General features: G+C 72.6%; 72 protein-coding genes and 1 tRNA gene (1 of these 73 only partly in view). 40 read left to right on the top strand and 33 right to left on the bottom strand.

Annotated features, from left to right (window positions below; genetic code table 11):
* Window positions 1-218: 218 nt before the first annotated feature.
* The 3 genes from ACIBCT_RS10405 to ACIBCT_RS10395 all read right to left on the bottom strand — a co-directional run bounded on the left by ACIBCT_RS10405 (window position 219) and on the right by ACIBCT_RS10395 (window position 3,260).
* Window positions 219-359: a hypothetical protein gene (locus ACIBCT_RS10405; RefSeq protein WP_344895932.1), complete on the bottom strand. Its 141-nt coding sequence runs from the start codon at window positions 357-359 to the stop codon at window positions 219-221.
* Window positions 356-1,504: a hypothetical protein gene (locus tag ACIBCT_RS10400; protein ID WP_399187095.1), complete on the bottom strand. Its 1,149-nt coding sequence runs from the start codon at window positions 1,502-1,504 to the stop codon at window positions 356-358. The genes ACIBCT_RS10405 and ACIBCT_RS10400 overlap by 4 nt, the downstream gene beginning before the upstream one ends.
* Before the next feature lie 727 nt (window positions 1,505-2,231).
* Window positions 2,232-3,260, bottom strand: coding sequence for a helix-turn-helix domain-containing protein (locus tag ACIBCT_RS10395; protein ID WP_399187094.1), 1,029 nt, complete (start codon window positions 3,258-3,260; stop codon window positions 2,232-2,234).
* Window positions 3,261-3,637: 377 nt separating this feature from the next.
* On the opposite strand from ACIBCT_RS10395, the gene ACIBCT_RS10390 reads away from it, so the two are divergent.
* A complete protein-coding gene (locus ACIBCT_RS10390; protein WP_399187093.1) occupies window positions 3,638-4,186 on the top strand; it encodes a rhodanese-like domain-containing protein in 549 nt (182 codons plus the stop codon).
* A gap of 41 nt (window positions 4,187-4,227) precedes the next feature.
* On the opposite strand, the gene ACIBCT_RS10385 is transcribed toward ACIBCT_RS10390, so the two are convergent.
* Window positions 4,228-5,172, bottom strand: a complete 945-nt coding sequence (locus ACIBCT_RS10385) for a helix-turn-helix domain-containing protein (RefSeq protein WP_399187092.1) — start codon at window positions 5,170-5,172, stop codon at window positions 4,228-4,230.
* A 64-nt stretch (window positions 5,173-5,236) separates the two neighbouring features.
* Between ACIBCT_RS10385 and ACIBCT_RS10380 the strand changes: the two genes are divergently transcribed.
* The 3 genes from ACIBCT_RS10380 (at window position 5,237) to ACIBCT_RS10370 (ending at window position 7,798) form a co-directional block, all read left to right on the top strand.
* Entirely contained in the window at window positions 5,237-5,776 is a 540-nt protein-coding gene (locus ACIBCT_RS10380) for a TIGR03086 family metal-binding protein (protein WP_399187091.1), read from the top strand.
* A 99-nt stretch (window positions 5,777-5,875) separates the two neighbouring features.
* Window positions 5,876-7,465: a von Willebrand factor type A domain-containing protein gene (locus ACIBCT_RS10375; protein WP_399187090.1), complete on the top strand. Its 1,590-nt coding sequence runs from the start codon at window positions 5,876-5,878 to the stop codon at window positions 7,463-7,465.
* A gap of 260 nt (window positions 7,466-7,725) precedes the next feature.
* Window positions 7,726-7,798: transfer RNA gene (locus ACIBCT_RS10370), tRNA-Ala, on the top strand.
* 81 nt (window positions 7,799-7,879) lie between these two features.
* On the opposite strand, the gene ACIBCT_RS10365 is transcribed toward ACIBCT_RS10370, so the two are convergent.
* Complete coding sequence (locus tag ACIBCT_RS10365) at window positions 7,880-9,541, bottom strand: ATP-binding cassette domain-containing protein (protein ID WP_399187089.1); 1,662 nt, start codon at window positions 9,539-9,541, stop codon at window positions 7,880-7,882.
* Window positions 9,542-9,612: 71 nt separating this feature from the next.
* Here ACIBCT_RS10365 and ACIBCT_RS10360 point away from each other — a divergent pair, with 71 nt between their 5' ends.
* Window positions 9,613-10,521 carry a TetR/AcrR family transcriptional regulator gene (locus ACIBCT_RS10360; RefSeq protein ID WP_399187088.1) on the top strand — a complete coding sequence of 303 codons (909 nt, stop codon included), beginning with the start codon at window positions 9,613-9,615 and terminating at the stop codon, window positions 10,519-10,521.
* Window positions 10,522-10,697: 176 nt separating this feature from the next.
* Here the strand turns inward: ACIBCT_RS10360 and ACIBCT_RS10355 are convergent, their stop codons facing one another.
* The 3 genes from ACIBCT_RS10355 to ACIBCT_RS10345 form a co-directional block, all read right to left on the bottom strand.
* Entirely contained in the window at window positions 10,698-11,552 is an 855-nt protein-coding gene (locus ACIBCT_RS10355; RefSeq protein ID WP_399187087.1) for a Stf0 family sulfotransferase, read from the bottom strand.
* Window positions 11,553-11,733: 181 nt separating this feature from the next.
* Window positions 11,734-12,126: a DUF3224 domain-containing protein gene (locus ACIBCT_RS10350; protein ID WP_399187086.1), complete on the bottom strand. Its 393-nt coding sequence runs from the start codon at window positions 12,124-12,126 to the stop codon at window positions 11,734-11,736.
* Between the two features lie 85 nt (window positions 12,127-12,211).
* Complete coding sequence (locus ACIBCT_RS10345) at window positions 12,212-13,954, bottom strand: ABC transporter family substrate-binding protein (RefSeq protein ID WP_399187085.1); 1,743 nt, start codon at window positions 13,952-13,954, stop codon at window positions 12,212-12,214.
* Window positions 13,955-14,277: 323 nt separating this feature from the next.
* Between ACIBCT_RS10345 and ACIBCT_RS10340 the strand changes: the two genes are divergently transcribed.
* Window positions 14,278-15,744: an MFS transporter gene (locus tag ACIBCT_RS10340; RefSeq protein WP_399187084.1), complete on the top strand. Its 1,467-nt coding sequence runs from the start codon at window positions 14,278-14,280 to the stop codon at window positions 15,742-15,744.
* Here the strand turns inward: ACIBCT_RS10340 and ACIBCT_RS10335 are convergent.
* Window positions 15,682-16,692, bottom strand: coding sequence for a DUF3616 domain-containing protein (locus ACIBCT_RS10335; RefSeq protein ID WP_399187083.1), 1,011 nt, complete (start codon window positions 16,690-16,692; stop codon window positions 15,682-15,684). The two genes, ACIBCT_RS10340 and ACIBCT_RS10335, sit on opposite strands and share 63 nt — an antisense overlap.
* Window positions 16,693-16,800: 108 nt before the next feature.
* Between ACIBCT_RS10335 and ACIBCT_RS10330 the strand changes: the two genes are divergently transcribed.
* The 5 genes from ACIBCT_RS10330 (at window position 16,801) to ACIBCT_RS10310 (ending at window position 23,706) form a co-directional block, all read left to right on the top strand.
* On the top strand, window positions 16,801-17,874 hold the full coding sequence (locus ACIBCT_RS10330) for a hypothetical protein (protein WP_399187082.1): 1,074 nt from the start codon (window positions 16,801-16,803) through the stop codon (window positions 17,872-17,874).
* Window positions 17,875-18,147: 273 nt separating this feature from the next.
* Entirely contained in the window at window positions 18,148-20,229 is a 2,082-nt protein-coding gene (ftsH, locus tag ACIBCT_RS10325) for an ATP-dependent zinc metalloprotease FtsH (protein WP_399187081.1), read from the top strand.
* 253 nt (window positions 20,230-20,482) lie between these two features.
* A complete protein-coding gene (locus ACIBCT_RS10320; protein WP_399187080.1) occupies window positions 20,483-21,070 on the top strand; it encodes a Maf family protein in 588 nt (195 codons plus the stop codon).
* A 268-nt stretch (window positions 21,071-21,338) separates the two neighbouring features.
* Window positions 21,339-22,196, top strand: a complete 858-nt coding sequence (locus ACIBCT_RS10315) for an EI24 domain-containing protein (RefSeq protein WP_399187079.1) — start codon at window positions 21,339-21,341, stop codon at window positions 22,194-22,196.
* A 400-nt stretch (window positions 22,197-22,596) separates the two neighbouring features.
* Window positions 22,597-23,706, top strand: coding sequence for a DUF4192 domain-containing protein (locus ACIBCT_RS10310; RefSeq protein ID WP_399187078.1), 1,110 nt, complete (start codon window positions 22,597-22,599; stop codon window positions 23,704-23,706).
* Here ACIBCT_RS10310 and ACIBCT_RS10305 read toward each other — a convergent pair.
* A complete protein-coding gene (locus tag ACIBCT_RS10305; protein WP_399187076.1) occupies window positions 23,685-24,023 on the bottom strand; it encodes a hypothetical protein in 339 nt (112 codons plus the stop codon). The genes ACIBCT_RS10310 and ACIBCT_RS10305 overlap by 22 nt on opposite strands.
* A gap of 194 nt (window positions 24,024-24,217) precedes the next feature.
* Between ACIBCT_RS10305 and ACIBCT_RS10300 the strand changes: the two genes are divergently transcribed.
* Window positions 24,218-24,808 (top strand): DUF1707 and DUF4870 domain-containing protein, encoded by a 591-nt coding sequence (locus ACIBCT_RS10300; protein WP_399187075.1) that lies wholly within the window; start codon window positions 24,218-24,220, stop codon window positions 24,806-24,808.
* Window positions 24,809-24,947: 139 nt separating this feature from the next.
* Here ACIBCT_RS10300 and ACIBCT_RS10295 read toward each other — a convergent pair whose 3' ends face one another.
* Complete coding sequence (locus ACIBCT_RS10295; RefSeq protein ID WP_399187074.1) at window positions 24,948-26,474, bottom strand: ATP-dependent DNA ligase; 1,527 nt, start codon at window positions 26,472-26,474, stop codon at window positions 24,948-24,950.
* A gap of 195 nt (window positions 26,475-26,669) precedes the next feature.
* Window positions 26,670-27,044: an FKBP-type peptidyl-prolyl cis-trans isomerase gene (locus ACIBCT_RS10290; RefSeq protein WP_399187073.1), complete on the bottom strand. Its 375-nt coding sequence runs from the start codon at window positions 27,042-27,044 to the stop codon at window positions 26,670-26,672.
* Between the two features lie 488 nt (window positions 27,045-27,532).
* Here ACIBCT_RS10290 and ACIBCT_RS10285 point away from each other — a divergent pair, with 488 nt between their 5' ends.
* From ACIBCT_RS10285 to ACIBCT_RS10265, 5 genes are all read left to right on the top strand, one after another.
* Window positions 27,533-28,834 (top strand): extracellular solute-binding protein, encoded by a 1,302-nt coding sequence (locus tag ACIBCT_RS10285; protein WP_399187072.1) that lies wholly within the window; start codon window positions 27,533-27,535, stop codon window positions 28,832-28,834.
* Window positions 28,835-29,199: 365 nt separating this feature from the next.
* Window positions 29,200-30,171 (top strand): carbohydrate ABC transporter permease, encoded by a 972-nt coding sequence (locus ACIBCT_RS10280; protein ID WP_399187071.1) that lies wholly within the window; start codon window positions 29,200-29,202, stop codon window positions 30,169-30,171.
* 158 nt (window positions 30,172-30,329) lie between these two features.
* Window positions 30,330-31,109, top strand: coding sequence for a carbohydrate ABC transporter permease (locus ACIBCT_RS10275; protein WP_399187173.1), 780 nt, complete (start codon window positions 30,330-30,332; stop codon window positions 31,107-31,109).
* Window positions 31,106-32,524 carry a GH1 family beta-glucosidase gene (locus ACIBCT_RS10270; RefSeq protein WP_399187070.1) on the top strand — a complete coding sequence of 473 codons (1,419 nt, stop codon included), beginning with the start codon at window positions 31,106-31,108 and terminating at the stop codon, window positions 32,522-32,524. Before ACIBCT_RS10275 ends, ACIBCT_RS10270 begins: the two co-directional genes overlap by 4 nt.
* 9 nt (window positions 32,525-32,533) lie before the next feature.
* On the top strand, window positions 32,534-33,529 hold the full coding sequence (locus ACIBCT_RS10265) for a LacI family DNA-binding transcriptional regulator (RefSeq protein WP_399187069.1): 996 nt from the start codon (window positions 32,534-32,536) through the stop codon (window positions 33,527-33,529).
* 16 nt (window positions 33,530-33,545) lie between these two features.
* On the opposite strand, the gene ACIBCT_RS10260 is transcribed toward ACIBCT_RS10265, so the two are convergent.
* A complete protein-coding gene (locus ACIBCT_RS10260) occupies window positions 33,546-34,541 on the bottom strand; it encodes a LacI family DNA-binding transcriptional regulator (protein ID WP_399187068.1) in 996 nt (331 codons plus the stop codon).
* Window positions 34,538-35,929, bottom strand: coding sequence for a GH1 family beta-glucosidase (locus ACIBCT_RS10255; protein ID WP_399187067.1), 1,392 nt, complete (start codon window positions 35,927-35,929; stop codon window positions 34,538-34,540). Before ACIBCT_RS10255 ends, ACIBCT_RS10260 begins: the two co-directional genes overlap by 4 nt.
* A gap of 193 nt (window positions 35,930-36,122) precedes the next feature.
* On the opposite strand from ACIBCT_RS10255, the gene ACIBCT_RS10250 reads away from it, so the two are divergent.
* The 3 genes from ACIBCT_RS10250 to ACIBCT_RS10240 all read left to right on the top strand — a co-directional run bounded on the left by ACIBCT_RS10250 (window position 36,123) and on the right by ACIBCT_RS10240 (window position 39,543).
* A complete protein-coding gene (locus ACIBCT_RS10250) occupies window positions 36,123-37,484 on the top strand; it encodes an ABC transporter substrate-binding protein (protein WP_399187066.1) in 1,362 nt (453 codons plus the stop codon).
* Window positions 37,485-37,562: 78 nt separating this feature from the next.
* Window positions 37,563-38,537 (top strand): carbohydrate ABC transporter permease, encoded by a 975-nt coding sequence (locus ACIBCT_RS10245; RefSeq protein WP_399187065.1) that lies wholly within the window; start codon window positions 37,563-37,565, stop codon window positions 38,535-38,537.
* A gap of 55 nt (window positions 38,538-38,592) precedes the next feature.
* Window positions 38,593-39,543, top strand: coding sequence for a carbohydrate ABC transporter permease (locus tag ACIBCT_RS10240; protein ID WP_399187064.1), 951 nt, complete (start codon window positions 38,593-38,595; stop codon window positions 39,541-39,543).
* Window positions 39,544-39,608: 65 nt separating this feature from the next.
* Here ACIBCT_RS10240 and ACIBCT_RS10235 read toward each other — a convergent pair whose 3' ends face one another.
* Both ACIBCT_RS10235 and ACIBCT_RS10230 read right to left on the bottom strand, forming a co-directional pair.
* Window positions 39,609-40,502, bottom strand: a complete 894-nt coding sequence (locus tag ACIBCT_RS10235; protein ID WP_399187063.1) for a general stress protein — start codon at window positions 40,500-40,502, stop codon at window positions 39,609-39,611.
* A 130-nt stretch (window positions 40,503-40,632) separates the two neighbouring features.
* Window positions 40,633-42,072 (bottom strand): GuaB1 family IMP dehydrogenase-related protein, encoded by a 1,440-nt coding sequence (locus ACIBCT_RS10230; protein ID WP_399187062.1) that lies wholly within the window; start codon window positions 42,070-42,072, stop codon window positions 40,633-40,635.
* Window positions 42,073-42,206: 134 nt separating this feature from the next.
* On the opposite strand from ACIBCT_RS10230, the gene ACIBCT_RS10225 reads away from it, so the two are divergent.
* Window positions 42,207-42,674 (top strand): GyrI-like domain-containing protein, encoded by a 468-nt coding sequence (locus ACIBCT_RS10225; RefSeq protein WP_399187061.1) that lies wholly within the window; start codon window positions 42,207-42,209, stop codon window positions 42,672-42,674.
* Window positions 42,675-42,839: 165 nt separating this feature from the next.
* Here ACIBCT_RS10225 and ACIBCT_RS10220 read toward each other — a convergent pair whose 3' ends face one another.
* The 6 genes from ACIBCT_RS10220 to ACIBCT_RS10195 form a co-directional block, all read right to left on the bottom strand.
* Entirely contained in the window at window positions 42,840-43,376 is a 537-nt protein-coding gene (locus ACIBCT_RS10220) for a hypothetical protein (protein WP_399187060.1), read from the bottom strand.
* A gap of 12 nt (window positions 43,377-43,388) precedes the next feature.
* Complete coding sequence (locus ACIBCT_RS10215; protein WP_344896321.1) at window positions 43,389-43,619, bottom strand: helix-turn-helix transcriptional regulator; 231 nt, start codon at window positions 43,617-43,619, stop codon at window positions 43,389-43,391.
* A gap of 19 nt (window positions 43,620-43,638) precedes the next feature.
* Entirely contained in the window at window positions 43,639-44,475 is an 837-nt protein-coding gene (locus ACIBCT_RS10210) for an ABC transporter permease (RefSeq protein ID WP_399187059.1), read from the bottom strand.
* Complete coding sequence (locus ACIBCT_RS10205) at window positions 44,472-45,317, bottom strand: ABC transporter ATP-binding protein (RefSeq protein WP_399187057.1); 846 nt, start codon at window positions 45,315-45,317, stop codon at window positions 44,472-44,474. The genes ACIBCT_RS10210 and ACIBCT_RS10205 overlap by 4 nt, the downstream gene beginning before the upstream one ends.
* A gap of 511 nt (window positions 45,318-45,828) precedes the next feature.
* Entirely contained in the window at window positions 45,829-46,509 is a 681-nt protein-coding gene (locus ACIBCT_RS10200; RefSeq protein ID WP_399187056.1) for a nitroreductase family protein, read from the bottom strand.
* 68 nt (window positions 46,510-46,577) lie between these two features.
* Window positions 46,578-47,717 (bottom strand): CaiB/BaiF CoA transferase family protein, encoded by a 1,140-nt coding sequence (locus tag ACIBCT_RS10195; RefSeq protein ID WP_399187055.1) that lies wholly within the window; start codon window positions 47,715-47,717, stop codon window positions 46,578-46,580.
* 224 nt (window positions 47,718-47,941) lie between these two features.
* Between ACIBCT_RS10195 and ACIBCT_RS10190 the strand changes: the two genes are divergently transcribed.
* The 4 genes from ACIBCT_RS10190 (at window position 47,942) to ACIBCT_RS10175 (ending at window position 53,362) form a co-directional block, all read left to right on the top strand.
* Window positions 47,942-49,636 carry a protein kinase gene (locus ACIBCT_RS10190; RefSeq protein WP_399187054.1) on the top strand — a complete coding sequence of 565 codons (1,695 nt, stop codon included), beginning with the start codon at window positions 47,942-47,944 and terminating at the stop codon, window positions 49,634-49,636.
* Between the two features lies 1 nt (window position 49,637).
* Window positions 49,638-50,618, top strand: coding sequence for an NAD(P)-dependent oxidoreductase (locus tag ACIBCT_RS10185; RefSeq protein WP_399187053.1), 981 nt, complete (start codon window positions 49,638-49,640; stop codon window positions 50,616-50,618).
* A 120-nt stretch (window positions 50,619-50,738) separates the two neighbouring features.
* On the top strand, window positions 50,739-52,088 hold the full coding sequence (locus tag ACIBCT_RS10180; RefSeq protein WP_399187172.1) for an FAD-binding oxidoreductase: 1,350 nt from the start codon (window positions 50,739-50,741) through the stop codon (window positions 52,086-52,088).
* A gap of 14 nt (window positions 52,089-52,102) precedes the next feature.
* Entirely contained in the window at window positions 52,103-53,362 is a 1,260-nt protein-coding gene (locus ACIBCT_RS10175; protein WP_399187052.1) for a class I SAM-dependent methyltransferase, read from the top strand.
* A 186-nt stretch (window positions 53,363-53,548) separates the two neighbouring features.
* Here ACIBCT_RS10175 and ACIBCT_RS10170 read toward each other — a convergent pair whose 3' ends face one another.
* On the bottom strand, window positions 53,549-55,081 hold the full coding sequence (locus tag ACIBCT_RS10170) for a long-chain fatty acid--CoA ligase (protein ID WP_399187051.1): 1,533 nt from the start codon (window positions 55,079-55,081) through the stop codon (window positions 53,549-53,551).
* 163 nt (window positions 55,082-55,244) lie between these two features.
* Here ACIBCT_RS10170 and ACIBCT_RS10165 point away from each other — a divergent pair, with 163 nt between their 5' ends.
* Window positions 55,245-56,963, top strand: coding sequence for a GMC family oxidoreductase (locus ACIBCT_RS10165; RefSeq protein WP_399187050.1), 1,719 nt, complete (start codon window positions 55,245-55,247; stop codon window positions 56,961-56,963).
* Between the two features lie 167 nt (window positions 56,964-57,130).
* On the opposite strand, the gene ACIBCT_RS10160 is transcribed toward ACIBCT_RS10165, so the two are convergent.
* Window positions 57,131-57,547 carry a VOC family protein gene (locus tag ACIBCT_RS10160; RefSeq protein ID WP_399187049.1) on the bottom strand — a complete coding sequence of 139 codons (417 nt, stop codon included), beginning with the start codon at window positions 57,545-57,547 and terminating at the stop codon, window positions 57,131-57,133.
* Window positions 57,548-57,557: 10 nt separating this feature from the next.
* Window positions 57,558-57,977: a helix-turn-helix transcriptional regulator gene (locus tag ACIBCT_RS10155; protein ID WP_399187048.1), complete on the bottom strand. Its 420-nt coding sequence runs from the start codon at window positions 57,975-57,977 to the stop codon at window positions 57,558-57,560.
* A 106-nt stretch (window positions 57,978-58,083) separates the two neighbouring features.
* Between ACIBCT_RS10155 and ACIBCT_RS10150 the strand changes: the two genes are divergently transcribed.
* The 3 genes from ACIBCT_RS10150 to ACIBCT_RS10140 are packed head-to-tail and all read left to right on the top strand — an operon-like array spanning window position 58,084 to window position 61,527.
* The gene (locus tag ACIBCT_RS10150; RefSeq protein WP_399187047.1) at window positions 58,084-59,340 is read left to right on the top strand and encodes a cytochrome P450; all 1,257 of its coding nucleotides are present in this window, start codon (window positions 58,084-58,086) and stop codon (window positions 59,338-59,340) included.
* A 53-nt stretch (window positions 59,341-59,393) separates the two neighbouring features.
* Window positions 59,394-60,242, top strand: coding sequence for an alpha/beta fold hydrolase (locus tag ACIBCT_RS10145; protein ID WP_399187045.1), 849 nt, complete (start codon window positions 59,394-59,396; stop codon window positions 60,240-60,242).
* A 52-nt stretch (window positions 60,243-60,294) separates the two neighbouring features.
* Window positions 60,295-61,527 (top strand): cytochrome P450, encoded by a 1,233-nt coding sequence (locus tag ACIBCT_RS10140; RefSeq protein ID WP_399187044.1) that lies wholly within the window; start codon window positions 60,295-60,297, stop codon window positions 61,525-61,527.
* Between the two features lie 141 nt (window positions 61,528-61,668).
* On the opposite strand, the gene ACIBCT_RS10135 is transcribed toward ACIBCT_RS10140, so the two are convergent.
* A complete protein-coding gene (locus ACIBCT_RS10135) occupies window positions 61,669-64,701 on the bottom strand; it encodes a hypothetical protein (RefSeq protein WP_399187043.1) in 3,033 nt (1,010 codons plus the stop codon).
* A gap of 555 nt (window positions 64,702-65,256) precedes the next feature.
* On the opposite strand from ACIBCT_RS10135, the gene leuS reads away from it, so the two are divergent.
* Window positions 65,257-67,725 carry a leucine--tRNA ligase gene (gene leuS, locus ACIBCT_RS10130; protein ID WP_399187171.1) on the top strand — a complete coding sequence of 823 codons (2,469 nt, stop codon included), beginning with the start codon at window positions 65,257-65,259 and terminating at the stop codon, window positions 67,723-67,725.
* Between the two features lie 332 nt (window positions 67,726-68,057).
* On the opposite strand, the gene lexA is transcribed toward leuS, so the two are convergent.
* A complete protein-coding gene (gene lexA / locus ACIBCT_RS10125; RefSeq protein WP_399187042.1) occupies window positions 68,058-68,768 on the bottom strand; it encodes a transcriptional repressor LexA in 711 nt (236 codons plus the stop codon).
* Between the two features lie 1,135 nt (window positions 68,769-69,903).
* Between lexA and ACIBCT_RS10120 the strand changes: the two genes are divergently transcribed.
* The 4 genes from ACIBCT_RS10120 to ACIBCT_RS10105 all read left to right on the top strand — a co-directional run bounded on the left by ACIBCT_RS10120 (window position 69,904) and on the right by ACIBCT_RS10105 (window position 74,705).
* Complete coding sequence (locus tag ACIBCT_RS10120) at window positions 69,904-70,083, top strand: hypothetical protein (RefSeq protein ID WP_399187041.1); 180 nt, start codon at window positions 69,904-69,906, stop codon at window positions 70,081-70,083.
* 635 nt (window positions 70,084-70,718) lie between these two features.
* Window positions 70,719-71,180 carry a transcriptional regulator NrdR gene (nrdR, locus tag ACIBCT_RS10115; RefSeq protein WP_362811726.1) on the top strand — a complete coding sequence of 154 codons (462 nt, stop codon included), beginning with the start codon at window positions 70,719-70,721 and terminating at the stop codon, window positions 71,178-71,180.
* Between the two features lie 85 nt (window positions 71,181-71,265).
* Window positions 71,266-74,130, top strand: a complete 2,865-nt coding sequence (locus tag ACIBCT_RS10110) for a vitamin B12-dependent ribonucleotide reductase (protein WP_399187040.1) — start codon at window positions 71,266-71,268, stop codon at window positions 74,128-74,130.
* 314 nt (window positions 74,131-74,444) lie between these two features.
* On the top strand, window positions 74,445-74,705 hold the full coding sequence (locus ACIBCT_RS10105; RefSeq protein ID WP_399187039.1) for a hypothetical protein: 261 nt from the start codon (window positions 74,445-74,447) through the stop codon (window positions 74,703-74,705).
* A 221-nt stretch (window positions 74,706-74,926) separates the two neighbouring features.
* Here the strand turns inward: ACIBCT_RS10105 and ACIBCT_RS10100 are convergent, their stop codons facing one another.
* Complete coding sequence (locus ACIBCT_RS10100; protein ID WP_399187038.1) at window positions 74,927-75,925, bottom strand: DNA-3-methyladenine glycosylase family protein; 999 nt, start codon at window positions 75,923-75,925, stop codon at window positions 74,927-74,929.
* 93 nt (window positions 75,926-76,018) lie between these two features.
* Window positions 76,019-76,192, bottom strand: a complete 174-nt coding sequence (locus ACIBCT_RS10095) for a hypothetical protein (protein WP_344896255.1) — start codon at window positions 76,190-76,192, stop codon at window positions 76,019-76,021.
* 680 nt (window positions 76,193-76,872) lie between these two features.
* Here ACIBCT_RS10095 and ACIBCT_RS10090 point away from each other — a divergent pair.
* From ACIBCT_RS10090 to ACIBCT_RS10080, 3 genes are read left to right on the top strand one after another with little or no spacing between them, the layout of a single operon-like run.
* Window positions 76,873-80,430 carry a WD40 repeat domain-containing serine/threonine protein kinase gene (locus tag ACIBCT_RS10090; protein WP_399187037.1) on the top strand — a complete coding sequence of 1,186 codons (3,558 nt, stop codon included), beginning with the start codon at window positions 76,873-76,875 and terminating at the stop codon, window positions 80,428-80,430.
* Window positions 80,431-80,467: 37 nt separating this feature from the next.
* Window positions 80,468-81,928: a serine/threonine-protein kinase gene (locus ACIBCT_RS10085; protein ID WP_399187036.1), complete on the top strand. Its 1,461-nt coding sequence runs from the start codon at window positions 80,468-80,470 to the stop codon at window positions 81,926-81,928.
* Between the two features lie 60 nt (window positions 81,929-81,988).
* Window positions 81,989-82,234, top strand: coding sequence for a hypothetical protein (locus ACIBCT_RS10080; protein ID WP_344896248.1), 246 nt, complete (start codon window positions 81,989-81,991; stop codon window positions 82,232-82,234).
* A gap of 160 nt (window positions 82,235-82,394) precedes the next feature.
* On the opposite strand, the gene ACIBCT_RS10075 is transcribed toward ACIBCT_RS10080, so the two are convergent.
* The 4 genes from ACIBCT_RS10075 to ACIBCT_RS10060 form a co-directional block, all read right to left on the bottom strand.
* Complete coding sequence (locus ACIBCT_RS10075) at window positions 82,395-83,570, bottom strand: low temperature requirement protein A (protein ID WP_399187035.1); 1,176 nt, start codon at window positions 83,568-83,570, stop codon at window positions 82,395-82,397.
* A 256-nt stretch (window positions 83,571-83,826) separates the two neighbouring features.
* Window positions 83,827-84,135, bottom strand: a complete 309-nt coding sequence (locus tag ACIBCT_RS10070; protein ID WP_399187034.1) for a MiAMP1 family antimicrobial peptide — start codon at window positions 84,133-84,135, stop codon at window positions 83,827-83,829.
* Between the two features lie 310 nt (window positions 84,136-84,445).
* A complete protein-coding gene (locus ACIBCT_RS10065) occupies window positions 84,446-85,321 on the bottom strand; it encodes a DoxX family protein (RefSeq protein ID WP_399187033.1) in 876 nt (291 codons plus the stop codon).
* Window positions 85,322-85,497: 176 nt separating this feature from the next.
* Window positions 85,498-87,048: an MFS transporter gene (locus tag ACIBCT_RS10060; RefSeq protein WP_399187032.1), complete on the bottom strand. Its 1,551-nt coding sequence runs from the start codon at window positions 87,046-87,048 to the stop codon at window positions 85,498-85,500.
* A gap of 228 nt (window positions 87,049-87,276) precedes the next feature.
* On the opposite strand from ACIBCT_RS10060, the gene ACIBCT_RS10055 reads away from it, so the two are divergent.
* From ACIBCT_RS10055 to ACIBCT_RS10045, 3 genes are all read left to right on the top strand, one after another.
* Window positions 87,277-89,337: a hypothetical protein gene (locus ACIBCT_RS10055; RefSeq protein ID WP_399187031.1), complete on the top strand. Its 2,061-nt coding sequence runs from the start codon at window positions 87,277-87,279 to the stop codon at window positions 89,335-89,337.
* A gap of 587 nt (window positions 89,338-89,924) precedes the next feature.
* A complete protein-coding gene (locus ACIBCT_RS10050; RefSeq protein WP_399187030.1) occupies window positions 89,925-92,282 on the top strand; it encodes an AAA family ATPase in 2,358 nt (785 codons plus the stop codon).
* 121 nt (window positions 92,283-92,403) lie between these two features.
* On the top strand, window positions 92,404-92,544 hold the beginning of the coding sequence (locus ACIBCT_RS10045; protein WP_399187029.1) for an ABC transporter permease. The gene runs 843 nt beyond the window's last position; the window shows 141 of its 984 coding nt (coding positions 1-141); the start codon lies at window positions 92,404-92,406; its stop codon lies off the right edge, out of view.

Here is a 92,544-nt window from a genome sequence, read left to right as displayed (position 1 = left end):
GCGGCGGCCCCCCCCCCCCCCCCCCCCCCCGGCCCGCGGCGGCCCCCCCCCCCCGCCCCCCCCCCCCCCCCCCCCCCCCCCCCCCCCTCTCCGCTTTCACCCGGCCGTCACTCGCCTGCCCGATCGTTCCGGGGTTCTCCGGCGATGGAGGACCCCGGAACGATCCCTCGGCTCGTGACGCGCCGATCGGCCTGCTTCCATGAAGTTCCGGAAGAACCTCAGCAGATCTTCACCGGGGTGCAGATCCCCATGGCACCGATCCCCATGGAGCTACCGATCCCCATGGAGGCGCCCAGGACCGGGACGCCGATGACCGAGGTGCCGTACACCGGAGTCGCGACGACCTGGATGGGAGTCACGCGGACGGTGTCGACCGGACCGCTGACGGTCCCGGCTCCAGCCGGTCCCGCGGGTCCTTCTGGTCCGGCGGGTCCTTCAGGCCCGGCCGGTCCTTCAGGCCCGGCCGGTCCTTCAGGCCCGGCGGGGCCTTCCGGTCCCTCGGGTCCCTCCGGTCCGGGGAAGCCGTCCGCGCCTGCCGGTCCTGCGGGTCCTTCGGGTCCGGGAGGTCCGGCGGGACCCTCGGGGCCGGGAAGACCGTCGGCTCCGGCGGGGCCGGGGAGGCCGTCGGCTCCTGCCGGTCCGGGGAGGCCGTCTGCTCCTGCCGGGCCGGGAGGTCCGGCGGGACCCTCCGGGCCGGGGAGGCCGTCGGCTCCTGCCGGTCCGGGGAGGCCGTCTGCTCCTGCCGGGCCGGGAGGTCCGGCGGGACCCTCCGGGCCGGGAAGACCGTCGGCTCCTGCCGGTCCGGGGAGGCCGTCTGCTCCTGCCGGTCCGGGAGGTCCGGCGGGACCCTCCGGGCCGGGAAGACCGTCAGCTCCGGCGGGGCCGGGGAGGCCGTCTGCTCCTGCCGGTCCGGGAGGTCCGGCGGGACCCTCGGGGCCGGGAAGACCGTCTGCTCCTGCCGGTCCGGGAGGTCCTGCGGGTCCCTCCGGTCCGGGAAGACCGGCGGGTCCGATGAGGCCGTCGGCTCCCGCGGGTCCGGGAGGCCCGGCAGGACCCTCCGGTCCGGGGAGACCGTCAGCACCTGCCGGGCCCGGGAGGCCGTCGGCTCCGGCCGGTCCCGCGGGTCCTTCGGGTCCGGGAGGCCCTGCGGGTCCCTCCGGTCCGGGAAGGCCGTCGGCTCCCGCGGGTCCGGGAGGTCCTGCGGGACCCTCGGGGCCGGGAAGGCCGTCAGCACCTGCCGGTCCGGGAGGTCCGGCGGGTCCCTCCGGGCCGGGGAGGCCGTCTGCTCCTGCCGGTCCGGGAGGTCCGGCGGGGCCCTCCGGTCCGGGGAGACCGTCGGCACCTGCCGGGCCCGGGAGGCCGTCGGCTCCCGCGGGCCCGGGAGGCCCTGCGGGACCCTCGGGACCGGGAAGACCGGCGGGTCCGGCCGGTCCGGGAAGGCCGTCGGCTCCCGCAGGTCCGGGAGGTCCTGCGGGACCCTCGGGACCGGGAAGACCGTCAGCACCCGCGGGTCCTGCGGGACCCTCGGGGCCTGCGGGTCCTTCAGGTCCGGCAGGACCGGCGGGTCCCCTCGGACCGGCGGGCCCGCGGAGCCCGTCCGGAAGCTTGCACAGGAAGCTCGGCAGACCGAGCCACCTGCACAGCAGGATGTAGTTCCCGTCGGTCGCGGTCGGGCGCGCCGCCTTGTGAATGATCGTTCCGGTGGCCACGACATCGCTGACGCGGACTACCGGAGCCGCGCCGGTGACGCGCACCACCGGAGTCGCGCCGGTGACGCGAACCACCGGAGCCACCGGGACAAGATTCGTACAAACGGCGGTGAGCTGCAGAAGGCACGGGTCCGTAGTGCTCTTGGTGGAGCTGATTCCGCCATGGCGGGCCTGGGCCGAGGCGAGAAGCTGCGAATCGGCCGAAACTGGAACAGGGGAGTGCAGAAGAAGGACGGCCCCGGCGAGCGCGCCGCCCGCAAAGGTCCGTTGCATGAAAGTAGACACGTGCCTTCTCTCTCCCGCCTGTATTCATAGAAAACGCGACGCGGCCATTCTTGAGGCGTTCGGTGAACAGTGCGAGAAGTGCTGCTCGAATCCGGTGACGACACTAGGTGAACGGTGCACCTCGCTTTGCCGTACGAAAACATGAATCGCTACATAAATTACAATGGGCTCATTGTTTTAATGATGTCGCTAAGTGCATTAATTTCCCGCAAACCGGAATTAGGTTCATTGGTGTCGTCATCGGATGGGAGTGGTGATTTCCCGGTCCGAGGCGGCGGGCTCGGCCGGTGTGCGGAACGCTCTCCGGTAGGCCGAGGGGGAAGTGCGCATCGCCCGGGTGAAATGGTGACGAAAGGTCGCCGGGCTGTCGAAGCCCACGGCGGAGGCGATCTCCTCCACGGGCGCGGAGGTGGACTCCAACAGCGTCAGGCTGGCCGCGACCCGCTGGGAGATGACCCAGCGCAGCGGGCTCGTCCCGGTCTGCCGCTTGAAATGCCTGATGAACGTGCGCTGTGACACGCGCGCCACCTCCGCGAGGACGGCGATCGTGATGGGCTCGGCGAGGTGGTCCAGCGCCCAGGCCATCGCGGCCGTCACGGCGGCGCCCTCGCGTACCGGTGCGACCGCGGCCTGGATGAACTGGGCCTGCCCGCCCTCCCGGTGCGGAGGGATGACGAGCCTGCGGGCGACCTCGTTGGCCACGCCCGGCCCGTGGTCCTTGCGGACCAGGTGGATCAGCAGGTCCAGCCCGGCCGCGCTGCCCGCGCTGGTCAGCACGTCCTCACCGTCGACGTAGAGCACGTCCGGGTCCACCCTCACCCGGGGGAACCTCTGCTGGAGCAGACCGGCGTACCTCCAGTGCGTCGTCGCCTCCCTGTCGTCCAGCAGCCCGGCGGCGGCCAGCGCGAACGCTCCCGAGCAGATCGACACGACGCGCGCGCCCCGCTCGTGGGCCCGGCGCAGGGCCGCGACCACCCGCGGGGACACCTCGTCCCGGACGTCCGCCACCCCGGGGACGATCACGGTGCCGGCCTCGGCCAGTACGTCGAGACCGTGCTCCACCCGCATGGTGAATCCGCCCACGACCCGCAGGTCGGCGGGGCTCTCGGCGCAGACCGCCAGGTCGTACCAGGGCACGCGCAGTTCCGGGCGGGGGATGCCGAACACCTCGACCACGCAGCCCAGCTCGAACGGGCTCATGCCGTCGAAGGCGAGGACGGAGACACCGGGACGCACGCGCCGCCGGGTGGGCGGTGGAAGCAGCATGGCGAAATATTAGCGGTAACGGGCATTCACGCCACTGTTCGGGCGGACCGCCCTCACGGCACCATTGCCTCATCCGGCGGATGACGCCCCGGATCGGGGACACCGGGTCCTCCGACCGAGCACCCGCGTCGCAGGCCGCCGGACCGTCGGACGCCCGTCGAGATCGCTGTCGAGATCGCTGTCGAGATCGCCGTCGGGGGTGTCGTCGAGCGCGTCGGCGCCATCGCCGGCGCCGCCGAGAAGCACCACCGAGAAGCACCACCGAGAACGTCGTCGAGGAACGTCGTCGAGAGGAACCACCCGGAAACGTCGCCGGACGGGTCCTTCCGGGCCGCCTGGGCGACACCGCACGAACCAGACACCATGAAAGGTCGCCGATGTCCGTCACCGCTTCCCCCTCCGCCACGGCCGGGGCCGTCACCGCCGCGCCCGCCGTCTCCCCCGCCGTCTCCCCCTCCGCCGTCTCCCCCTCGGCCGTCACCGCGGTGCCGGCCGCCGACAACCGCGCCGCGCTGGCGCACTTCGCCGCCCGGCTGGCGTTCGAGACCGACGCGGCCGACGTGGCCGCGGACCTGGCCGCGGGCGTCACCGGCCTGGTCGTCGTCGACTCGCGCAGCACGGAGAGCTGGGAACAGGGCCACATCCCGGGTGCCGTCCACCTGCCCACCGCGCTGATCGCCGAGCACGGCGACTCCGTGGTCCCCGCGGGCGCGACCGTGGTGACCTACTGCTGGGGCCCCGGATGCAACGGTGCGACCAGGGCCGCGCTGGAGTTCGCCAAGCTGGGCCACCCGGTCAAGGAGATGCTGGGCGGTTTCGAGTACTGGGCCCGGGAGGGACAGCCCGTCGAGACGGCGCAGGGAGTGTCCAGCCGCCCGGCCGACGCCCTCACCTCGCCCGTCTCCGGCGTCTCCTGCGCCTGCTGACCGGTCCTGAGGTCAGGCCCTGCCGACCGGGCCCCTCCAGGTCAGGGCCGCCCCAGGCTCCGACCGTACGCGGCGGGGGACATGCCGACCACGGAGCCGAAGTCCCGGACGAAGTGCGACTGGTCGCTGTACCCCAGCTCGGCGGCCAGCCTCGGCCAGTCGGTGTCGGGCCCGGCCCGCTCGGCGGCCTCGTGGATGCGGTAGCGGCGGATCACCCACTTGGGGGAGACGCCCACGTAGTCGTTGAACAGCCGCTGCAGCCGCCGGACGCTCAGCCCGTGCAGGGCGGCGAGCCGGTCGACGCGGGTGATGCCGGGATCGTCCAGTACGCCCGCGACGAGCCGGGCCACCTCCTCGGCCACGGGGTCGCGGGGCGGCAGCCGGGCGAGCAGGAACTCCTCCACGACGCGTACGGCCTCCTCGTCACGGGCGGCCAGCACGGCCGGGACGATGGCGTCGGCGCCGGGACCGAAGATCTCGGAGACCGGCGTGAAGCGACCGGAGATCGTGGACAGGGGAGCGCCCAGGAAGGGGCGGAAACCCGCCGGGTGGAAACGGCTGCCGACGACGACCCCGCTGCCGGTCAGCACCTCCCGATGGTCACCGGTGACGACCCCCGCCACGCAGGAGCCGCGCTCCTGGAAGACGAGGTTCACCGACGGGTGGGACACGACCCGCTGCTCGTACGGTTCGTCCAGCCGCCAGCGGATGATCCAGTGATGCTCCACGAAGAAGGCCAGGTCGGGATGGCAGGCGTGGCGGGTGTAGCGGAACCGGGCCGCCTCGGCGTTCAGGATGCCCCGGGTGTCGGCGGGGACGCCCGCCGTGCCGGAGCGGTCCACGCCCGGGGCCTCGCCGGCCGCGTCCCGGGCGCCGGGCGGCGCCGTCCCGCCGGTTCCGGCTCCCCGTGGCGCGACCGGGGACATGGCCGGTGGCGCGACCAGGGACGCGACCGGTGGCGCTCCGGGACCGGCGTGCGCGCGCATGGTGCCGGAGTCTATGTCGCGTTTCTTCAATACGGGGGCACGCCGGTCGGCCACCATGGCCGTCATGAACGAGATCGAGATGCTGGAGAGCGCCACGGCCCGTGCGGTCGCCCTGGCCCGTGGCGTCCGCGACGATCAGCTGTCCCTGCCCACCCCCTGCGAGGACTACGACGTGGGCGCCCTGCTGGACCACCTGTCCTGGGTGTCGGCGATGTTCGCCGCGCTGTCCCGCGGGGAGCGGCCCCCGCCGCAGGACTCCGATCGCGACGCCTTCGCGACCCGGGCCGCCGACATGCTCGCCGCCTGGTCCGAACCCGGTGCCACGGAGGGGGGCAGCGCCAGCATGGGCCTGCCGATGAGCGTGGTGCTCCGGATGGCGCTGAACGACATGGTGATGCACGGCTGGGACCTGGCCAGGGCCACCGGCCGGGAGTTCACGGTGGACGCCGGGACAGGGGAGCTGCTGGCCGCGTTCGTCGCGCAGATGGCGCCGCAGGGACGGCCCAGGGGTGTCTTCGGCGAGGAGGTGCCCGTACCGGCGGACGCCTCGCCGTTCGAACGGGCGCTCGGGCTCGCCGGGCGGGACCCGGGCTGGAAACCCTGATCACGCGTCGAACACGGTTTGCGCTCGCTTGGGTCAAGCGATCGGCCGATGTTCGCGAGAGGTCGTCGTAGGGGGTGACACGCATCCCTAGGAGGCGACATGACGTACCGGTACCGCCCGCTCGCCACTGCCCTCGCCGTGCTCGCCCTGCTGTCGGCCGCCGCCTGTGGCGGAGGGTCGGAGCAGGGATCCGTACCGATGCCCGCGTCGGGCCGGTCGGGACCGTCGGAGATCGCCCCGCCGCGCGACGGGGACGACCGCGCGGCGTCCCGGGGCCGGGCCACGACCCGCGCGGGGGAGGCCGAAGAGCCCGCCGACACCGACAGCGCAGAGACCTCCGAGAGCGCCGAGAGCTCGGCCGCACCCGAGGCCGAGCGGAGCCACGACACCGCGGCCGAGCAGATCTCCACCTTCTCCCTCGACGTGGACACCGCCTCCTACGGCTACAGCAGGAGGCTCCTGGGCGAGGGCAGGTGGCCGGAAGCGGGCCAGGTCCGGCCCGAGGAGTTCGTCAACTCCTTCGCGCAGGACTACGCCGAGCCCGAGGACGACGGCTTCGTCGTGCACATGGACGGCGCGCGCACGCCGGGGAACGGCACCGCCCTGCTCCGCGTCGGCCTGCAGACCCGCGGGACCGACGCGGAGTCCCGCAGGCCCGCGAACCTGACCTTCGTGGTGGACGTGTCGGGCTCCATGGGCGAGCCAGGCAGGCTCGACCTGGTCAGGGAGGCCCTGCACCGGCTCGTCGACCAGCTCGGGCCCGGTGACCGGGTCTCGGTCGTCGCCTTCAGCGAAGCGGCGGAGGTCGTCCTCCCGATGACCCCGGCGACCGAGAAGGACCGGCTGCACGCCGCCGTCGAGCGCCTGGCCGTGCAGCAGTCGACCAACCTGGAGGCGGGACTGACCCAGGGGTACGACGAGGCCGCGGCGAGCTTCCGGCCGGCCGCGGTCAACCGGGTCGTCCTGCTCTCCGACGGCCTGGCCAACACCGGCGACACCACCTGGCAGGGCATCCTCGACCGGGTCGCCGAGGCCGCGGGCAAGAAGATCACCCTGCTCTGCGTCGGCGTCGGCCGCGACTACGGCGACGAGCTGATGGAACAGCTCGCCGACAACGGCGACGGCGCCGCGGTCTACGTCGGCTCCGCCGACGACGCGCGCAAGGTCTTCGTCGAGCAGCTGGCCACCAACCTCGACCTGCGGGCCCGGGACGCCAAGGCGCAGGTCGTGTTCAACCCCTCGGCCGTGACGTCGTACCGCCTGATCGGTTACGAGAACCGGCGGATCGCGGCCGGGGACTTCCGTGACGACGCCAAGGACGGCGGCGAGATCGGCCCCGGTCACTCGGTGACCGCCCTGTACGAGGTGCGGCTGCGCGACGGGGCGTCGGGCCAACTGGCCACCGCCACCGTGCGCTGGCAGGACCCCGACACCCGCGCTCCGGCCGAGGCGTCCCGCTCGCTGGGCGCGAGGGACCTGGCGGCGTCGCTCTGGGAGGGCGCGGCGCCGAGGTTCCAGGTGGACGTGGTCGCCGCCGGTTTCGCCGAGTACCTGCGCACCCGCGAGAGGATCGCGGGGGTGGCGCCCGCCGACCTGGTCTCCCACGCCACCCGCCTGGCCGCCTCGACCGAGGACCCGGCGGTGACCGAGCTCGCCGGCCTGATCAAGCAGGCCGTCGCGCTGGACTGACGGGAGCGCCCGGGGCCCGCGCCTTGACCGTGTTCCGACGACCGTGTTCCGGCGACCGTGCTCCGGGAGCCGTGCTCCGGCGGTCGTGCGTCGACGAGCGTGCCCCGGGAGCCGCGTACCGGCGCCCGCGTCCCGGGGTCACCGGGCCCTCGCGTCCCCGGGCCGCCGCGTGATCGTGGTTACAGGGTGCGCGATGGTTTCCTATACACTGGCGTCGTCGCCGGGCCGGTTCCGGGGACACCCGGACGCCCGGCGTCCGAGGGGCTATGGCGCAGCTGGTAGCGCGCCTCCATGGCATGGAGGAGGTCTGGGGTTCGAATCCCCATAGCTCCACGTCGAGCCGTTCTCGCAGCGGCCCGAAGGCAGTTCACGAGATCCCGTCCGATCACCTCGATCGGGCGGGATCTCGTCGTTTCAGCGGGCGCGCTCGACCCGGCCCTCGTGCCAGACCGGTTCGGCGCTCTCGTACACGGTCCCGTCGGAACCGAAGATCAGGAACCGGTCGAGGTCGGCGGCGAACCAGCGGTCGTGGGTGACGGCCAGCACGGTGCCGGAGAAGGAGGCCAGACCCTGCTGCAGGGCCTCGGCACTGGCCAGGTCCAGGTTGTCGGTGGGCTCGTCGAGCAGCAGCAGGGTGGCGCCGGACAGCTCCAGCAGCAGGATCTGCAACCGGGCCTGCTGGCCGCCGGACAGGGTCTCGAACCGCTGGCCCGCCGCGGGGGCGAGCTCGTAGCGGGCCAGGGCGGCCATCGCCTCGTTCAGGGTGAGCGCGTGGCCGGTCGTGACCAGCTCGGCCGGGGTGCGGCCGTGCAGGTCCGGCCGCGCGTGGGTCTGCACGAACCGGCCGGGTGTCACCCGCGCTCCCAGCCGGACCGAACCACGGTGCGGCACCGCGGGCACCGCGCCGTCGGCGGCCTGTTCCAGCAGGTGCAGGAAAGTGGACTTGCCAGAGCCGTTGGAGCCGAGCACCCCGATCCGCTCGCCGTACCAGATCTCGGTGCCGAACGGGCGCATCAGGCCGGTGAGCTCCAGGTCCTCGCAGACGACGGCGCGTTTGCCGGTACGTCCGCCGCGCAGCCGGATCCGCACGTTCTGCGTCCTGGGCGGGCGCTGCGGCGGGCCGGCCTCCTCGAAGCGGCCGAGCCTGGTGCGCGCGGCCCGGTAGGCCGACGCCAGCGCGTCGTTGTTCGCCGCGGTCTGCTGCAGGGTGCGGGTCAGCCTCCTGAGCCTGGCGTGTTCCTCGTCCCACCGGCGGCGCCGCTCCTCCAGCCGGTCGATGCGCTCCTGGCGTGCGGTGGCGTAGGTGGCGAAGCCTCCGCCGTGGATCCAGACGCCGCGGTCCTCCACGGTCACGATCCGGTCGGCGGCCTCGGCCAGGAGCCTGCGGTCGTGGGAGACCAGCAGCACGGTCTTGTCCGTGGCCCGCAGCCGCCCTTCCAGCCACTCCTTGCCGGGCACGTCCAGGTAGTTGTCAGGTTCGTCCAGCAGCAGGACCTCGTCCGGGCCGCGCAGCAGGGCCTCCAGGACGAGGCGTTTCTGCTCGCCTCCCGACAGGGAGGCCACCGGGCGGTCCCGGATCGCGTCGTAGGACACGCCCATGGACTCGGTGGCGCAGACGTCCCAGACGACCTCCATGTCATAGCCGCCGGCGTCGACGTGGTCGGCGACGGCCTGCGCGTACGCCAGCTGCGTCGTCTCGTCGTCGTCGGCGGCCAGCGCCGCCTCCGCCCGAGCCAGGGCCGCGGCCGACGCCCGGATCCGGTCCGGTGCCACCGACAGCAGCAGGTCGTGCACGCTCCGGCCGTCGCGGATGCCGCCGATGAACTGCCGCATCACCCCCAGCCCTCCGGAGGAGACCACGCGGCCGTCGTCCGGCCGCAGGTCTCCGGCGATCAGCCGCAGCAGGGTGGTCTTGCCCGCGCCGTTCGGCCCCACGAGGGCGGCCTTGACCCCCTCCCCGACGCGGAACGACACCTCGTGCAGGAGCAGCCGCCCGTCCGGCAGCACACAGGTCAGCCGGTCGACCTCGACGTGTCCCGCCACGGCTCCTCCTTCACGCGAACTCCGGTCCCTCATGGCTTCTGGATCGTTGTTCCAGTGACCGGACCAATGATCCGGTGTTCGATCGTCATACTAGACTCGTTCCCGTGGACACGAGCAAGACCGAGGCGGGGAAACGCCGACCGGCAGCCGCGGGAGAGGTGTGGCTGCGGCCGCCCGCGCGACGGGGACGCGACGCCCCGCCGCTCAGCAGGGAGCGGATCGTCGAGGAGGCGGTGGCCCTCCTGGACGCCGAAGGCGCCGACCGGCTGACCATGCGGCGCCTGGCCGAACGGCTCGGCACCGGCTCCACCACGCTGTACTGGCATGTCAGGACCAAGGACGACGTCCTCGACCTCGCCCTGGACGCGATCTTCGCCGAGGTCGGGATCCCGTCGGGGAGCGGCCGGGGGTGGCGCGCCGACATCACCGCGCTGCTCGGCGGATGGCGCGCGGTCCTGCTGAGGCATCCCTGGTCGGCGGCACTGCTGAGCCGTCCGATGCTCGGCCCGAACGTGCTGGCCCGCAGCGAGTTCCTGTACGCGACCCTCCTGGAGGCCGGGGTCACCGAACCCCGGCTCACCGCCGCGGCGTACGGGCTGTCCAACTACGTCATCGGCTCCGGGCTGATGCAGGCCACCTGGCCTGCCGACACCGGGCAGGACGTGCGCGGGGCCGCCCGGGAACACCTGCGCGACAACCGGGAGCGGTACCCGGCCCTCGCCGCCCACGGCCCCCTCGTCGTGGAGGGCGACTGGGACACCGGCTTCGCCCTTGCCCTGAACTGGCTTCTGGACGGCATCCAGGCGGGCATCACCGGGGCCGACGGCGCCGGCAGCGACGACAATGCCGACGGTGCCGACGGCGACGACGGCGACGACGGCGACGACGGCGACGACGGCGACGACGGCGACGACGGCGACGACGGCGACGACGGCGACGACGGCGACGACAATGCCGACGGTGCCGACGGTGCCGACGGTGCCGACGGCGGCGACGGTGTCACGCGAGCCTGAAGCGGCCGCGTCACCGGGAGCCGGTCATGGGGACGGCCGTCGCCCCGGGCCGGGACCCGCCCGTGAGCACCGCGCCCCCGGCGCCCCCGGCGTCCCCGACATCCCGGGCGTCCTGGGCTTTCTGGGCGTCCCGGATGTCATGGGCGGCTCCCGTCACGGCCGGAGCGCCGTGACGGTCACCGTGGTCGTGGCGGGCTCCCGTCGCCCTCCGGATGGGGCCGGTCGCCGGTGGGCGTCCCGTGGGCCGGTCGCGAGGCCGATGCCCCCTCCCGGTAGCGGGCAGTCCACCGGCGGGTGAGCTCGTCGGCCTGACGCCGGTGCCGTGCCGTGACCGTCCGGTCCGCGGGCACGTCGAGCCCGAGGAATCCCAGAAGGTCCCGGGTGCTCCCCTCCGGGTCACGGGCGAGGTCCTCGTACCGCATCCGGTACGGCCGGATCCCGCGGGCGGCGAACCACGCCTCCCAGGCCGCGTTGTGCTCCCCGATCGTCCGGACGAGGCGGTCGATCCCCTCGCGGTCGAAGACGGGAGGCCGCCCGTCACCGGTGGTGGCGCCGCTGATCTCCCCGTTCCCGCCGACGAACCAGACGCCGGTCTGTTCCGCGCGCAGCCACGACACGGCCTGCGCCACCACGTCGTCACGCCGCAGGAGGACGAAGCGCGTCCGGCCGAACACCCGGTCCAGCAGGGCCGCGTCGTCGCCCACGAGATCGGGGTGCACCGCTCCCAGCCGGGCGACGACGTGCTCGACGGTCCCCCACATGAGCTTCGCGCCGAACACGCCGTTCCCGCCGCGGCCGGTGGCCAGTGCCGCCCGGACGTAGTCGGCATAGTCGAAGCCGCCCCGCGCGGTACGCGGAATCCGCCACCGGTCGGCCCACAGCGGTTCGTCGGGCTCACGGAAGTAGGCCTGCGGCCGGCCGGCGACGCCGGTCGACTCCAGCAGGCCCAGAAGGAGTGAGCTCCCCGTCCGCGGGGTGGCACAGACGAAGTACGAATCGATCCGCGCGGAGACCTCCTGCGATCCGGTCACGACGACACGGTAGGGCCGTGGTGACCGGGCCGCGCAACCGCTTTTCCGGCCGGGCCCGGACCGGCTCCCCGGCCGAACCTTCCGGGCGAGCCCCGGCCGGCTCTCCGAACGAACCCCGGCCCCGCCCTCCGGCCGACCCCCCGGCCAGGCCTCCCCGGCCGGACCCCCGGTCGGGCCCGGCTCAGCCGAGCTCGTAGTCCAGGTGGAAGGAGTGGGCGCCGTCGTCGTTGACGATCTGGCCGCCACCGCGGATGCCGGTCAGCTCACCGGTCCCCGAGTCGGGCAGGATCGTCCAGCTCAGCCCGGCGTCCTCGCCCTCGGCGGAGGCCGTGTGGTGCAGCACGAAGGTGCCCTTGCGGCCGTGCACGGTCCCGGTGAAACGCTCGAAGCCCGCGTACGCCGCGGACGTCTCGACCTGGGCCACCGCGGTGATGATGTCGGTCGTGCTGGTACCGGTCATGTCGCCGTCGAAGGTCTTGGTGAGGTGGACGCGGGTGAGCGTGGCCCCGTCGGCCTCGTCGTAGGGCTCGGGCTCCCAGCTGTCGATGGTGAAGGTTCCGGCGGCACGCGGCATAGGGGACTCCCAAGAGGAACGTCGTCTGTCCTCACCAGCATGACGCCCGTACCTGTCAGCTGATGTCAGGTACGGCACCCCCGCGTCAGGAGCGGCTCCAGCGGTCCATGTTCCAGGTGACGGTCGACTGCGCCGGGTTCGGGACGACGTTCCTGAGCGTCTCGTCCCACGCGCTGAGCCCCGGGTGCTGGAAGAGCGGGATGGTGGCCAGGTCGCTCCAGAGCCGCTTCTCGATCTCGCCGATGATCGGGTTCTGGGCGCCCAGGTCCACCGTGGAGTTCAGCCTCGCGATGAGACGGTCGACCCGCTGGCTGGAGTAGCAGCCGTTGTTGTTGCCCTTGTTGCGGGCGTCGCACTTCTCCGGTGAGGTGAAGTTGGAGGCCCAGCCGCTGACCAGCGACGATCCCGACCAGGCGAACAGCGCCACGTCGTAGCCGTTGGTCGGCATGACCGTGCCGAGGAAGTCCTCGGACCCCTTGTCGACGACCTTGAACCCGGCCTTGTTGCAGGAGTCGATGATGAGCTGCACCGCCGCGGTACGGCGCGGGTTCGGGGTCTGGTAGCCGATGCTCACCTCCAGCCCGATCTTCCCCGCCCGCCTCAGCAGCGCCCTGGCGCCCGCTATGTCCTGCCGCGTGTACGCGTCCGCGCTGCCGCTGGCCGCGACGACCTCGGCACTGTTGGCCTGGAAGGGGGCGACGGTACGGACCTGCAGCGGCACGGCCGCGGGCGCGACCGGCTTGACCAGCTGGTCGACGATGCGCTGGCGGGGCACGCACCGGGCGAACGCCTCGCGCAGCCGGGCGTCCCGGAACGGGCTGGAGTCGAAGTTGAAGTCCAGGTGCTCGTAGGTGTAGCGGTCGAAGACGCTGACCCGCACGCCGCTCAGGGACTGCAGCTGCTGCAGCACGTCCGGCCCCGGCTGCGGCTCGACGATCTGGACCTCGCGGTTCTGCAGCGCCTGGGCCTGCTCGTCGAGGGTGATGAAGCGCTCGACGATCGTCGGGGTGGCGGCCGGGGTGCCCCACCACCGGTCGTTGGCGACCAGGGTCAGCCGCTGCCCGGCGTCGAGCTTCGAGAGCTTGTACGGGCCGGAGGAGGGGATCAGCTCGGCGTCGGGCAGCCTGCCGTCGGAGACCCAGCCGTCGTTGAAGAACCTGATGCCCTTCTCGAGCCTGCCCGCGTCGGTGTCCCTGACCGCCGCGATGAACTCCTCCTCCGACAGGCCGTCCCGGGCGGCGACCACGTGGGCCGGCAGCATCTCGGTCGCGCCGGGGCCGCCCGCCACCCAGTCCGCGAACGGCTTGTCGTAGACCAGGTCGAACGTCCTGCCACCGGCGCGGCAGTCGGGGACCCGGGTGTCCTGGACGCCGTTGGTGTCGGCGGAGGCGAATCCCCTGACCTTGCCGGACCGGAACGCCCACCACAGCATGACGTCGTCGCAGTCGATCGGGGTGCCGTCCGACCAGACGGCCCTGTCGTCGATGGTGTACCGGACCGTGAGCGGGTCGTCGGAGATCTTCCGGTAGTTCCCGAAGTCCCGGTCGGGGGTGATCGCGCCCCTGTCGCCGTAGAACCAGAAACCGGTCAGCACCCGCTGCAGCGGGGCGAAGTTGCGGGTGGCGTTCTCCGCGGTGGTGTTGTTGTTGTACGAGTGGAACTCCTGCTCGTACGCGTAGGTGATGGTCTCGACCGGGGGGGCCTGCTCCGGGCCGGAGCTCGCCGGGGTCCGCTCCGGGTCCGGGTCCGGGCCGGCGCAGGCGCCCAGCAGGAGCGCGGCGCCCGCCAGCAGCACCGGCACCCCGCCGGGCCTTCGTGCGTGGAACACGGCACCACCCCTTCGATCAGCGGATCTCCGGTCGCCCCCGTGCCGGTCGAGCGGAGCCGGGTCCGGACGCCCCCTCGTGGTCGTGGGCGTCGTCCCGGGACCGGGTCCGCGCCCGCCCGTTGCCCCGTCGGACGCGATTCCCTCTGAGCGAGAATAGGAAAAACATAACCTTTGAGCGAATTAAGCCAATATGCGAGATGGCAGGGACCTTCCCACCATTCTCCGCGTCCGGGGCGAACGCGGGCGTCCCTGGCCCGATCCTTGCGGACATTGGCGCTCGGGCCACTCGTGGCGCGACGGGCACGCCGCCGATGATGAGGCGCATGAGAACGACTCTTCAGCCGGGCCGCGGGCTGCACCGCGCCTGGATCGTGGCGGCGGTCGCCTTCGTCGCCATTCTCGGCGCGGCCGGTTTCCGCGCCACCCCCGGGGTGCTGATCACACCGTTGCAGGAGGAGTTCGGCTGGTCGCGGGGCACGATCTCGCTCGCCGTCTCGGTCAACCTGATGCTCTACGGGCTGATCGCGCCCTTCGCCGCGGCGCTGATGGACCGCTTCGGCATGCGCAGGGTGGTGACGTACGCGCTGCTGCTGGTCGCCGCGGGCAGCGGGCTCACCATCTGGATGGACGCGCCCTGGCAGCTCCTGATGTGCTGGGGGGTCATGGTCGGCCTGGGGACCGGCTCCATGGCGCTGGTCTTCGCCGCCACCCTCACCGAGCGCTGGTTCGTCCGCCACCGCGGCCTGGTCACCGGCGTGCTCACCGCCGCGGGCGCCACCGGCCAGCTGGTCTTCCTGCCTCTGCTCGCCCACCTGGCCGAGGGCAGCGGGTGGCGGACGGCCGCGCTCACCGTCGCCCTGTGCGCCCTCGTCGTGGTCCCGCTGGTCTGGTTCCTGCTGCGGGACCGGCCCGAGGACGTGGGGACCACCGCCCTGGGGGCCGACCCCGCCGCGCCGCCGCCCGCCCGGCCCGCACCGGGCACCCGGCCGGGCAACGCGGCCTCGCGCGCCCTCGGCGTGCTCCGGAGCGCGGCCCGGACGCGCCCCTTCTGGCTGCTCGCCGGGGGGTTCGCGATCTGCGGGATGAGCACCAACGGCCTGGTGGGCACCCACTTCATCCCCGCCGCCCACGACCACGGCATGGCCCAGCCGGTCGCCGCCGGGCTGCTCGCGCTGATCGGGATCTTCGACGTGGTCGGCACCGTCGCGTCCGGCTGGCTGAGCGACAGGATCGACTCGCGCCTGCTGCTGGGCGCCTACTACGGGCTGCGCGGCCTGTCGCTGCTGGCCCTGCCGAGCCTGTTCGGGGACAGCGCCGAACCCAGCATGCTCGTCTTCATCGTCTTCTACGGCCTCGACTGGGTGGCCACGGTCCCGCCGACGGTGGCGCTCTGCCGCCAGATCTACGGTCCCGACGGGGGAGTGGTGTTCGGCTGGGTCTTCGCCTCGCACCAGATCGGCGCGGCGGTCGCCGCGACCGCGGCCGGGATCACCCGCGATCAATTCGGCGCCTACGACCTCGCCTGGTACGCCGCCGGAGCGCTCTGCCTGGCCGCCGCGGTCATGTCGCTGGCCATCGCCCGCCGGCGGTCCGGCGACCACGCGGGCGGCCCCGACGCAGGGCCCGGCGACCCTGAAGGACGGCCCGGTGGCCCTGTCGTACGGCCCGGTGACGCGAGCGTGCGGCCCGACGGTCCGGACGGGCGGCCCGGCGACCCTGTCGTACGCTCAGCGGGGCATCCTGACGATGTCGGCGAGCACGCCGCCCTGCGGGGTGAGCCGCTGCGCTGACGGGCTGTCGTGGACCACCAGGAGGCGGTCGCCGTCGAGCACGGTGATCCCCTCCGGGTGGTCGCAGCCGTCGCCGTACGGCAGGTCGCCGACCGGCACCGGCTCGTGCAGGACGGACGGCTCGTCCAGCGGGTCCCAGCGCAGCAGGCGCACCGGTCCGTCCAGGCTCATGGTCGGCCCGGCCAGGATCAGCAGCCCGTCCCGGTACGGGCACATGTCGCGCACGCCGAGCCCGCCCAGGTCGAGGAAGTGCGTCCGGTACGGTCCGCCGTCGATGCCGGCCAGCCGCAGGAAGCCCGGACGCCCCGGATCGCTCTCCGGCCGGATCTCCAGGACCGTGGCCCAGCCGCGCAGCACCGGGCCGCGCAGGCCGACGAACAGCCGCCCGCCCAGCACGGCGACGCCCTCGACGTCCAGGCCGTTGTCCTTGCTGGGGATCGACACGAACGGGCCCAGGTGCGGATCGCCGGCCAGCAGGTCGGCCAGGTTGCGGCCGGGACCCGACAGGATCTCCGCCCTGCGGCTGCCGTCCTCGCGGACCGGGGTGGCCCCGACGAGCGGCAGCCGTACCAGGATGAAGCGGTTCTCCTCGCGCACCACGGTGGCGAGGCGGCGGCGGGCCTTGTGCGGCGGATGCCCCCGCTTGATCCGCCTGCGCTTGAGGCTGTGCGACCCGATCGCCCACAGCCAGCCGTCCGCCCGGCCCAGCCCCTCGATGTCGGCCTCCTCCTCGCGCCCGGCGGGCAGGTCCACGAAGTCGGCGAGGAAGAAGGTGCGCTGGTCGTCGTAACGGCCGCCGCGGAACGCCAGGTGCTCGACGGTGGCGGTCTCGTCACCGGCCAGCCAGAGCCCCAGGGCGTCGGTGCGCACCGCGGACAGGTTGGTGTGCGTCCTCGCCTCGCGTGAGGAGGCGTCGAACCTGATCTCCACCTGGCGTTCCACGAACATTCCGGAATCATCGCAGCATGGTCCGGCCGACGGGGAGGAAGGCACTCGTTCCCGAAGTGTGATGGGGATCCCACGCGAGAAAACCGGATTTGTCGTACGCTCCCGATCGTGCTCGATGGGTTGGGTGGGACTCAGGGGGCCCGGGAGACGGGTTCCACGCCGACGTACGCGACCGCCGACGCGGACACCTCGGAGCTGCCGAGGGTCGCCGCGGAGATCCCCCGCAGGACGCCGTCCCCGCAGATCCCGGCCGTTAAGCGGTCCCGCATCGGTGACCTGCCGATGCGCGTGATCTACCGCGCCCTGGCCGTGGGCGCCGCGGTGCTCGCCGTCGCGGTCGCGGCCGTGGTCGGCTTCCTGATGTCGGGCACCCCAGATCAACCGGGCGAGGAGCGAACGGGGCAGATCGCCGCGCCATCTGCCGCGCCGCCCTCGCCCGGTCCGGCCACCACCGGGCCCGTCTCGCCGGAGCCGTCCGCGCCGGTGTCGGCCTCCGCCTCGGGGTCGGCGTCCCCGTCGGCCTCGGGATCCCCCTCGGCCTCGGCGAGCCCGTCGGCGTCCGCGTCGCCCACGGCGTCGTCCTCGTCCTCGTCCTCGTCCTCACCGTCCGGTTCGGCCGTGTCTCCGGACCGCAGTGCCGTCATCGCGGCCCTCGCCGACCCCCGGGTGCCCGAACTGCCCCGCGACAAGAAGCTGGGCCGCCTCCCCGGCGCGGCGGACGCGGGCAAGCGCCGTCTCAACGACCGCCGGTCGGGTGTCTCGCTGGCCCGCCTGGACAAGCCCTGGAAGGTCTTCGGCGCCTCGCCGTTCTCCACCAGGCAGGTGCTGCCCAAGGTGAAGGGGGCGGCCCACCGGGCGATGCTGGTGACCTGCCCGGTGCCGATCCTGGTGCAGCAGGAGACCAAGGACACCGCCCTGCTGGCGGCCCGGTGGACGCTCAACCACCACCCCAAGGGCGGAAAGATCACCTGGACGGCCTCGCAGCCGATCAAGGACGGCTGGTTGCTCGCCTACCGGGTGAAGTACGAGCGCAAGGGCAAGGCGCGCTCCTCCATGGCGGCCGTCGCGGTGACCGAGGGATCCGCGTCCAAGCCGGGGATGCTCTTCGTGACGATCCCCGACACCCAGAAGAAGCACTGGCGCGCCATCAACACCGCGGTCTCCTCGCTCAGATTGAAGTGAGCCCGGCCGGGGCAGGATTCGCCTTGTCCGCGTGACCAGGTGAAATTCGGGGGGATTTCACGGCCGGTCGCCTCGCCGCCGTACGCGCGGCGGTCCTCGTCCGCTCACAGCACCCCGATCGCAGCAGCCCGCTCGCCGGAGCTCGCTCGTCGGGGCTCGCTCACCGGAGTCCGCCGGGGCCGCGTGACGGGGGCCGCGCGACGGAGCCCGGTCGCCGGACGCATCGCCGGGCGCCCGTCCGGCACGTCCCCCCGGGTCGTCGAGGGGGAAGTCGTGAAGCGACCGGCGTCTCAGCAGCCGTCCAGCCGGCCGTTCCGGCAGCGCAAAGGGCCGGGCCGGTGGCCGTCCGGCGAGACGGGCCGCCAGAGGGACGGCGACAGGGGCGAGGAGGGCAGCGGCTCCAAGCCCTGGAGGTCCGAGGGCCTGCCCGACCGCTCGTCCGCCCCGCAGCGCCCGCGCATCAGCTGGCCGCGCTTCCTGCTGACGCTGGCCGTCGTCTACGCGGCCTTCTTCGTGGTCTCCTCGTTCTTCGACGACGTCACCGAGCCGATCTCCTACACCGAGTTCACCCGGCAGGTACGGGCGGCCAACGTCAAGGACCTCTACGCCACGGGCCCGTCCATCCAGGGCACCCTCAGGAAGCCCGCCCGCGACCCCGACAGCGACGACAAGCAGTACGACCGGTTCTCCACCGAGCTGCCGGTCTTCGCCGACGAGGACGAGCTCTACCGCCGGCTCACCGCGACGGGGGTGAACATCAGGGCCGAGCCCGTCGGCGGCGACCGGGGTTTCCTGGTGAACCTGCTGCTCTCCCTGTTCCCGGTGCTGCTGCTGGCCGGGTTGTGGATCTGGTTCATGCGGCGCGCGGCGGCCGGTGCCATGGGCGGCGGGGTGGGCGGTCTCGGCGGTCTCGGCAGGTCGAAGTCGGCCAAACCGGTGGAGCAGGACAGGGTCCGGGTCGACTTCGACGACGTGGCCGGCATCGACGAGGTCGAGAACGAGGTCGCCGAGGTGGTCGACTACCTCAAGGACCCCGACAAGTACCGCAGGCTCGGGGCGAAGCTGCCCAAGGGCGTGCTGCTCGCCGGTCCGCCCGGCACCGGCAAGACCCTCCTCGCCCGCGCCGTGGCGGGCGAGGCGGACGTGCCGTTCTTCTCGGCGAGCGCGTCGGAGTTCATCGAGATGATCGTGGGGGTGGGCGCCTCGCGGGTGCGCGAGCTGTTCGAGGAGGCCCGCAAGGTCGCCCCGTCGATCATCTTCATCGACGAGATCGACGCGATCGGCCGGGTACGCGGCGGCAGCACCATCGGCGGCCACGACGAGCGCGAGCAGACGCTCAACCAGATCCTCACCGAGATGGACGGCTTCACCGGCTCCGAGGGCGTCATCGTGATCGCCGCCTCCAACCGGGCGGAGGTGCTCGATCCGGCGCTGCTGCGGCCCGGCCGGTTCGACCGTACCGTCGTGGTCTCCGCACCGGACGCCGACGGGCGGCTGGCGATCCTGCGGGTGCACAGCCGCGGCGTGCCGCTCGCCGGGGACGTGCACCTGGAGCGGCTCGCCAGGACCACCCCGGGCATGACCGGCGCGGACCTGGCCAACCTCGTCAACGAGGCCGCGCTGCTCGCCGCCAAGCGGGGCAACGAGAAGGTGCACTCCGCCGACTTCGCCGACGCGCTGGAGAAGATCCTGCTCGGTGCGGCCCGCGCCGTCGTGATCCCGCAGGACGAGCGGAGACGGACCGCCTACCACGAGGCGGGCCACGCGCTGCTCGGCATGCTCCAGCCGGGTGCCGACCCGGTCAGGAAGGTCTCGATCATCCCGCGCGGACGGGCGCTGGGCGTCACCCTCTCCACGCCCGACACCGACCGGTACGCCTACGACGAGAGGCACCTGCGGGAACGGATCGTCGGTGCCCTCGGCGGCATGGCGGCCGAGCAGATCGTCTACGGCGTCGTGACCACCGGCTCGGAGAGCGACCTGGAACAGGTCACCGTGATCGCCCGCGGCATGGTCGGCCGCTGGGGCATGTCCGCCAGGATCGGCCCGCTGACCGTCCTGCCCGAGTCCGCCGACGGCCGGCCCACCGCGGCGCCGGACACCCTCGCCACCGTGGACCAGGAGGTCCGGCGCATCGTGGACGAGTGCTACGAGGTCGCCCTCGCGGTCCTGGGGGAGAACCGCGACCGCCTGGACGGCATCGCCGCCGCGCTGCTGGAGAACGAGACCCTGGGCGAGGCCGAGGCGTACGACGCCGCGGGCCTCCCGCGCCGCCCGGCTCCGGACCCCATGTCCCCGCCCCCGCCCCGGCGGCTCCCGATCCCGCCGGGCCGTCCCCCTTCGCCCCCTGTGTGAGCCGCGCTCTTCGCGGAGCCTGGGTGGGCGGGTGCTTCGCGGAGCCGTGGGGGGTGCTTCATGGAGCTGGGTGGGCCGGTGCTTCGCGGAGTTCGGGTGAGCCGCGCTGTTCGTGGAGCCCAGGTGGCCGCGCTGTTCATGGACCCGGCTGGGCCGCGTGTCTCGTGGAGGCACGTCCTGTCCGTGGCGGTTCGTGCAGGCGCGTCCCGTCCGTGGCGGGGGGACCGGCGAGGCCGCGCTAGGCTCGACCGGCGTGACCCAGATCGTGCTCGCTTCCGCCTCACCCGCCCGTCTCGCCCTGCTGCGCAGTGCCGGGCTGGATCCCAAAGTGATCGTCAGCGGCGTGGACGAGGCCGCCGTCACCGCCGACAGCCCGGCCGAGCTCTGCCTCGCGCTGGCCCGCGCCAAGGCCGCGGTGGTGGCCGGAAACCTGTCCGACGGCCTGGTCGTCGGCTGCGACTCCGTGCTCGAACTCGACGGCCGGGCCTACGGCAAGCCGTCCTCTCCCGAGGAGGCCGTCGCCCGCTGGCACGGTATGCGAGGGCGCGAGGGCCGCCTGCTCACCGGACACTGCGTGATCGACGTGGTGAACGGGCGCGAGGCGGCGGACGTGGGCGCCACGACCGTACGCTTCGGCACGCCCGACGACGACGAGATCGCCGCCTACGTCGCCACGGGAGAGCCCCTCCACGTGGCGGGGGCCTTCACCCTGGACGGTCGCGGCGGCTGGTTCGTCGAGGGCATCGACGGCGACCACGGCAACGTCCTGGGCCTGTCCCTGCCCCTGCTCCGCCGTCTCCTCGCCACCCTCGGGGTCCCCGTGCCCACCCTGTGGCGCTGAGCCCGGCCGGTGCGGGCCGCGCGACCTCGCCCGGGCGTGGCGAGACCCGGCCCGGCCGACGGGATCTGGCCTGGGCTCGGTGAGATCCGACCCGAGCCCGACGAGACCTGATCCGGGCCGGTGGGATCTGATGCGAGTCCGACGGGACCTGATCCGGGCCGGTGGGATCCGGCCCAGGTCCGGCCGGGGCTTTCGTCATGGACGGTTCGGGGGAGGGACAAGGCGGCGCGCTGTCACCTACCGCGTCCGAGCCCGATAATCTTCCGCCATGGGTCATTTCCGCTCCTTTCTGGACGGCATCGGGTTCTTCTTCCAGGGAGTGCGCTGGGTGGCGCGCTACCCGCGCTGGTGGTTGTTCGGGCTGATCCCGGCTCTGATCGCGTTCGCCCTCTACGCGGCGGCCCTCTACCTCCTCGGCACGAACGCGCTGGAGATCGCCGCCTGGGGCACGCCGTTCGCCGAGGGGTGGGACGAATCGGCCCGGACCGCGCTGCGCGCGGTGATCGGGCTGGCGCTCTTCGGGGCGGGACTGGTCCTGTCCGTGGTGACCTTCACCGCGGTCACCCTCATCGTGGGCGACCCGTTCTACGAGAAGCTCTCGGAGAAGGTGGAGGGGACCTACGGGGAGGTGCCGACCGGTCACGAGCTTCCGCTGTGGAAGTCCATCCCCCGATCCATCAGGGACAGCCTGGTCACTCTCGGATGGTTGCTGCTCTTCACTGTGCCGCTGTTCTTCCTCGGTTTCATACCGGTGGTCGGGCAGACGGTGGTGCCGGTCCTGGGTGCGCTGGTGTCGGGTTTCTTCCTCACCGTCGAGCTGACCACACTGGCCCTGGAACGCAGGGGGATGGCACGCAAGCGCCGGTTCGGCCTGCTCCGGGGGAACAAGGCTCCCGCCCTCGGTTTCGGGGTGCTGCTCTTCCTGCTCTTCCTCATCCCGTTCGTCGCGGTCATCGCGATGCCCGCCGCCGTGGCCGGCGCGGCCATCATGGTCCGTAACCGCCTGGCACCGTCCGCGCCCGCGACCGGAACGGCGGGAGCGGCCGGAGGAGACCGGCGTGCGGACCCGCTCACGAACCCGCGTGTGGACCCACGGGTGAATCCTGGTACGGACAGGGGCGTCTGAGAAGGCCCTTCTTTCCGGCTGTGGAAAACCGGGCGTTGTCCACAGAATGAGATTCGGCCCGATGGGGAGGGCCGGCGTCCGGGAGGCTGCGGCCATGACAACGGACAGCACGCCACCGGCCTCGCCCGAGCCGACGCCCCCGCACCCCGCACCCTCCCCGCGACCCGCGCGCCCCTCACGACCTGCCCGCTCCTCACGATCCGCCCGTTCCTCGGAGTCCGCGGACCCCTCACGATCCGCGAACCCCTCACGAGCCACGGGTCCTTCACGATCGACGCGGGCTTCGCGGCCGGTGCCCTCCCCAAGGCCCCAGCCGCATCCCTCGAAACCCGGGGACCCGCCGCGACCAGCGGCCTCCCCGCGGCCCGCAAGGGCTTCGGCGTCACCGCCGCCACGGCTCATGCTCGGCTCCACCGAGGACGTCCTGGGGGCCGTTCCCTACCTGCTGGGGTTCCATCCGGCCGAGAGCCTCGTCGTCATCGGCCTCACCGGCGGCCCGGCGACGAGCAGGCTGCACCTCACCGTCCGATGGGATCTGCCGCTGCCGCCCGACGGGCTCGGCCAGGTCGTCCCCCTCTTCAGGAAGGAGGGGGTGACCGAGGTCGTCGTGGTCGGGTACGGCCCCGGCCCTCTGGTCACCCCGGCCGTCGACGCGGCCGTGGCGCTCTTCCGCGCGGGGAGGCTGACCGTCGTCGACGCGCTCCGGGTGGAGCAGGGCCGCTACTGGTCGTACGGCTGCTCGCGGAGCGACTGCTGCCCGGTCGACGGCACGCCCTACGAGCGGCGTGCCGGCGCGGTGGCCGCCGAGGCGACCCTGCAAGGGCTGGTCGCCCTTCCGGACCGGCGGACCTTGGAGCGCTCGCTCGATCCGGTGACCGGCTCCGAGCGGGCGGCCATCCGTGAGGCGACAGCCCGCGTCACGCGGGAGATGCGCGACAGGCTCGCCGGGTGCCGCGACGCCGACGGGTTCGCGGCGGAGTTCGTCGCGGACGGCATGGCCAGGGTCCGTGAGGCGATCGCCGTCCACGCCTCGGGCGGACGGCTCGACGACGACCAGGCGGCCCGGCTGGGGCTCGACCTGGCGGTGATCAGGATCCGGGACGAGGCATGGGCGCTGATCACCGATGACGACCACGACGTCCACCTCAAGCTGTGGCACGACCTCACCCGGCGCCTGGAGCCGAGGTTCGTGCCACCGGTCGCCTCGCTGCTCGGCCTGGTCGCCTGGCGCCGAGGCGACTCCGCGCTCGCGGGCGTCGCCCTCGGCCGGGCGCACGACGCCGACCCCGGTTACTCCATGGCGAACCTGCTCCTGCACGCCATCCGCACGCTGGTCCCGCCGCATGCCCTCAACGACAGGATGCCCAGCCCGGAGGACCTCGACCAGGAGATGGGCGTTCCCAGGATGGCCTGGCTGCTGCCGATGGCCGTGTTGCTCGACGATACCGGCGGCCCAGGCCGCAGGGCCGTGACCGCCGGTGTGCCGGCTCAGCCTTCCGCGCGCCGCTGACGTTCGTTGTAGGCCCTCATCCGAGCCGGATAACCGGTCAGTTGAACGTCGTAGACGGGCAGGGACAGGCCGCGTGCCACCTTGCCGATCACCGCGGGGGAGCCGACCCGTCGCCGGGTCCACTCACCGTCGTCGGCGACGGCCACCGCCGTGGTGTCCGTCGCGAACGTCTCGGGTTCGACGTAGAACTCCACACCGCGACGCGACTTCGCGAAGGCGATGAGCGCCTCGATGTCGGCGTCGGTCGCCTCGCGATCGAACTTGGCGATCTTCGGCCCGCGCAGGCGCCTCAACCCATAGCGATCTCGCCATCTCATGTCTCCCTGTATACCTCTCCTGCTTGTTCCCCGGCACGAATGCCAGGGGTGCGTCTCAGGGGCCTATGGGGGTTCATCCTGATGTGCCGAGGCGACAATCCGGGCCAGTATCGAAAGGGAAGAGGCGACGAAAGGGTATCGGTCTCATGGCAGGCACAGTGACACCAGCGGGCCCGGGGCACGGGAGAGTGCCGGTGGCGGGTCTGCGACCCGATCACCCCACACTCCGGGTGGGCAACCAGGATCGTGAGCAGGTGGTCGAGCACGTCAAGACCGCCTATGCGGAGGGAAGGCTCGACAGGATCGAATTCGAGGACCGGCTGGAGCGGGCGATGACGGCCCGCGTGCACGGCGACCTGATTCCGATCATGAACGAGCTGTACGGCGGGCATCCGGCACACCCTGTCCTCTACCCGCCCGTCGACGGCCGGTCGGCGTTCATGCGTCAGGGAGGCATGGTCGGACGGGGAGAGACGGGTGGGGAGCGTCTGGGCGCGGCCCTGGCACACCTGCTTCCGCTGGCGGGCCTGCCAGTCCTCGGGCCGCTGGTCCTGATGTTCACCGCGGGAAAGAACTCGCCCTACGTCCGCGCCCACTCGGTGGAGGCTCTCAACTTCCAGCTGACGTTGATCGCGGTGACCGTGTTGCTGGTCGCGACGATCGTGGGCGCGGTGCTGACCCCCCTGCTCTGGATCGGCGGCGTGGTCCTGTCGGTGATCGGCGGGGTCGCGGGAGCGAGTGACGGCGACTTCCGCTACCCCTTCACGGTGCGCCTGGTGAAGTGAGTCCGGCACACCGCGCCCGTGCCGGGGGGGCGGGGAACGGCCGACCGGCCGGTCATCTGCCGGGGCCTGGGGGCCTGAGGGGCGGGGGCCTGGGGCAGGGGTATGCCCCCCACGGGAGGGGGCCGTCGGGGGCGGGTCGTCAGAGCATGAGGGAGCGGACCATCTCCACGGTGTCGGCCTGGTCGGCCGTCTTGTCGGAGCGGTAGCGGATGACCCTGGCGAAGCGCAACGCCACACCGCCGGGGTAGCGGCTGGAGCGCTGCACGCCGTCGAAGGCGATCTCGACGACGAGCTCGGGACGAACGGTGACCGTCCACCCGTCGGTCGGGCCCTCCGCGATGGCGAGGAGGCGTTCGGTCTGCCAGGCGAGCAGCTCGTCGGTCAGTCCCTTGAAGGTCTTGCCGAGCATGACGAATCCGCCGGTCTCCGGGTCCCGGGCGCCCAGGTGCAGGTTGGAGAGCAGGCCCTCGCGGCGGCCGCTGCCCCACTCGACGGCCAGGACGACGAGGTCGAGCGTGTGCCGGGGTTTCACCTTGATCCAGCCGGCCCCGCGCCGTCCGGCGGCGTAGGGCGTCAGCAGCGACTTGACCACCACGCCCTCGTGCCCGCTCCTGACCGCGTCCTTGAAGAACGTCTCGCCGTCGGCGACGTCGGCGGTGACCAGGCGGGGGGTCATCAGCTCGGGAGGCACGGCCCGGGCCAGGGCGGCATGGCGCGCCTCGCCGGGCAGGTCGAGCAGGTCGGCGCCGTCGGCCCGTAGCGCGTCGAAGAAGAAGACGCTCAGCGGGACCCTCTCGCGGGCACGCTGCACGTCCGTGCGGCTGGACACGCGACCGGAGGTGACCTGGAAGGGCTCGGGGCGGCCGTCGGCGCGCATCGCGAGGACCTCGCCGTCCAGCACCAGATCGGACGAGGGCAGCGCGCCGACCGCCTCGACGAGCTCGGGCACCTGCGCGGTGATGTCGTCCAGCGTCCGGGTGAAGACCGAGACCCGGTCGCCCGCACGGTGCGCCTGGATCCTGACACCGTCGAGTTTCCACTCGACCGCGGCGGGCCCGCCGAGCTTGTCGAACGCGGCCTCGATGGAGACGGCGCTCTGGGCGAGCATCGGCGACACCGGCCGGCCGACCTCCAGGTGGAAGGCGCGCAACGCCTCGATCCCGCCGCTCAGCGCGGCGGCGCCGACGGCGGGCAGCCAGCCGCGGAGCATCAGGGCCCGCCTGACCTCGGCCGCGGGCACCCCGGCCGCCTTCGCGACGGCCTCGATCATCACACCCTCGAGCGCGCCCTGTCGCAGCTCGCCCTGCAGCAACCGCGTCAGGAAGAGCTGCTCCTGGCGGGTCAGGGAACCGAACAGCTCGGCGAGCAGCGCCTTGCGCGCGCCCTGTGAGCCGGGCCCGGTCAGTGCCTTGACCCGGTCGAGGCGGTCGTGGACCTCGCGGAGTGTGGCGGTGGCGGCCAGCCGCGGCTCGGGCGGGTCCTGCAGGCTTCTCCAGCCCACGCCGACGTTGCGCTGCGGCAGCTCGCCGGAGAGGTAGGCGATGGCGATCTCCGCCTCGTCCGGCTCGACCCGGCCGAGCAGCTCCGCCAGGTGGGCGATCTTCGCCAGCCGGGCGGAACCGGCGGTCACGGCCGCAGAGGTGCGTGCGAGATCGATCAACAACACATGGGCCAGCCTAAGAGCTGCGGGCGACATTTCGGTGAGGTCGGGCCCTGCTTTTTCCGAGTCGTCCCGCCGCGCCGCCCGAGGTCGGCGGGGACGTACCGGGGAGGGAAGGCGCGCGAACAGGGGCCCGGAACGCGCAGGGCCGCCCCCCCGTCGGGGGAGCGGCCCGTGCGTGCCGTTCGCGAACCCGGGGCGTCAGCTCACGCCGAGCAGGTCCACGACGAAGATGAGCGTCTCGCCCGGCTTGATGCGGTTGCCCGCGCCGGCGTTGCCGTAGCCCAGGTGCGGCGGGATGGTGAGGCGGCGGCGGCCGCCGACCCTCATGCCCGCGACACCCTGGTCCCAGCCCGCGATGACCCGGCCCCCGCCCAGCGGGAACTGGAAGGTGTCACCCCGGTTCCACGACGCGTCGAACTCCTCGCCCGTCGAGAAGGCGACGCCGACGTAGTGCACGGTGACCTGCTGCCCCGGCGTGGCCTCCGGGCCGTCCCCTACGACGATGTCGACGATCTCCAGCTCCGACGGCGGGGTGCCCTCCGGAAAGTCGATCTCCGGCTTCTCCAGTGCCACGTGTCTCTCCTCGGTTGGGTGCGCGCCGGTCGGTTTCCGGCTGCCGGACGACTCTACGGGGTCCGGGACCACCAGGGGGGACAGGGGGACGGAGTGGCACTCGCGTCGCGCACGCGGGCCCGCGCCGCGGGCCAGGGCCGGCGGCGGATGCGGAACCGCGGAGAGACGTCAGGGAGCGCTCTCTGAATCAGAGAGTGACGCTGTCACCGGCCGGTGTCAAGGACCCGTCCGTCCCGGTGGAACACAGAGGAAACGCGACCTTAATGTGACCTTCCTTCGATGGACCGCTCCGGATTCTCTCCGGTTCACTCCCTCGATGCCTTCTGAGCTGCTGAAACATCGAATGACCTTGGAGAGCGCTCTCCATCGGACGGGTGCCGAGTGGCCCCGTCGGGCCCGGGGGGCCGTTGACAGGTCCGGCGCTTGGTATCAATCTGCTCAGGGAGCGCTCTCTCCATGATCACTTATGAGAACCCTGGGAGGGTTCCATGCGTAACTCACGCCACCGGTTCCTCACCTCGATGGTCGCCGTCTCAGCCCTGGCCCTCGGCCTGACCGCCTGCGGCGGTGACAGCGGTGGCGGCGCCGGGAGCGGCGGGACGGCCTCCCAGCCGGCCGAGAAGATCAAGCTGACCGTCGGGCTGTTCAGCGACTTCCACTACGCGCCGCTGTACGAGGAGTTCAAGAAGACCCATCCCAACGTGGAGATCGTGGAACGCCGGGCGCAGTTCAACGACCACCACACCAACCTCATCACCCAGCTGACCACCGGCGCGGGAGCCGCCGACGTGGTCGCGGTCGAGGGCGGCTACATCGGCGCCTTCACGCCGGTGCCCGCCAAGTTCCACAACCTCAAGGAATACGGCCTGGACAAGCGGCAGGGCGAGTACCTGGACTGGAAGTGGAAGCTGGGCGTCTCCAACGACGGCTCCTCGCTGATGGGACTGGGCACCGACGTCGGCGGCCTGGCCATGTGCTACCGCCCCGACCTGTTCAAGAAGGCCGGTCTGCCCACCGAGCGCGACGAGGTGTCGGCGCTCTGGCCCACCTGGGACGCCTACGTCGAGACCGGCAAGAAGTTCGTCGACGCCAAGGTCGAGGGCGCCAAGTTCACCGACGCCCCCGGTGAGCACTTCCGCGCCATGGTCGAGCAGGCCCCCGTCGGGTTCTACGACGCCCAGTACAACATCGTCGCCGCCACCAACCCCGAGGTGCGCAAGGCGTACGACATGTCCGTGAAGATCATCGACAGCGGGCTGTCGGCCGAGCTCGCCGCGTTCACGCCGCCGTGGAACACCGGGATCGCCAAGGGCACCTTCGCCACCATGGTCTGCCCCGCCTGGAAGACCGGCACGATCAAGGACCAGAAGCCCGGGGAGGGCACCTGGGACATCGCCGCGGTGCCCGGGGGCGGCGGCAACCAGGGCGGTACCCACCTGATGCTGCCCAAGCAGGGCAAGCACCCCAAGGAGGCCGCGGCGCTGATCGACCTGCTGACCAGCAAGGAGAGCCAGATCAAGCTCTTCAAGGAGGCCAGCGCGCTGCCCTCGCTGCCCGCGCTGTACGACGACCCGGCCGTGAAGGACTACGTCAACCCGTACTTCGGCAACGCGCCGATCGGCAAGATCTTCACCGACGCGGCCAAGGCGCTCAAGCCCCAGCCCGCGGGTCCCAAGGCCGGTGACGTCCTGCTGGCGTTCAACAACGGCCTGCAGCGCATCGAGCAGGGCAAGCAGAACGCCGAGGAGGCCTGGACCCAGGCGCTCAAGGACGTCAGCCGGATCAAGTAGTCCCGCTCCGGCCGGCCGGGCTCGCACCGGCCGGCCACCCGCCCGACGGATCCGGCCCCCGTCCGAGGTCCGGCACCCGCCCGACGGACCCGCCCGCCCGTCGGACGAGAAACCCGCCCGTCGGACGAGAGACCGCCGGACGGACGAGAGACCGCCGGACGGACGAGAGAACACCCGCCCGACGAACGAGAACACCCGTCCGACGGACCAGGACACCCGCCCGGCCGGCAACGGCCTGCCGGGTCCGCCGGGCGGGTGGAGACCGCCCCCGTCCGGCGCTCCGGGCGCCCGTCCCGGCGACGGCCCTCCCGTACCCGGCGAGCGGCCCGCCCCCGCCCCCCAACGACTCGCCGAAAGGAGCCGCCGTGGCCACCCGCGCTCCCGACCGCCTGGCGGCGGTCCCGCCGAACAGACCGGTGCGACCTCGCCGCAGCCTCCGCCGCCACCTGGTCCATCAGCTCGACGTCAAGGGCTCGCCGTACGCGTACGTGGCCCCGTTCTTCCTGCTGTTCTCCGCCTTCGGGCTGTTCCCGCTGGCCTACACCGCCTGGGTGAGCCTGCACGAGTGGACGCTGCTGTCGGACGAGCAGACCTTCGTCGGCCTGGACAACTTCCGCACGCTGCTCGCCGACGACTACTTCTGGAACGCCACCTTCAACACCCTGTCCATCGGGGTGCTCTCGACCGTGCCGCAGCTGCTGCTGGCCATCTGGCTGGCCCACCTGCTCAACCGGCCGCTGCGGGCCCAGACCTTCTTCCGCATCACGATGCTGCTGCCCAACGTGACCAGCGTGGTCGCCGTGGTGGTCATCTTCAGCCAGCTGTTCGGCCGGGACTTCGGCATGATCAACTGGATGCTCTCGCTCTTCGGGGTCGAGGGCGTCGCCTGGAACGAGGGCGTGCTGACCTCGCACTCCGCCATCTCCATCATGATCATGTGGCGGTGGACGGGCTACAACGCCCTGATCTTCCTGGCGGCCATGCAGGCCGTGCCGCGCGAGCTGTACGAGGCGGCCACCATCGACGGGGCCAGCGGGATGACCCAGCTCCGCAAGATCACCGTTCCGATGATCAGGCCCACGATCATCTTCGTCGTCATCACCTCGACGATCGGCGCCATGCAGATCCTCGCCGAGCCGCTGCTGTTCGGCTCGTACAGCATCTCCGGCGGGGCGGACCGGCAGTACCAGACGCTCGCGCTGCTCATCTACGAGAACTTCACCAAGCTCGACCTGGGCTACGCCTCTGCCATCTCCTGGATGATGTTCGTCTTCATCGTCGTGGTCGCGGGCGTCAACTACCTGCTCACCCGTCGCGCGAAGGGAGGGCTGACGTGAGCGCGCCCACCCCGAGCCCCGTCCCGGCCCATCTGCCCGCCCACGCACCGGTCCGGGCCCCGGCCTCCGTGCCGGACGCGCCCCCCGCCCGCCGCGGGTCCGGCGGCCCCGGGGGCCGTCGCTCCGACGCCGCCCGCAGGCTCACCTACCTGACGCTCATGGCCGTGGCGTTCTTCTCCATGCTGCCGCTCTACTACAGCGTGGTGGTGGCCTCCCGGGACAACGCCGCGCTGGCCGAGGTGCCGCCGCCGCTGGTGCCCGGCGGCAACTTCTTCGCCAACGTCGCCCGCGTCTTCGACACCGTGCCCTTCGCCCTGGCGATGCTCAACTCCGTCCTGGTGGCGGGCTCGGTCGCGATCGCGGTGATGTTCTTCTCCACGCTGGCCGGGTTCGCCTTCGCCAAGCTGCGCTTCCGCGGCCGGAACATCCTGCTCCTGCTGACCGTGGCGACCATGATGGTCCCCACCCAGCTCGGCATCATCCCGCTGTACATGCTGATGGTGAAGCTGGAGTGGACCGGCACCATGTACGCGCTGATCGTGCCCGCGCTCGTCAACGCGTTCGGCGTGTTCTTCATGACCCAGTACCTGTCGCGGGCCCTGCCGACGGAACTGCTGGAGGCCGGCCGGGTCGACGGCTGCACCACCCGGGGCCTGTTCTGGCACGTGGTGCTCCCGGCCGCGCGCCCGGCCGCCGCGGTGCTCGGCATGCTCACCTTCATGTCGGTCTGGAACGACTACTTCTGGCCGCTGGTCGTGCTGACCCCCGAGGACCCGACGGTCCAGGTCGCCCTGTCCACGCTGGCCAGCGGATACGTCAACGACTACGTACTCGGCCTGGCGGGCACCACCCTCGGCACGCTGCCGCTGGTCGTGGTGTTCGCCCTGCTCGGCAAACAGATCATCGGAGGAATCATGCAGGGAGCGGTGAAGGGATGACCGTCGTGGGCACTCGGGGGGCCACCCTCACGCAGGGGCGTGCCGACTTCCCCACCGGTTTCGTCTGGGGCGCGGCCACCGCGTCCTACCAGATCGAGGGGTCGGTGCACGAGGACGGCCGCGAGCCCTCGATCTGGGACACCTTCTCGCGTACGCCGGGCAAGGTCGCCGGGGGCGACACCGGCGACGTGGCGTGCGACCACTACGCCCGCCACGCCGGCGACATCGCCCTGATGGGCGAGCTGGGCCTGGCCGCCTACCGCTTCTCGGTGGCCTGGCCCCGGGTCCGGCCGGGCGGCGGCGGCCCGGTCAACGCCCGCGGCCTGGACTTCTACGACCGGCTGGTGGACGGGCTGCTCGCGGCGGGCATCACGCCGTACGCCACCCTCTACCACTGGGACCTGCCGCAGGCGCTGGAGGACGCGGGCGGCTGGCCCGAGCGCGACACCGCCCACCGCTTCGCCGAGTACGCCGCGGCCGTGTACGAGCGGCTGGGGGACCGGGTCGGGCACTGGACGACCCTCAACGAACCGTGGGTGGCGGCCTTCCTCGGCTACGGCAACGGGGTGCACGCCCCGGGCAGGACCGACGCCGCCGCGGCGTTCCGGGCGGCCCACCACCTGATGCTCGGGCACGGGCTGGCCGCGCGGGCCCTGCGCGAGGCCGGCGCGCGGGAGATCTCGCTGGTGCTGAACCTCTCGCCGGTGATCACCCCCGCCCAGGTGGACGACCCGGGCGCGGAGCCGTCCGAGGCGGACGCCGAGGCGGTCGCCAGGATCGACACCCTGCTGGTGCGGCAGTTCACCGAGCCCGCGCTGCGCGGGGAGTACCCGGCCGCGTTCCTGGAGATCGTCGGCCGCAACGGCGGCCTCGACCACGTCCGGGACGGCGACCTGGAGATCATCAACCAGCCGATCGACGTGCTGGGCATCAACTACTACAACCCGTGCGTCGTGGAGGCCGGGCCCGGCCTGGCGGCGGACGCGGCGTGGCCGGGCAGCGAGGACGTCCGGTTCTGCCCGGCCGACGGTGTTCCGGCCACCGCCATGGGCTGGCCGATCGTGCCCACCGGCCTGTCCCGGCTGCTGGTGCGCCTGTCCGACGACTATCCCGAGATCGGCCTTATGATCACCGAGAACGGCGCGGCGTTCGACGACGTGGTCCAGGACGGGCGCGTCCACGACGAGCGCAGGACCGGTTACCTGGACGGCCACCTGCGCGCCGTGCACGCCGCGATCGCCGACGGGGCCGACGTACGGGGCTACCTGGTGTGGTCGCTGCTGGATAATTTCGAGTGGGCCGAGGGGTACCGGCGTAGGTTCGGCATAGTGCACGTCGACTTCGCCACCCAGCGGCGCCTGCTCAAGGACAGCGCGCTGTGGTACCGCGAGGTCATCGCGCGGAACGGACTGTAGGAGAGCACGATGAGACGACCCACCCTGGAGGCGGTCGCCGCCCGAGCCGGGGTCTCCCGGTCGACCGTCTCCCGGGTGGTGAACGGCCAGACCACGGTCACGGCCGACATCCGGGACCTGGTCATGCGCGCGGTGAACGAGCTGGGCTACGTTCCCAACGGGGCGGCCAGGAACCTGGCCACCCAGCGGACCAACTCGGTCGCGCTGGTCGTCTCGGAGTCGCCCCACCGGGTGTTCTCCGACGACCCGATGTTCTCCACCGTGATCCGCTCGGTCAGCCTGGAGCTGGAGGCCGTCAACAAGCAGGTCGTGCTGCTGCTGGCCGGGTCCCCCGAGAGCCACGCCCGGGTGGAGAACTACGTCGCCGGCGGCCACGTGGACGGCGTCATGCTCGTCTCCAGCCACGGCGCCGACCCGCTGCCGGTCGCGCTCACCCGGCTGCGCGTCCCGGTCATCTCCTACGGGCGCCCGGCCGTGCCGGTCGAGATGCCCTACGTCGACGGCGACAACGTCGCCGGTGCCGCCACCGCCGTACGCCACCTGCTGGAACGCGGACGGCGGCGCATCGCCACGATCGCCGGGCCGCTGGACATGATCGCCGGGCAGGACCGGCTGACCGGCTACCGCGAGACGCTGCGCGACTCCGACCGCCGCTCGATCATCGCGGTGGGCGACTTCACCCGGGAGTCCGGCGCGGTCGCGATGCGCCAGCTGCTCGCCGACGACCCGGAGATCGACGCGGTCTTCGCCGCCAACGACCTGATGGCGATCGGCGCCATGCACGCGCTCCGCCAGATCGGGCGGCGGGTCCCGGACGACATCGCGATCGTGGGCTACGACGACATAGAGGCCGCCCGCTACACCGACCCGCCGCTGACCACCGTCCGCAACCCGCACGCCGAGCAGGCCGCGACCATGGTCCGGCTGTTGCTGGCCCTGCTGGAGGGGGAGAGCGCCGAACCGGTGATCCTGTCCACCGAGCTGGTGGTCAGGTCGTCGTCGTAGGCTCCCGGGCCGGTGGTCAGGGCGTCGTGGACCCCCGTACGACCAGCTCGGTGGGCAGGACCACCTGGGTCCCCTCCTCCTGGCCGAGCACCATGCGGGCCAGCCGGCGTCCCATCTCCAGGGTCGGCTGCCTGACCGTGGTCAGCGGCGGCTCGGTGTAGGACGCCGCGGGGATGTCGTCGAAGCCGACCACCGCGACGTCGTCGGGGACCCGTCGTCCCGCCTGGCGGAGGGCGAGCAGCGCGCCCAGCGCCATCAGGTCGCTGGCCACGAACACCGCGTCGATCTCGGGGTCGTCGGCGAGCAGCTGGCGCATGGCCGCGGTCCCGGAGTCGCGGGTGAAGTCGCCCACCGCGATGATCGAGCGGCGGTCGGAGTCGCGCAGCACCTCGCGGTAGCCGGTCAGCCGGTCGATCCCCGCGATCATGTCCTGCGGTCCCGCGATGGCCGCGATCCGGCGGCGGCCCCGCTCCACCAGGTGCCGCACCGCCCGCCGGGCACCGCCGACGTTGTCCATGTCCACGTACGGCAGGCTGCTGGGCACGCCGGGACGGCCGCTGCAGACCACCGGCACGCCGTGCCTGGCCAGGACGCCGGGCAGCGGGTCGGTGCCGTGCATGGACGCGATGACCACCCCGTCGACGTGGCCGTTGGTGGCGTAGCGCTCGACCCGCTGGTAGCCGCCGGCCGTGTCGGTGAGCATCAGCACGAGCTGCTTGTCGGCCTCCTCCAGCTCCAGGCTGACCCCGCGGATGATCCCGGCGAAGGTGGGGTCGTCGGAGAAGACGCGGGTGGCCGGCTCGGGGAAGACCAGGGCGATCGAGTCGGACCGCTGGGTGACCAGGCTCCGCGCGGCCTGGTTGGGCACGTACCCCAGCTCCTCGACGGCACGGGTGACCGCCTCGCGGATCTGCGGAGCCACGCGCGTGGAGCCGTTGACCACGCGCGAGGCGGTCGCCCGGGACACACCGGCCCGGGCGGCCACCTTCTCCAGGGTCGGACGCGCTCTCACAGCCCGTTCCGGCGGACGACCTCGCCGTACCAGCGGGCGCTGTCCTTGGGGATGCGGCGCTGGGTGCCGTAGTCGACGTGCACCACCCCGAAGCGCTTGTTGTAGCCCTCGGCCCACTCGAAGTTGTCCAGCAGCGACCAGACCAGGTACCCCCGCAGGTCCGCGCCGCCCTCGATGGCCGCGTGCGCGGCGCGCAGGTGCCCGTCGAGGTAGGACAGCCGGTCGGTGTCGTGCACCCGGTCGTCCTCGACGGTGTCGTCGAAGGCCGCGCCGTTCTCGGTGATCATCAGCGGGGTGCCCGGGTAGTCGCGGGACAGGCGCAGCAGCAGGTCGGTCAGGCCGAACGGCTGGACCGCCCATCCCATCGCGGTCTTCGGCGCGTCGGCCCCGCCGAAGGCGATGCCCTCGCTGCCGGGGAAGACCGGGTTGCCGGCCTCCCCGGGGCGGGCGGCCACGGTCTGCGGGGTGTAGTAGTTGATGCCCAGCAGGTCGATGGGCGCGCCGATGACCTCCAGGTCGCCGTCCTGGACGAAGGACCAGTCGGTGAAGCGCCGGGCCCGCTCGACGACGTCGGCGGGGTACTCGCCGCGCAGCACCGGGTCCAGGAAGATCCGGTTCTGCAGGCCGTCGACGATCTCGGCGGCGGCCCGGTCGGCCGCGGTGTCGTCGTTGATGACCGGGGCGAGGTTGAGCGTGATGCCGACCTTCTCCGCGCCCGAGGCGCGCAGCGCCGCGGTGGCCAGGCCGTGGCCGAGCAGCAGGTGGTGCGCGGCGGCGAAGCCCAGCGCGGGGTCGGCGAGGCCGGGGGCGTGGATGCCCGAGGCGTACCCCAAAAAGGCCGAGCACCAGGGCTCGTTCAGGGTGGTCCAGGTCTCGACCCGGTCGCCCAGCCTGGCGTGCGTGATCGCGGCGTAGTCGGCGAAGTGCCGGGCCGTGTCCCGGTTCGTCCAGCCGCCACGGTCCTCGAGGGCCTGCGGCAGGTCCCAGTGGTAGAGCGTCACGACGGGGGTGACGCCGGCGCCGAGGAGCTCGTCGACGAGACGGTCGTAGAAGTCCAGGCCGCGCGGGTTGACCGGGCCGGAGCCGTCGGGCTGGATGCGGGGCCAGGCGATGGAGAAACGGTAGGCGTGCAGGCCGAGGTCGCGCATGATCGCGACGTCCTCGCGGTAGCGGTGGTAGTGATCGCACGCCACGTCACCGGTGTGACCAGCATGGACCTTGCCGGGGGTCCGTGAGAAGGTGTCCCAGATGGACGGGCCCCTGCCGTCGTCTCGGGTGGCGCCCTCGATCTGGTAGGCCGCGGTGGCGGCCCCCCAGACGAAGCCCTCGGGAAACCTCAGCACGCCGGAGTCCTGAAGTTCGTAGGACTTTTCGGCGGACATGGTCATGTCCTCACCGCCCCATTCTGTTAGGCCATAGCGTGAGAGCGCTCTCTGGAGCATCACCGTACCGCAACCATCATGTCAAGAAAAACGCGATTGTAACCGTAATATCACAGTTGTTGACATTGCGTTGTGTGCCGACAATTCTTCCAGAGAGCGCTCTCAGGCTCCCCGGCAAGTACATATGGAGGAAGGTTCCATGTCGCTCCTCTCCCGGCCCCGTCGTGCCGCCCTGGTGGCCGGCAGCATCGGGTTGGCGCTGGTCGCCACCGCGTGCGGCTCCACCGAGAACAAGACCACGGCGAACGGTGGCGGCAGCGCGGCCGCGGCCCCCGAATGCGCCGAATTCACCAAGTACGGCAAGCACGAGGGCAAGAAGGTCAGCATCTACGCGCCGATCCGCGACGTGGAGGCCGACCGCTTCGAGCAGGCGTGGAAGCCCTTCGCCGACTGCGTCGGCATGAAGATCACCTACGAGGGCACCGGCGAGTTCGAGGCCCAGATCCAGGTCCGCGCGGACGGCGGCAACCCGCCCGACATCGCCTTCATGCCCCAGCCCGGCCTCGTGGAGCGTTTCGCCAAGGCGGGCAAGCTCAAGCCGGCCCCCGACGAGGTCAAGAAGCTCGCCACCGAGGGCTGGTCGGCCGACTGGGCCAAGTACTCCACGGTCGACGGCGTCTTCTACGGACCCCCGCTGGGCGCCAGCGTGAAGTCCCTCGTCTGGTACTCGCCGAAGATGTTCAGCGAGAAGGGCTGGACCGTCCCCAAGACCTGGGACGAGCTCATGACGCTCACCAACACGATCGCCGGCACCGGCATCAAGCCGTGGTGCGCGGGCATCGAGTCCGGTGAGGCGACCGGCTGGCCGGCCACCGACTGGATCGAGGACATCCTGCTGCGCGAGATCGGCCCCGAGGGCTACGACGACTGGGTGACCCACAAGCTGGCGTTCAACGACCCCAAGGTCAGCGCCGCGGTGGACAAGGTCGGCGCGATCCTCAAGAACGAGAAGTTCGTCAACGGCGGCTACGGCCCGGTCAAGTCGATCGCCAGCACCGCCTTCCAGGAGGGCGGCGTCCCGATCACCGAGGGCAAGTGCGCCCTGCACCGCCAGGGGTCCTTCTACGCCAACTTCTGGCCCGAGGGCACCGAGGTCGCCGAGAACGGCGACGTGTTCGCCTTCTACCTGCCCGGCAACGACCCGGCCAAGAAGCCGGTGCTGGGCGCGGGCGAGTTCGTGGTGGCCTTCGCCGACCGTCCCGAGGTCCAGGCGGTGCGGGCCTACCTCGCCTCCGCCGAGTTCCCGGTGGCCCGGATGAAGCAGGGTACCTACGTCACCGCCCGCAAGGGCGTGGACCCGGCCAACGCGCGCAACCCGATCGACAAGCTCTCCATGGAGATGCTCCAGGACGCGAACGCGACCTTCCGCTTCGACGGCTCGGACCAGATGCCGGCCGCGGTCGGCGCCGGCACCTTCTGGAAGGGCATGACCGACTGGATCAACGGCAAGGACACCAAGACGGTCCTCGACTACATCGAGGCCTCCTGGCCGAAGTCCTGACCCACCGACGGCCCGGCCCCGCACCCCGCGGGGCCGGGCCGTCACCCACCCGGTCCGATCCTTCCGAAAGATCCTCCGATGGACTTCGACTTCGCCGCCGAACTTCCCAAAATCGTCCAGCTCCTGATCGGCGTCGCCGCCTTCCTCGTCGTGGTCGCGGTGGTGCTGATCCTGGTCGACCGCGTCCCGATGCGCCGCCGCGCCTGGCTGCACGCGGCGATCCTGCTGCTGCCGGCCGTGCTGCTGCTCACCATCGGCCTGGTCATCCCGGCCATCCGGACCTCCATGCTGTCGTTCATGAGCGGCGACGGCCAGAGCTGGGTCGGCGCAGACAACTACGCCTGGATGTTCACCCAGACCGAGGCGCTCACCGTGCTGCGCAACACCCTCGTGTGGGTGCTGCTCGTCCCGATCCTGGTGACCACGGTCGGGCTGCTCTACGCCGTCCTGGTGGACCGCACCCGGTTCGAGTCGCTCGCCAAGTCGCTGGTCTTCCTACCCATGGCGATCTCCTTCGTCGGCGCGGGCATCATCTGGCGCTTCGTCTACGCCTACCGCTCCGAGGAGCAGGACCAGATCGGCCTGCTCAACCAGCTCGTCGTCGCCTTCGGCGGGGAGCCGCAGCAGTGGCTCCAGGAGCCGCCGCTCAACACGCTCTTCCTGATCGTGGTCATGGTCTGGATCCAGGCCGGGTTCGCCACCGTGGTGCTGTCCGCGGCCATCAAGGGCATCCCCGCCGAGATCGTCGAGGCCGCCAGGCTGGACGGGACCACCCCGGCGCAGATGTTCTTCCAGGTGACGCTGCCGTCCATCCGCTCGGCCGTGATCGTGGTGATGGTCACCCAGTCGATCGCCACCCTCAAGCTGTTCGACATCGTCCGCACCATGACCGGCGGCCAGTTCGACACCAGCGTCATCGCCAACGAGATGTACAACCAGGCGTTCCGGTACGGCGAGACGGGCAGGGGTGCGGCCCTGGCGGTCTTCCTGTTCGTGCTGGTGCTGCCGATCGTGATCTACCAGATCCGCCAGCGCAGGGAGGCCCTCCGATGACCGGACGAGCACGCCGTCAGGGCGCCGCCGGGACGCGGCGGGCGAAGGAGGACCCGTGGCCACGTTGACCCGGACCGCGGTGCGCCCCGAGGTGGGGACCGCACCGCAGCGCGTACGCCGGCGGCTGAGCGGGCGGGTCGCCAGCGCCACCGCGATCGTCATCGCGGTGCTCTGGACCACCCCGACCTTCGGGCTGCTGCTGTCCTCGCTGCGCCCGGAGGACCAGATCAAGACCACCGGGTGGTGGACGTTCTTCGCCGACCCGCAGATCACCCTGGAGAACTACCAGGAGGTCCTGTTCGGCACCTCCTCGTCCTCCGGCCAGATGATGAGCTTCCTGATCAACTCGATCGTCATCACGATCCCGTCGGTGCTCTTCCCGCTGGCCCTGGCCACCTTCGCCGCCTACGCGCTGGCCTGGCTGCCGTTCCGCGGCCGGGAGTGGGTCTACATCGGCATCTTCGCGCTGCAGATCGTGCCGCTGCAGATGTCGCTGGTGCCGCTGCTGTCGTTCTTCTCCGAGGGCGTGTCCGCCTTCGGCGTCCAGCTCATGCCCGCCTGGGAGCTGGAGGGCCCGGCCCGGTTCGTCCAGGTCTGGTTCGCCCACACCTGCTTCGCGCTGCCGCTGGGCATCTTCCTGCTGCACAACTTCATGTCCGAGCTGCCCGGCGAACTGATGGAGGCGGCCCGGGTGGACGGGGCCAGCCACGGCAAGGTCCTGCGCACCGTCGTCCTGCCGCTGGTCGGGCCCGCGCTGGCCACCTTCGCCATCTTCCAGTTCCTGTGGGTCTGGAACGACCTGCTGGTGGCGCTCATCTTCGCCGGCGGCACCCCGGAGAGCGGCCCCATGACGGTACGGCTGGCGCAGATGGCCGGGACCAAGGGCAACGAGTGGCAGCGCCTGACCTCGGGAGCGTTCGTCTCGCTGGTCATCCCGCTGATCGTCTTCCTGTCGATGCAGCGCTACTTCGTCCGCGGCCTGCTGGCCGGCAGCGTCAAGGGCTGACCGGCCCTCCTCCCGCGCCCCGGTGGGCGCCCTGCCCGGGCGCCCACCGGGTTCTCGTCGATGGGTCAGGAGCGGGGCCGGTCCTGGGCGGCCGACGTGGCGGGCCGGTCGGGGGAGGTGCCCTGGGCGGGGACCTGGGGCTCGGCGGTCTCCGGCCGCGCCGGGGCGGGCCGGTCCGAAGCGGCCTGCGGGGCCGGGGTCAGGTGCTCACCGGTGACCGGGACGGCCGGGGCGCCGGCCTCGCCGGGAAGGTCCTGGTCGATCCGCGGCATGGACGAGGCGGGCACGGTCGGCCGGGTGGAGACGTCCGAGAGCGACGGCTGCGGGGGCACGTCGGAACCGGCGGGAGAGGCGAACGACGCGGTGGCGGAGTCCGAGGCGGTCGGCTGTGGCGGGACGGAGTTGGCGGGAGAGGTGGCCGCGGCCGGGTCGTACAGGGCCGCGGACGAGGGGACCTCGACCACGACGGTGTCGGCCGGACCGGGGGTCGAGTCCAGGATGGCCCGAGCGTGGTCCACGTGCGAGGCCGCGACCAGCACGTCGTAGCGACCGGCGACGATCGCGCTGCGCGAGGCGAAGTCCCGCTTGCCGCCGGTGAACACGTGGTTGATGAACCCGAAAGCGGCGCCCATCACGGCCCCCCACAGGGCCGCCCAGAGCACGAGCATGAAGAACGACATCGTGGTCGAGGTGAACAGGCCGAGGAACATGCCGACCACGGCGCCGAAGAGCACGCCGCTGCCCGCCCCGGTGAGGGCGGCCCGTCCGTTGGTCATCCGGCCGGTGACGGTCTCCTCGAGCTTGAGATCGCTGCCGACGATCGCCACGTTCTCGACGGGGAACCCCGCGTCGGACAGGCCGTCCACGGTCCGCTGCGCCGCCAGGTAGTTGTCGTATCCCGCGAGGACCCTGCGGTTCACGACGACCTGGTCGTTCAGGCCGGTGGGCGTCTCTTTCATGTCGCTCGCCTTTCGCATGGGGGATGGGGCCACCGGCCGACTACCCTTCGTCCGCCCGACGATGCGCGCCTTTTCGCCCCCTCTCACCGGGACGGTGCGCTCCCGCCGGGGCGGCGTACCGGCGGGAGGGTCACCAGCTCTGGTGCAGCGGCTTGCCCTCGCTGTAGCCGGACGAGCTCTGCACACCGACCACCGCGCGCTCGTGGAACTCCTCCAGGGTGGAGGCGCCCGCGTACGTGCACGAGGAGCGCAGGCCCGCCACGATGGCGTCGATCTGGTCCTCCACGCTGGGCATGGCCGGGTCGAGGTACATCCTGGAGGTGGAGATGCCCTCCTCGAACAGCGCCTTGCGCGCCCGGTCGAAGGGCGAGTCCTCGGCCGTGCGCAGCCGCACCGCGCGGGCCGAGGCCATGCCGAAGTTCTCCTTGTACCTGCGCCCGTCCGCGGCGGTACGGGTGTCGCCCGGCGACTCGTAGGTGCCTGCGAACCACGAACCGATCATCACGTTGGCCGCGCCGGCGGCCAGGGCCAGTGCCACGTCGCGGGGGTGGCGGACGCCGCCGTCGGCCCAGACGTGGCGGCCCAGCCTGCGCGCCTCGGTGGAGCACTCCAGCACGGCGGAGAACTGCGGGCGGCCCACCCCGGTCATCATCCGGGTGGTGCACATCGCCCCCGGACCGACGCCCACCTTCACGATGTCGGCCCCGGCCTCGACCAGGTCGCGTACGCCCGCGGCGGTGACGACGTTGCCGGCCGCTACGGGCACGCCCGGGTCCAGCGCGCGGACCGCCCGCAGAGCGCCGATCATCTTCTCCTGGTGGCCGTGCGCGGTGTCCACCACCAGGCAGTCCACCCCGGCCTCGAGGATCTCCTTGGCCTTGGCGGCCACGTCCCCGTTGACGCCGACGGCCGCGGCGACGCGGAGCCGGTCCGAGGCGTCGACCGCGGGCCGGTACAGGGTGGCGCGCAGCGCGCCGGTCCTGGTCAGGATGCCGACCAGGCGGCCGTCGCCGTCCACCACCGGGGCCAGCCGGTGACGGCCCTCGTGCAGGCGGTCGAAGGCCTGGCGCGGGTCGAGCCCGGCGGGCAGCGTGAGCAGGTGGTCGGACATCACCTGGGAGAGCTGCGTGTACATGTCCACGCCGACGCAGTCGCTCTCGGTGACCACACCGGCCGGGCGGTTGTCCCAGTCCACGATGATGATCGCGCCATGGGCCCGCTTGGGCAGCAGGTTCAGGGCCTCGCCGACCGTGTCGTGCGGGGTGAGGGTCAGCGGTGTGTCGTGGACCAGGTCGCGGCGCTTGACCCAGTCGACGACGTCGGCGACCACCTCGATCGGGATGTCCTGCGGGATCACCGCGATCCCGCCTCGCCGGGCCACCGTCTCGGCCATCCGCCGCCCCGCCACCGCCGTCATGTTGGCGACCACGATGGGGATGGTGGTGCCCGTGCCGTCCCGGCTGGAGAGGTCGACGGCGAGCCGTGAACCGACGGCGGAGAGCGAGGGGACCATGAACACGTCGCTGTAGGTCAGGTCGTAGGCCGGTGTCATCCCATTGAGAAATCTCACGTTGATCCACCTTATCCCGTGAATTATCAGAAATGAGCGTTCCCCGTTTCCGCCTCTCCAAGAGGGCCGTCTCGTCGGACCGGACGGCTAAGATCCCGTTTGCGTGAATAAGTGGAGGGCCATGAGGAGGCGCTGTGATCGTGGTTGACCGGCCCGAGATGCTCGTCGTAGGCCATGCCGTACGGACGTCGAACGCCGACGAGATGGAGCCGGGCAGGGGCAGGCTCACCGCCCTTTGGGCGCGGGCGGGGTCCCCGGGGGCGTTCGCGCACGTGCCGGGCCGGGTGGACGAGAACATCTACGCGGTGCTCACCGACTACGAGAGCGACCACCACGGCGCCTACACCCAGATCGTGGGGGTCGCCGTGCGCAGCGCCGCCGCGCTGCCCGAGGGCATGGTGGCCGTCCGGGTGCCCGGCGTGCCGTCGCTGAAGCTGGAGGCCCGGGGGCCGATGCCGGCCGCGTTGCTGGAGTCCTGGCAGCAGCTGTGGAAGCACACCGAGTCGGGCGGCACCCCGCCGCGGGCCTTCACCACCGACGTGGAGATCCACCACCCCGGGGGTGCCGACATCTACGCGGCGGTGCTGTCCCCGATCCGCTGAGTCCCGATCCACTGGGTCCCCGTCCGCCGAGTCCGATGCGCCGGGTCCCGATGCGCCGAGCTCCGCGCGCCGGGTCCTGATCCGCCGGGTTCCGACGCGCCGTGCGCCGGGTCCCTGCCCGGCGCCCGTCCGCGCCCACCCGCGCCCGTCCGCCCGCCGTCCGACTCAGGCGTCGTCGTCGGGCGGCGGGTCGGGCAGCCGCCAGCCGGAGACGATCAGCGGCATCACGAAGTGGGTCATGAACAGCGCGATCGTCAGCAGGACGAACGCCCCGCCCGGCACGAAGAACTCGCGCTTCTGGGGTATGCCCACCGCGAGGACCACGACGAGGAGGACGATCAGGACGCCCGTCATGATCCGGTGGGTGAGGGCGGTGGCCCGCAGGCGCTCACCGACCTGGCGCTCGTCCAGGTCGCCTTCGGACAGCTCCACGACGCCGCGGGTGGCGACGTTGAGCAGGCTGACGGCCGGCAGGTAGACGATCAGCGAGATCGTCAGCAGCACGATGTTGACCAGGACGGGGCCGTCGCCGGGACCGCTGATCCAGGCCACGGCCGCGTCCACCCAGAACAGCGAGACGCCGAAGGCCGCCGCGACGGCGAGCAGCCGCCTGCGGCGCCGGGTGGCGTACCAGCCGGGCAGGTAGTCGCGCTGCAGGGCTTCGACGCGGGCCCGACGCCAGTTCTCTTTCCAACCGTTCACGATCTCATCTGCCTAACCACTGCCCAGCCGCGGGAACGGCCTGAGGGAGAACACGACTTCCAACGGGACTTCGAAATGCTCGGCGATGCGCAGGGCCAGGAACAGGCTCGGGCTGTACTCGCCGCGCTCAAGGTAACCGATCGTCTGGTAGTGGACCCCCAGCGCGGCGGCCAGCTCCTTGCGTGAGATGCCACGCTCGGCTCTCAGCACCGAGATCCGGTTGTACACGTCTTCGGCGGACATCCCAGCAGTCTCCCAGCACTCAGGAGGCCTGTGCGGCGAGCCTGCGCTCGGCGAGGCGCGAGCCGGACTCGCGACGGGTGACCCGGCGGATCAGCAGCGGCGCCAGCAGCGTCCCGGCCACCGCCCAGACCGCCAGCACCGCTCCCACCATGGGCAGGCGCCAGCTCCGGCCGATCTCGGCGGTGAGCATGGTGTCGGGCAGGAAGGCCGCCCGCAGGCCGAGCCCCTGCCAGTAGAGCGGGAAGACCTGGGAGATCCACTGCGCCACCTCGGGCAGGAAGGTCATCGGGAGCATCACCCCGGAGGTGACCATCAGCACCATCATCGGCAGCGCCAGGACCCCCGCGGCGGTCTTGGGGCCGGGCAGCATGCAGCCGATGGCCGCGCCCAGCGGCACCACGGCGGCCGTGCCCAGCAGCAGCACCCAGGCCAGGGTCGCCCAGTCGCGGGGCGGTGCGACCCCGCCCAGGGCCACGCCGATGGCCAGGATCAGCACGCTCTGCACGACGATCTGGCCCAGGACGGTCACGCTCCGTCCCACCACGTAGGCGCCGACGCCGCCGGGGACGGTCCGCAGCCGCAGCAGCGTGCCCTCCTCCCGGTCGGCCGCGATGGCCATCGGCAGCGCCATCACGCCGTTGGAGAAGACGGTGAAGGCCAGGAAGCCCACCGTCATGAACGTCTTCATGGAGACCCCGGTCCCCTTGACCTCGTTGTCGCCGATCCACACGAGCAGGCCGGCGAAGATGACGACCGTGCCGAGCAGGGTGTTCAGCATCTCCCTGCGGTCCTTGAGCAGGTGCGTGTGCTCGCTCCAGCCGCGTCGCAGCCCGATGCGCAGTGCCTTGACGTTCATGCCGCCCTCCCGATCAGTTCCAGGTAGCTCTCCTCCAGCGACGGGCGCCGGATCTCCAGGCCGGGCACCGGCCCCTCGAACCTCTGATGCAGCTCCCAGGCCGCCCGCGACGGGTCCTCGGTGCGCAGGACCCTCTCCCGGCCGTCCTCGACCCACCGGATGTGCGAACCGGTCTGCACGTGCCTCGCCAGCTCGGACGGGGTGCCGCAGACGGCGATCTCGCCGCCCACCAGGATCGCGGTACGGTGCGCCAGCTTCTCGGCCTCGGCCAGGTCGTGGGTGGTCAGCAGCACCGTGATGCCGTCGTCGGCCGCGAGCCGCTCGATGAGCAGGTGGAACTCGCGCCGGGCCTCGGGGTCGAACCCCGTCGTGGGCTCGTCCAGGAAGAGCAGTTCGGGACGGCCGACGATGCCCAGGGCCACGTCCAGCCGGCGGCGCTGCCCGCCGGACAGGCGGCTGACCCGCTGGTCGGCCTGGGCGGTGAGGCCCAGGTCGGCCAGCAGCCGGTCCGGGTCGTGCGGGTCGTCGTAGAAGGACCCGATGTGGCCCAGGAGCTCGCGGACGCCCCACCGGCCGTGGTCGCGCCAGCTCTGCAGGACGATGCCCAGCTTGGCCCGCCACGCCTCGGTGGCCTGCTCCGGGTCGCTCCCGAGCACGCTCACCTCGCCGGCCGAGCGGTTCCTGAAGCCTTCCAGGATCTCGATGGTGGTCGTCTTCCCGGCCCCGTTGGGGCCGAGCAGGGTGAAGATCTCGCCGCGCCGGATCTGCAGGTCGACGCCTCGCAGGACCTCGGCGGAACCGTATGTCATCCGCAGCTCGCGGACGCTTACCGCAGTACTCATGCGAATGAATGTAGTACATCTACTACACATAAGCCAACAGGTACGACGAAAAGCGGTACACCTCCGGCTGGAGGTACCGCTGGTGCTACGGGAACGACGGGACGCCGGGGCTCGGAGAAGCCGAGGTCACCGGGCGGCAGGAGGGCGCCGGGAGCCTGGAAGCCCGGGGCCCGGGATCACCGGGGGCACCGGGATCACCGGGATCACCGGGATCACCGGGATCACCGGGATCACCGGGGTCTCGGAAGGGCGCCGGGGAGGGCGAACGACGGCCCATGGGTGCTCCGCCGCGTTCCCCGCACGAGAACGCGGCAGGGGACGCGGCGGAGGACGCGGCAGGGAACGCGCTGAGGGACGCGGCGAAAGGGGCGGTGAGGGAGGCGGCAAGGGATGCGGCGGAAGGGGACCGGGCGGGTCTCGGCCCTCCGGGTCCCGGCCTTCCGGGCTCCACGAAGGGCGGCGAAAAAAGGGCGGCGGAAGAGGACCGGGCCGGACCCCGGCCCTCCGGGGCTCAGCCCTCCGGGCTCCACAGGGGCTCGGGGATCTCGAATCCCACGTCCTGCCCCCACCGGTTGCGGTAGCTCACCTCGTGCGCGGGGCGGCGGGGCGCGACGCCCCAGCGTCCGGTCGGGTAGCCGAAGGTGACCGCGCAGGCCATCGTCCAGCCCTTGCCCTCGGGAACGCCGAGCACCCGCATCGTCTCCTCGGCGTGGAAGATGCCGAGCACGCTGGTCAGCGCGCTGCCCACACCGTGGGCGCGGGCGGCCAGCTGCGCGCTCCACACCGAGGGGAAGATCGAGCCGCCGGACGGGTCGTTGCGCACGAACGCGAACAGCAGCAGCGGGTAGTGCTCGAAGTGGTCGGCCAGGTGCTTGGCCGAGTTCAGCACGCTGAGCGTCCGGGTGTCGCCCTCGGCCTCGGCCTTCTCGCGCATCGGCCGGTAGTGGCCCTCGAACAGCTTTCCGAGCGCGTCCCGGTAGAGCGGGCCGAGCCGCTCCTTCACCCCGGGGTCGTCGACGAGCAGGAACCGCCAGCTCTGCACGTTGCCGCCGCTGGGGGCGCGGACCGCGGCGTCCAGGATGCTGCGCTGGACCTCCTCGGGGATCGGGTCCGGCTTGACCCTGCGCATCGCCCTGGTCGTGTACAGCGCCTCGAAGACGTCCATCCCCGCCGATCCCGCCGTGTCCTTCACGCGTTCCGCCTCCTTCGTCTCCAGGCTCTTCAGGGTCTCTTGCGTGTCCCGCGGGTCGTGGGCGCCCGTCACGCCAGCACCCCCGCCTCGCGCAGCCGCGCCGCGGTCTCCTCCGGCAGGCCCCAGGAGGTCAGGTCGGCCAGCCGGGTCGCGGGGGAGAGGTCCTGCTCGGCCACGCCCAGCAGGCGCGGCACCGGGACGGGCTGCCGGACGCCGCCGACCTCCACGAACGTGCCGCGGGCCTTGTTGTGCGGGTGGTCGGGGGCCTCGCCCATCTCCAGCACCGGGGAGACGCACGCGTCCGAGCCGTCGAACACCGCCTCCCACTCGGCGCGGGTCCTGGACCCGAACGCCTCGGCCAGCCGCTCGCGCAGCTCCGGCCAGTTCGACCGGTCCTCGCGGTCGGGCAGCCCGGCGGCGTCCAGTCCCATCAGGGTGATCATCTCCGTCCAGAACTGCGGCTCCAGCGAGCCGACGGCCACGTACCCGCCGTCGGAGGTCTCGTAGGTGTCGTACATCGGCGCGCCGGTGTCGAGCAGGTTGGTGCCGCGCGGTCCCCAGAAACCGCTCTGCACGCCGTGGTAGAACATCGCGAACAGCGCCGCCGCGCCGTCCACCATGGCCGCGTCGATGACCCGGCCCTCGCCGGTCCGCTCCCGCTCGATCAGCGCGAGCAGCACGCCGTACGCGAGCATGAGGCCGCCGCCGGCGAAGTCGCCGAGGATGTTGATCGGCGGCGTGGGCCGCTCGCCCGCGCGGCCCAGCATCGACAGCACGCCGGAGACGGCGATGTAGTCGATGTCGTGCCCGGCGGTGGCCGCGAGCGGGCCGTCCTGGCCCCACCCGGTCATCCGCCCGTAGATCAGGCGCGGGTTGACCGCGTGCAGGTCGGCAGGGCCGATGCCGAGGCGCTCGGCGACCCCGGGCCGGAAGACCTCGACGACCACGTCGGCGTGCCGGGCCAGCTCCTTGAAGGCGGCCACGCCCTCGGGCGACTTCAGGTCCACGCCGACGGTCCGCTTGCCGCGGTCCATCACGTCGGCGCGCGGGCGGTCCCCGGCCTTGGCGACCGTGCTCGCCCGCTCGACGCGCAGCACCTCGGCGCCGTGGTCGGCCAGCATCATCCCGGCGAACGGCCCGGGGGCCAGTCCCGCCAGTTCGAGCACGCGGACTCCGGCCAGCGGGCCTTTCCTGGTCACGCGCTCCATGTACGTTCTCCTCGGTGCGATGTCGACTCCGGTCCGGCGCGGGCCGCACGGGCGGACGCCCGGCGAAGGACCCGGCGGCCCGTTCCGCCACCGTGGCGGCCCGTTCCGCCCAAGTAGAACAACATTCGGCTTTCCGTGGCAAGACACATCGCCAGGAGCCGCGTGGCGCCCGCGCGCGTATGGGAAACTTGCGCCCTCTCCGAACGGGACCTAGGGGTTTTGCGATGACGTATCCGCACAGTGAACGGGTGGTCGCTGGGCGCTATCGATTGCTGCGGGAGCTCGGCAGGGGCGGGATGGGGGTCGTGTGGGAAGGCCACGACACCCTCCTCAACCGCGCGGTGGCCGTCAAGGAGGTCCTGCTGCCGCCCCATCTCTCCCCGGCGGAGCACCGGCTCCAGCTGGCCCGCACCTCCCGCGAGGCCAGGACCGCGGCCCGGCTCAATCACCGCGGCATCGTGGCGATCTACGACGTGGCCGAGCAGGACGGCCGTCCCTGGATCATCATGGAGCTGGTCCGGGCCCGCGGCCTCGACGAGGTCGGACGGCTTCCGGTGCACGTGGTCGCCGACATCGGCCGCCAGGTGCTCTCCGCCCTGCGCGCGGCCCACGGGGCCGGGATCCTGCACCGCGACGTCAAGCCCAGCAACATCCTGCTGCAGGCCGACGGCCGCGCCGTCCTGTCCGACTTCGGCATCGCGACCATCGAGGGCGACACCTCGCTGACCCAGACCGGCATGGTGACGGGCTCGCCGAGCTTCCTGCCGCCCGAACGCGCCACCGGCGCCGACGCGGGCCCCTGGTCGGACCTGTGGGCGCTCGGCGCCACCCTGTACGCGGCCCTGGTCGGCCAGGCCCCCTTCGAGCGCCGCGACGCCATCGCCACGCTCGGCGCGCTCATCAGCGAGGAACCCGACCTCGGCCGGGTGCCGCCGGAGATGCGCGCGGTGCTCGCCGGCATGCTCCAGCGCGACCCCGCGCACCGGCTGAGCGCCCAGCAGGCCGACGCGCTGCTGGCGGAGGTCCTCAGCGACCCGTCGGCCGCGATCCGCAGGACCGGCGAGACCGCGATCCGGCCGGGCGGGCAGACCTCCTCGCGCCGGAGCGGGGAGAGCACGGTCCACCGCGCCACCGGGACGTCCCGCCGGGCCGGGGCTCGCGACGGGGGCGACACCGCGAGCCTGCCCGGGGCCGCGGGACGGCGCCGCCGGCAGCGCGGCGGGCGGGTCCCGCTGATCGTGGCGTCCGTGCTGGTGCTGGCGGCGGGCGGCGCGGTGGCGGCCGTCGCGATGTCCCAGCCCGACCAGCGCAGCGTGGCGCGCTCCGGGCCCGCCGTCACGACGGCGGAGCCCGAGCCGACGAGGACCGCCTCGCCCACCCCGACGCCCACGCCCACCCCCACCCCGACCCCCACGCCGACCGCGACCAGGACGGCCGCGCCGGCCCAGGCGCTGCGGACGTGGCGGGCCCGGCCCCCGGAGAACTGGTCCATCACCTACCCGGCCGGCTGGAGGGGCGACTGGGCCGGCGAGACGGGCTACACCCAGTGGCTGCGCCGCGACGGGCGCGCCCATTTGGCGGTGGAGCCGCTGGAGCAGTCCTTCGACGGCCTGGAGGGGCTCCAGCAGGTCGTCAGGGAGAGCGCCTCCCAGCAGAGCGAGATCCACACCGAGGACGTGCGCAGGGTCCCCCTGGCCTACGGGGCCGGGCTGGAGTGGGAGTTCACCTGGACCGCCAAGGACAACGGCGGGATCCCCTGGGCGGTCCCCGGCGTGACCTACCACGAGCTGCGGCGGTTCATCGAGGTCGGCGACACGGCCGTGGTGCTGGCCTGGACCGTCCACGACGAGGAGTGGGATGCTCAACGCCCCCTGATGAACCGGGTGTTCGCCGGTTTCCACCCCCGCGGAGGCGAGTGACATGACCTGGAAGGTGCTCGCGCTGCCGCCCCTCCCCGAGGCGGCGGTGCGCAACCTGCTCGGATCGCTGGGCGACCGGATCGAGGTGTCGGTCCCGGCCGCCCGCGACCGGGAATCGCTGCTGGCGGCCCTGCGCCCCGCCGAGATCGTGGTCGGCGACTGGAGCGGCGGGCTCACCCTGGACGCCGAGGCCGTCCGGGCCGCGCCGGACCTGGCGTTCGTGCAGCAGCCCTCCGTCGGCGTGGACGGCCACGACCTCGCCGCGCTCGCCGCGGCCGGCGTGCCGCTGGCCAACACCGCCGGGGTGAGCGCGATCGGCGTGGCCGAGTGGTGCTTCGCCGCCGCGCTCGCGCTGTCGCGGAGGCTGCCGGAGGCCGACGCCGCGGTCCGCGCCGGCCGCTGGCCGCAGCTGGACCTCGGGCCCGCCGAGCTGTACGGCTCGGCCGTCGGCATCGTCGGCTTCGGCCCGATCGGCGAGGCGGCCGCGCGGATGTTCGCCGCCCACGGCTGCGAGGTCTCCTACTGGACCCGTACGCCGCGCGAGGTGCCCTACACCTACCGGGAGATCGGCGAGCTGGTGGCCGGCTCCCGGGTGCTCGTCGTGGTCGTCCCGCTCACCGAGGAGACCCGGGGGATGATCGACCCGTCGGCGATGCCCGCGGGCTCGCTGCTGGTCAACGCGGCGCGCGGGCAGGTGGTGAACTCGGCGGCGCTGCTGTCGGCCCTGGAGTCGGGACATCTGGGCGGCGCCGCGCTCGACGTGTTCGACACTGAGCCGCTGCCGCCCGGCGACCCGCTGCGCAGCAGCCCCCGGGTGCTGCTCTCCCCGCACGTGGCCGGGGTCACCCCGCAGTCCACCGGCCGCCTGATCCGGTGCGTGCTGGACAACCTGGAGGCGGCGATCGACGGCAGACCGGTGAGCAACGTGGTGAACGGGGTCGATCCGGTGGTCGGCCGCAGGTCCCGTTCGGCACTCTCGTAGAGTTTTCTCGCGTTTAACGCGCCCCGCCTGGCTCCGGAGAGATCCGAGATATAACGTGCCTAGGGGCGATCTTTCCAACGACGGGCAGTGGGGGTGATCACCGTGCGACGGATGACGGCGATGTCGGCGCACCGGCAAGCGGTGGAGCAGATCAGGGAGTCCTACGCCGCCCTTCCGGACGACGCGGTGCCGCGCCTGGCCAAGGCCACCACGAACCTGTTCCGCTTCAGGGACGGCGCCCGGGCGGCGAAGCTGTCGGCCAGGGATCTGGACCAGGTCATCGAGGTCGATCCCGGGACGATGACCGCCGAGGTCCAGGGGATGACCACCTACGAGGACCTGGTGGACGCCACGCTCGCCCACGGGCTCATGCCGTACGTGGTGCCGCAGCTGAAGACGATCACGCTGGGCGGGGCGGTGACCGGGCTCGGCATCGAGTCCACCAGCTTCAGGGACGGGCTGCCGCACGAGTCCGTGGAGGAGATGGAGATCCTCACCGGCGACGGCCGGATCGTGGTGGCCCGCGACGACAACGAGCACCGCGACCTGTTCCGGGCCTTCCCCAACTCCTACGGCACGCTCGGCTACGCGCTCCGCATCCGGATCAGGCTCAAGCCCGTCCAGCCCTACGTCAGGCTGACCCACATCCCGTTCGGCGACGCCGACAAGTGCATGCTCGCGATGCGCGACATCTGCGAGAGCGGCGAGTACGAGGGCGAGCGCGTCGACTTCGTGGACGGCACGTTCTTCGGCCCCGGCGAGCTGTACGTGACCGTGGGGCGCTTCGCCGAGCGGGCCCCCTACCTGTCCGACTACACCGGGATGCGCATCTACTACCGGTCGATCCAGACCAGGACCCGCGACTGGCTGACCGTCCGCGACTATCTGTGGCGCTGGGACACCGACTGGTTCTGGTGCTCGCGCGCCTTCGGCGTGCAGAACGCGCTGGTGCGCTCCCTGATGCCGCGCAAGTGGATGCGCTCGGACGTCTACCGCAGGCTCGTCGGCCTCGACCGCAAGTACGGCGTGGTCGCCCGGGTGGACCGCTGGCGCGGCCTGCCCCTGCAGGAGTCGGTCATCCAGGACATCGAGGTGCCCGTCGAGCGCGGCGCCGAGTTCCTGGAGTTCTTCCACGACAAGGTCGGCATGACGCCGGTGTGGATGTGCCCGCTGCGCTCCACCGGCGAGTGGCCGCTCTACCCGCTGGAGACCGGGCGGCTGTACGTCAACTTCGGCTTCTGGGGAACGGTCCCGCTGCCCCGGGGGCAGTTCGACGGCTACCACAACCGTCTCATCGAGAACCGGGTCCACGAGCTGGAGGGGCATAAATCGCTGTACTCCACCTCGTTCTATCCAGAAGATGAGTTCTGGCGGTTTTATAACGGAACCGCCTACTGGCCGGTCAAGCGGGCATACGACGGGGGTGGCCGGTTGCTCGATCTCTACGACAAGTGTGTTCGGGGGCGTTAGGAGAGGTTGATTCTGTGTTGCTCGCAGAGATCTTCGAAAAGGTCATGGGCCCGGAGGCGGACGTACGCTTCATCGCCTACGACGGAAGCAAGGCCGGGCCCGACGGGGCCGACATCACCGTCGAGGTGAAGACCCCGGCGGCCGTCGCCTACCTGGCGCAGGCGCCCGGCGAACTGGGCCTGGCCAGGGCCTACGTCTCCGGTCACCTCGACGTCCACGGCGACATGTACACGCTGCTGTCGCGGATGTGGGCGCTCACCGTCAACGACCTCCCGGCCAGGGAGAAACTCGCCGCCATCCGGGCCCTGGGCGTGCGCCCGCTGCTCACGCGGATGCCGCCTCCCCCGCAGGAGGTGCGCAGCAGCGTGCTGGCGCGGATGGGCAGCAGGCACGCCAAGCGCCGCGACGCCGAGGCGATCCACCACCACTACGACGTCTCCAACAGGTTCTACTCGTGGGTGCTCGGCCCGTCCATGGCCTACACCTGCGCGGTCTTCCCCGAGCAGGACGCCACGCTGGAGGAGGCGCAGTTCACCAAGTTCGAGCTCGTCGCCCGCAAGCTCGCGCTCAAGCCCGGCATGAGGCTGCTGGACGTCGGCTGCGGCTGGGGCGGCATGGTCATCCACGCCGCCCGCGAGTACGGGGTGAAGGCGCTGGGCGTGACCCTGTCGCGCCAGCAGGCCGAGTGGGCCCAGAAGGCCATCGCCGAGGCCGGGCTCGGCGAGCTGGCCGAGGTCCGTCACATGGACTACCGCGACGTGACCGAGACGGGCTTCGACGCGGTCAGCTCGATCGGCCTGACCGAGCACATCGGCAAGGACCAGCTGCCCTTCTACTTCCGCTTCCTGTACGACAGGCTCGTCCCCGGCGGGCGGCTGCTCAACCACTGCATCACCCGGCCGACGGGCACGGAGAGGACCTTCAACGCGAGCGGCTTCATCAACCGCTACGTCTTCCCCGACGGGGAGCTGGAGTCGGTCGGCTACCTGGCCCGCCAGATCGAGGACACCGGCTTCGAGATCCGTCACGAGGAGAACCTGCGCGAGCACTACGCGCAGACCCTGCGGTACTGGTGCGCCAACCTCGACGAGCACTGGGACGAGGCGGTCAGGGAGGTCGGCGAGGCCACGGCGCGGGTCTGGCGGCTCTACATGGCGGCCTGCGTGGTCGGTTTCGAGCGCAACAAGGTCCAGCTCCACCAGGTCCTCGCGGTGAAGCTGGACGCCCAGGGCGCGGCGCACGTCCCGCTCCGCCCTTCGCGCGACTGGCCCTGAGACGCGCCCGGTCCTGAGACGGGATCGGTCCTGACGCGCGACCGGCCCTGGGACGGGACCGGTCCTGACGCGCCGCACGCACGAGGGGCGTTCCCGGGAGGTCCCTCCCCGGGAACGCCCCTCGCGAGAGCACCGCCCGCGCGCCCGGAACACCACGCCGCCGGGCGGGCGTCGCGGCCCTCGGGGTCAGCGCAGCTCGCGCTTGAGGATCTTGCCCGTCGCGGTCATCGGCAGCGCGTCCCGGAACTCGACGATCCGCGGGTACTTGTACGCCGCCATGTTCTCCCTCGCCCAGGCGATCAGCTCCTCCTCGGTGACCGTCGCGCCGGGGGTGCGGATGACGTACGCCTTGACCTCCTCGCCGTGCGAGTCGTGGGAGACGCCGACCACCGCCGCGAGCGAGACCTCCGGGTGGGTGATCAGCACCTCCTCGAGCTCGCGCGGGTAGACGTTGAAGCCACCGCGGATGATCATGTCCTTGGCGCGGTCGATGATGGAGTAGTAGCCGTCGGCGTCGCGGGTGGCGATGTCGCCGGTGCGGAACCAGCCGTCCCTCATGACCTCGGCGGTCGCCTCGGGCCGGTTGTAGTAGCCCTTCATGATGTTGTGGCCGCGGATCGCGATCTCACCGGGGCCCTCGCCCTCGATCGTCTTCCAGTCGGCGTCGATCAGCCTCATCTCCACGCCCCAGATCGGCGTGCCGACCGTACCGGGCTTGCTGGGCCTGCCCACCTGGTTGAAGCTGGCCACCGGGGAGGTCTCCGACAGGCCGTACCCCTCGTAGATGCCGACCCCGAAGGTCTTCTCGAAGTCCCGCAGCACCTCGACCGGGGAGGACGAGCCGCCGGCCACCGCGACCCTGAGCGAGGTGGGCACCTCGTCGCCGTCCGCGTGGATCTTCGTCAGCATGGCCCAGTACATGGTCGGCACGCCCGCGAACAGCGTGACCTTCTCGGTGCGCATCAGCTCCAGGGCCGGGCCCGGCTCGAAGCGCGGCATCAGCACGATGGTGCCCCTGCGGCGGAATCCGGCGTTCATGACGACGGTCTGCCCGAAGGAGTGGAAGAGCGGCAGCACCGCGAGGTAGACGTCGCCGTCCTCGGTGCGGGGGAACATCTCGTCCGAGACGATGGCGTTGAGGAGCATGTTCTGGTGGCTCAGCTCGGCGCCCTTGGGCTGGCCGGTGGTGCCGCTGGTGTAGAGGATCACCGCGGTGTCGTCGGGCGCGGTCGCCACGGTCTCGAACTCGCCCGGCACGCCGTCCAGCGCCGCCCAGATCGTCTCCCCGTGCTCGGACTCGGTGGCGAAGGCGGTGGCGGGCAGCACGAAGAAGTGCTCGGCCGAGGACGCCTCGAAGCCCGCCCGCCCGCGCTCGCCCAGCGGCAGCTCGGGGGTCCCCTCGAAGCAGAACAGCGCCTTGGCCTGGGAGTCCTCCAGGTGGTAGGTGATCTCCCTGGTCTGCAGCAGCACGTTGAGCGGCACGACCGTGGCGCCGGTCTTGAGGATGCCGTAGTAGACGAACGGGAAGTACGGCAGGTTGGGGCAGGCCAGCGCGACCTTGTCGCCGCGCCCGATGCCCCGGGAGACCAGCAGGTTGGCAACCTGGTTCGCGACCGTGTTGACCAGGGAGTACGGCAGCCTCAGGTCGCCGAAGACCAGTGCGGTGCGGTCCGGGGTCTCCCGGGCGCTGTCCTCCAGCGCGATCGACAGGTTGAGCATCGTGCGTCCTCCTCCGGCGGGCTCTGACCCGCTCATCCTCGCAGCCCGAGATACTGACCGGTAGGTAATCACGGTCACAAATTGACGGGCAAACCGGGAGGGAGTAAGCAGGTAAGAGCCCGCTTACGGGGAGGCGAGCTGACCGTCTGGCGAGGAGGGGTCAGTGAGCGTGAACGACGGCGCCGGGCACGGCGGCAGGCACGGCGGCGGGGGCGGCGGGGAGTACGACTACGTCGTCGTGGGGGCGGGATCGGCCGGGTGCGTGCTGGCCGCGCGCCTGTCCGAGGATCCGGGCACGACGGTCGCCCTGGTCGAGGCGGGCGGGTCCGACCGGATGCTCGCGGTGCGGATGCCCGCCGGGTTCGCCCGGCTGTTCAAGACCGAGCACGACTGGAACTTCACCACGACCCGGCAGGACGGGCTGTCCGGCCGGGAGCTGTACTGGCCGCGCGGCCGGATGCTCGGCGGCTCCTCCTCGATGAACGCCCAGATGTGGGTCCGCGGGCACCGCGCCGACTACGACGGCTGGGGCGTGCCCGGCTGGTCCTACGAGGAGGTCCTGCCGTACTTCCGCAGGGCCGAGCGACGCTCGGGCTCCAACCACGGCGGCGTGTACGGCACCGGCGGCCCGGTCCACGTCTCGGAGCTGCGCTCCCCGAACCCCGCCACCGCGCTCTTCCTGCGGGCCTGCGAGGAGCTGGGCATCGCCCGCCTGGACGAGCTCAACGGTCCCTCCAACGAGGGGTGCTCGCCGACGCCGGTCACCCAGCACCGGGGCCGCCGGTGCAGCTCGGCCGACGCCTACCTCGCTCCCGCGAGAGGGCGGCCCAACCTCACCGTGCTGACCTCCTCGCACGTGCGCCGGATCCTCATCGAGGACGGCCGCGCCGTCGGGGTGGAGTACACGGGCGGTCCGGGACGCCGTGGCGGACGCCGCGGGCGCGGTGCGCGTGACGGCTCCGGTGCAGCCGGTGCCACCGGTGCCACCGGGGGCGGTGCGGACGGCGGTGCCGTCGCGGTGCTGCGGGCGCGCCGGGAGGTGCTGCTCTCGGCCGGGGCGATCGGCTCCCCGCACCTGCTCATGCTCTCCGGCGTCGGCCCCGCCGACGAGCTGCGGGCCGCGGGCGTCGAGCCGGTCCACGAGCTTCCCGAGGTCGGCGCCGGCCTTCAGGACCACCTCGCCTCGGGCGTCTTCCTGCACTGCCCCCGGCCGATCACGCTGGCCGGTGCCGAGTCGGCCGGCAACCTGCTCCGCTTCCTGGCCACCGGTCGCGGCATGCTCACCTCCAACGTCGGCGAGGCCGTGGCGTTCATCCGTACCTCGCCCGAGGAGCCCGCCCCCGACATCGAGCTGATCTTCGCTCCGGGGCCGTTCATCGACCACGGCCTCACCCCGCCGCCCGGCCACGGCCTGACCATCGCCTCGATCCTGCTCCGGCCCGAGAGCCGCGGCCGTGTCCGGCTGGACGGCCGCGACGTCGTGATCGACCCCCGCTACCTCACGGCCGAGGCGGACGTACGGCGGCTGGTGGCCGGGCTGCTCAAGGCCCGGGAACTGTTCGCCACCGAGGCGCTCCGGCCGCTGGCCGGGCCGCCGATGGCCCCCTACTGGGGTGCGCGGACCGAGGAGGAGCTGACCCGCTGGGTCCGCGAGCGCAGCGAGACCCTCTACCACCCGGTCGGCACCTGCCGGATGGGCGAGGACCCCGGCTCGGTGGTGGACCCCGCCCTGCGGGTCCGGGGGATCGCGGGCCTGAGGGTGGTGGACGCGTCGGTCATGCCCGTCATCAACCGGGGACACACCCACGCGCCCACCGTCATGATCGCCGAGAGGGCGGCCGACCTCGTCGCCGCCCCGGCCGGCCGCGTACCCCGGCCGTAGACCGTGACGCCGCCGTCCGGACCGGCGCGGAGACGGCCACCGTCACCGGTGGCCGTCGCGAACCGCGGAACTCACGGGGCCCACGGGTCTCGCAGGTCTCACGGGGCTCGCGGAGCTCACGGGGCTCACGGGGCTCGCGGAGCTCGCGGAGCTCGCGGGACCGGGGCTCACCGCCCGCTGGGCTGGCTGAAGCGCAGCATGTTGCCCGAAGGGTCGCGGAAGGCGCAGTCGCGGACGCCGTACGGCTGGTCGATCGGCTCCTGCAGCACCTCGCCGCCCGCTGCGCTGATGCGCTCGAAGGTGGCGTCGCAGTCGTCGGTGTGGAAGATGACACCGCGCAGCTGACCCTTGGCCAGCAGCTCCGCCATGGCCGCCTTGTCGGCGGCCGAGGCGTTGGGGTTGGCGATGGGCGGTTCGAGGACGATGTCCACGTCGGGCTGCGACGGCGCGCCCACGGTCACCCAGCGCATCCCCTCGAACCCGACGTCGTTGCGCACCTCCAGGCCGAGAACGTCACGGTAGAAGGGGAGCGCCTTGTCGTGGTCGTCGACGGCGATGAAGCACTGCGAGAGTTTGATTGCCATGTTCCTCACGCTACGGGCGCGGGACGGGTTTGGCTTCTCCGTTCCTGACCGGTCGCGTGTGGATCTTGGCGACGCAGGCCGGGATGGCCGCCCCCTCGTCGTGGCGGCGGGCCCGGTACGCGCTCGGGCTCTCACCGACCAGCTCGGTGAACCGCGAGCTGAACGACCCCAGCGAGGTACAGCCGACCGCGAAGCACACGTCCGTCACCGTCAGGTCCCCCCGCCGCAGCAGCGCCTTGGCCCGCTCGATCCGGCGCGTCATCAGGTAGCTGTACGGCGTCTCCCCGAAGGCGGCGCGGAAACTGCGTGAGAAATGGCCTGGGGACATCAGGGCGGCACGCGCCAGCGCGGGCACGTCGAGCGGCTTCGCGTAGTCGCGATCCACCAGGTCACGGGCCCGGCGCAGCCGGACGAGGTCTTCCAACGTCACGTCACCACCATCCCACAGCCCCGGTGCCGGGTTCGTCCGGCAGGCGGTGACGTGACCCGGAGGGTCCGCCCTTGACGTGAGCGGGCACCTGCCGGAATCTGGGGCGATGACCGTGAACGCGGCGGACCTCGACCTGTCGGAGATCGCGTTCTGGGCGCTGCCCCAGCGGGAGCGCGTCGAGGTCTTCCGGCGGCTCCGCGCGCTCGACCGCCCGATCTTCACCCGGGAGAACACGATCCCCCTCGTCGGGCACGGACCCGGCTACTACGCGCTGGTGCGGCACGCCGACGTCTCGGAGGCGAGCAGGAACGCCGCGGTGTTCAGCAGCGAGCCGACCGCCAACAGCATCGTCGACATGCCCCGCTGGCTGGCCGTCTACTTCGGCTCGATGATCAACATGGACGACCCCCGGCACGCCAGGCTCCGGCGCATCGTCTCCCGGGCCTTCACCCCCCGGGTGCTGGCGAAGATGGAGGAGGACCTCCAGCGGGCGGCGACCCGGATCGTGGACGAGGCGATCGCCGAGGGGCCGGGCGACTTCGTCACCCAGATCGCCGCCCGGCTGCCGGTCCAGGTCATCTGCGACATGATGGGCGTCCCGCCGGAGCTGCACCCCCGCGTGCTGCGCGCCACCAACGTCATCCTCGGCAACGCCGACGCCGAGTACACCGGGATCCAGCCCACCCTGAACCGCTGGAACGTGGCCCGGGGCCTGGTCACCCTGCTGGCCGCCGGGCGCGGGCTGAGCCGGCTGGCGATCAGGGTCGGCCGCGAGCGCCGGGGCACCTCCCGCGACGACCTGGTCGGCATGCTGGTGAACGGCGACGAGCACCTCACCCCCCAGGAACTCGGCTCGTTCTTCATCCTGCTCGTGGTCGCCGGGAGCGAGACCACCCGCAACGCCATCGCGCACGGCCTGCACCTGTTCACCCAGAACCCCGGCCAGCGCGAGCTGCTCGCCGCCGACTTCGAGGGGCACATCCCCGGCGCGGTCGAGGAGATCGTCCGCCACTCCACCCCGGTCATCCAGTTCCGCCGTACCCTCACCCGCGACCACGAGATGGGCGGGCAGCGCTACCGCAGGGGCGACAAGGTCCTGCTCTTCTACAACTCCGCCAACCGCGACGAGGCCGTCTTCACCGACCCCGACGTCTTCGACGTCACCCGCCGCCCCAACCCGCACCTGGGGTTCGGCGGCCCCGGCCCCCACTACTGCCTGGGCGCGCACCTGGCCCGGCGGGAGATCACCGTGATGTTCCGGGAGCTGTTCACCCGCCTGCCCGGCATCCGCTCGACGGGCGAGCCCGACCCGCTGCTCTCCAACTTCATCAACGGCGTCAAGCACCTGCCGTACGCCACCTGACCTCCGCCCGGGCGGGCACGGCCGCTTACCAAGCGGATGCTAGGTTGCGTTGCATGGAGATCATCACCGTCACCGCCAACGGCGTCGAGTTCACCTGCCTGACAGTAGGGGAGGGGCCGCTCGCGCTCTGCCTGCACGGCTTCCCCGACACCGCCCACACCTGGCGGCACCTGCTGCCCGAGCTCGCCGGACGCGGCCACCGGGCCGTCGCGCCGTTCATGCGCGGCTACGCTCCCACCTCGATCCCCGCCGACGGCGCCTACGAGGGCGGCGCGCTGGTCGCCGACGCCTGCGCGCTGCACGAGGCGCTCGGCGGTGACGGCGACGCCGTGCTCATCGGCCACGACTGGGGCGCCTTCCCCGTCTACGGCGCCACCGCCCTCGCCCCCGGACGCTGGCGCAGGGCGGTCGCGATGGCGGTGCCCCCGATGGCGTCGATGGCCGAGTCCTTCCTCGACTACGAGCAGCTCAAGCGGTCCTTCTACATCTTCCTCTTCCAGACCTGGGCGGCCGAGGCCGCCGCGTCCCGTCCCGGCTTCATCGAGGGGCTGTGGCGCGACTGGTCACCCGGCTACGACGCGACCGAGGACGTCGCCCTGGTACGGCGCAGCCTGGGCGACCCGGCGAACCTCGCCGCCGCGATCGGCTACTACCGGGCGATGCTCGGCGCCGTGCCGCCCACCGGCCGCTACGCCGCCGAGCAGGCCGCGACCGGAGGGCGGGTGCCGATCCTCTACCTGCACGGGGAGCGCGACGGCTGCCTGGACGCCGGCCTGACGGCCCGGGCCGCGGACTTCCTCCCGCCCGGCTCCCGGGTGGAACACGTGTCCGGGGCGGGACACTTCCTGCACCTGGAACGGCCCCGGGCGGTCAACGACCTCGTCCTGGACTGGCTGAGCTGAGGATCCTGTGGCAGGATCCATTGAACAGAATGTGGTTCTAGTGGAGGCTGGCGTGACGGTTTCACTCGCGGACATCGACCTGTCGGACATCTCCTTCTGGGAACGTCCGATGGCCGATCGGGAGGCCGCCTTCGCGGTGCTCCGCGCCCAGCCGGGCCCGATCATGTTCGCCGAACCCGAGATCCCCTTCGCCCCGCCCGGCCCCGGCTACTACGCGCTGGTGCGGCACGCCGACATCGTCGAGGCCAGCCGCCGCGCCGACGTCTTCTCCTCGGGCCGGGGGGCGACGTCCATCCAGGACCTCGGCCCGGACTTCAGCGAGTACTTCGGCTCGATGATCAACATGGACGATCCCCGGCACGCCCGGCTCCGCCGGATCGTCTCGCGGGCGTTCACCCCGAAGATGATCAAGCAGTTCGAGGCCGACGTCGAGGCCACCGCCGCGCGGACCGTGGACGAGCTGATCGCCACCGGTCCCGGCTGCGACTTCGTGACCGAGGTGGCCGCCAAGCTCCCGCTGAAGATCATCTGCGACATGATGGGCATCGGCCCCGAGCACTACCAGGCCGTCTTCGACGCCACGAGCATCATCCTGTCGGGCGGTGACCCGGAGTTCATCGCCGACGTCAGCCGCGCCGCCGAGCTCCTCCTGGGCGCCGGCGAGCGGCTCCGCGAACTGGTCATGGCGCTGGCCGCGGAGGGCGGCGACAACCTCACCACCGCCCTGACCAGCGCCAACATCGACGGCGAGAAGCTCACGCTGCAGGAGCTCGGGTCGTTCTTCATCCTGCTGGTGGTGGCGGGCAACGAGACCACCCGCAACGCCATCTCGCACGGCCTGCACCTGTTCACCGAGAACCCCGACCAGCGGGCCCTGCTGCTGGAGGACCTCGACGGGCGCCTGCCCGGCGCCGTCGAGGAGATCGTCCGGCTCGCCTCGCCGGTGGCCTGGATGCGCCGGAGCCTCACCCGCGACCATGAGATGAACGGCCACCTCTACCGCGAGGGCGACAAGGTGGTGCTCTACTACTGGGCCGCCAACCGCGACGAGAGCGTCTTCACCGACCCCTACCGCTTCGACATCCGCCGTACCGAGGGGCCGCACGTCGGCTTCGGCGGGCCCGGCCCGCACTTCTGCCTGGGCGCGCACCTGGCCCGGCGGGAGATCACCGTGATGTTCCGGGAGCTGTTCACCCGCCTGCCCGGGATCCGCTCGGTCGGCGAGCCCGACCGGCTCCGCTCCAGCTTCATCAACGGCATCAAGCACATGGAATGCGCCTTCTGACTTCCCGGCCCGGGGCCCGGTCCGCCCGAACCGGCGCGCCGGGCCCACCCGCGGGCCTTCTGGACCCAGGTCCTCACGGGTGGCGGGTCACCTGGGTCGTCTGGATCGCCGGGATCGCCGGGATCGCCGGGATCGCCGGGATCACTGCCCGGCGGCGCGGATCGACTTGAAGACGGTGTTGATGTCGGGGAGCAGTTCCTTCTTGCTGTCCGGCACCGACATGTAGACGATCGCGGGCAGGTCCGCGCCGGTGTTCACCGCCGCCACGACCATCGTCGTCTTCGCGTCACCCGAGGTGATCTCGTACGCCGACAGCTGCCCGCGCATGCCGTTCACCGTGAGAGTCTGCTGGGCGGTCTTGCGGGCGGTGTTGCCCTCGGGGAAGAACCGCTTGCGACCGGTGGACGCCACCGCGTTGATCACCGGTGCGAGATTGTCCGCCGAGGTGTACCTGCTCTTCAGGCGCTGCGACAGCGGGCCCGACATGATCTGCGCGAACTGCGTCTTGCCGGCGGAGTCCGTGCCCGCGGGGAGGTACTGGCGGGTCGTGAAGCCGTAGGCGGTCGGCACGCTCGGCCGCTGGTCCTGGCGCCACGGAGCGCCGAGCCTGGCCAGGGTGATGCGCGCGGGCTGGTCGGTGAGCCTGCCCTCGACCGGCGAGGCCGTGCCCGTGAAGCGCGGCAGGCGTCCGACGGCGGCGGGCTTGGCCTTCTTCGAGGCGGACGCCGAGGGCTTGGGCTCGGCGGTGGTCTCCTCGGCCGAGGAGAGCGGCCCGGCGAGGAAGGCCCAGAGCACCGCGCCGATCAGGGCGATGGCCACGGAACCGGCCAGCGCGAAGACCCAGATCGGCCTGCCCTGGCCCCCGTCGTTCTCCTCGTCCTCGATCGCCTGGTAGTTCTCGCCGAAGACGGTGTTCCACAGCTGCTGCTGGCGCTCCGGCGGAGGCGTCTTGGGACCGCTGATCTGGCCGGCGGTGACGAACGGCCTGTTCGGGTCGGAGGGGTCGCGACCGAGGTGGTGCCCGGGCTGCCCGGCCTGACCCGGGTGCACCGGCCGGCCGGGTTGTCCCGGTTGGCCCTGCTGGTGGGGTCCGTTGCCCGGGTGGGCGGCGGGGGCCGTCTCGCCGGGGGAGGACGGGGCGGCGGCCGCGGCCGCGGCGGCCTGGGCCCACATGGCCGGGTTGTCCGGCACGCCGTAGCTGCGCCGCGCGGGCCCGGCGGTCGTACCCGGACCGGCACCGTTCTCGGACCGCGGGTGGTTCGCACCGGCGACGGGAGCGGCACCGTGCTGCGCGGCACCCTGCTGGTCGCCGCCGTGCTGCGGGGCCCCCTGCTGGGCGGTTCCCTGATGGGCCGTTCCCTGCGGGACGGCACCGTGCGCAGGGGAGGGCGTGGCACCGGCCGGGGGATCGGTCCAGGACACCGAGAACGTGGAGGTCTGCGCATCGGCCGCGTCGGAGGCCTCCCGGGAGGAGGCGGCCGGCCAGGCGTTCCCGCTCACCGGCGGGACCGGTGGCCAGGAGGCGCCCTCGACCGGAGGCGCGGGCGGCCAGGCGGTGTTGTCGGCCGGCCGGGGCCCGGCCCCGGCGGAGGCGTCACGTGAGGACGCGCCGGTCTGCCACGGCTCACCCGCGGTACCGGGCGCCTGCCGGCCCGCGTCCCTGCCGGCATCCGGCGTCTGCGCCCAGCCGCCGTTCTGCGGACCGCTGTGCTGGGGAGCACCGTGCGGGCCGGCCTGCTGCGGGCCGCCGGTCTGCGGGCCGGTGCCGTACTGGGCGCCGGGGTCGCGGGACGGGCCGTCGTGCCGCGGGCCGAGGGCGTTCGCCCAGCCCTCGCCGTGGGGGGCGGTGGCCTGCGCCCAGGCGTTGTCACCCGGAGAGCCCGGAGAGCCCGGAGAGCCCGGAGAGCCCGGAGAGCCCGGAGAGCCCGGAGAGTCCGGAGAGGAAGGGCCGGGGAAGGTCTGGCCCCGTGGGTCGGTGTGGGAGGCGGGTGGCCATGCGGTGCCCGGCGAGGACGGATGACGGTCCTCGCCGCTCGTCCGCGGCCCGGCTCCGGGGAGCCCCACCCCGAGCGGGTCCGATGCCTGCAGGGCGGATCCGAGCGGGTCCGGTGTCCAGGAGCCCGATCCCTGCGACGGGTCACGGTGGGAGGGGACGCTCTGGGAGGGGCCGTCGTAGGGACCGCCGTGGGACGGGCCGCTGTCGTAGGGGGCCGGCTGCGGCCGGCCGTTGCCCGGGGAGGTCTGGTGCGCCTGCGGGCCGTCGTGACCCCGGCCGCCGTACGGACCCGCCGCGTCCTGCGGACGGCCGCCCGGGGAATCGGGGGTCCCCCAGCCGCCCTGAGCGTCGGGGGCCTGTGCCCGGCCGTCCCACGGGCCGGACGCCTGTTCCCGGTCGTCGTGCCGCGGACCGGAGGTGTTCGCCCAGCCGTCGCCGTGGGGAGTGGTGGCCTGCGCCCAGGCGTTGCCGCCCTGGGAGGCCGGAGAGGCCGGAGTGCCGGCGGCGGAGTGACCGGGGTAGGTCTGGCCCCGCGGGTCGGTCGCGCCGTAGGCGGGGATGCCGTCCTGCGTGGGCGCGGAGGGCGGCCACGCGGTGCCCGGCGAGGACGGGTGACGGTCCTGGCCCTCCGGCCGCGTCCCCGGGGTCGGGGAGCCCAGCCCGAGCGGGTCCGGTGTCCAGGAGCCCGATCCCTGTGACGGGTCACCGTGGGAGGGGCCGCCGTGGGACGGGCCGTTGCCCGGGGAGGTCTGGTGCGCCTGCGGGCCGGAGTCGTGGCCCCGGCCGTGCGTTCCCGCCGCGTCCTGCGGACGGCCGCCCGGGGAATCGGGGGTCCCCCAGCCGCCCTGAGCGTCGGGGGCCTGTGCCCGGCGGTCGCTCTGCGGGCTGAAGGCGTCCGCCCAGCTGTCGCGGGGCGAGCCGGCCGCCCGCCGCCCCTCGTCCTGCGCGGCGGACCCCGTCCATCCACCGTCCTGCGGGCCCGGCCGGCCGCCGGGTACGTCCGGGGCACCGCCCCCGGGAGAGGTCTGCCATGAGCCGTCGCCGCCCCGCGGGCCGTCCTGCGGGCGAGGCAGCCTGGGCCCGGTGCCGAGGGAGTCCTGCGCCCACGAGGGCGCAGGCTCGGCGGCTTCCGGCCATGCCGGAGGCAGGTGGGACTGGCTGGACTGCTCCGAGGCCATGCTTTCCTTACCTCCCGCGCGGGTGCCCGAATTAGGCGTATTGGGCATGGTCTCACGTGAGACGGGGGGGCTCGCAGGGAAACCGGAGAACGCCCCCCTGAACTGGAGCCCGGTGGGAGCGGTCGGCGGATCCTGCATGGGCAGGCCGACCTCCAACGGGTCCGGGCCCCCCGGCTCTACTGAATATGCCACGGTTGAAAGAGTAAACGCGAGAGACATACGAGGTCACAACCGGCGCATGGCCGTCGGGTTCCGTACGGCCCGTCATAGGGCGGAAACCCCTATTCTGCCGGTGAACATGGATCGCCGTCCGCCGTTCGCCGTGATCGGGCCCGCTTTGTACGGGCCACGAATATCCCTTGCGGGCTGCGATAGTCTTGCCTTATGCGTGCCGCGACCCTGCTTATCGGGCCGCATCGGCTCTCCCGTCTCTGAGCGCCCTGCCGATGCGGCTGCCCTCCGCGTGAGCGGAGGGTTTTTGTATTGGGCCGGACGGGTCAGGCCATCCACGCGGACACACCCCAAGGGAAGATTGACGTGAACGAGCGAGCCGACATGCAGAGCGACGACCAGCACTATGACCCGCAGGCGTTGCAGGTCAAGTGGCAGCGGCGGTGGGAGGAGCTGGACCCCTTCCGGGCCTCCGACGACCCCGCCGACCCGCGTGAGCGCCGCTACATGCTCGACATGTTCTCCTACCCCTCGGGCGACCTGCACATGGGGCACGCCGAGGTGTTCGCCATCGGTGACGTCATCTCCCGCTACTGGTTCCAGCGCGGTTACAACGTGCTGCACCCCGTCGGGTGGGACTCCTTCGGGCTGCCCGCCGAGAACGCCGCGATCAAGAACAACGCGCACCCGGCGGAGTGGACCTACGCCAACATCGAGACCCAGGCCGGCTCCTACAGGCGCTACGCGATCTCCTTCGACTGGTCGCGCCGCCTGCACACCAGCGACGAGACGTACTACAAATGGACGCAGTGGCTGTTCATCCGCTTCTTCGAGCGCGGCCTGGCCTACCGCAAGGGCGGCCTGGTCAACTGGTGCCCCAACGACCAGACCGTGCTGGCCAACGAGCAGGTCAAGGACGGCAGGTGCGAGCGCTGCGGGGCCGAGGTCATCCGCCGCGAGCTGACCCAGTGGTATTTCAAGATCACTGACTATGCCGACCGGCTGCTGGACGACATGGCGCAGCTGGAGGGCAAGTGGCCCGAGCGCGTGCTGACCATGCAGCGCAACTGGATCGGCCGTTCCGAGGGCGCCGACGTCGACTTCGTGATCGAGGGCCGGGACGAGCCGGTCACCGTCTACACCACCCGTCCCGACACGCTGTACGGCGCGACCTTCTTCGTGGTCGCCCCGGACGCGGCGCTGGCCGAGGAGATCGTCGCCGACGACCGGCGCGAGGCCTTCGAGGCGTACCGGACCGAGGTGTCGAAGCTGTCGGACATCGACCGGCTGTCCACCGAGAAGGAGAAGACCGGCGTCTTCCTGGGCCGGTACGCGATCAACCCGGTCAGCGGCGAGCGCATGCCGGTCTGGGCCGCCGACTACGTGCTGTCCGACTACGGCCACGGCGCCATCATGGCGGTTCCCGCCCACGACCAGCGCGACCTGGACTTCGCCCGCGCCTTCGACCTGCCGGTACGGGTGGTCGTGCACACCGGCCTGGCCGACCCCGGCGAGACCGGTGTCGCCACCTCCGGCGACGGGACGATGGTCAACTCCGGTCCGCTGGACGGCCTGGCCAAGGCCGATGCGATCCGGAAGATCATCGAGGTGCTGAGCGAGCGCGACACCGGCCGCGCGACGGTCAACTTCCGGCTGCGCGACTGGCTGCTGTCCCGCCAGCGTTTCTGGGGCTGCCCGATCCCGATCATCCACTGCGGCGACTGCGGCGAGGTCCCCGTCCCCGACGACCAGCTGCCGGTCACCCTGCCCGACCTGCGCGGTGAGGCCCTGGCGCCCAAGGGCGTCTCCCCGCTGGCCTCGGCCGAGGACTGGGTCAACGTCTCCTGCCCGAAGTGCGGTGGCCCGGCACGGCGCGACACCGACACGATGGACACCTTCGTCGACTCCTCGTGGTACTTCCTGCGCTACGTCGACCCGGCCTGCGAGGACGGCCCGTTCGACATCGAGGGCGTCCGCAGGTGGGGCCCGATCGACCAGTACATCGGCGGCGTCGAGCACGCCGTGCTGCACCTGCTGTACGCCAGGTTCTTCACCAAGGTCCTGCACGACATGGGCATGGTCGACTTCGCCGAGCCGTTCACCCGCCTGCTGAACCAGGGGCAGGTCATCAACCAGGGCAAGGCGATGTCCAAGTCCCTGGGCAACGGCGTCGACCTGGGCCAGCAGATCGACGCCCACGGCGTCGACGCGGTACGGCTGACCGTGCTGTTCGCCGGACCGCCCGAGGACGACATCGACTGGGCCGACGTCTCCGCGGCGGCGTCGCAGAAGTTCCTGGCCCGCGCGTTCCGCGTCATGGCCGAGGCGGGCGCGGCCTCGGCCCCCGGCGTCGACGTCACCGCCGGAGACGTGAGCCTGCGCAGGATCGTCCACCACACCGTGGACGAGGTCACGAAGCTGGTCGAGTCCTACCGCTTCAACGTCGCGGTGGCCCGGATGATGGAGCTGACCAGCGCGGCGCGCAAGGCCATCGACTCCGGGCCCGGCGCCGCAGACCCCGCGGTCAGGGAGGCCGCGGAGGCACTGGCGGTCATGCTGTCGCTGGTCGCGCCGTACGCGGCCGAGGAGGGCTGGGAGCGGCTGGGCCACACCGGTTCGGTCGCCCTGGCGGGCTGGCCGGTGGCGGACCCGGCGCTGCTGGTCCAGGAGTCCGTCACCTGTGTCGTCCAGGTCGCGGGCAAGGTGCGCGACAGGCTGGAGGTCTCACCGGAGATCTCCGAGATCGACCTGGAGGCGCTGGCCCTGGGGTCGGAGAAGGTCCGGGCCTTCCTGTCCGGCGAGCCGCGCAAGGTCATCGTCCGCGCGCCCAAGCTGGTCAACATCGTCCCCTGAGCGGTGACCCCGGCCTCTCGCGGGGCGTCCGGACCGGCCGTGACCGGGGAACCGGGGCGGGGAGGGGCCGGGAACCCAGGGCCTCGGCCCTCCGGCCCTGGTTCTGACCCTGACTCGGGGACCCTGACCTTGGCTCAAGGACTCGAACCCTGACCCTGGCTCAAGGACCCGAACCCTGACCGGACCCGGGAGTCCGAGGGGCCGGTGAGAACCGTTGAGAACGCCGATGGGCGGCACCCCCTTCGAGGGGTGCCGCCCATCGGCGTGTACCGCTTCGTGCGACGCGTCGTGTCCCGATGCCCTAGAGCCGTGTGCCCCGGAGCTCGTGTGCCTCAGAGCTTGCGGAGGACCGCCACGACCTTGCCCAGGACGGTGGCCTCGTCACCGGGGATCGGGTCGTAGTTGGGGTTGTGCGGGACCAGCCAGACATGGCCGTCCCTGCGCTTGAAGGTCTTCACGGTGGCCTCACCGTCGATCATCGCCGCGACCACGTCGCCGTTGTCGGCCACGGGCTGCTGGCGCACGACCACCCAGTCGCCGTTGGCGATGGCCGCCTCGATCATCGAGTCACCGGTCACCTGGAGGAGGAAGAGCGTGCCCTCGCCGACGAGCTGCTTGGGCAGCGCGAAGACGTCCTCGATGCTCTCCTCGGCGAGGATCGGGCCACCGGCGGCGATGCGCCCGACCAGCGGCACGTAGGCGGCGGTCGGCCGGCTGACCGGTGCCTCGTCCTGGTCGGAGTCGGGATCCACCCAGAGCACCGGCTCGCCGGGAAGGCGCACCTCGAGGGCGCGGGGCCGGTGCGGGTCACGGCGCAGGTAGCCCTTGCGCTGCAATGCCGTCAACTGGTGCGACACGCTGGAGGTGCTGGTGAGCTGCACGGCCTCACCGATCTCGCGCATGGACGGCGGGTAGCCGCGCTGCTGCACCGAGTCCCGGATCACCTCAAGGATCTTCCGCTGCCTGGGGGTGAGGCCAAGGGAGTCACGCCTTCGCACCGCCAGGTCGCTGACGGCCGAACCGTTCTGGTCGTGCTGGCTCATACGAACTCCTCGCCTCCCGATCTGTATTGAACACGTCGCACACAGCGACCATATCTCGGCCCAAGATCATATTCAAACAATTGTTCGAATGTCCTCGATATCGGCCACGCCGTGGTGTACAACATCGTACGGGAGTTCGATCGACATCGTGTTCGATTCGCCGATCTTTCTTCGACATGTGTTCGGCCAGGTCGAGGGGATGGGGGCCACCATGAAACCGACCACGACGACACCGCGATCCACGTCCGCGTCCCGATCCCGGGCGGCATACCGGTCCTCAGGGGCCTCTGGGGCCTCTGGCGCACCGCGTCTGCGGCTCGTGCCGCCGCCGAGACCGGAGCCGGGGCCGGTGCGGGAGCAGGGTCCGGGGCGAGAGGCGGATCCGGCACGACAGGCGGGCCCGGGGCGAGAGGCGGGCCCGGCCAGACGGACGGGCCCGGCCTGGGAGCCGGGGCCGGGACGGGAGGCCGACCCGGCGCGCGGGTCCGGGCGTGGCTCCGGAGCGCGTGGCTCCGGAGCGGCCGGAGGGCCCGATCGTGCGCGGACGGCGCGGCGCGGGGGAGCACCGGGTGGTCCGGCGGGCCCGGGCGGTCCGGGTGATTCCGGTGGTGCCGCGCAGGCGGTTCCCGCGCTGTTCCGCTCCGGGGGCCCCCTCTCCGGCTCCCGGCCCGCACCGCCCGGATCCGGCCGTGGAGCCGCCCGCTCCGGCGAGTCCGGACGTGGCCGGGGTGGGCGCGCCGAGACCCGGCGCGGAGCCGCCAGGTCCGGCGCCACCCGGTCCGGCTCCTCCGCTCGGACCGGCACCTCGCGGACCGATGCCTCCCGGGCCGATGCCTCGCGGAACGATGCCTCGCGGAACGATGCCTCACGGACCGGTGTTCCCGGGCCCGGCGCCTCCCGCTCGGGCGTCGCCCGCTCCGGTGGGCCGGCCGCGCCCGAGGTCGTCCCGTCCCGCCCCGGCCGCTCTCGCCCTGGAAAGCGCTCCGGTACGCCCCGCTCCAGCGCGCCCCGGTCAGGTGTGCCCCGCTCCGGCACGTCCCGCTCCGGCGCCTCCGGGGCCGGTGCTCTCCGGCCGGTCACGTCCCGGCCCGAGGCGGTCAGGCGGCCTCTCCGGCTCACCCGGCGTGGGAGGATCGTGGCGGCGGTGACGCTGGTGCTGTTCACCCTGGGAGTGCTCTGGATCGGCGGGCGCATCGACGCGATCTCGGCGGGCGAGCCGGCCGGAGGGCGGGGCCCGTCCCCGGTCACGGCGCACGTCGGCGACACGCCCTGGAAGGGCGACACGCCGTGGAGGGTCGTGGAGGCGCCGGCGTAGCGGAAGGGCCGTCCCGTTGGTCGGCCGCGTCACAGACCCCGGCGGGCCCCGCGGCCCGGCGTTCCGGTCCGGCACCGGACTCGACCTTCTCCGGAGCCTGCTGCCGTAAGGGGGGCGTCTCCGGGCGCGCGATCTCACCGCGCGCCCGGGACCCGCGCCCGGGACCCGCGCCCGGGACGCGAGCGGGGCACGGGTGAAGCGGGCGGGACGGTGGGCGAAGCGGTTGACGTGCGGGCAGGGCGCGGGGGAGGCGGCCGGCCCGGGGGCGGGACGCGGTGGGCGGAACGGGTGACGCACGACAGAGGCGTGGGCGGAGCGGTGGCGTGCGGGCGGGGCGTGGGTGAAGCGGGTGACCCGGGGGGCGCGAGCACATCGGGCGGACCGGCGACACGCCGGGGAATAACGGCTGATCAGCGACTTCGCGCCGCAAGGTCCTTTCAACTTGCGTTCATGGTCGCGCACTTCTACGGTTGGAACCACAACATCTAGTGGCTGCACCTCAACACTTCACCATAGATTGTGGTTCCATTACCGCCTCTCGACTGATCGAGAGGCGTGCGCGAGCGTATCCGCGCGCGTGTCGTGGGGCGGATGAGGTGGGTGGGCCGCTTCGGCAGGTCAGGAAGGCGGCACACGTGCACTGTCCGTTCTGTCGTCATCCTGACACCCGGGTCATCGACAGCCGGTCCACCGAGGACGGCGGCGCGATCCGCCGCCGGCGCACCTGTCCGGAGTGCGGGCGGAGGTTCACCACGCAGGAGACCGTCCTGCTCATGGTGAGCAAGCGCAGCGGCGTGACCGAACCGTTCTTCAGGGACAAGGTGATCGCCGGGGTCCGGCGGGCGTGTCAGGGACGGTCCGTCGGCGAGGACGCCCTGGCGCAGCTGGGCCAGCGGGTCGAGGAGAGCATCCGGGCCACCGGATGCGCCGAGATCGCGGCCCACGAGGTCGGGCTGGCCATCCTGGGCCCGCTCCGCGAGCTGGACGAGGTGGCGTACCTGCGCTTCGCCTCCGTCTACCGGGGGTTCGAGACCCTGGCGGACTTCGAGGCCGAGATCGAGCAGCTCCGGGCGGAGCGCTCCGCCGAACAGAAGTGAGACAGGCCCCGGGCGCCGGGGGTGAGACGGCGCGTTGGTGTGGTCCGATTCGCGGGCTCTGCGGAGTCCCAGGAGGGGGAAAGTCATGACGGAGACCGTCAGCGGCACAGTGTCACGCGGGGGCAAGCGTCCGCGCAAGGGTCTGAAGATGAAGCGGATCTTCACCACCCCGGGCGTGCATCCCTACGACGAGCTGGCCTGGGAGCGCCGCGACGTCGTCATGACCAACTGGCGCGACGGCTCGGTCAACTTCGAGCAGCGTGACGTGGAGTTCCCCCGGTCCTGGTCGGTCAACGCGGCCAACATCGTGACCACCAAGTACTTCCGCGGCGCGGTCGGCACCCCGCAGCGCGAGTGGAGCCTCAAGCAGCTCGTCGACCGGGTGGTGGGCGTCTACACCAGGACGGCGGTCGAGCACGGCTACTTCGCCACCGACGAGGACGCCGAGATCTTCGACCACGAGCTCAAGCACGCCCTGGTCAACCAGGTCTTCAGCTTCAACTCGCCGGTCTGGTTCAACGTCGGCACCGCCTCGCCCCAGCAGGTGAGCGCCTGCTTCATCCTGGCCGTCGACGACCAGATGGAGTCCATCCTCGACTGGTACAAGGAAGAGGGTGTGATCTTCAAGGGGGGTTCCGGCTCCGGCGTCAACCTCTCCCGGATCCGCTCCTCCAAGGAACTGCTCTCCAGCGGCGGCACCGCCAGCGGCCCGGTCTCCTTCATGCGCGGCGCGGACGCCTCCGCGGGCACCATCAAGTCCGGGGGCGCGACCCGCCGGGCCGCCAAGATGGTCGTCCTCGACGTCGACCACCCCGACATCGAGGAGTTCGTCGAGACCAAGGCCCGCGAGGAGGACAAGGTCCGCGCCCTGCGCGACGCCGGGTTCGACATGGACCTCGGCGGCAAGGACATCGTCTCCGTCCAGTACCAGAACGCCAACAACTCCGTGCGCGTCTCCGACGAGTTCATGCGCGCCGTGGAGAAGGGCGAGAAGTTCGGCCTGCGCGCCCGCCTCACCGGCGAGGTCATCGAGACCGTCGACGCCCGGGACCTGTTCCGCAAGATGGCCAAGGCGGCCTGGGAGTGCGCCGACCCCGGCGTCCAGTACGACGACACGATCAACGACTGGCACACCAGCCCCGAGACGGGCCGCATCACCGCCAGCAACCCCTGCTCGGAGTACCTGCACCTGGACAACTCCTCGTGCAACCTGGCCAGCATCAACCTGCTGAAGTTCCTGAAGGACGACGACACCTTCGACATCGAGAACTTCGTGAAGGTCACCGAGCTGATCATCACCGCGATGGACGTCTCCATCACCTTCGCCGACTTCCCGACCGAGAAGATCGACCAGACCACCCGGGCCTACCGCCAGCTCGGCATCGGCTACGCCAACCTCGGCGCGCTCCTCATGGCCACCGGCCACGCCTACGACTCCGACGGCGGCCGGGCCGTGGCCGGGGCCATCACCTCGCTGATGACCGGCGCCTCCTACCGCCGCAGTGCCGAGCTGGCCGCGGTCGTGGGCCCGTACGACGGCTACGCCCGCAACGCCGACGCGCACAAGCGGGTCATGCGCAAGCACAACGAGGCCAACGAGGCGCTGCGCACCTTCGAGGAGATGGACGGCGCCATCCACCGCGAGGCCTCCCGGCAGTGGGCCGAGTGTCTCAGGCTCGGTGAGCGGAACGGCTACCGCAACGCGCAGGCCTCCCTGCTCGCCCCCACCGGCACCATCGGCCTGATGATGGACTGCGACACCACCGGCATCGAGCCCGACCTGGCCCTGGTCAAGTTCAAGAAGCTCGTCGGCGGCGGCTCCATGCAGATCGTCAACCAGACGATCCCGCGCGCGCTCCGGCAGCTGGGCTACCCCGAGGAGCAGGTCGAGGCGATCGTCGAGTTCATCGCCGAGCACGGCCACGTGGTCGACGCCCCCGGCCTGAGCCGCGAGCACTACGAGGTGTTCGACTGCGCCATGGGCGAGCGCGCGATCGCCCCCATGGGCCACGTCCGGATGATGGCCGCGGCCCAGCCGTTCCTGTCCGGCGCCATCTCCAAGACCGTCAACCTGCCCGAGTCCGCGACGGTCGAGGACATCGAGCAGGTCTACATGGAGGGCTGGAAGCTCGGCCTCAAGGCCCTGGCGGTCTACCGCGACAACTGCAAGGTCGGCCAGCCGCTGTCCGCCTCGGGACGCAAGACCGAGGACCGCAAGGCCGAGGAGAAGGCGGCCGCCACGGCCCAGCCGGAGATCAAGGTCGTGGAGATCAGCCGCCCGACCCGCCGCCGGATGCCGAACCAGCGCCCCAGCACCACCACCCGCTTCACCGTGGGCGGCGCCAAGGGGTACATGACCGCCTCCTCCTACCCCGACGACGGCCTCGGTGAGGTCTTCCTGAAGATGTCCAAGCAGGGCTCGACCCTCGCCGGTGTCATGGACGCCTTCTCGGTGGCGATCTCCATCGGCCTGCAGTACGGGGTGCCGCTGGAGACGTACGTGGGCAAGTTCGTCAACATGCGCTTCGACCCGGCCGGGATGACCGACGACCCGGACGTGCGCATCGCGGCCTCGGTGATGGACTACATCTTCCGCCGCCTGGCCCTGGACCACCTGCCCTACGACGACCGCGCAGCCCTGGGCATCTTCTCCGCCTCTGAGCGGGCGGCCCAGCAGCGGGGTGAGGATCCGGCGCCGATCCGCACCGAGGAGGTCATCGCCGAACTCGCCACGTCGGCCCCGATCGAGGAGCCGCAGGCCCCGGTAGAGGAGCCGCAGGCCCGCGTGGAGGCGGTGCCCGCGCAGGCCCCGCGCCGCACCGGCTCGCTGGAGTCCCACGAGGGCCGCACCGCCGACGCGCCGCTCTGCATGACCTGCGGCACCACGATGCGTCCCGCCGGAAGCTGCTACGTCTGCGAGGGCTGCGGTTCCACCAGCGGCTGCAGCTGATCCCGGGCAGGGGGGAGCGGCGCCCGCACAGCGCCCCATGACGAGAAAGGGGGCCGGAGTCGAGTCCGGCCCCCTTTCGGCGTCTCTGGGACGAGGATGAGCCGCCGGACATGTCGGATGTGCCTTGCCTTGCGGGTTTTTGATTGCGGGCGCCCGGCCGGGGTAGTCGGCCCGAGGCCGTCGCAACGGCGGACGCCCGGCCCCTGGGGCCGGATGCCCGCCGCGACGCGGGCGGTGAGGTCACGCGCGGTGCGGGAGCCCGCGTGACACCATCGCCTCCGCGGTACGAACGCGCTTCGAGGAAAGGTGAGAACGTGTCAAGCAACTCTGGACAGACCGGTTCCAAGGCGGCGTCGGCCGCCGCCGCGACGCTGAACGACTCCGGCTCGACCAAGGAGGAGAAGTCCGCCGCGGCCAGCGCGCTGTCGCAGGCTCCGCAGAGCCAGGGGGAGACCGGTTCCGAGGCGGCGTCGGCCGCCGCCAAGACGCTGAACGACTCCGACTCGACCAAGCAGGAGAAGTCCGCCGCGGCCAGCGCGCTGTCGCAGACGCCGTCGGACTCCGACAAGAAGTAGACGTCCGCGGTCTCCGGCAGGGGACGCCGGCGGAGCGACGACGGCGGGTCGTCCGGGATCACCCCGGCCGGCCCGTCGTTCACGCCGGTGACGCCCCCCGGCCCGTACGGGAAGGAACGGTACGGGAAAGGGCCGTGCGGGAACGGCGACGAGAACCCGCGGCCGGTGCGGTGGCCCGGGAGAGGCCGGCGCGGTGGCCCGGGGAGAGCCGGTGCGGAGGCTCAGGGGGCGGGCAGCCGGTTGACGGCGTGGTCGCCGCTGCCCCAGAGATACTGCACGGCGTACGAACGCCAGGGCCGCCAGGCGGACGCGCGGCCGGTGAGCGCGGCCGGGGTGACGGGAAGGCCCGCCCTGCGGGCGGCGGCGCGGACCCCCAGGTCGGTGGGGAGGAAGGCGTCCGGATCGCCCAGGGCGCGCATCGCGATGGTCTCGACGGTCCACGGCCCGAATCCCGACAGTGCGGACAACTGCGCGCGAACCCGGTCGCGGTCGGCACCGAGGTCGATCCCACCGGAGGCCAGCGCGGAGATCAGCCCGATGAGGGTGGCGCGGCGCGCCCGGGGGAGGGCGAGCGCCGAGGGGTCCAGCGAGGACAGCTCCTGCGGTGAGGGGAACAGGTGGGTGAGGCCCCCGGCCTCGTCCGCGATCGGTACGCCGTGGGCGGTGACCAGCCGGGCGGCGTGGGTGCGGGCGGCGGCGGTGGAGACCTGCTGGCCGAGCACCGCGCGTACCGCGAGTTCCGCAGGGTCGACCGTACGGGGCACCCGGCGGCCCGGGGCTCCGGCCACCAGGGGGGCCAGCGCCGGGTCCTCGGCCAGGAGCCCGTCCACGACGGCGGGGTCGGCGTCCAGGTCGAGCAGGTCACGGCACCGGGCGATCGCGACGGGCCCGTCGCGGAGATCGGTGAGGTTCAGCACGCAGCCGACGTGCCCGGTCATCGGCCGCAGCGCGACGACGCCGTGGCCGTACGGGAGCCGCAGGGTACGGCGGTAGGCGCCGTCCCGCCACTCCTCCACGCCGGGTACGGCGGTCGCGGCGAGGTGCCCGAACAGGCCGTCCACGCGGAGAGGCGCGCGGAACGGCAGCCGCAGCGACAGGACACCGGCGCCCTCGGCGGGGCCTGCGTTCCCGGTGCTCCCGGCATTCCCGGTGGACCCGGTGGACCCGGTGGACCCGGCGGACCCGGTGTGCCGCGTGCGCCGTTCCGTCTCTTCGTGCATGCCACCAGCATCGCCGGTACCCGTCCGGGACGGAGCCGCACCCCCGGAAACGCAGAAAGACCCGCCCCGGGCGGGTCTTCTTCGTGGCGGGGATCAGGCGGCGGGGGCCGGGCCGCTCGTCCGTGGGAAGAGCAGCACGTTGCGGCCGGTGTAGGCGCCGAGATCGATCACCTTGGCGTCCCCGGGCGCCCTGCGACGCGACGCGGAACGGATATCCCTGATCTTGAGCCGTGCGACGTACGGTGGCACGACCACAAGTCTCCTCATTGAGCCCCCTGGCGTGATGGTTCCGTTATAAGAAGTTTTTACAGACCTGTCCATAAAACTGTCGTAAAGACCGGATCAGTAGGGGAGCCGACGTCCCGAGGGGGACCGCAGGTCCAGGCCGGGGGTGCGATCCGACCAGCGTGTTCTTCGCCGCCGGACGATCCTGACGCGTCGCATGATCTGCTTCCTTTCCCGGGTTCGTTCCGCTTCGCCGTGTTCGACGTCGCTCGCGCGGCCTTCCCGCCGACCGTGCGGAGCAAACCTAGCCCGCCCCACCCATTGGATCAACCGCTTTCGCCACGCGGAGCGTCCGGCCTCGTACACAGGGTGACGGCCGGGAGGTGTCGTGGTGGGCACCTGTTTCCCGGCTCGCACGCGCGGCGTGCGGGCGCGCCGGTGCGAGCCCGGATACTGTGACCACGGCCGGTCCCGGGCGTCCCCGAGTCTCCGAACGGCCCGCCCCGCCATGCCGGGAACGGGCATCCTGGAGCACGTCCCCGGCGCCGCCGCCCGGGCCCCGACCTGCCGGTGGCCCGGCGGCGGCCGGGTGGCCGGGAGGGGTTCCGCACCGTTCAGGCAAGGAGGGTCAGGCATGTCCCGGGTGGGCGAACATCCCGAGAGCATCCCGCGAACCTCTCGGTCCCGCCGGGCGTCCAAACCACCGTTGAACGGAGTGTGAGTTGAGCACGACACTTATCGACGGTGATCCGCAACGCCTGGGTGACTATTGGCTGGCCGGCCGGCTGGGCGCGGGCGGACAGGGCGTCGTCTACGAGGCGTACGACGCCGACGGGCGGCGGGTGGCCGTGAAGGTCCTGCACGGCGACGCCGGTGCCGACCCGGAACTGCGCGAGCGGTTCGGGCGCGAGGCCGCGGCGGCCCGCCGCGTCTCCTCGTTCTGCACGGCGGGGGTGCTGGACGCCGACCTGGACGGGCCCCGGCCGTACATCGTCAGCGAGTACGTCGAGGGCCCCAGCCTGCGCAAGGCGGTGGCCGAGGGGCGCCGCTTCACCGGGGGCGACCTGCACCGCCTGGGGACCGCGATCGCCACCGCGCTGACGGCCGTGCACGAGGCCGGGGTGATCCACCGCGACCTCAAGCCCGACAACGTCCTGCTGGGCCCGGACGGCCCCCGCGTGATCGACTTCGGGATCGCCCGGACGATCGACATGTCGCTGACCGCGACCGGCATGGTGGCGGGCACCCCGACCTACATGGCCCCCGAGATCTTCATGGGCCAGCGCGCGACCACCGCCGTGGACGTCTTCGCCTGGGGCGGGATCATGGTCTTCGCCGCGACGGGCGCCGACCCGTTCCGGGCGGAGAGCCTGGGTGGGGTCATGCACCGCGTGCTGTCGGTCCAGCCCCAGCTGGACATCCTGCCCGAGCACCTGCGGCCGTTCGTCGCCGCCTCGCTGGCCAAGGACCCCGCCTCCAGGCCCACCGCCAGGGACCTGCTGCTCGCCCTGGTCAGCGGGGACGGGGCCATCGACACGCCCAGGCTGCTGGCCGCCGGCAGCGACGCGGGCGCCCAGATCCGCGCCACCTCCGCCGACCCCGCGCTCGGCACCCTCGCCGAGGACGCCTACGCCGGGCTCGGCCCGGCCGAGCGGGAGCTGGCCCCCGAGGTCTTCCTGCGGCTGGTCACCGTCGACGACGACGGCCGCCTGCTGGTCCGGCAGGCACAGTGGTCCGAGCTCCTCGACGGGAGGCAGGAGGCCGAGGCGGCCGCGGTCCGCCGCCTGCTGAAGGTCTTCGCCTACCTGGTCACCCACGACGAGCGGGAGGTGTGGCTGTCACGTCCCGCGCTGCCGCAGGCCTGGCCGCGGCTGCGCATGTGGGTCCAGGCCAACCGGGACGGCCTGGCCGTGCACCGCGGGATCCTCGCCGCCGCGCGCCGCTGGCAGACCCAGGGCCGCAAGGACGGCGACCTGTTCCAGGGCAGCAGCCTGGAGAACGCCATGCACTGGGCGGCCACCGGCCGCCGCAACATCACGCTCAGCCCGATCGAGCGCGACTTCCTGGAGGCGGGCGCCGCCCTGACCCGGCGCCGCGCCCGCCGCAACCGGGCGCTGTCGGCCACGCTGGCCGTGCTGCTGGTGGTCGCCCTGGCCGCCGGGGCGCTGGCCGTGCAGCAGAGCAGGGTGGCAGACGCCCGCAGCACCGTCATCGCCTCCCAGCGCGACGAGGCCACCGCCGCCCGGCTGGCGGCGACGGCCGACACGCTGCGGGTCGCCGAACCGGTCACGGCCATGCTGCTCAGCGTGGCCGCCTGGCGGCTGGCGCCGGTGCCCGAGGCCAGGGCGAGCCTGGCCGGCTCCCTGGTCCAGCGCGAGACGGCCACCTTCCGCGACCCCGACCCCGGGATACAGACCCTCAGGGAACTGAGCGCCGACGGGCGCACGCTCGTCAGTGCGAGCGACGGCGAGGCGCGGTTCTGGGACGTGCGGACCGGCCGGCGCGTCGGCCGCGTCACCGGCCTCGGCGACGACCTGCGGGAGATCGCGCTGAGCCCGGGCGGCAGGCTGCTGGCCGTGGCCGACGGCACGAGGCTGAGGGTCTGGAACGTACGGACCGGCAGGCCGACCGGCGCCGGACTCACCGTCGGCGCCCCCGGCATGGGCGGCGACCTCGGCGTGCGGTTCGGGCGCTCCGACGACTGGCTCGTGATCACCGAGGGGGAGGCCAACACCGTCTGGAACCTCACCACCGGGGAGAAGCGGTCCGTGCCCGTCGCGGGCGTCAACTTCGACGTCTCCGCCGACGGAACCCGGATCGTCGCCGGTGGCCTGGAGAGCACGGCGACCGCGTTCACCCTGGACGACCTGCGCAGGATCCCGCTCGGCGGGCGCTGCGCGTGCGTGCCGAACGTGGCCTACAGCCCGGACGGCGCGACCGTCGCGGTCCTGAGGGGGCGGCGGGCCGAGCTGCGCGACGCCTCCACCGGCGCGAAGCTGGATCGCTCCTTCGAGTTCGACGAGGACGTCGCCGAGAGCCACCTCGTCTTCAGCCCGGACGGGCGCTTCCTGGCCCTGGCGACCCACACGGCCCTGCGCGTCTGGCGGGTCCGGGACGCCCAGCCGCTGCTCACCCAGAGGATCGACGCCTACCTGCCCGTCCTGGCCTTCGACCCGGACGGGCGCACCCTGCGGTACTTCACCGAGGACGCGGTGACCGCCCTCGACATCTCCGGGCTGACCGATCCGGTCACGCTCAAGGGGGCCGGCACCCACTGGGCGGCGCTGAGCCCGGACGGGCGGCTGCTCGCCTCCCGGGCCGAGGGGGCGGGCGAGATCGTGATCCGGGACGTCCGGTCGCGCGCCCGGAAGGGCTCGCTGCCGATCGAGCTCGAAGGGGCGAGCGGCGCTTTCGAGATGGCCTTCAGCGGCGACGGCCGGCGGCTGACGGCCGTCACCGGCGTCGACGACTCCGAGCTGGCCGTCTGGGACACCGCCACCTTCAAGAGGATCGCCTCCTTCGGCGTCACCCGTGACGGTACGGCGTCGGCCCTGGCGATCAGCGCCGACGGCACCGCCGTGGCCGCCTACACCCTCTACCACGACGCGGACGTCGAACCGGACGGGGAGATCCACGTCTGGGACGTGCCCGGCGGGCGGCTGCGCTGGTCGCGGCCCCAGACGATCGTCGAACGGCTGGCGTTCAGCCCGGACGGCGGGACGCTCGCGGTCGCCGGCGGTGACCACCGGCTGCTGAACGCGAGGACCGGCAAGCCGTTCGGCCAGACCTACGGCTCGCCCAGCATCGGCATCCAGACGACGGCGCTGGCCTTCTCCGGGGACGGCGCCCGCTTCGCCACGGTCGATCAGACCATGCGGATGTCGGTGTTCGAGACCCGCGGACGGCGGCGGGTGGGCACCCTGATCCGCGGCGAGCGGGGCACGGGGACGACGGCGCGTACGGGGCTGGCGTACTCCCCCCGCGGTGACGTCATCGCCGCGGCGGCGAGCGAGCGGTCGGTGGGGGTGTGGGACGTCGAGACCGGGCGTCGTCTCGGCCCGCCGATCGCGGTGCAGCCCGGTGACCTCCGCTCCCTGGCGTTCGGCTCCGGCGGGGACGCCCTGGTCCTCGTCGACTCGGACGGCACCCTGACCGAGCATCCGGTCGCCCCGGCCGCGGTGGCCCGCGCCGTCTGCGAACGGGCGGGCCGTACCCTGTCGCGCGAGGAGTGGCGCGCCCACCTGGGGGATCTTCCCTACCGCGACGTCTGTCCCGCCTGAGGAGAACTTTCACCCCCCGGGCCGCATCGAATCCCGCATGAGAGTGGCGCGGGAACTCGGCGCGGGCGACCCATGGCGGCTCGGCGGCTACCGCCTGGCCGGACGGCTGGGGGCGGGCGCCCGGGGCACGGTCTACGAGGGCTACGACGCCGGGGGGCGGCGGGTCGCGGTGAGCGTCATGCACGGCCGCCCGGCGGCCGACCCGGAACTGCGCGCCCGGCTCGGCCGCGAGGCCGAGGCGGCCCGCCGGGTCGCCCCGTTCTGCACGGCGAGCGTGCTGGACGCCGACTTCGACGGGCCCAGACCCTACCTGGTCAGCGAGTACGTAGAGGGTCCCAGCCTGCGCCGGGCCGGGCGCCTCTTCGGCGGTGACGACCTGCGCGGCCTGGCCACCGCGGTCGCCACCGCCCTGACGGCCCTGCACCACGCCGGCGTGATCCATCGCGACCTCACCCCCGACAACGTGATCGTCGGGCGGGACGGCCCCCGGGTCACCGGCTTCGGGGTGGCTCCCGGCCTGGGATCGGCGCTGGCCGCCTCCGCGCTGAAGCCGTACGCGCCGTCGTACCTGGCGCCCGAGGTGTTCACCGGTGGCCGGGTGGGACGCCCGGCCGACGTGTTCGCCTGGGGCGCGGTCGTGCTGTACGCGGCCACCGGAGAGGACGCGTTCGCGGCGGGCAGCCTGGGGGCCGTGATGCACCGCGTCCTCTCCCTCGACCCCGACCTGGACCCGCTGCCCCGCTCGCTGCGCCCCCTCGCCCGCGCCGCGCTGGCCAAGGACGCCTCCGCCCGCCCGGCCGCCCGCGACCTGCTCCTCGACCTGCTGGCCCTGCCCAAGCTGTCCGATCTGTCCGCTTCACTCCCTCTGCCGGATCTGCCGGATCTGCCGGATCTGCCGGATCTGCCGGATCTGCCGGATCTGCCGGATCTGCCGGACCTGCCGGATCTGCTCGCTGTGCCGGGTCCGTCCGGCGCGCCCACCGGCGACCGGACGCGCTCCGGTCCGGACGCGCCGGGGACGCCCGCGGCGACCGGACCCCGGGAGCCCGAGGTCGTCGCGCTGCTCAGGGCGGGTGCCCAGGCGGGGGCGAGGGTCCGTACGGCCTGCGACGACCCCGCGCTGGGCGACCTCGCCGAGGCCGCGTACGCCGCGCTCGGCCCGGAGGCCCGGAAGCGCGCGCCCGCGGTGTTCCTCAGGCTGGTGGCCGTCGCGGCCGACGGGGAGGCGGTCACCCGAGAGGTGAAGGTTTCCCCGGCGGCCGAACCCGTCCTCGGCGCCTTCGGCGGGCTGGCCGTGCGGCGTCCTGGCGGGACGTGGGCGCTGTCCCCGGCGCTGCCGTACGCCTGGCCCCGGCTGCGCGAATGGATCGAGGCCGGTCGCGTCCGTCTGGTGGCGCGCGACCGGTTCGCCCGGCTGCTGCCCGTGCTGCTCGCGGCCTCGGCCGTCCTGGTGACGGCGCTGGTCGCGGCGGTGATCGTGGCCGGGCGGACGGTCTGATCGGGCGGGCGGGTGGGTAGGACCCCCACGGGAAACGGCCATGAGTTTTCGGGGGGAGACATGGCGAGCTGCGAGACGTGCGGCAACGACTACGACATGAGCTTCGAGGTGCACGCCCAGGGCAGGGTGCACGTCTTCGACAGCTTCGAGTGCGCGATCCAGAAGATGGCGCCGATCTGCGAGCACTGCGGGGTCCGGATCGTCGGGCACGGCGTAGAGGCCGACCGGCGCTGGTTCTGCTGCGCCCACTGCGCCCGCATGGAGGGGGCGGACGCCATCGTGGACCGGACCGGCATGAAGGTCTGATCCTCGGGGCGGGCTTCACGACGGGAGGGGTCACCGGTCCGGACGGGGGACCGGGACACGGGACGACGGCCCCGGGAGGCCGGGCCCGTCCGCGCTCGCCGCCCGTCCCTCTGCCCGTGCCCGCGGCTCCGGTACGGGCAGAAGGAGGGCGGCGGCGAGGTCAGTGCGCCGGGGCGACGGCGGCGTTCGAGCGCCGCTCCACGACGATCACGACGATCGCCAGCGCCGTCAGCGCGGTGAGCTGCGCGAGGGCCGACCACAGGCCGGGCGCGACCGTGACGAGCGCGACGAGGGCGCCCCAGACCCGCGGGCCGTTGCCCGACATGCCCAGGACACGCCGGAACCAGGCGCCACCCGCCACGAACAGGGCGAAGCCCACCGCCAGGGCCAGGGCGGCGCTGAGCTTCAGCGGGTCGGTCGGATGGCCGATCGCCTTCTTGACGCCCGCGGAGACCGCGACGACGCCCAGCAGCATCGGGATGTGCGCGTAGAAGTAGGCGCCGAGGATCAACCGGGTGCGCCGCACGGGCTCCGCGCCCTCCAGGGCGTGCTCGGCGCGCGTCTCGTCGTCGCCGCCGAAGTAGAGCCACCACAGGCAGGCGGCCAGCGCGAGGCCGAGCACCGCCGTCACGCCGAGGGCGAGGCCGACGTGGAGCCCCTTGGCGCCGATGCCCAGGGCCACGATCGACTCGCCGAGCACCACGATCACCAGCAGGCCGTGGCGCTCGACGATGTGCCCGGCCCGGAGGTTGAAGCCCTTCTGCCCGATGTAGTACGGGCTGCCCCACAGCAGGATCACCGCGGCGGCCCAGAGCAGGTAGTTGTACGGCGCGGAGACCAGGGCGGCCGCGCCCACCAGCGCCGTACCGCCGAGGTTGAACGGGAGCACCCTGGTGATGGCCGAGGTGCCCTGCAGGTACAGCCCGGCGTGCACGACGACCAGCAGCAGGTACCCGATCGCGAAGGCTACGCCGTCCCCGTCGAAGACGGCGGGGATCGACAGCGCCACGATCATGAATCCCGCCATGCCCAGCAGGATCAGCACCCTGCGGGCGGGCCTGGTGGGCGGGACGGCGTTGGTCAGCCAGGCGTACCCGGCGTACATCCACCAGATGACACCGAAGACCAGCAGCACCTGCAGCGCGCCCTCGACGGGGCGGCCCTCCTGCAGGCCGTCCACCAGGAGGCCGGTGAGCTGGGTGACGGTGAAGACGAAGACGAGGTCGAAGAAGAGTTCGAGTGTGGAGACACGGAGTTCGGTCTCCTGCGGTGCGGGCGCGGCCCGCTCCGCGAACCAGCCGGGGAGGCGCATCCGATCATTGTGCAGGTACGACATCTCCGTGTGAATCCATTTATGTCACATCGAAGCGCTTGGTCGCGGTACGTGCGCCATGTCCGTCGGCGACGGGCCGAGGCGTCGTGCGGCGGACGCCTCGGCCACAGGGGGAAGGGGGGTCGCCTGTCAGGGGGGAAGGATCGTCATGGTCGGGTCACGGAGCGCTCCGGCGGGCCTCTTCCGGGTGGTCTCCTCCCGGGTCGCCGTCCGGGCGGTCCCGCAGGGGTCCGTCCAGGACCGCCCGGACCTGCCGGGATCAGCACTCGATGAAGATGCTCTGCCAGCCGACGGGCGTCCTCTGCTCCGCGTTGTCGTCGGAGGGCAGCCGGAAGTGCATCAGGCCCTGCGCGTCGGGCTGGTTGTACATGCGGCCGGACTGGCCGTCGCCGTACCACTTGTAGGACCCGTGGTAGGGGATGTTGGACGGTCCGCAGGCGTCGATCACGACGGATCTGCCGGTGAAACCCGGGCCCTCGTAGGCGACGTACTGCGAGGCGTAGGCGGCACCGGCGGTGATCGCGACGATCCCGGCCGTCAGGGCGGACACGATGAGGGTTCTCTTCACTGCGCTCCTTGGGGTCGAGGGTTCTGCGCTTCTGCGATCCCACCCGGGTGCGGCGGCCGGGCCCGGAGGGTGCCCGGGACCCGGTCGCCGTCCCGCTGCGGAACAGGGCCCATCATGCACGAAGAGTGATCGAGCAACTACTTACCGTGACGACAGGTTGCGGTCACCTCGTCCCCGCGGCCCTCTTCGTTCCCGGGTCCTCTCGGTCCTCTCGGTCCTCGCGGGCCTCCGACGGCCGACATGCGAACGCCGTCATCGAGGCACCGTCACAGGCGGCCTCATGAGAACGCGTCCCGGTCCGGGGGACGGGTCAGCCTTCGGCGGGCTTGTCCTTCTTCCCGGCCACCAGGGTGTCGCCGGTCGTCTCCGGGGCGGGCGGGGGAGCCGGTGCGGCCGGGGCCGCGGCCCCGGTGGCTCCCGGAGGAGGCTTGCGGGTACGCGTACGGGGGCGGGCCGCGGGGAACTCGGCGGTGTCGGCCCCTCTTTCGTCGCTCCCCGCGCCGCTTTCGGGGACGGCCTTCGCGGCGGTGCTCCGGGAGGCGCCGCTCCCCGACGGGACGGAGCCCGCGGGGGAGGAGCCCGGATCGGAGAAGCCCGGATCCGAGAAGGCGGGGCCGGGACCGTCGCCGGGCCTCTTCCCCGAGTTCCCCGAGTTCCCCGAGACCGGCGCACCCGGTGCCGTCCGGGTGGACGGCCGGGCGGGCGGCTCGGGCTCGCGCAACGAGGCGATGACGTCGTCGGCCTCGGCCTCGGCGGCGAAGTCCTCGGCGGCCTCGGCCTCGCGGCGTTTGATCACCACCATGTGGTCGACCGACAGGCGGCCCGCGCCGCCGACCGCGAGCAGGATGGAGGCGGCACCGAGCGCGACGATGAGCTTGGCGTCACCCCCGGTGAGCGGCAGGCCGACCTGGCCGCTGGCCAGGACGAACACGGCGAGGGCCTCGGCGAACAGCAGCAGGCCGCAGGCGGGCACGGCCAGGCCGGCGACCATCAACGCCCCGCCGATGAGCTCCGTCAGCATGGTGACGGCCGCCCATATGTAGGGGCCGGGGGCCTCCAGGGTGGCGAACTGGGCGGCGGTGGCGTTCAGGCCCGCTTCGAGCTTGTGCCAGCCGTTGGCGAAGAAGATCCCGCCCACGCCCAGCCTGGCGGCCAGCGAGGCGAGATCGTGGAGGGTTCGTCGCACGGCTCCTCTTTCTGGTGAGATTCACCGTTCCTGCCCATGCCTGACCGATAGATGACCGAACCGGGGTCTTCCAAACCCCGGGACCGCCTCCGGGCCGCACGGCGGTGCGGCGCGCGGGGGATCCGGGGACCCGCCGGGGCGCTCCCACGGGGAGGGGCCGGAGCCCCCATGGCCCCTCACGACGGGTCGTCCCGTCCCTCCCGTGACCGGCCGGGCACCAGCAGCCCCACCGCCAGTGCGGTCGCGCCGAGCAGCAGGACGCTCACCACGATCGTCGAGTGCAGGCCCGAGACGAACGCGAGACGGGCCGCGGCGAGCAGGGCGTCCCCGCTCGCGCCGCCGATCTCCCGCGCGATGTGCGCGGCCGAGGCCAGCGACTGGCGGGCCTGGTCCATCGCGCCCGGGCCGATCCCGGGGACCTGGGCCAGCGAGGGGGCGTACACGATCGTGGTGATCGTGCCGAGCACCGCGACCCCGAGGCCGGCGCCCAGCTCGTAGGCGGTCTCCTCGGTGGCGGCGGCGCTGCCGGCGAGCGCCTCCGGGGTGGACGACATGATCGTGTCCGAGGCGGCCAGCAGGGTGACCTGGATGCCGAAGCCGATGCCGACGAAGCAGAACGTCAGGGCGATGGGATGCCCCTCGGTGCCCCAGGCCAGGGTGGGGGTGAGGGAGAGCGCGGTCAGCGCCAGCCCGCCGCTCATCGTGGCGCGCAGGCCGAACCAGCGCAGCAGGCGCGCCCCGGTCAGCCCGCCCGCGATCGAGGCGATCATCAGCGGGAGCAGCCGTACCGCCGCCTGGAGCGGGCTGTCGCCGAGGACCAGCTGGAGGTACTGGGCGAGCATGAGCTCCAGCCCGACCAGGGAGAAGACCGTGAGCAGCACCCCGCCCACCCCGGCGCAGAACGCGCGCCGCCGGAACAGGTCCAGGTCGAGCAGGGGGAAGGGCAGCCGTCGCTGCCGGCGGACGAACCAGGCCAGCAGCCAGGCCCCGGCCAGGAACGCCACCGCTCCCGCGGGGTGTCCGGCCCCGGCCTCCTTGAGGCCGAAGGCCACGCCGAGGATCCCCAGCACGGACAGCAGCGCGCTGAGCGCGTCCCACGGGCGGTCCGAGCGCGTCCGGCCTCCCGGCAGGAGCCTGGCCGCGGTGGGCAGCAGGACCAGCAGGATGGGGACGTTGATCAGGAAGACGGCGCCCCACCAGAAGTGCTCGACGAGCACCCCGCCGACGAGCGGGCCCACCGCGGCCCCGGCCGCCGCCACCGCGCTCCAGATCCCCAGCGCGACCGCACGCTCGTGCCGGTCGGTGAAGACCTGCCGGATGATGGACAGGGTGGCGGGCATGATCATCGCCCCGCCCACGCCGAGCAGGGCGCGGGCGGAGATCAGCGCGTACGGGGTCGGCGCGAACGCGGCCGCCGCCGAGGCGACGCCGAAGACCAGGTAGCCGGCCAGCACCAGGCGCTTGCGCCCGTAGCGGTCACCGAGCGTGCCGAAGGTCAGCAGCAGCGGCGCGACCACCAGCGAGTAGACGTCGATGATCCACAGCAGCTCCACCGAGCTCGGCTCCAGGGCCGCGGTCAGCGCGGGCACCGCGATGTGCAGCACCGTGGCGTCCACCGCGATCAGCAACAGGCTGAAGCAGAGCAGGGCGAGGATCGACCACCGGCCGGCACCGGATGCCCGCGGGTCGCCGTCGGCATGCCCGGTGTGGGCCACGACGCTGGTCATGGGCCGCTCAGGATTTGTCAGCCTGGACGAACATGCGTCGCAGCTTAGGCGAAGTCCGGCACTGCATGGGTTGGCATTCGATGATGCATCTATAGATATGTCCGTCTTGCAGGGATCCGTCCGGACCTCTCTAGAGAGATACAGGGCTATACCGTCGTCTAGGCAAACGGGGACCCCGGCACCGACCATGGCGGGCGTGGGGGATCAGCGCGAGGCCCGTGAGCCGTCGTGGTGAGCGGGCCCGGCGGGCCGGTCGGCCCCGATCCGGTCCCGCCGCCCCGGGACGCCGACGACCCCCGGCAGTGGTGCGCGGTGGCCGTCTCCTGGCTGGCCCGGGACCGGCCCGAGGCCGCCCTGGAGGCCGCCCGCAGGGCCCTGGATCTCGGTCCCCCCGGCGGAACCGGCACCGGGGACGGCACGGGGATCGCCGGGGCGACCGTCTCGGGGGTCGACATGTGGACCCGGGCGGGAACGGCAGGGCCCCGTACCGGGCCGGGCACCGCTCCCCCCGCGGGGATCCGCCCCGGGACCGGTGCCGATCCCCGCGCGGGGAGCGGCGCGGCCTCCGGCGCCGACTGGGGCTACCGCCTGGCCAGCCTGGCGTTCGAGCGGCTCGGCCGGGACGCCGAGGCCGTGGCCGCGGCCGAGGAGGCCGTACGCCTCGCGCCGGGCTCCTGGGCCGCGCGGATGCGCCTGGGCTCGGCGCTGCGCCGGGTGCCCGGACGCTGGCGCGAGGCGTGGGCGCAGGCCTCGCGGGCCGTCCGCTACGCGCCCGAAGAGCCCGACCCGCACGTCCTGGCCGGTGATCTCGCGCTGCTGCGCGGCCGGTACCGCCACGCCGAGGACTCCTACCGGGCCGCGCTGGGCCTCGCGCCGGACCACGTGGGCGCCCGGATCAACCTCGGCCTGGCCCTGCTGCGCTGGCAGGGCCCGCGCGCCCACCACGACCCTGCCTGGCCGGTGGACCCGCGGGAGACGGGACGGGCCAGGCGCGCGCTGGAGACGTGGTCGCGGCGGACCCGGCTGCTGCTGGCGGTCGCGCTCGTCGCGGTCTGCGCGGTGGAGTTCGGACTCGGCCTGGCCGGCGCGGCGAGGATCGGCGGCGCCCTGGTGCCGCTCGCCGTCCTGGCGATCACCCTGCGGCAGGCGCGCCGGGTCAGGCTCTGGCCGTACGTGCCCGGCATGCTCGTCCGCGATCCCTGGCTCGGCGTGTCGCTCCTGCTCACCCTGGCCGCGCTGGCCGCCTACGTCGTGATCGTCGCCGGCCTGCCGGCGCGGGTGCCGCCGTCACCCGCAGGGCCGCTCCCGCTGCTCCCGCCGCTTCCGCCGGGCGCGCCGGGGACCCTCTGGGCGGTCCTGGCCGGGCTGGTGCTGCTGTCCGGCGCGGTGCCGCTCGTGCCGCGGGTGCTGGCCGGGGTCTGGCGCGGCCGGCCGGTCAGGGCCCTGGCCGAGTTCGCCGCGGCCGGTGACGACCGTACGGCCCGGCGCGACCTCGACGTGACCCTCTGGCTGGTGGCGGGCCGGGCCTGGTCGGTGTCGGCGGCGGCCGCGGTGGTGGTGACCGTCGCCGCCGGGAGCGGGCGGCTCCTGGCGCTGGCCGCCCTCGCCGTGCCGTTCGCCCTGGGCCGGCTGCGTGCCCGGCCCGGACTGGCGCCCTGCCTGGGCCGGGCGGCGGCCGCGGACCGCGGGCTGGCGGCCGCCCTGGTCCTGCCCGCCGTGGCCGCCCCGCTGCTCGGGGTGGCCGCCGTGGCGCCGTGGCTCGGAGCCGGCCCGGTGGGCGCGTGGGCCTGGCGGGCCGCCCTGGTCCTGCTGGCCGTGCCGGTGGCGGTGTACGCCGCCGGGTCGACGCGGGCGTGGTGGCGGGGGGCGGCCGGGCCGGGACGGGCCTCGCTGGTCATGTGCGACGGCTGCGGCGCCCGGCTCCCCGGCGACGCCGGACCGCCGGTGGGGCTCACCGGGGAGGTGCGCGCCGCCCTCACCTACGCGCGGGAGGTGGTGCTCGCCTACACCGGCCCCGACGGCCCGCGCACGCTGGCCGTCGGCGCGGTCAGCTCGATCGGACCCGGGGGCGAGCTGCGCCTGATCGCGGCGTCCGACGCCTGGGAGGCCGCCGAACGCGACCCGAGGGTGGCGGTCTTCGTCGCCGACCCTCTCGACCGCCGCTTCTGGGCTGAGGTGCGCGGCATCGCGATCGGCGACGCCGAGGCCGCCCTGCTGAGGATCACTCCCAAGGAGGTGACGATCGCCGACTACCCCGGACGCCACCAGGGACGCTCCACCCGCGACTGACCAGCCCGCGCGGGCCCCCGGAGCGTCCGGACGGCCCCCGTGACCCGAGTGACCCGAGCGCCTCCCGCGGGCCTGCCCGCCCTGACGCCCCCCGCCTCGACCACCCCGACGACCCCGACGACCCCCGTGACCGGACCGCCCCGCGACGGGCCCCGGCTCGCTACCGGAGCGCTCCCCGGCCGGACGGCCCCGCCACGGGCCCGTCACCGGGACGCTCCCGCACGCCGCCGGCTTGCCGGGCGGTGACATTTCTCTGCCCTTTCCCGGGTTTCCGCCCCCGCCCCGGCCCGGCCGTCCTCCCGCCCGCGGTCGCGGACAGCGGGCCGGAGCGCAACCGCCGGCCGTGACCGGCCGGTCACGCGCGGCGGCGGCCCGGTCACCGCCCGCCACGGGCGGGACGCGGGAACGGCCCGGGGGCGGGTGGGGCGGCCGGGACGGCGCCGGGCGGGACACGCCGCCTCGGACGCCGTTTTCATCCGCTCTCATCTGATATCTGATCGTGCCCGACCGGCGGCGTGGCGCGACGCACAGGCACGCGCAAACGTCCCCCCGGTGCGGTATAACCGGGGGCGGACCGGGGAGGCGTGATGCGGGAATCCAGCAGGGCCCGGCCGGCGGGGCGCGCGGCCGCACGTGATCTGTTCGAGCAGGTGCGGTCGGGCTACTTCCGGCTCGCACCCCCCCTGCGCAGGCTGCTCTACGTCGCCGTGCTGGTCGCGGCGGTCGCGCTGGCGCTGGGCACCGGCTGGTCGGTCCTGGGCACGCTCTTCGTCACGCTGACGCTGCTCGGCTTCGCCGCGCTCACCCTGAGCTTCCCGCGCGCCGCCGCCACCCTGCTGGTGGTCCTGGTCTGGCTGGCCGTCCTGACCGTCGTCCAGGGAGGGTACGGCTGGGGCTCACCGGTCCTGACGGCGCTGACGGTGCTCGCCCCCCTGGTGGCCGGCGCCGCCCACCTCATCCGCTGGGTCCCGCCGTGGGCGACCACCGCCATGGCCCTGGGCGCGGCCGGTCTGGTCGCGCTGCTGTTCGGCACGCTGCTCACCGCCCTGGCGCCCGCCGTCGCGATCTGGGCCGCGTACGCCGCGGCGGCCGGGGTGCTGGTCCACCGGTTCCTCCAGGCGCGCCGGGCACTGGCCACGGCGACGGCCGAGCAGCCGCAGGCCGGCCTCAGGGTCCGCGAGGGCGGGCACGCCGTCCCCGCCCCGCCCGCCCGGCAGGACGCGCCCCCGCCCATCTCGGTCGAGGAGGCCCTCGGCGAGCTGGACGCCATGATCGGCCTGGCCCCGGTCAAGGAGCAGGTCCGCTCCATCGCCGCCTCGATCGAGGCGGCCAGGCTGCGCAGGGAGGCGGGGTACGCCACCGAGCCGCCGATGCGGCACTTCGTCTTCGTCGGCCCGCCAGGCACCGGCAAGACCAGCGTGGCCAGGACCGTCGCCAAGATCTTCTACGCCTTCGGCCTGCTGGAGACCCCCTACGTGGTGGAGGCCCAGCGGGCCGACCTGGTGGGGGAGTTCCTCGGCGCCACCGCGATCAAGACGAACGAGCTGGTCGACCGGGCGCTGGGCGGGGTGCTCTTCATCGACGAGGCGTACAGCCTGATCAACTCCGGCGACGGCCAGCCCGACAGGTTCGGCGCCGAGGCCGTGCAGACGCTGCTCAAACGGGCCGAGGACGACCGCGACCGCCTGATCGTCATTCTGGCCGGGTACGAGAAGGAGATGACCGCCTTCCTGGCCTCCAACCCGGGTCTGGCCAGCAGGTTCTCCAGCCGGGTCCGCTTTCCCAGCTACGCCCCCGACGAACTGGTGCGGATCACCGAGCTGCTGCAGCGGCGCCGGGGCGACCGGATGGCGCCGGAGGCGATGCCCGCCCTGCTCGCCCGCTTCGAGGACGTCCACCGGCGGGCGATCGTCGACGAGCTGGGCAACGCCCGGTTCGTCCGCAGCCTGGTGGAGGCCGCCGCGCAGGCCAGGGACGTGCGGGTGGTGGGGGCGGGTGGCGCGCCCACCACCGAGGACCTCGTCACCACCGCCGAGGGCGACGTCGTCAAGGCCTTCGACGAGCTCACCGCCCGCTACCGGAGCTACCAGGCGGCCCCCTCTCTGGAGGAGGCGCTCGCCGACCTCGACCGGATGGCTGGCCTGGAGCCCGTCAAGCGGCAGGTGCACGCGATCACCGCGCAGCTCAGGGTGGCCAGGATGCGCGAGGAGCGGGGCCTGCCCACCCCGCCGCAGATGCGGCACTTCGTCTTCGCGGGCCCGCCGGGCACCGGCAAGACCACGGTGGCCCGCATCCTGGGCCGGATCTTCGCCGCGCTGGGGCTGCTCCCCCAGCCCGACGTGGTGGAGGCGCAGCGGGCCGACCTGGTCGGCCAGCACCTGGGCGCCACCGCGATCAAGACGAATGAGCTGGTCGACCGGGCGCTGGGCGGGGTGCTCTTCATCGACGAGGCCTACGGCCTGGTCAACTCCGGCTACAGCGGCGGCGACGCCTTCGGCACCGAGGCCGTGCAGACGCTGCTCAAGCGGGCCGAGGACGACCGCGACCGGCTGGTGGTCATCCTGGCCGGGTACGAGCGGGAGATGAGCGCCTTCCTGGCCTCCAACCCCGGCCTGGCCAGCAGGTTCAACCAGAGGGTGCTGTTCCCCTCCTACTCCCCGCGGGAGCTCACCGAGATCGCGGTGCTGCTCGCCGACGAGTCGGGCGACAGGTTCGACGACGCGGCCCGGCGCGACCTGGCCGAGGTCTTCACCTGGGTCTGCGACGAGGGCCTGATCGACGGCCTGGGCAACGGCAGGTTCGCCCGCTCGCTCTTCGAGCGCGCCGCGATGCGCAGGGACGTCCGCCTGGCCGCCCTGGGCGACGCCACCGCCAGCGCCGCCGACCTCACCACCATCACCAGCGCCGACCTGCGCGCCGCCGTGGACGAGCTCGCCGGGAAGTGACATCGGCCCCGCCGGCGTCATCGTTCACCGAGATGCCTCCGATTCGGTACGCTATGCAGCCTGTCGGTCGCCGAGTGTAGCAAGATGGTGACTCACAGCGGCGGGCCACGGAGGAGGAAAGATGGCGGGATTCCTGGCCCGCAGGCTGCTCAACTACCTGGCGTTGATCGTCGTGGCCACCAGCCTGGCCTACATGCTGGCCGCCTCCGCGCTCGACCCGCGCTCCAACTACGAGGGACGCAACCCCCCGATCCCGCCCGCG

Origin of the sequence: Streptosporangium sp. NPDC050855 (assembly GCF_044456585.1) — a bacterium.
In the GTDB taxonomy this organism is placed as follows: Bacteria; Actinomycetota; Actinomycetes; order Streptosporangiales; family Streptosporangiaceae; genus Streptosporangium; species Streptosporangium longisporum.
This window is presented reverse-complemented; position numbering and strand designations above follow the sequence as displayed.

What these genes read in the sequence shown, in the direction of transcription:
- ACIBCT_RS10395 (WP_399187094.1), bottom strand. Translation starts at nt 3,260, where the DNA reads ATGCTGCTTCCACCGCCCACCCGGCGGCGCGTGCGTCCCGGTGTCTCC.
- ACIBCT_RS10390 (WP_399187093.1), top strand. Translation starts at nt 3,638, where the DNA reads ATGTCCGTCACCGCTTCCCCCTCCGCCACGGCCGGGGCCGTCACCGCC.
- ACIBCT_RS10385 (WP_399187092.1), bottom strand. Translation starts at nt 5,172, where the DNA reads ATGCGCGCGCACGCCGGTCCCGGAGCGCCACCGGTCGCGTCCCTGGTC.
- ACIBCT_RS10380 (WP_399187091.1), top strand. Translation starts at nt 5,237, where the DNA reads ATGAACGAGATCGAGATGCTGGAGAGCGCCACGGCCCGTGCGGTCGCC.
- ACIBCT_RS10375 (WP_399187090.1), top strand. Translation starts at nt 5,876, where the DNA reads ATGACGTACCGGTACCGCCCGCTCGCCACTGCCCTCGCCGTGCTCGCC.
- ACIBCT_RS10365 (WP_399187089.1), bottom strand. Translation starts at nt 9,541, where the DNA reads ATGAGGGACCGGAGTTCGCGTGAAGGAGGAGCCGTGGCGGGACACGTC.
- ACIBCT_RS10350 (WP_399187086.1), bottom strand. Translation starts at nt 12,126, where the DNA reads ATGCCGCGTGCCGCCGGAACCTTCACCATCGACAGCTGGGAGCCCGAG.
- ACIBCT_RS10340 (WP_399187084.1), top strand. Translation starts at nt 14,278, where the DNA reads ATGAGAACGACTCTTCAGCCGGGCCGCGGGCTGCACCGCGCCTGGATC.
- ACIBCT_RS10335 (WP_399187083.1), bottom strand. Translation starts at nt 16,692, where the DNA reads ATGTTCGTGGAACGCCAGGTGGAGATCAGGTTCGACGCCTCCTCACGC.
- ACIBCT_RS10315 (WP_399187079.1), top strand. Translation starts at nt 21,339, where the DNA reads ATGGGTCATTTCCGCTCCTTTCTGGACGGCATCGGGTTCTTCTTCCAG.
- ACIBCT_RS10310 (WP_399187078.1), top strand. Translation starts at nt 22,597, where the DNA reads ATGCTCGGCTCCACCGAGGACGTCCTGGGGGCCGTTCCCTACCTGCTG.
- ACIBCT_RS10305 (WP_399187076.1), bottom strand. Translation starts at nt 24,023, where the DNA reads ATGAGATGGCGAGATCGCTATGGGTTGAGGCGCCTGCGCGGGCCGAAG.
- ACIBCT_RS10285 (WP_399187072.1), top strand. Translation starts at nt 27,533, where the DNA reads ATGCGTAACTCACGCCACCGGTTCCTCACCTCGATGGTCGCCGTCTCA.
- ACIBCT_RS10275 (WP_399187173.1), top strand. Translation starts at nt 30,330, where the DNA reads ATGGCCGTGGCGTTCTTCTCCATGCTGCCGCTCTACTACAGCGTGGTG.
- ACIBCT_RS10270 (WP_399187070.1), top strand. Translation starts at nt 31,106, where the DNA reads ATGACCGTCGTGGGCACTCGGGGGGCCACCCTCACGCAGGGGCGTGCC.
- ACIBCT_RS10265 (WP_399187069.1), top strand. Translation starts at nt 32,534, where the DNA reads ATGAGACGACCCACCCTGGAGGCGGTCGCCGCCCGAGCCGGGGTCTCC.
- ACIBCT_RS10255 (WP_399187067.1), bottom strand. Translation starts at nt 35,929, where the DNA reads ATGACCATGTCCGCCGAAAAGTCCTACGAACTTCAGGACTCCGGCGTG.
- ACIBCT_RS10250 (WP_399187066.1), top strand. Translation starts at nt 36,123, where the DNA reads ATGTCGCTCCTCTCCCGGCCCCGTCGTGCCGCCCTGGTGGCCGGCAGC.
- ACIBCT_RS10245 (WP_399187065.1), top strand. Translation starts at nt 37,563, where the DNA reads ATGGACTTCGACTTCGCCGCCGAACTTCCCAAAATCGTCCAGCTCCTG.
- ACIBCT_RS10235 (WP_399187063.1), bottom strand. Translation starts at nt 40,502, where the DNA reads ATGAAAGAGACGCCCACCGGCCTGAACGACCAGGTCGTCGTGAACCGC.
- ACIBCT_RS10215 (WP_344896321.1), bottom strand. Translation starts at nt 43,619, where the DNA reads ATGTCCGCCGAAGACGTGTACAACCGGATCTCGGTGCTGAGAGCCGAG.
- ACIBCT_RS10210 (WP_399187059.1), bottom strand. Translation starts at nt 44,475, where the DNA reads ATGAACGTCAAGGCACTGCGCATCGGGCTGCGACGCGGCTGGAGCGAG.
- ACIBCT_RS10205 (WP_399187057.1), bottom strand. Translation starts at nt 45,317, where the DNA reads ATGAGTACTGCGGTAAGCGTCCGCGAGCTGCGGATGACATACGGTTCC.
- ACIBCT_RS10195 (WP_399187055.1), bottom strand. Translation starts at nt 47,717, where the DNA reads ATGGAGCGCGTGACCAGGAAAGGCCCGCTGGCCGGAGTCCGCGTGCTC.
- ACIBCT_RS10190 (WP_399187054.1), top strand. Translation starts at nt 47,942, where the DNA reads ATGACGTATCCGCACAGTGAACGGGTGGTCGCTGGGCGCTATCGATTG.
- ACIBCT_RS10185 (WP_399187053.1), top strand. Translation starts at nt 49,638, where the DNA reads ATGACCTGGAAGGTGCTCGCGCTGCCGCCCCTCCCCGAGGCGGCGGTG.
- ACIBCT_RS10180 (WP_399187172.1), top strand. Translation starts at nt 50,739, where the DNA reads ATGTCGGCGCACCGGCAAGCGGTGGAGCAGATCAGGGAGTCCTACGCC.
- ACIBCT_RS10170 (WP_399187051.1), bottom strand. Translation starts at nt 55,081, where the DNA reads ATGCTCAACCTGTCGATCGCGCTGGAGGACAGCGCCCGGGAGACCCCG.
- ACIBCT_RS10160 (WP_399187049.1), bottom strand. Translation starts at nt 57,547, where the DNA reads ATGGCAATCAAACTCTCGCAGTGCTTCATCGCCGTCGACGACCACGAC.
- ACIBCT_RS10150 (WP_399187047.1), top strand. Translation starts at nt 58,084, where the DNA reads ATGACCGTGAACGCGGCGGACCTCGACCTGTCGGAGATCGCGTTCTGG.
- ACIBCT_RS10145 (WP_399187045.1), top strand. Translation starts at nt 59,394, where the DNA reads ATGGAGATCATCACCGTCACCGCCAACGGCGTCGAGTTCACCTGCCTG.
- ACIBCT_RS10135 (WP_399187043.1), bottom strand. Translation starts at nt 64,701, where the DNA reads ATGGCCTCGGAGCAGTCCAGCCAGTCCCACCTGCCTCCGGCATGGCCG.
- leuS (WP_399187171.1), top strand. Translation starts at nt 65,257, where the DNA reads ATGCAGAGCGACGACCAGCACTATGACCCGCAGGCGTTGCAGGTCAAG.
- lexA (WP_399187042.1), bottom strand. Translation starts at nt 68,768, where the DNA reads ATGAGCCAGCACGACCAGAACGGTTCGGCCGTCAGCGACCTGGCGGTG.
- ACIBCT_RS10110 (WP_399187040.1), top strand. Translation starts at nt 71,266, where the DNA reads ATGACGGAGACCGTCAGCGGCACAGTGTCACGCGGGGGCAAGCGTCCG.
- ACIBCT_RS10100 (WP_399187038.1), bottom strand. Translation starts at nt 75,925, where the DNA reads ATGCACGAAGAGACGGAACGGCGCACGCGGCACACCGGGTCCGCCGGG.
- ACIBCT_RS10095 (WP_344896255.1), bottom strand. Translation starts at nt 76,192, where the DNA reads ATGAGGAGACTTGTGGTCGTGCCACCGTACGTCGCACGGCTCAAGATC.
- ACIBCT_RS10085 (WP_399187036.1), top strand. Translation starts at nt 80,468, where the DNA reads ATGAGAGTGGCGCGGGAACTCGGCGCGGGCGACCCATGGCGGCTCGGC.
- ACIBCT_RS10080 (WP_344896248.1), top strand. Translation starts at nt 81,989, where the DNA reads ATGGCGAGCTGCGAGACGTGCGGCAACGACTACGACATGAGCTTCGAG.
- ACIBCT_RS10075 (WP_399187035.1), bottom strand. Translation starts at nt 83,570, where the DNA reads ATGTCGTACCTGCACAATGATCGGATGCGCCTCCCCGGCTGGTTCGCG.
- ACIBCT_RS10060 (WP_399187032.1), bottom strand. Translation starts at nt 87,048, where the DNA reads ATGACCAGCGTCGTGGCCCACACCGGGCATGCCGACGGCGACCCGCGG.
- ACIBCT_RS10050 (WP_399187030.1), top strand. Translation starts at nt 89,925, where the DNA reads ATGCGGGAATCCAGCAGGGCCCGGCCGGCGGGGCGCGCGGCCGCACGT.